The 115,343-nt window shown below is 59.5% G+C and carries 95 protein-coding genes (2 of these 95 running past the window's edge); 23 read left to right on the forward strand and 72 right to left on the reverse strand.

Going from position 1 to position 115,343, the window contains the following annotated elements:
* The 3 genes from BM235_RS03410 to BM235_RS03420 form a co-directional block, all read right to left on the reverse strand.
* On the reverse strand, positions 1-1,668 hold the 5' portion of the coding sequence (locus BM235_RS03410; protein ID WP_090109263.1) for a response regulator transcription factor. It extends 39 nt beyond the left edge of the window; the window shows 1,668 of its 1,707 coding nt (coding positions 1-1,668); it begins with the start codon at positions 1,666-1,668; its stop codon lies off the left edge, out of view.
* Positions 1,665-3,422, reverse strand: coding sequence for a sensor histidine kinase (locus BM235_RS03415; RefSeq protein ID WP_090109265.1), 1,758 nt, complete (start codon positions 3,420-3,422; stop codon positions 1,665-1,667). The genes BM235_RS03410 and BM235_RS03415 overlap by 4 nt, the downstream gene beginning before the upstream one ends.
* A gap of 128 nt (positions 3,423-3,550) precedes the next feature.
* Positions 3,551-4,510: an alpha/beta fold hydrolase gene (locus BM235_RS03420; protein ID WP_090109267.1), complete on the reverse strand. Its 960-nt coding sequence runs from the start codon at positions 4,508-4,510 to the stop codon at positions 3,551-3,553.
* Between the two features lie 149 nt (positions 4,511-4,659).
* Between BM235_RS03420 and BM235_RS03425 the strand changes: the two genes are divergently transcribed.
* The 8 genes from BM235_RS03425 to BM235_RS03460 all read left to right on the forward strand — a co-directional run bounded on the left by BM235_RS03425 (position 4,660) and on the right by BM235_RS03460 (position 13,502).
* Positions 4,660-5,532: an AraC family transcriptional regulator gene (locus tag BM235_RS03425; RefSeq protein WP_090109269.1), complete on the forward strand. Its 873-nt coding sequence runs from the start codon at positions 4,660-4,662 to the stop codon at positions 5,530-5,532.
* 125 nt (positions 5,533-5,657) lie between these two features.
* Entirely contained in the window at positions 5,658-7,049 is a 1,392-nt protein-coding gene (locus BM235_RS03430) for an alpha-glucosidase/alpha-galactosidase (RefSeq protein ID WP_090109272.1), read from the forward strand.
* Between the two features lie 125 nt (positions 7,050-7,174).
* Positions 7,175-8,629, forward strand: a complete 1,455-nt coding sequence (locus BM235_RS03435; RefSeq protein WP_255374033.1) for a spore germination protein — start codon at positions 7,175-7,177, stop codon at positions 8,627-8,629.
* On the forward strand, positions 8,629-9,795 hold the full coding sequence (locus BM235_RS03440; protein WP_090109284.1) for a Ger(x)C family spore germination protein: 1,167 nt from the start codon (positions 8,629-8,631) through the stop codon (positions 9,793-9,795). Before BM235_RS03435 ends, BM235_RS03440 begins: the two co-directional genes overlap by 1 nt.
* Positions 9,796-9,818: 23 nt before the next feature.
* Positions 9,819-10,913 (forward strand): GerAB/ArcD/ProY family transporter, encoded by a 1,095-nt coding sequence (locus tag BM235_RS03445; RefSeq protein WP_158543676.1) that lies wholly within the window; start codon positions 9,819-9,821, stop codon positions 10,911-10,913.
* 98 nt (positions 10,914-11,011) lie between these two features.
* A complete protein-coding gene (locus tag BM235_RS03450; RefSeq protein ID WP_090109288.1) occupies positions 11,012-11,491 on the forward strand; it encodes a carboxymuconolactone decarboxylase family protein in 480 nt (159 codons plus the stop codon).
* A gap of 536 nt (positions 11,492-12,027) precedes the next feature.
* Positions 12,028-12,579: a TetR/AcrR family transcriptional regulator gene (locus BM235_RS03455; protein ID WP_090109290.1), complete on the forward strand. Its 552-nt coding sequence runs from the start codon at positions 12,028-12,030 to the stop codon at positions 12,577-12,579.
* A gap of 182 nt (positions 12,580-12,761) precedes the next feature.
* Complete coding sequence (locus tag BM235_RS03460) at positions 12,762-13,502, forward strand: SDR family oxidoreductase (RefSeq protein ID WP_090109292.1); 741 nt, start codon at positions 12,762-12,764, stop codon at positions 13,500-13,502.
* Here the strand turns inward: BM235_RS03460 and sigJ are convergent.
* Positions 13,499-14,413, reverse strand: a complete 915-nt coding sequence (gene sigJ, locus BM235_RS03465; protein WP_090109294.1) for an RNA polymerase sigma factor SigJ — start codon at positions 14,411-14,413, stop codon at positions 13,499-13,501. The two genes, BM235_RS03460 and sigJ, sit on opposite strands and share 4 nt — an antisense overlap.
* Before the next feature lie 225 nt (positions 14,414-14,638).
* On the opposite strand from sigJ, the gene BM235_RS03470 reads away from it, so the two are divergent.
* On the forward strand, positions 14,639-15,274 hold the full coding sequence (locus tag BM235_RS03470; RefSeq protein WP_090109298.1) for an NAD(P)H-dependent oxidoreductase: 636 nt from the start codon (positions 14,639-14,641) through the stop codon (positions 15,272-15,274).
* A gap of 145 nt (positions 15,275-15,419) precedes the next feature.
* Entirely contained in the window at positions 15,420-15,635 is a 216-nt protein-coding gene (locus tag BM235_RS31575; protein ID WP_143106624.1) for a hypothetical protein, read from the forward strand.
* Between the two features lie 14 nt (positions 15,636-15,649).
* On the opposite strand, the gene BM235_RS03475 is transcribed toward BM235_RS31575, so the two are convergent.
* Genes BM235_RS03475 through BM235_RS03500 form a run of 6 tightly spaced genes read right to left on the reverse strand, consistent with a single transcriptional unit; the run spans position 15,650 to position 23,478 of the window.
* Positions 15,650-16,924 carry a prolyl oligopeptidase family serine peptidase gene (locus BM235_RS03475; protein WP_090109300.1) on the reverse strand — a complete coding sequence of 425 codons (1,275 nt, stop codon included), beginning with the start codon at positions 16,922-16,924 and terminating at the stop codon, positions 15,650-15,652.
* A gap of 24 nt (positions 16,925-16,948) precedes the next feature.
* Complete coding sequence (locus BM235_RS03480; RefSeq protein WP_090109302.1) at positions 16,949-18,706, reverse strand: DUF5605 domain-containing protein; 1,758 nt, start codon at positions 18,704-18,706, stop codon at positions 16,949-16,951.
* Positions 18,703-20,229, reverse strand: coding sequence for a glycerol kinase GlpK (gene glpK / locus BM235_RS03485; RefSeq protein ID WP_090109304.1), 1,527 nt, complete (start codon positions 20,227-20,229; stop codon positions 18,703-18,705). Before glpK ends, BM235_RS03480 begins: the two co-directional genes overlap by 4 nt.
* A gap of 12 nt (positions 20,230-20,241) precedes the next feature.
* Positions 20,242-21,180: a transketolase family protein gene (locus BM235_RS03490; RefSeq protein ID WP_090109307.1), complete on the reverse strand. Its 939-nt coding sequence runs from the start codon at positions 21,178-21,180 to the stop codon at positions 20,242-20,244.
* A 1-nt stretch (position 21,181) separates the two neighbouring features.
* Positions 21,182-22,024, reverse strand: a complete 843-nt coding sequence (locus BM235_RS03495) for a transketolase (RefSeq protein ID WP_090109309.1) — start codon at positions 22,022-22,024, stop codon at positions 21,182-21,184.
* Between the two features lie 20 nt (positions 22,025-22,044).
* Positions 22,045-23,478 carry an L-fucose/L-arabinose isomerase family protein gene (locus tag BM235_RS03500; protein WP_090109311.1) on the reverse strand — a complete coding sequence of 478 codons (1,434 nt, stop codon included), beginning with the start codon at positions 23,476-23,478 and terminating at the stop codon, positions 22,045-22,047.
* A gap of 230 nt (positions 23,479-23,708) precedes the next feature.
* On the opposite strand from BM235_RS03500, the gene BM235_RS03505 reads away from it, so the two are divergent.
* Complete coding sequence (locus BM235_RS03505; RefSeq protein ID WP_177244179.1) at positions 23,709-24,788, forward strand: LacI family DNA-binding transcriptional regulator; 1,080 nt, start codon at positions 23,709-23,711, stop codon at positions 24,786-24,788.
* Between the two features lie 770 nt (positions 24,789-25,558).
* Here the strand turns inward: BM235_RS03505 and BM235_RS03510 are convergent.
* The 11 genes from BM235_RS03510 to BM235_RS03560 form a co-directional block, all read right to left on the reverse strand.
* A complete protein-coding gene (locus tag BM235_RS03510) occupies positions 25,559-27,847 on the reverse strand; it encodes a beta-glucosidase (protein ID WP_090109316.1) in 2,289 nt (762 codons plus the stop codon).
* Positions 27,848-27,949: 102 nt separating this feature from the next.
* Positions 27,950-29,497, reverse strand: a complete 1,548-nt coding sequence (locus BM235_RS03515; RefSeq protein ID WP_090109318.1) for an ABC transporter substrate-binding protein — start codon at positions 29,495-29,497, stop codon at positions 27,950-27,952.
* Between the two features lie 91 nt (positions 29,498-29,588).
* Positions 29,589-30,464 carry a carbohydrate ABC transporter permease gene (locus BM235_RS03520; RefSeq protein ID WP_090109320.1) on the reverse strand — a complete coding sequence of 292 codons (876 nt, stop codon included), beginning with the start codon at positions 30,462-30,464 and terminating at the stop codon, positions 29,589-29,591.
* 21 nt (positions 30,465-30,485) lie between these two features.
* Positions 30,486-31,355, reverse strand: coding sequence for an ABC transporter permease (locus tag BM235_RS03525; protein ID WP_090109613.1), 870 nt, complete (start codon positions 31,353-31,355; stop codon positions 30,486-30,488).
* Between the two features lie 254 nt (positions 31,356-31,609).
* Positions 31,610-33,217 carry a helix-turn-helix domain-containing protein gene (locus BM235_RS03530; protein ID WP_090109322.1) on the reverse strand — a complete coding sequence of 536 codons (1,608 nt, stop codon included), beginning with the start codon at positions 33,215-33,217 and terminating at the stop codon, positions 31,610-31,612.
* Between the two features lie 6 nt (positions 33,218-33,223).
* Positions 33,224-34,969 (reverse strand): sensor histidine kinase, encoded by a 1,746-nt coding sequence (locus BM235_RS03535; RefSeq protein WP_090109324.1) that lies wholly within the window; start codon positions 34,967-34,969, stop codon positions 33,224-33,226.
* 124 nt (positions 34,970-35,093) lie between these two features.
* A complete protein-coding gene (locus tag BM235_RS03540) occupies positions 35,094-37,364 on the reverse strand; it encodes a glycoside hydrolase family 3 protein (protein WP_090109326.1) in 2,271 nt (756 codons plus the stop codon).
* Between the two features lie 49 nt (positions 37,365-37,413).
* Entirely contained in the window at positions 37,414-40,311 is a 2,898-nt protein-coding gene (locus BM235_RS03545) for an alpha-L-rhamnosidase (RefSeq protein ID WP_090109328.1), read from the reverse strand.
* A gap of 257 nt (positions 40,312-40,568) precedes the next feature.
* Positions 40,569-41,096, reverse strand: a complete 528-nt coding sequence (locus BM235_RS03550; RefSeq protein WP_158543677.1) for an S-layer homology domain-containing protein — start codon at positions 41,094-41,096, stop codon at positions 40,569-40,571.
* 422 nt (positions 41,097-41,518) lie between these two features.
* Positions 41,519-49,120, reverse strand: coding sequence for a fibronectin type III domain-containing protein (locus tag BM235_RS03555; RefSeq protein WP_090109332.1), 7,602 nt, complete (start codon positions 49,118-49,120; stop codon positions 41,519-41,521).
* A 442-nt stretch (positions 49,121-49,562) separates the two neighbouring features.
* A complete protein-coding gene (locus tag BM235_RS03560) occupies positions 49,563-52,664 on the reverse strand; it encodes a glycoside hydrolase family 2 TIM barrel-domain containing protein (protein ID WP_090109335.1) in 3,102 nt (1,033 codons plus the stop codon).
* Positions 52,665-52,805: 141 nt separating this feature from the next.
* Here BM235_RS03560 and BM235_RS03565 point away from each other — a divergent pair, with 141 nt between their 5' ends.
* Entirely contained in the window at positions 52,806-53,645 is an 840-nt protein-coding gene (locus tag BM235_RS03565) for a helix-turn-helix domain-containing protein (RefSeq protein WP_090109337.1), read from the forward strand.
* 63 nt (positions 53,646-53,708) lie between these two features.
* Here BM235_RS03565 and BM235_RS03570 read toward each other — a convergent pair whose 3' ends face one another.
* The 12 genes from BM235_RS03570 to BM235_RS03625 form a co-directional block, all read right to left on the reverse strand.
* Complete coding sequence (locus BM235_RS03570; RefSeq protein WP_090109340.1) at positions 53,709-56,030, reverse strand: glycoside hydrolase family 95 protein; 2,322 nt, start codon at positions 56,028-56,030, stop codon at positions 53,709-53,711.
* 33 nt (positions 56,031-56,063) lie between these two features.
* The gene (locus BM235_RS03575) at positions 56,064-56,780 is read right to left on the reverse strand and encodes a response regulator transcription factor (RefSeq protein ID WP_090109341.1); all 717 of its coding nucleotides are present in this window, start codon (positions 56,778-56,780) and stop codon (positions 56,064-56,066) included.
* Entirely contained in the window at positions 56,728-58,500 is a 1,773-nt protein-coding gene (locus tag BM235_RS03580) for a sensor histidine kinase (protein WP_255374042.1), read from the reverse strand. Before BM235_RS03580 ends, BM235_RS03575 begins: the two co-directional genes overlap by 53 nt.
* Before the next feature lie 117 nt (positions 58,501-58,617).
* A complete protein-coding gene (locus BM235_RS03585; RefSeq protein ID WP_158543678.1) occupies positions 58,618-60,942 on the reverse strand; it encodes a glycoside hydrolase family 95 protein in 2,325 nt (774 codons plus the stop codon).
* Between the two features lie 95 nt (positions 60,943-61,037).
* Positions 61,038-62,627, reverse strand: coding sequence for an extracellular solute-binding protein (locus BM235_RS03590; RefSeq protein WP_090109346.1), 1,590 nt, complete (start codon positions 62,625-62,627; stop codon positions 61,038-61,040).
* A 61-nt stretch (positions 62,628-62,688) separates the two neighbouring features.
* Entirely contained in the window at positions 62,689-63,570 is an 882-nt protein-coding gene (locus BM235_RS03595) for a carbohydrate ABC transporter permease (protein ID WP_090109348.1), read from the reverse strand.
* 15 nt (positions 63,571-63,585) lie between these two features.
* Positions 63,586-64,569, reverse strand: coding sequence for an ABC transporter permease (locus tag BM235_RS03600; protein WP_090109350.1), 984 nt, complete (start codon positions 64,567-64,569; stop codon positions 63,586-63,588).
* A gap of 363 nt (positions 64,570-64,932) precedes the next feature.
* The gene (locus BM235_RS03605; RefSeq protein WP_090109362.1) at positions 64,933-66,210 is read right to left on the reverse strand and encodes an ABC transporter permease; all 1,278 of its coding nucleotides are present in this window, start codon (positions 66,208-66,210) and stop codon (positions 64,933-64,935) included.
* Complete coding sequence (locus BM235_RS03610; protein WP_090109364.1) at positions 66,203-67,105, reverse strand: ABC transporter ATP-binding protein; 903 nt, start codon at positions 67,103-67,105, stop codon at positions 66,203-66,205. The genes BM235_RS03605 and BM235_RS03610 overlap by 8 nt, the downstream gene beginning before the upstream one ends.
* A complete protein-coding gene (locus BM235_RS03615) occupies positions 67,102-68,055 on the reverse strand; it encodes an ABC transporter ATP-binding protein (protein ID WP_255374034.1) in 954 nt (317 codons plus the stop codon). Before BM235_RS03615 ends, BM235_RS03610 begins: the two co-directional genes overlap by 4 nt.
* The gene (locus BM235_RS03620; protein WP_090109366.1) at positions 68,052-68,468 is read right to left on the reverse strand and encodes a GntR family transcriptional regulator; all 417 of its coding nucleotides are present in this window, start codon (positions 68,466-68,468) and stop codon (positions 68,052-68,054) included. The genes BM235_RS03615 and BM235_RS03620 overlap by 4 nt, the downstream gene beginning before the upstream one ends.
* Positions 68,469-68,501: 33 nt before the next feature.
* Positions 68,502-69,227 carry a hypothetical protein gene (locus tag BM235_RS03625; RefSeq protein ID WP_090109368.1) on the reverse strand — a complete coding sequence of 242 codons (726 nt, stop codon included), beginning with the start codon at positions 69,225-69,227 and terminating at the stop codon, positions 68,502-68,504.
* A 206-nt stretch (positions 69,228-69,433) separates the two neighbouring features.
* On the opposite strand from BM235_RS03625, the gene BM235_RS03630 reads away from it, so the two are divergent.
* Together BM235_RS03630 and BM235_RS03635 are read left to right on the forward strand one after the other, a co-directional pair.
* Positions 69,434-70,534 (forward strand): RluA family pseudouridine synthase, encoded by a 1,101-nt coding sequence (locus BM235_RS03630; protein WP_090109370.1) that lies wholly within the window; start codon positions 69,434-69,436, stop codon positions 70,532-70,534.
* Between the two features lie 404 nt (positions 70,535-70,938).
* Positions 70,939-73,194, forward strand: a complete 2,256-nt coding sequence (locus BM235_RS03635) for a putative bifunctional diguanylate cyclase/phosphodiesterase (protein ID WP_158543679.1) — start codon at positions 70,939-70,941, stop codon at positions 73,192-73,194.
* A gap of 77 nt (positions 73,195-73,271) precedes the next feature.
* Here the strand turns inward: BM235_RS03635 and BM235_RS03640 are convergent, their stop codons facing one another.
* The 9 genes from BM235_RS03640 to coxB all read right to left on the reverse strand — a co-directional run bounded on the left by BM235_RS03640 (position 73,272) and on the right by coxB (position 82,984).
* Positions 73,272-74,144, reverse strand: a complete 873-nt coding sequence (locus tag BM235_RS03640; RefSeq protein ID WP_090109374.1) for a fumarylacetoacetate hydrolase family protein — start codon at positions 74,142-74,144, stop codon at positions 73,272-73,274.
* Between the two features lie 81 nt (positions 74,145-74,225).
* Entirely contained in the window at positions 74,226-75,806 is a 1,581-nt protein-coding gene (ggt, locus tag BM235_RS03645; protein WP_090109376.1) for a gamma-glutamyltransferase, read from the reverse strand.
* 68 nt (positions 75,807-75,874) lie between these two features.
* Positions 75,875-77,089 (reverse strand): amidase, encoded by a 1,215-nt coding sequence (locus BM235_RS03650; protein WP_090109378.1) that lies wholly within the window; start codon positions 77,087-77,089, stop codon positions 75,875-75,877.
* Positions 77,090-77,284: 195 nt separating this feature from the next.
* Positions 77,285-77,749 carry a DUF420 domain-containing protein gene (locus BM235_RS03655; protein ID WP_090109380.1) on the reverse strand — a complete coding sequence of 155 codons (465 nt, stop codon included), beginning with the start codon at positions 77,747-77,749 and terminating at the stop codon, positions 77,285-77,287.
* Positions 77,750-77,834: 85 nt separating this feature from the next.
* Positions 77,835-78,752 carry a cytochrome c oxidase assembly factor CtaG gene (gene ctaG, locus BM235_RS03660; protein ID WP_090109382.1) on the reverse strand — a complete coding sequence of 306 codons (918 nt, stop codon included), beginning with the start codon at positions 78,750-78,752 and terminating at the stop codon, positions 77,835-77,837.
* 330 nt (positions 78,753-79,082) lie between these two features.
* Complete coding sequence (locus BM235_RS03665) at positions 79,083-79,403, reverse strand: cytochrome C oxidase subunit IV family protein (RefSeq protein ID WP_090109384.1); 321 nt, start codon at positions 79,401-79,403, stop codon at positions 79,083-79,085.
* A 4-nt stretch (positions 79,404-79,407) separates the two neighbouring features.
* The gene (locus tag BM235_RS03670; protein ID WP_090109386.1) at positions 79,408-80,028 is read right to left on the reverse strand and encodes a cytochrome (ubi)quinol oxidase subunit III; all 621 of its coding nucleotides are present in this window, start codon (positions 80,026-80,028) and stop codon (positions 79,408-79,410) included.
* Complete coding sequence (ctaD, locus tag BM235_RS03675; RefSeq protein WP_255374043.1) at positions 80,025-81,830, reverse strand: cytochrome c oxidase subunit I; 1,806 nt, start codon at positions 81,828-81,830, stop codon at positions 80,025-80,027. The genes BM235_RS03670 and ctaD overlap by 4 nt, the downstream gene beginning before the upstream one ends.
* A gap of 80 nt (positions 81,831-81,910) precedes the next feature.
* Positions 81,911-82,984 carry a cytochrome c oxidase subunit II gene (gene coxB / locus BM235_RS03680; RefSeq protein ID WP_090109390.1) on the reverse strand — a complete coding sequence of 358 codons (1,074 nt, stop codon included), beginning with the start codon at positions 82,982-82,984 and terminating at the stop codon, positions 81,911-81,913.
* Between the two features lie 424 nt (positions 82,985-83,408).
* On the opposite strand from coxB, the gene BM235_RS03685 reads away from it, so the two are divergent.
* Positions 83,409-84,152, forward strand: coding sequence for a hypothetical protein (locus BM235_RS03685; protein WP_090109394.1), 744 nt, complete (start codon positions 83,409-83,411; stop codon positions 84,150-84,152).
* 175 nt (positions 84,153-84,327) lie between these two features.
* Here BM235_RS03685 and BM235_RS03690 read toward each other — a convergent pair whose 3' ends face one another.
* The 3 genes from BM235_RS03690 to BM235_RS03700 form a co-directional block, all read right to left on the reverse strand.
* A complete protein-coding gene (locus BM235_RS03690) occupies positions 84,328-84,516 on the reverse strand; it encodes a hypothetical protein (protein ID WP_090109397.1) in 189 nt (62 codons plus the stop codon).
* Positions 84,517-84,649: 133 nt separating this feature from the next.
* Entirely contained in the window at positions 84,650-85,375 is a 726-nt protein-coding gene (locus BM235_RS03695; RefSeq protein ID WP_090109399.1) for an FHA domain-containing protein, read from the reverse strand.
* A gap of 143 nt (positions 85,376-85,518) precedes the next feature.
* A complete protein-coding gene (locus BM235_RS03700) occupies positions 85,519-86,091 on the reverse strand; it encodes a hypothetical protein (RefSeq protein WP_090109412.1) in 573 nt (190 codons plus the stop codon).
* Between the two features lie 207 nt (positions 86,092-86,298).
* Here BM235_RS03700 and ilvA point away from each other — a divergent pair, with 207 nt between their 5' ends.
* From ilvA to BM235_RS03720, 5 genes are all read left to right on the forward strand, one after another.
* Entirely contained in the window at positions 86,299-87,579 is a 1,281-nt protein-coding gene (ilvA, locus tag BM235_RS03705; protein WP_090109415.1) for a threonine ammonia-lyase IlvA, read from the forward strand.
* Positions 87,580-87,687: 108 nt separating this feature from the next.
* Positions 87,688-88,881, forward strand: coding sequence for an MFS transporter (locus tag BM235_RS03710; protein ID WP_369803457.1), 1,194 nt, complete (start codon positions 87,688-87,690; stop codon positions 88,879-88,881).
* A gap of 8 nt (positions 88,882-88,889) precedes the next feature.
* Entirely contained in the window at positions 88,890-89,531 is a 642-nt protein-coding gene (locus tag BM235_RS03715; RefSeq protein WP_255374035.1) for a TVP38/TMEM64 family protein, read from the forward strand.
* A gap of 170 nt (positions 89,532-89,701) precedes the next feature.
* Positions 89,702-89,845: a hypothetical protein gene (locus tag BM235_RS31905; RefSeq protein ID WP_177244180.1), complete on the forward strand. Its 144-nt coding sequence runs from the start codon at positions 89,702-89,704 to the stop codon at positions 89,843-89,845.
* Positions 89,846-89,868: 23 nt separating this feature from the next.
* Positions 89,869-90,150, forward strand: a complete 282-nt coding sequence (locus BM235_RS03720) for a transposase (protein WP_090109417.1) — start codon at positions 89,869-89,871, stop codon at positions 90,148-90,150.
* A gap of 658 nt (positions 90,151-90,808) precedes the next feature.
* Here the strand turns inward: BM235_RS03720 and BM235_RS03725 are convergent.
* From BM235_RS03725 to BM235_RS03745, 5 genes are all read right to left on the reverse strand, one after another.
* Positions 90,809-91,864, reverse strand: a complete 1,056-nt coding sequence (locus BM235_RS03725) for an FUSC family protein (RefSeq protein ID WP_090109420.1) — start codon at positions 91,862-91,864, stop codon at positions 90,809-90,811.
* Positions 91,861-92,976 carry a DNA alkylation repair protein gene (locus BM235_RS03730; RefSeq protein WP_090109422.1) on the reverse strand — a complete coding sequence of 372 codons (1,116 nt, stop codon included), beginning with the start codon at positions 92,974-92,976 and terminating at the stop codon, positions 91,861-91,863. The genes BM235_RS03725 and BM235_RS03730 overlap by 4 nt, the downstream gene beginning before the upstream one ends.
* A 15-nt stretch (positions 92,977-92,991) precedes the next feature.
* The gene (locus BM235_RS03735) at positions 92,992-93,900 is read right to left on the reverse strand and encodes a hypothetical protein (protein ID WP_090109423.1); all 909 of its coding nucleotides are present in this window, start codon (positions 93,898-93,900) and stop codon (positions 92,992-92,994) included.
* Positions 93,901-93,950: 50 nt separating this feature from the next.
* On the reverse strand, positions 93,951-94,916 hold the full coding sequence (locus tag BM235_RS03740; RefSeq protein WP_090109425.1) for a 2-hydroxyacid dehydrogenase: 966 nt from the start codon (positions 94,914-94,916) through the stop codon (positions 93,951-93,953).
* 89 nt (positions 94,917-95,005) lie between these two features.
* Entirely contained in the window at positions 95,006-96,772 is a 1,767-nt protein-coding gene (locus tag BM235_RS03745) for an ATP-binding protein (protein WP_090109427.1), read from the reverse strand.
* A 118-nt stretch (positions 96,773-96,890) separates the two neighbouring features.
* Between BM235_RS03745 and mscL the strand changes: the two genes are divergently transcribed.
* The gene (mscL, locus tag BM235_RS03750) at positions 96,891-97,382 is read left to right on the forward strand and encodes a large conductance mechanosensitive channel protein MscL (RefSeq protein WP_369803458.1); all 492 of its coding nucleotides are present in this window, start codon (positions 96,891-96,893) and stop codon (positions 97,380-97,382) included.
* The gene (locus BM235_RS03755; protein WP_090109429.1) at positions 97,379-98,092 is read left to right on the forward strand and encodes an NUDIX hydrolase; all 714 of its coding nucleotides are present in this window, start codon (positions 97,379-97,381) and stop codon (positions 98,090-98,092) included. The genes mscL and BM235_RS03755 overlap by 4 nt, the downstream gene beginning before the upstream one ends.
* 397 nt (positions 98,093-98,489) lie before the next feature.
* Here the strand turns inward: BM235_RS03755 and BM235_RS03760 are convergent, their stop codons facing one another.
* The 22 genes from BM235_RS03760 to BM235_RS03855 form a co-directional block, all read right to left on the reverse strand.
* Positions 98,490-99,320, reverse strand: a complete 831-nt coding sequence (locus tag BM235_RS03760) for a hypothetical protein (RefSeq protein ID WP_090109431.1) — start codon at positions 99,318-99,320, stop codon at positions 98,490-98,492.
* Between the two features lie 119 nt (positions 99,321-99,439).
* Positions 99,440-100,522, reverse strand: a complete 1,083-nt coding sequence (locus tag BM235_RS03765) for an AI-2E family transporter (RefSeq protein ID WP_090109432.1) — start codon at positions 100,520-100,522, stop codon at positions 99,440-99,442.
* A 68-nt stretch (positions 100,523-100,590) separates the two neighbouring features.
* Positions 100,591-101,364, reverse strand: a complete 774-nt coding sequence (locus BM235_RS03770) for a DUF1906 domain-containing protein (protein WP_090109434.1) — start codon at positions 101,362-101,364, stop codon at positions 100,591-100,593.
* Positions 101,365-101,416: 52 nt separating this feature from the next.
* Positions 101,417-101,842, reverse strand: coding sequence for a phage holin, LLH family (locus BM235_RS03775; protein ID WP_090109436.1), 426 nt, complete (start codon positions 101,840-101,842; stop codon positions 101,417-101,419).
* 13 nt (positions 101,843-101,855) lie between these two features.
* A complete protein-coding gene (locus BM235_RS03780; protein ID WP_090109438.1) occupies positions 101,856-102,245 on the reverse strand; it encodes a hypothetical protein in 390 nt (129 codons plus the stop codon).
* Between the two features lie 79 nt (positions 102,246-102,324).
* On the reverse strand, positions 102,325-102,495 hold the full coding sequence (locus BM235_RS31910; RefSeq protein WP_177244181.1) for a hypothetical protein: 171 nt from the start codon (positions 102,493-102,495) through the stop codon (positions 102,325-102,327).
* A gap of 1 nt (position 102,496) precedes the next feature.
* Positions 102,497-102,880 (reverse strand): hypothetical protein, encoded by a 384-nt coding sequence (locus tag BM235_RS03785; RefSeq protein ID WP_090109440.1) that lies wholly within the window; start codon positions 102,878-102,880, stop codon positions 102,497-102,499.
* 17 nt (positions 102,881-102,897) lie between these two features.
* Positions 102,898-105,165 (reverse strand): phage tail protein, encoded by a 2,268-nt coding sequence (locus tag BM235_RS03790; RefSeq protein ID WP_090109442.1) that lies wholly within the window; start codon positions 105,163-105,165, stop codon positions 102,898-102,900.
* A 20-nt stretch (positions 105,166-105,185) separates the two neighbouring features.
* A complete protein-coding gene (locus BM235_RS03795) occupies positions 105,186-105,758 on the reverse strand; it encodes a YmfQ family protein (RefSeq protein ID WP_369803460.1) in 573 nt (190 codons plus the stop codon).
* Positions 105,751-106,866: a baseplate J/gp47 family protein gene (locus BM235_RS03800; RefSeq protein ID WP_090109446.1), complete on the reverse strand. Its 1,116-nt coding sequence runs from the start codon at positions 106,864-106,866 to the stop codon at positions 105,751-105,753. The genes BM235_RS03795 and BM235_RS03800 overlap by 8 nt, the downstream gene beginning before the upstream one ends.
* Entirely contained in the window at positions 106,866-107,321 is a 456-nt protein-coding gene (locus BM235_RS03805; protein WP_090109448.1) for a DUF2634 domain-containing protein, read from the reverse strand. The genes BM235_RS03800 and BM235_RS03805 overlap by 1 nt, the downstream gene beginning before the upstream one ends.
* Positions 107,314-107,577, reverse strand: coding sequence for a hypothetical protein (locus BM235_RS03810; protein WP_369803461.1), 264 nt, complete (start codon positions 107,575-107,577; stop codon positions 107,314-107,316). The genes BM235_RS03805 and BM235_RS03810 overlap by 8 nt, the downstream gene beginning before the upstream one ends.
* Complete coding sequence (locus BM235_RS03815; protein ID WP_090109464.1) at positions 107,570-108,541, reverse strand: XkdQ/YqbQ family protein; 972 nt, start codon at positions 108,539-108,541, stop codon at positions 107,570-107,572. The genes BM235_RS03810 and BM235_RS03815 overlap by 8 nt, the downstream gene beginning before the upstream one ends.
* A complete protein-coding gene (locus tag BM235_RS03820) occupies positions 108,538-109,128 on the reverse strand; it encodes a LysM peptidoglycan-binding domain-containing protein (protein ID WP_090109466.1) in 591 nt (196 codons plus the stop codon). The genes BM235_RS03815 and BM235_RS03820 overlap by 4 nt, the downstream gene beginning before the upstream one ends.
* A gap of 33 nt (positions 109,129-109,161) precedes the next feature.
* A complete protein-coding gene (locus BM235_RS03825; protein WP_090109468.1) occupies positions 109,162-110,898 on the reverse strand; it encodes a hypothetical protein in 1,737 nt (578 codons plus the stop codon).
* Between the two features lie 7 nt (positions 110,899-110,905).
* Positions 110,906-111,049 (reverse strand): hypothetical protein, encoded by a 144-nt coding sequence (locus BM235_RS31915; RefSeq protein ID WP_177244182.1) that lies wholly within the window; start codon positions 111,047-111,049, stop codon positions 110,906-110,908.
* Between the two features lie 23 nt (positions 111,050-111,072).
* Positions 111,073-111,483: a phage tail assembly chaperone gene (locus BM235_RS03830; protein WP_090109470.1), complete on the reverse strand. Its 411-nt coding sequence runs from the start codon at positions 111,481-111,483 to the stop codon at positions 111,073-111,075.
* Positions 111,484-111,497: 14 nt separating this feature from the next.
* Positions 111,498-111,905, reverse strand: coding sequence for a phage tail tube protein (locus BM235_RS03835; protein ID WP_090109472.1), 408 nt, complete (start codon positions 111,903-111,905; stop codon positions 111,498-111,500).
* 18 nt (positions 111,906-111,923) lie between these two features.
* The gene (locus tag BM235_RS03840) at positions 111,924-113,372 is read right to left on the reverse strand and encodes a phage tail sheath subtilisin-like domain-containing protein (protein ID WP_090109474.1); all 1,449 of its coding nucleotides are present in this window, start codon (positions 113,370-113,372) and stop codon (positions 111,924-111,926) included.
* Positions 113,373-113,374: 2 nt separating this feature from the next.
* Positions 113,375-113,572, reverse strand: a complete 198-nt coding sequence (locus BM235_RS03845) for a hypothetical protein (RefSeq protein WP_090109476.1) — start codon at positions 113,570-113,572, stop codon at positions 113,375-113,377.
* A 13-nt stretch (positions 113,573-113,585) separates the two neighbouring features.
* Positions 113,586-114,035, reverse strand: a complete 450-nt coding sequence (locus BM235_RS03850) for a hypothetical protein (RefSeq protein WP_143106625.1) — start codon at positions 114,033-114,035, stop codon at positions 113,586-113,588.
* 108 nt (positions 114,036-114,143) lie between these two features.
* Positions 114,144-114,716 (reverse strand): sigma factor-like helix-turn-helix DNA-binding protein, encoded by a 573-nt coding sequence (locus BM235_RS03855; RefSeq protein WP_090109480.1) that lies wholly within the window; start codon positions 114,714-114,716, stop codon positions 114,144-114,146.
* 281 nt (positions 114,717-114,997) lie between these two features.
* Between BM235_RS03855 and BM235_RS03860 the strand changes: the two genes are divergently transcribed.
* A protein-coding gene (locus tag BM235_RS03860) for a helix-turn-helix domain-containing protein (RefSeq protein ID WP_158543680.1) crosses the window boundary here: on the forward strand, positions 114,998-115,343 show its 5' portion. 50 nt of this gene lie beyond the right edge of the window; only the first 346 of its 396 coding nucleotides appear in the window; it begins with the start codon at positions 114,998-115,000; the stop codon falls past the right edge of the window.

Raw genomic sequence — 115,343 nt, forward strand, 5'->3', positions numbered from 1 at the left:
CTCCTGGGGCGTCAGGCCCGTCTCTTTCTTGAAGAAGCGGTAAAAGGACTGCTCGGTCATAAAGCCGACGGCCCTCGAGATATCCTGGGCAGTCAGCTGATTGCCCGCGAGCAGCTTCTGCGCCCGCGCCAGACGCGTCGCGGCGATGTAATCCGTCAGCCCCTCGCCGGTCAGCTGCTTGTACAGGCGGGTTAGATAATACGGATTGTAGCCGACGACTTCGCCGATGCGGGTCAGCGACAGATCGCCCGCCAGATTGTGCTCCACGTAGCGCCGAACGTGGCGGATCAGGTCGTCCTCGCGGTCCGACCGCTCGGCGCGCTTGAGCGCGAACAGGCGCTCGGCCAGCGCCGCGAAGTATTCCTCCGCCGCATGCCAGGACGGATGAATGTCGTATCGGGTCATCCTGCCGAGATCGATCGTCCCGCTCAGCTCCTCCTGGATTCCCCATCGATTGATCTCCGCCAGAAAGATCGGGACGAGCGAGTAGTAGATTTCCAGCCTCAGCAGTTCGGCACGCTGCTCCTCCATCGCTCCGAGCGCCATCAGCCGCGCGTACTCCGCAAAAAACCGCGTGCTCTCGCCGTTCTCCAAATAAGCCGCCAGCGTACTGATCTTGTCGAGCTGGCTGCGCGTCTCTTGCGTCTGGACGTCGGGCCGCTCGTCGGCGCCGTCCCGGGCCGGCCGGTCCAGCAGGATCAGTTCCTGCCCCAGGCCCAGGCCGCGGCCGAGCAGACGCTTCAGCGCATGGAACTGCCCGGGAACCCGTTCCCACTCCCTCGGCTCGTCCGCAGCCGCGAAGGAGACGCTCAGCTGGAGCAGCTGCTTGCACGCGCCCTGGATCGTCTCGATCGTCCCCTGGGCGAACCGGACGAGACGCTTGCGCGCGTCCTCACTCGCTTGCGGCCGACCGCCGGACGCGACGTCCTGCTCCGTCTCCGGCTCCGGCTTCGACTGCACGAACCACAGCAGCTTGTTCTGCTCGAAGCTTACGGTCGCGCAGGACACTGACTTGGCGAAGTATTCCTCGGCGATGTTCGAGATCGCGTACAGCATCAAATCCTTGTCGCCGCCGCTGAAGCCGTCGCGCCAATCGTCGACCCGTCCCAGCACGAGCAGGGTGTCAGCGTCGCCGGCCAGCGGCAGTTGCAGTTCCGGCAGCCGCGTTTGACGCTTGCGAAGCGCCTCCGGATCGCCGCCCGCCAGCGCCAGCAGATACTCGTTCACGAGCAGCGGCCTCGCCAGCTGCATCTGGCGTTCCGCGTTCAGGATCAGCTGGCGCGACTCCACCGCCTCGTACAGCTGCGCCGCCGCCCGCTCAACGGCTGTGACGACCGCCTCGTGCCCCTCCGTCTTGAGCAGGTAGTCGACCCCGCCGCCCCGCAGCGCCTGCTGAATATAGTCGAAGTCGTCGTAGCCGCTCAGGAAGACGATCTTGCACCAAGGCCACTGCCTGACGATCTCCCGCTGCAGCGCGAGCCCGTCCATGCCCGGCATCCGGATGTCGGACAGGACGATGTCGATCTTCATCCGTCCCAGCACCTCCAGCGCCTCCATGGCGGAGTAGGCGCCGAACGTCTCCAACTCAAGCTTGCCCGGACGCCCGAACAGGTCCAGCAGACTGTCGACGATCCAGCGCTCATTGTCCACGATCAGCAATCGAATCATGCCGAATCCCCCTTGTCTTTGCGTATCGACAGCTCCGCCTTCAGCCCGCCGAGCGCGCTCCGCGACAGCGACAGCCCGCAGTCCGGCCCGAACTTGAGCTGCAGCCTGCGGTGGATGTTCAGCAGGCCCGTCGTCTCCATCGCCCGGTCCGCCGCGGATACGGACTTGCGCAGCCGCTCCAGCCGAAGATCGTCCAGCTCTTCTCCGTTGTCCTCGATCCCGATGAACAGCCGCCCGTCCGGCGCCTCCCGGAAGCCGATCCGCAGCCGGCCGTCGCCGGTCTTGTTCTCGAGCCCGTGCAAGTAGGCGTTCTCGATGAGCGGCTGCACGATGAGGCGCGGCACTAGCGTCTGCGCCCAGGCCGCGGGCAGCTCCTCCTGTTCCACCCCGATCGTTCCCGAGAACCGGAACTTCTGAATCTCGACGTACGAGCCCGCGTGATTCATCTCTTGCTTGAGCGTGACCGTCTCCGCCCCGTTTCGCGTGATGAACTGGAAGTAGCTGCCCAGATGACGGAACATCTTGTCCGCCAGCTCGTGCTCCCGCATCTGCACCAGACCCTGTAGGATGAAGAAGCTGTTGTAGAAAAAGTGGGGATTGATCTGCGACTGCAGCTGCTTGAGCTCGGAGCGCTGCGACCGGATCTGCTGCTCGTACACTTCGCCGATGAGCGTCTCGATCCGGCCGAGCATGTGGTTGAACTGGTTGTACAGGTAATGGAACTCGTCCTGGTTGCGATGATAGACGCGCACGCCGAGGTCGCCCTTCTCCACCTTGCGGAAGGAGACGACCAGCCGCTTGATCGGCTTATGGATGAGCTGGTGAATCCAGTAAGAAAAAGCGACGACCAGCACCAACGCGATGAGCGAGAGCAGCCAGATCCAGTCGCGATGGCGGTTGAGGGGCTGCATCACCTTCTCCGCCGGCACCAGCACCGCAAGCGTCGAATCGATGACCGAGGAATATTCATGGGCTACGAAAAAGGACCCGGCCTCCGTCTTCATCGTGAACTGGCCGGGCGCGGAGGCGCGGCCGTCCGCCCGCTCGGTCCCGATTGCCCCCGTCAGCTCGGACAGCACCGTCGTCTGAAGTCCCGACGCCACGTCCCACGTGCCGTCGGCGCTCATCCAAACCGCGCCTCCCTGCTCCCCGTTCGCCATCGACGAGAGCGTGCGGACGATCTCCGCCTTGGACAGCTCGATCTCGATGGCCAGCACCGGCTGGCGGTTCACGTAGATCGCGTCCGGATACACGCCGCTCAGCAGCAATCGATCCTGGAAGCCGAAGACGGGCGAGCTCATGTTCCGCGGCTCGAGCATGGCGCTTAGCTCCGCCTCCGGAATCGTGTCGTCGTAATTGTTGGCCATAATGCTGCGCCCTAAGGCGGGCACGTACAGCTTCACGTTTTCCACGAACGGGCTGGAACTCTTGAGAAGATACAACTTGCTTTTCACCGACAGAATGGTACGCGAGCGCTCGAAGTCGTTCATCCGGGAGACCGCCGTGCCCAGGCTGAGCAGATCGTCGTCGCTCACGTACTCCATCTGGAGACGGCGGAGCCGGGCCAACTCCGTCTCCAGGGAAGACAAGTAAAAATGGACGCGCGACGCCATCGAAGCCGAAATCTGCTTCTTGACGACATCATGTCCCGACTGGTTCATGAGCAGGCTGGACAGGTAGATGGGGATGATCATGAGCAAAAAGGACAACACGAGTTTGGGATAAATTGTTAGCGCTTTCAAAAATGTTCCCATGACAACCCTCCGCCGCGATCTGGCAGCGCCGGGGACATCGCCGGCCTGCCGCTTCAACAACAGAATAACAAAAAAGAGGGGCGGCGTCGCTCCTCTTCGTACAGTAGCGCGCCCCGCCCCCTCCCGCGCTACATGCCCAGCATGAATTGCAGCGCCTTGTCCTCGAAGTCGGCCAGCCGTTCGTGCACGTAGTCGTGATAAATCTCCAGCCGCTTCTCCGCGACGATCTTGTTGTAGGCCGCGAACTGCGTGGACGGCGGACATACCGTGTCCAGCAGACCTACGCCCATCATGACCTCTCCCCGGATCCGGTCAGCCAGATGCTGCACGTCGATATAACCCAGCTTCTCGAAAATCTCTTCTTCGCGCCTGTGCTGGGGATCGAAGAGGCGGAAATAGGTTCGCAGCTCCTCATAGGCGTCCCTTGCCAGATCCATCTCCCATACGCGTCTGTAATCGCACAGGAACGGGACGCTCGGCGCAGCTCGACTGATGCGCGGCTCAAGCGCCGCGCAGGCCAGCGCGAGACCGCCGCCCTGCGAGCCTCCGATCGTGCCCACCCTGCCGGCATCCACTTCCGGCAGCGACATCGCGATGCCGGCCAGCTGCGCCGCGTCGAGGAAAATATCGCGGAACAGCAGCCGGTCCGGATGATCGTCGAGCCCGCGGACGATATGTCCCCTGAACGTGGTTCCTCTGATCACGCCTTTATCCTCGGATCTGCCGCCCTGCCCGCGGCAGTCCATCGCCAGCACGGAAAAGCCCGCAGCCGCATAGCCCAGCTTGTCGATCCAGTCGCCCGAATGATGCGCGTACCCGTGGAATTGCAGCACCGCCGGATGGGGCTCCTGAACGTGCTTCGGCCGAACGTACTTGGCATGAATGCGCGCGCCGCCGACGCCGGTGAAGTATAGATGATAGCAGTCCGCGCCGGGAACCTTGAAGTCGCTCTCGACGATCTCCGCCTCGGGCTCGATCCCCCTCATCTCCGCGAGCGCCCGCTCCCAATAAGCGTCGAAGTCGGCGGGCTTCGGGTTCCTCCCTGCATACGTGCCCAGCTGCTCAAGCGGCATATCGATCGTCGGCATCTTCCATCGCACCTTTCCCGTAAATGATCTCGACGCGCGAGCGCCGATTTGTAGTACAATATTTGCAAATTTAGCGTTGATATTTTTGAATGTAGGTCAAATTCATCCTTACTTCAATCGCAAATAATTGAGTTGGAGGTCGCATTATATTGCTCAGGACCAACTTTGGATTCCGGTATGCGGAGCCGACGGACGCCTTGATGGCGATCCGGACGATCGGCTGGGAGAGCGCCGTGAGCGACAGCTACCGCTGGAACGGGCGGACGCGCGGGGACAAGTTCGCGTTGTTCCAATACACCCTCTCGGGAGAAGGCAATCTGACGATCGCGGGCAAGCATTATCGCATTCCGAAGCACCACGGCTTTTTCGTGACAGTGCCGGATAACCACGAGTATTACTACAGCCCGGATGCCGACGGCGAGCCCTGGGAGTTTATATTTTTGACGGCGTCGGGCCGGCATGTCGACGGCTACTGGAACGATATCGTCGCGAAAGCCGGGCCTGTCGTGTCCTTCAAGCCGAACGCGCAGCCGATCGCCATGCTGTGGGAGATGATGGAGAACGCGCAGTCGAAAACGGGCCTCGACAAGTACGAGCTGTCCGTCCGCCTGTATGAATGGATCGTCGCCTGCCTGCGGGCCGTCGACGGCAGGCCGGACGCCGGGCGCCCCGTCCCGGATTCGGTGGCCGCCGCCTTGAAGTTCATGGAGACGCATTACCACCGCTTCCTGACGCTGGAGCAGATCGCCGCCGAGGCCGGGATGTCCAAGTACCATTTTTGCAGGCTGTTCCTCAAGCATACCGGCGTCACGCCGATTCATCATCTGACCAAGATCCGGATCGAAGCGGCATCCCGGCTCCTCCGGCAGACAAGCCAGCCCATCGCGGCTATCGCTACGGCAACGGGCTTTGACAACAGCAGCTATTTCGGCAAAGTGTTCCGCAAGATGATGGGCGCGTCGCCCCAGCAATTCCGCGACAGTACGGACGACATCCCCGAGCATCATATTTTGATCGACTGAATACTGCGCAATATTTTATCAATCCGGTGAAAATATTCTGCTATTTACTCCCCATATATCAGGAATCTATGATATTACCCGAGAGGAAGTAATGCGCAATTATTTCATACGGAGGTCGATATAATATGTTGAAAATCGCAATGATCGGGGCGGGAAGCATCAATTTCACGCGCAGGCTGATCATGGACTTGATGTCGGTGCCCGAATTCCGCGATACCGAATTCCGCCTGATGGACATCGATCCGGAGACGCTCGAGATGGTGACGAAGCTGAGCGAGCGCATGCTGGAGACGAACGGTCTGACGGAAGTGAAAATCGTGCCGACGACCAGCCAGCGCGAAGCGATCAGGGACGCCGACTACGTCATCTGTCTGGCTCGCGTCGGCGGGCTTGAGGCGTATCGCCACGATATCGAGATTCCGCTGAAATACGGCGTCGAGCAATGCGTCGGCGATACGCTCGGCCCAGGCGGCGTATTCTTCGCGCTGCGCACGATCCCGGTGCTGCTCGACATCGCGAAGGATATGCGGGAGCTCGCGCCGAACGCGCTGCTGCTCAACTATTCCAACCCGATGGCGATGAATACGTGGGCCGTTCGGCGCGCCGGCGGCGTCCGGGTCGTCGGCCTGTGCCACGGCGTGCAGCACGGCCACGAGCAGATCGCCGAGGCGTTCGGCCTGCCGCAGGACGAGATCGACCAGATCTGCGCGGGCATCAACCACCAGACGTGGTTCATCAACATTTCCCACAAGGGCAAGGATCTGACGCCGCATCTGCTCGAGGCGTTCGAGAACCATCCGACGCTGCCGCAAAGAGAGCCGTGCCGCATCGACGTGCTGCGCAGATTCGGCTACTACTCGACGGAGTCGAACGGCCACTTAAGCGAATATCTGCCGTGGTACCGCAAGAAATCCGCCGACATGTCCAAGTGGATCAACGAGAAGGAATGGATCGGCGGGGTGACGGCGGGTTATCTGGAGCACTGCCTGACGCGCTTCGTCGACTACAAGGAGATGTACCCGAAGATGCTGAGCGGCGAGATCGCGTCCATCCCGCTTGGACAGCGTTCGGAGGAGCACGGCTCGTACATCATCGAAGCGCTCGAGACGGGTAAGACGTACCGCGGCAACTTCAACATCGAAAACCGCGGCATGATCACGAACCTGCCGGACGGCGCCACGATCGAGATCCCGTGCTACGTGGACCGCAACGGCATCGCGCCGACGTACATCGGCGATCTCCCGATGGCTTGCGCCGCTACCTGCCGGGCCAGCATCAGCGTGCAGGAAATGGCCGTCGAAGCCGCGCTGACCGGCAACCGCGAGCTCGTCAAGCTCGCCGTGCTGCACGACCCGCTCACGGCCGCGGTCTGCAGCACCGAGCAGGTATGGAGCATGGTGGACGAGATGCTGGATGCGCTGGCGCCCTGGCTGCCCCAGTTCAACGGCGAAGGCCGCTCCTGGCCGGACCTTCCGCAGCCGGAGGGCGGCATGTATCACTTCACGCGCGGGAAATAAGCATCGGAATAAGGAATAACGAAGCGGCAGCCGCCTTGGCTGCCGCCGCTTCGTTTTGCATAGACGAATCCCGCTTCGCCCATAATATCCCTGCTATGGAATCCGTCGCAGAGGGGTGAACGGTCTTGAAAGCCAACGCCATCAGTAGGAGCCTGGAGGAAAACGAAGCCTATCTCAGGCAACGGTTCCATCCGAGCTCGGATATCGTATTCCGCGTCTTCGCGCTTCAAGATCGGACGCCGCTGCTGCTCGTCTACCTGGACGGCATGGCGAGCGTCGAGAGCATCGAGGCGAACGTGCTGAAGCCGCTGCTCTTCGGCGGATTGCCGGAGGGCATCGACCGCATGCGGACGCTGGCGGAGACGTTAAGGCGCGAATGGGTGCCGCTAGCGAACGTGCTGACGGACGAATCGCTCGAGAGCCTCGTCAAGCATATTTTGCAGGGCAATATGGCGATCCTGGCGGACGGCGAAGCGTCGGCGCTCGTCGCGCAGGTCCAGGGCTACGAGAAGCGAAGCATCCAGGAGCCGCTCAAGGAATCGACGCTGCGCGGATCGAAGGAAGGCTTCGTCGAAAATATCCGCACGAATCAGTCGCTGATCCGACGGCGAATCGCGCACGCGGACCTGAAGATGGAATCTTTTACGATCGGCGAATATACGCGCACCGAAGTCATGCTCGTCTACATGCAAGGAATGGCCGACGAAAAGGTGCTGGCCAGCGTTCGGGAGAAGCTGAAGGGCATCGAATTGGAAGGCGTCATCGATTCCTCCTATATCGAAGAATGGCTCGAAAACAACTCGTTTTCTTTATTTTCGCAAATTCAAAATACCGAGCGTCCCGACATCGTTACCGCGAGCTTGCTCCAGGGAAAGGTCGCCCTCCTCACGAGCGGAACGCCGTTCGCGCTCGTTCTTCCCGTCTCTTTCTGGTCGGGTCTGCAGTCCGCCGACGACTACTTCGAGAGATTCACGTTCGTGATGCTCACCCGGTTCATCCGGTACGTCATGACCTTCATCTCCTTCGCCTTGCCGGCGATCTACGTGGCGCTCTCGACCTTCCATCCGGAGATGGTGCCGAGCTATCTCATGATCAGCATCGCGACCGCGCGGGAAAACTCTCCGTTTCCGACGGTCATCGAGGTGTTCCTCATGATGTTCGTCTTCGACGGGCTGCAGGAGGCCGGCGTTCATCTCCCCAATCAGCTGGGCCCGGTCGTCAGCATCATCGGCGCCCTCGTCATCGGGCAGGCCGCCGTCGAAGCCGGCATCATCTCCACGCCGATCATTATCGTCATCTCTTTGACGGGCGTAGCCGCATACACGATTCCCAGGTACAGCGCCACCCTCCCTTTCCGGCTCCTCCGCTATATTTTGCTGTTCGTTACGGGCTTGCTCGGCTTCGTCGGCTTCGCCTACGGCATCATCTTCTTGCTGATCCACCTGGTCATGCTGGAGTCGTTCGGCACGCCGTACTTGAGCCCCATCGCGCCGTTCGACGGCAGGCGGATGAAGGATTTGTTCATCCGGTATCCGTTCTGGATGAAAAGCGGCAGAAACAAGAAAGGACGCCAAAGCTGATGCGGTTCCTTCTTCTTCTGCCCTGCTGTCTTCTCGCATCGATCGCGCTGTCGGCCTGCACGGACTTCGTCGAACCGAACCAGCTTGCCTTTGTAATGGGAACGGCGGTAGACCGGGCGGAAGGCGGACTGATCGAGGTCAGCGATCAGATCGTTATTCCCTCGCAGCTGAGCGGGCCGCCGAATCGCGGCGGTGGGAGCAGCGGCGACGCCGGGAGCTCCATCGTCATGTCCGCGACCGGCAGAGACGTGTTCGAAGCGTCCGAAAAAATCCAGAGAAAAATGTCCCGAAGACTCATGACAAGCCACCGCATTATGCTCGCGGTCAGCGAAGCCTTCTTCAACGAGAACGACGCCGGCAAACTATTCGACAAGCTGGGCCGGGACCCCGCCAACAATATGCGGGACATGACGATCGTAGTCCGGGGCGGCAGCGCCAAGGAGATCCTCATGCTCCGGCATCCCCTGGAGCGTCTCACGAGCATCGCCGCCGGGAAGGAGCTTCAGATTAACGGGCTAACGAAGTTTTCGTCCAGACAGCTCATCCTCGAGCATTATACCGACGGTCTTCGGCCCCTGCTGCCGGTGCTGCAGATCGAGAAGGTGAGGACGAGCAGCAAGGAGTCTACGCCGTTCGCCGCGCTGTCCGGCTTTGCCGTCCTGAACAAACAGCTCCGCATCAAAGGCGTCCTGGACGAAAACGAAAGCGCCGCCGCGGTCTGGATGTCCGGCAAGGGAGCGTATCAAGGCCTGACGATCCCTTGGAAAAACGGAAAGGGCCTCTTGTCTTTCAGACTCGTCCATCTGAAGCGCACCATCCGCACGAGAAGCTGCGGCGATTCGAAATGCGCCGAATTGGAAGTTAAAGCGCAAGCCTATCTCGTGGAAAACACCACCTCGCTCGACATGTCCCAAATCCGGAACATGACCGACACGGAAAGGTACATGAACGCGGAAATCCAAAGGGATTTTCAGCGGACGATGAACAAGATTCAGCAATGGGGGCCGGACATCTTCGGCATCGGCGAGCATCTCCACCGGCATTATCCATACTGGTGGAAGTCCCGGCAGCACGACTGGGACGAGCGATTCAAGACGCTCGACGTGACCGTCAAAGCCGATATTAGTCTCATCTCCATCGGTTCGAGCGGCGGGCAAATGAAATGAAGGCGCAGCGAAGGGGGATCACGATGAAATTAAGCGGGTACCAGCTGTTCTGGATGACCAGCATCTCGTCCATGATCATGTTCTCCTACATCCCGATCACGCTAGCCGTGAATGAGGCGCATCAGGATGCGTGGATCTCGATCCTGCTCGGGGGAGGTCTCATGATGGGCGTCACCTGGATGGCGCTGCGGGTATGCATGCAAAATCGGGACAAGACGCTGGTGCGGATGACGAAGGACTTGCTCGGCACCATGCTCGGCAAAATCGTCGTCGCGGCGTACTTCGCGCACTGGTTCCTGCAGATGTCCATGACCGTCAAGGATATGGCGAACTTTCAAAACCTCGTCATGCTGCACAATACGCCGATGCCGGCGGTCCTCCTCTGCATGCTCTTTCTCGTCTTTTATGCGGTGTACAAAGGGGGGATCACGGCGGTCAGCCGGTGCGCGGAGGTGATCGGACCCATCTTCATCTTGATCTTGTACGTCCAGCTGTTCCTGAATCCGCAGGAGATGGATCTGAAGCGGATCCTGCCCGTCTACGCCGATTCCGGATGGCTGCAGATCGTCATGGGGGCCTTCAGCGCGTTCAATTACATGCTGGACCCTACGATCATCCTCATGCTTTTCTTTTTTGCCGAAAACAAACGGACCGCGTCGCGCGGGATCTTATGGGGAACCGCGGTGTCCGCGGGCTGGGGGCTGCTGGCGACATTCGCGATGCTGGCCGTGACCGGTCCCGACATGGCGGCCAAAATGGTCGTCCCCGTCTACTCGCTGACGAAAATGGTGTCCATTCTCAACTTCATTCAAAACATCGACGTCTTCTATATCCCGCTCTGGCTGCTCGGCGCCTTCATCAAGCTGGCGATCTGCTTGTTCATCCTCAGCTACGGGCTGTCCGAATGGAGCGGCTACCGCAACTGGAGACGAATCGCAGGCCTGTTGACCGTCGTATGGCTGGGCTACGTCCTCTATAGCGCGCAGATCGTGCAGTTTTCGTACATGTTCCGCAACATTTGGTTGACCGGCGTTTTTTACCCCGCTCTCTACATCGCGATCCCTCTCCTGCTGTGGATCGTCGGCAGCATCCGCAAGCGGCAGCAAGCGGCGAACTAACGATCGATCGTCCCGGCGCGGAGGCTTGTCACACAATCGGAAGCTCCGTCGTTATATGTATGCAGCACAAAACAATCCACTAGGAGGTCATACCCGCTATGACGCAACGAATCAACTATATGGCGCAATCGCCCGAGTTTTTCAAGAAGATGATGGAGTTCAGCAACGCGGAGCATGGCAGCTCCATTGAATTGAAAATTCTCGATCTCGTTCACATCCGCGCTTCCCAGATCAACGGCTGCGGCTTCTGCCTGGACATGCACGTCAAGCAAGCGAAGATCAACGGCGAGAGCGAGCTGCGCCTGTACCATCTGCCGATCTGGCGCGAGTCGACGTTGTTCAGCCCTCGCGAGCGCGCCGCATTGGCGTGGACCGAGATCCTGACCAAGCTGCCGGAGCATGGCGTGCCGGACGAGGTCTACGAGCGCGTTCGCGGGCAGTATTCGGAAAAAGAGCTGTCCGACCTGACGTTCTCCGTCATGGCGATCAACGCCTGGAACCGGATCAATATCGCCTTCAAAAACGTGCCGGGCTCGGCGGACGCGGCATTCGGCTTGGCGAAGGCGGGCCTGAGCTAAACTGGGTTCGTTGACTGCAAAAGGTACAGTCCCTGGTATGTTAAGGGGCTGTACCTTTTTGTGCGTTTTTGAGCTTATGCAGCTACGGAACTCCAGAACCGGAGACGAGCTTTCCGCCGCTCCAAGCTCAAATTTTGAGGCTACGGTACTGAAGTCGAGCGCTTCCGCAGCTCTAGGCACAAATTTTGAGGTTACAGCGCCCGAGATGCGTCTCTCGGACGCTCTAAGCTCAGATTTTGAGGTTACAGTTCCCGAGACGCGCCTCTCGAACGCTCTAAGCTCAGATTTTGAGGTTACAGTAACCTATTCCTATTGCTCGCACCTCTGCAACCGCGCTTTTCTCGCTTGCACGAGCATACTCTCTCTGCAGCCGCGCATTCCTCGCTTGCAGCGCCCTCCGCCGCCGCCGCACCTGCTCTGCAACCGCGCTTTTCTCGCTTGCAGCTACCTCCCGCTACGTCCATGAACAAAAGTTGATTATTCAACCGATGTGCATGATATTCTATTAGTAAAACTGCGCAGAGGAGCTCGTTCAAATGGAAAAGCCGGCCAAAGTGGACAGACGAATCCTGCGCACCCGGGACGCCATTACGAAGGCGTTCCTGGCGCTCGTATCGGAAAAGGACCTCGACCACATCACGATCAACGATATCGCCGACCGAGCCAACGTCAACCGCGGCACCTTGTACCTTCACTACGCGGACAAATACGACCTGCTAGACCAATGCATCAAAGACCATCTCGACAAGATGCTCGCCGCCTGCGCCGCGGAAGCGATCAATCCGATCGACGACCTCAAGCCGATGTTTTCCTACTTCGAAGCGAATTTCTCGTTTTTCTATACGATGCTGTCCAATCAGAAAACGTCCGTCTTCCGCGAACGCCTGCTTCAAAGCATCGCCGCCGGCACCAAGGCGAAGATCGGCGCGCAGGCCTCCCTGCAAAACATGGACTTGGAGCTGGTCGCCCGCTTCCTGGCCTCCGCCTTCGTCGGTACCGCGGAATGGTGGATCCTGAACCGGATGCCGCTGTCCGCCGAGCTCGCAGCCAAGCAGGTCGGCGAGTTGTTCGAGAAATACGTGCTGTGAACCGCGATGCCGGATACGGATCCCTATGAGATATTAGACAATGTGCCCCCGTACGTCGGATATCGTACAAAACGGCATGGATTAACGATTGAACGGCCGCCGCTTCTCTTTATAATAAAAATCAGCGATAGTCAGATATGCGACTATTGTTGAATAAATTATAAATAGAGGAGTGGGATTTCATGCAAAACGTAAACGATAAAGTCGTCGTCATCACCGGCGCTTCCAGCGGAATCGGGGAAGCCGCGGCCAAGCTGCTCGCGCATCAAGGCGCCAAGGTCGTTCTGGCCGCCAGAAGGGAAGAGCGGCTGAAGGCCGTCGTCGAAGCGATCCGGCAGGACGGCGGACAAGCGGTCTCGATTCAAGCGGACGTGGCTTCGTACGACGATATGAAAAAGCTCGCGGACTTCGCCCTGAAGCAGTACGGCCGCATCGATGCGCTCGTCAACAATGCGGGCGTCATGCCCGCCTCCCGGCTAAGCGAGCTGCGGGTCGACGAGTGGGATCGCATGATCGACGTCAACGTCAAAGGCGTGCTGTACGGCATCGCGGCAGTGTTGCCCGTCATGAGAGAACAACGGTCGGGACATATCGTCAATCTCTCCTCGGTGGCAGGCTACCACGTCAATCCGACATCCGCCGTATACAGCGCGACCAAGTTCGCCGTCCGGGCGATCTCGGAGGGGCTGCGGCAGGAGGAATCGCCCGCTTCCCGCATCCGCTCGACCATCGTCTCTCCCGGCTTGACGGAGACCGAGCTGCTGGACTCGATCGGCAGTCCCGAGACGAAGGCGATGACCAATCAGATCGCCGGCATGGGCATCTCTCCGTATGCGATCGCCCGCGCGATCGCGTTCGCCCTTAACGAGCCGGACGACGTGTCCGTGAACGAGATCGTAGTGAGGCCGACCGCGCTGCCCTAATCGACTGACTCGATCAGACCGATTTTTTCCGAAAATCCGCCTTCCGCGATATGCTGCAGCTTGTCCGGATTCCGGATCAGATAAAGCTCCCGAATGATGCCCCCCTCTACGCGCAGCATGCCAACCGTTTGGATGCCGCCCGTCTCCGAACGGATAACGATGCTCGGCTGTCCGTTTATGTGCCTCATTTCCATCCTTACTTCGCCGCCGAATGTCGCAGATTGAAGCACCGGACCAAGCAAGAACTTCGCCACCAGGTCGCGGGAAACGATCGGCTGGGCTGCGGCAAGCACCTTGCCCCCTCCGTCCGCGACGAGCACGACGTCCGGATCGAGCATCGTCAGCACGCGATTGACGTTGCCTGCCTTGAGCGCGTCCAGAAAGCCGTCCACCCACTGCTGCTGCTCCGCTTCGGGCCGCGCATGCTCCTCTTCGGCCGACAGCCCCATCTTCGCGCTCGCGCGGCTGAACAGCTTGCGGCAGTTCGGTTCGCTTTTCTCGATGAGCTGGGCGATCTCCCGATACTCGAACCCAAGCGCCTCGCGGAGAACGAACACGATGCGCTCCGACGGCGACAGCCGCTCCAGCAGCACGATCATGCCGTACGTGAGCAGATCCTCGCGGAGGACCGCCTCCATCGCGTCGTCGTCCGAGCTGGGAAAAGGCTCCGGCAGCCACTCGCCGAAATATTCCTCGCGCTTCTTCCGCGCGGATTTGAGCAGGTCCTTGCAACGGTTCGTAACCATTTTGCATAGATAAGCCTTCGGCTCGGCCAACCGCTCGGGCGGCACGTCCGCGATCTTGATGAACACGTCCTGCACCGCGTCCTCCGCGTCGGATACCGATCCTGTCAGCTGATAAGCGAGCTTGAACAGCAAAGCTTTATATTTCGTATATAACTGCTCTTGCATGGATGCCGTCCACTTCCATTCGTATAGGCTTCGGCGCAGAGTCCGCCTGTTAATAAAACGAGGCCGGCGCTTGCTTTGTGACAGCATTCGCCGAACTTTTCCAGCCTGTCGTCACGCGTATTCTTTCCTGCTGACGGTTTCATATGCCCGCTGTCACAGAACGAAAGAGACCGTCGTTCTATGTCCGATCGATCAAAACATTCTCTCTAGAAGGACGTGCATCTTATGAACAAAGTATTATACATCACCGCCAATCCGAGCGACGACGAAAATTCTTACAGCCTCTCCGTCGGCAAAGCGTTCGTGGAAGCTTACCGAGAAGCGAATCCGAACGACGAGATCGTCCATATCGACCTGTTCCAAGCGGATATTCCGCTCCTGGACGGCGAAGTATTCGGAGCCCGTTCCAAATTGCACGCGGGAAATGCCTTCGATCAATTGTCCCCGGTCGAGCAGGCCAAGGTCGGCCGTCTCGACGAGCTGGTCGAGCAATTTCTGGGCGCGGATAAATATATCTTCGTCAACCCGGTCTGGAACTTCTCTTATCCGCCTGTGCTCAAAGCTTATATCGACGCCGTCTTCGTCGCCGGCAAGACGTTCCGCTACACGTCCGACGGCCCGGTCGGATTGCTCACGAAGAAAAAGGCGTTCCAGATCCAGGCCAGCGGCAGCGTGCTGTCCGAGGGCGTATACGCGGACTTTGAAATGGCGCACCGCCATCTCGAAGCCGTCCTGAAATTCCTGGGCGTACCCAGCTTCGAAGCCGTCTATGTAGAAGGCATGGCCGCGCAATCCGACAAAGCGCAGGAAATCAAGGCCAATGCGATCGCGAAGGCTCGCGAGGCGGCGCTGAGCTTTTAAGGTCGGCGATCTGCGCTGCCGGGCTATTATAGAAGCTGTAGATTTCATCGTCTCCGCTGAAGCCGCTTGCCCGAATGTTCCTATCTAGGAACACTTGGGCAATTCGCGCGGCGAACAAGCCGTAGGTGGTCCTATCTAGGAACAGTTGAGCGATTCGCTCGGCGCACAAGCCGAAGGTGTTCCTATTCAGGAACTCTTGGGCGTGTCGCTCGGCGTACGGGCCGTAGGTGTTCCTATCCAGGAACTCTTGGACGGTCCGACCGACAATGTTCGCTCGTCGGTTGTTTTTGCGAGTTCGTCAGCTTCCCATATTCAACAAAAAGGCCAACCGGAAATCCGGTTGACCATCGACGATCTCTAATTCGATTTCTATTTCTACTTCTTCTGCAAAGCCAGCCATTCCATCAGGGAAACTTCCCTGCCGTCCGCCCTGACCGGCTGCCCGTCGTAGTCCAGGCGGCAGTCGTCGTTCAGCGCGTAGATCCAGGAGAAATGCTCGTGATAGACGAACGGCTCACCCCGCTCATCGGCGAATCGGCCATGGAGATCCGCGACCTGATCGAAGTAAGAGAGATGTACGTCCTTCGCGCCGGCCTTGATCAAGCGCTCGTAGGTCGGCACCGCCGTCTCTTCCGGCCTCACGATCGAATCGTCCTTGGCATGCGTCAGCCAGATCGGCAAGTGCTTGATCCGCTCGATGTCCGCGTCGCCGATGACTTCGTCGTACAGCGCCTCGCACACCGGAAAAGCAGCCGCGAAATACGCCGGGAAGTCCAGCACCATCCGCATCGTCATGAATCCGCCGTTGGAGCAGCCGCCGATATAAATCCGGTCCGTGTCGATCGCCGCATCGTTGAGAGCGACGAATTCGTCGATCAGCGCTTTTAACGCCTGAACGTACTTGGACTTCCCCGTCCTGCCGTATTGCCCGCTGCCGTCGTCCAGCCAGAAGGTCGGCGCTTGGGGCACCAGTACGAATGCGCCGCCGAACTTGGCCTGAATGTCGTCGCCGGCCAAGTTAACCACGTTGTTGCCCGTATAAGCGATGGCCGGATCCGTCCCGCCTTCCCCGCCGCCGTGCAGCCAGACGATCAGCGGCCGTTTTCCGCGACCGGTCTGCGGCACGAAGTAGCCGTACCTCAACGGTTCCGCTTGAAAAGAGGAGATGCCCTGCAGAAACCGCTCCGCCTGCTTGGCTGTATTCCCCGCGCACCGGTCGAATACGAGTCCGGTCAGCACCTCTCCCGCTTCCGACGCGATCTCCGCGATCTGGGTAATCCGGTAATCGCTGACGATATATTCGTTCATGCCGTTCAACGGGGCGATGGACGCGGCCAATGGATCGAGCGGACCATGCTTCATCTCGAGCGTCACGAACGCCCCTTCTTCGCCGCGCGTGCCGTCGATCCCGGAAGGATAGGCGTCCAGGATCGTGCCATAGCCCTTGCTCGGCGCTTTGAGTGCCGGCTCGGACCAGCTTTTGGGAAGCATCAGGACCTCTCCCTGCTCGTCCTTCCGTTCCACGTAAACGTTAAAGGATGTCGGCTTGACCGCTTCCGCCTTCACCACGGTCCGCAACGGCAGTACCAGCTTCGTAATAAAAGGGCCGTAATCCGTGATTTCCGTAATCGTGTAGTAGATGCTTCCCATTCCGGTCTCCCCCTCTCCGGCGCGCTATTCCGCCTTGGTCAGCCTGACGGCCATGAACTGCTTGGCCGGCAATTCGACGCGGAACGCGCCTTCGTAAGTCCCTTCGAGCCGTTCGACCGTCATGTTCCACGTATCGATGACGTCAACGAAGTACTTCGTGCCCGGCTTGCGGCTGAAGTTCCGGAACCGGGGCTGATTGAAGCCGAAATAGTACAAATAGTATTCGTCCTTCACGCCGGCGCACGGCACGTCCCAATCGGACGGCAGCGGATTCAGCACGCCGCCGGGGCTCTCTTCGGTGATGCGGCGCAGGAAGGCGATCCGGTCGGGGCTCGTTCCCGTCAGCTTGCCGCCCTTGGACCACCACAGCGCCTCTTCGGGATTGAGGTACGTTTCCCCGTGTCCCACGTATCCCCCGCGGACCGCGCCTTCCCAGAAGCGGCGCGTCATCTCTTCGCCGGTGATGTTGCCCCAGCCCTGGTCGATGTCCCCCTCGTACGCGCACTCGTCGATGACGATCGGCTTTTGCCACTTTTCCCGCCACTCGGTCGTTGCCTCGGAGGTCTTGTACACGTCGATCCGCTGAATGCTGCAATGCGTCACCCAAGGCTTGCTGAAGTCGTAGAAGGCAAAGCAATTGTGATTGGAAATAAGATGTCCGGCGGGATCGTTCGACGTGACGATCTCGGCGAAGCGTTCCCAGTCGGCCGGCTCCTTGTTCCACATCAAATCATACTCGTTCGCCAGCGACCACCACACGTTGCGGTATGCGGACAGGCGGGCCGCAACATAACGAAGGTAGCGGTCGTCGGCCGCCGGACTCATCTCCGAGTACCCCCAGCGGTCGTAGGCGTGGAAAAGGATTAAGTCCGCCTCGATCCCGAGCTTGCCCAGATCGGCGATCCGATTCTCCAAGTGACGGAAGAAGAGCGGGTTGAACCGCGTGTAGTCCCAGCCCTGTTCCAGGGAACCTTCGAAGGGATCGTAGACCGGCTCGTTTTCGTTGAACAAATACGACTTCGGGAACACGCACATGCGCATTTTGTTGAACGGAGAAGCGGCGAGCGTCTCTAGCGTCTGTTCCTCAAGCGCGTCCCCTTGGTGCGTCCATGCATAACACGTCGTGCCGACCGGGATATAGGAAGTGCCGTCTTCGTAGGCAAAATGGTACGTGTCCTTCACGCGGACCGGGCCATGGTTGCCGGCGGACGGGGGAACGACCCGGAACGCGCCTTCGATGCCGCTCAGCGAACGGGCGTTGCTCGTCGTCCGGTATGTCCAAGCGCCCTGCGCGTCCGGCATGAAGCGGATGCGGTAGACGCCTTCGCCGTCGTAGAAGCCGGCCATGCGGACGTTTTTTTCGCCGGACTTGAACTCGGCGGCCAGTTCGACGTCCGTGAAAGGATTGCCGTGGCTCGGCCCTTTCAGCTCGATCTCGTAGACGCCCCACTGCTCGGCTTCGCCCGGCGATTGAACGTCAGCGGAGGCCTCGGGGACGTCAGACGGCTCGTATTCGGCGGACGGCGCGACTTCGGCATTCCGCTCCGCAACTCCGCTATCGGAAGCGACGCCGGCCAGCTCCGCCAGCGTCTCCGCGACCCAATCCGGCTGCCCCAATTCTTCCTGGCGGAAGGCGTATACCTTCTCCAGCGTCAAGCTCTTGAAGAGCGATAGCATATGAGGCGGAGAAGAAAGCAAATCCGGCAGTCTGCGGGCCAGAATCTCGCGGGCCGCTTCGTTTTTGTAGATGATGCCGATGCGGGTCTTTTCGGTAAATGTCATGCTCGATTGACCTCCTCCAACGCGCTTGTTTTCGTAGGGGCGCCCAATACCGAAGCCGCCGCTTTTTGCCAGCCTGCGTACAGTCGCTCGCGCTCGGCCGCTTCCATGGCGGGCGCGTATGGTTGTCCGGCTGCGCCAAACCGCGCGATCTCCTCCAGCGAAGCCCAATAGCCGACGCCGAGGCCCGCCATATAGACGGCGCCCATCGCCGACAGCTCCGCGACCGCGGACCGCGACACGGCCAGATTCAGCAGGTCCGCCTGGAACTGCATGAGCAGCGGATTGCCGGAGGCGCCGCCGTCCGCATGGAGCTTCTTCAGCGGGATGCCAGTCTCGCGCGCCATTAATTCCGCCGCGTCGCGCACCTGATACGCAATGCTCTCGACCGCCGCGCGGACGATATGGCCTTTGCCCGTGGCCCGGCTCATGCCGACGATCGCCGCTCTCGCATAGGGATCCCAATAGGGGGCGCCCAGCCCGACGAATGCGGGCACCAGGTAGACGCCCTCGTTGTCCGGCGTCCGCCTCAGCATGACGTCCAGCTCTTCGAACGAATCGAACAGCCCGAGGTTGTCCCTGACCCACTTCACGCTGTCGCCGGAGCTGCGGATGACGGCTTCGAGCGCATAAGTCACCTGGCCGCTTTTTCCCCAGGCTACGGCGGTCACCAATCCGTTATCCGATACGACGGGGCGTTCGCCGGTGTTCATGAGCACCGACGTTCCCGTGCCATAGGTCGCTTTGGCCATGCCCGGCTCGAGGCATAGCTGCCCGAACAGGGCGCCTTGGGAATCCCCGATAACGCCGGAGATGGGGAGACGCCCGGGGAACAGGTCCGCGTCGTCCGTGTAGCCGAACGCTTCGTCCGAGAACTTGACCTCGGGCAGCATCGCCCGCGGCACGCCGAACAGTCCGCACAGCTCGTCGTCCCATTCCAGCGTATGGATATTGAACAAGGAAGTCCGGCTGGCGTTCGTGTAGTCGGTCGCGTGCGTTTTCCCGCCGGTCAGCTTCCAGATCAGCCAGCTGTCGATCGTGCCGGCGAGCAGCCGGCCTTGCGCCAGCAGCGATTTAGCGCTTTCAACATGCGTCAGGATCCAATCCCACTTGGCGGCCGAGAAGTAAGGATCGAGCATCAATCCGGTCTTGGACCGTACCGTCCGTTCGTGTCCGGCAGCTCGCAGGGCCTCGCACCGGTCGGCCGTGCGCTGGCATTGCCAGACGATCGCATTGTAAACGGGAAGGCCCGTCTCGCGGTCCCAGACGACGGCCGTCTCCCGCTGGTTCGTGATCGCGATCGCGGCCAAAGCGGCGGGCTCGATGCCCGCCAACTTCAGCGCTTCGCGCACCGTCCGCTTCACGTTATCGTAAATCTCGAGCGGATCGTGCTCCACCCACCCCGGCTTCGGATAGATTTGCCGATGCTCGGCGCTGCTCTTCGCGACGACCCGGCCGGACCGGTCGACGAGCAAAGCTTTCGTGCCAGCCGTGCTCTGGTCGACCGCCAGCATGTATTTTTCCATGAACGGCCGTCCTTATCTGCCCAGCAGATCCAGGGCGATCTTTTTGATATTGCCGGCGCTGATGCCGTAGTAGTCGAACACCTCTGCGCTTTTGCCCGCGATGGCCGGCTCGTCCGGGATGCCGAGGATGCGCATCGGCACGGGTTTGTGCTGCACGACGACTTCGGCCACCGCGGCGCCGAGGCCGCCGTGAATGCTGTGCTCCTCGACGGTGATGATGTGTCCCGTCTCCGAGGCGGCCTTGATGACCGCTTCCTCGTCCAGCGGCTTGATCGTATGCATGTTGATCACGCGGCAGGACACCCCGGCTTCCTTAAGCGCTTCATGGGCGTCGAGCGCGACGCGAACGGTCTCGCCTGCCGCGATGATCGTCAGATCGCCGCCTTCGCGCAGGGTGACGGCCTTGCCGATCACGAATTCGTAGTCGTCGTTGTCGTAGACGTCTTCGACCGGATTGCGTCCGATGCGAATGTACGCACCGCCCTCGTGCTTCACGAGCGCTTCGGTCATGCGCTTCGTCTCGTGCCGGTCGGCGGGCAGGATGACGGCCAGGCCCGGGATCGCCCGCGAAACGGCCAGATCCTGCACCGAATGGTGCGACATGCCGAGAGCGCCGTAGCTGACGCCCCCGCTGATGCCGACCAGCTTCACGTTCGTGGCCGAATAAGCGACGTCCACCTTGATCTGTTCGATGCTTCGCATGCTGAGAAAACAGGCCGGCGAGGTCACGAACGGCTTTTTGCCGCTGTGCGCGAGGCCGGCGGAGATGCCGACGATGTTCTGCTCGGCGATGCCGACTTCGACGAATTGGTCCGGATACGCCTTGGCAAAGGGAGCCATGGCGGCCGAGCCTCGCGAGTCGCTGGCGAGTACCATAATGTCGCGGTCTTCCTTGGCCAGCTCCAACAGCGTATCGCAAATGACCTGACGGTTCGGTATCGTATTCGCCATGTTAACGCACCAGCCCTTCCTGCTCGTAGCTCTCGATCGCGGCGGACAGCTCGGCGAGCGCCAAGGCCAGCTGCTCGTCGCTGGGCACATGGTGGTGCCAGTGCGCCACGTTCTCGGCGAACGATACGCCTTTGCCTTTGACCGTGTTCGCCATGACCAGCGTAGGTTTGCCGGGTATCGAAGGCGCCTCAAAAGCGCGCACCAACTGCTCCATGTCGTTGCCGTCGATGGACACGACGTTCCAGCCGAAGGCCGCCCACTTTTCCTCAAGCGGCTCGAGGCCCATCACTTCCTCGGTCGATCCGCTGATCTGGAGCCGGTTGCGGTCGATGATGGCGACCAGGTTATCGAGCTTGTAGTGCGGGCCCGCCATCGCGGCCTCCCACACGGAGCCTTCCGCTTGTTCGCCGTCGCCCATCAGGCAGAACACCCGATAGTCCCTGCCGTCCCGCTTCGCCGCGAGCGCCATGCCGACGCCGATGGCCAGCCCGTGGCCCAGCGCGCCCGTATTCATTTCGATGCCCGGCACTTTGTTGTTGGGATGCCCGATCAGCCGCGTACCGAATTGGCTGAACGTCTTCAGCTCTTCCTTGGGAAAGAAGCCGAGGTCGCCGAGGATGCACCAGAGGGATTCCACGGAATGCCCCTTGCTCGCGATGAACCGGTCGCGCCCGTCCCACTTCGGATTCGCGGGATCGATCTTCATGACGCGGTAGTAGAGGGCCGTCAAAATATCGGTATTGCTGAGCGAGCCGCCAGTATGCCCCGTCTTGGCGCCGTGAATCATCTTCAGCAGGTCCATGCGGATCTGCGCGGCTTTCGCTTTAAGTGCCGTCGTTTCCATGGATGAGTGCCTCCTTTGAATCACAGTCCCGCGCCGCGAAGCCAGGCCTGAATCTCGCGTTCGGTCGGATCAACCGCATCGGGGGTCAGCCCGGGGATATAATTGCATGCCTCGTACAGGGCCGGAATCGCGTTCGCGTGAATGCCTACGGAATGATGGACATAAGGGCCTTTGACCAGCTTTTCTTCCCACAACGGCCAATCGTTCACTTCCACCCAGACGTACGAGCCCCGCGTATACGGGCCTTGAATGCCGCGGGCTTTGCCCAGGAACAGCTGGTACTCGCCATGGTCGCCGTCGAAGCGCGCCAGCGTCATGTCGCCGCCCTTGATCTCGCCTTCGTGCGTGCCCGGCGAGTGGTCGTCGAACAAGAAGTGCTTGCGCAGCTTCGGCTTGTCTTCGACGGTCAGGGAGACGGGGAAATTGCCGCAATGGAACAGCAGCTCGCCGTTCGGATTGTCTGGATGGCGCACGGTCAGGTCGGCGAAAAACGTCGGGTGCTGGTTCATCGTCGCCGCTTGGACCATGACGGAGGTGATCGCGCCGTGAATGTCGGTCTCGCAGGTAACCGGGATCTGCTCGTCGGTGAGGATCGCGTTGGCCAGGCAAGGCATGATCCCCATCGCGTCCTGCAGGGACGACCAGCATTGGATCGCGATCGCCGTGCTGCCGGTGTTCAATGCGTACTGCTTCATCGCGACCTTCAGGGCGGCGATCCGGCGGACGTCCGCTTCGGTCACTTCGGACCAGTCCAGCTTGGCTTTGATATAGTCGATGGCTTCCGCCAGCTCCGAGCTGCTGCCCTTTTCGATCTTCTGGGAAGCGCGCTGGATATCGACCAGCGTAATCGGATGGATCTCGATGCCGAATCGCTCCAGCAGCTCCCCTTCATTGCACATCATCGTCCAGAAGGAAGCCGGGCGCGGCCCGATCTGCAGAATCCGGAGGCTGCGGAATTGCTTGACCACGTTCGCTGCGGCGACGAAGTTCGTGAAGCCTCGCTCGAAAACGGGATCGTTCACCCGGCTGTTCGTGACATAGGTGAAGGGAACGTTAAAGCGGCGCAGAATCTTGCCGGTGGCGAACAAGCCGCACTGCGTGTCGCGCAGGCGCATGCCATCCTCGAGCGGCGCTTCGTCGCGGGGGCCCCACAGCAGCACGGGCTTGCCCAGCGCCTTGCCGACGCGCGCCACCGTATCCTCCGTTCCGAAGTTGCAATGCGGGAAGAACACGGCGTCCACTTTTTCCTGCTTGAACCGGTCGGCGATCAGGTCGGCGTTGATATGGTCGTCGTAGAGCAGTCCCTCTTGGTTGAGCCCTTCCAGATCGACGATATCGATGTCGAGGCCGAAGCTTTCGATTTTTTCCTTGATCATCACTTTGTAGCGGAAAGCGTCTTCAGCGCTAAATACGAAACGGCGGGTCGGCGCATAGCCCAGCTTTAATCTGCTCATGTGTGGGGTCTCCCTTTCAGTAAACTAACTAAACACTAATGAAGTCGTTTAACTGCATGAGTTCAATTTATCATTGGATTTTCCGCTGGTCAATGCGTTTTAAGTAAATTAAATTAATAATTTAGTGGAATAATGAACTAAATTAACTAAACTCACAGCCTATCTCTTGCTTCTTAACACGATTAACATTAAACTAAACTTACTAAACGGAACGAATGGAGATTTTCTTCATGAAAATGGAAGACATCGCCAGGCTCGCCGGCGTATCCAAAGCCGCCGTGTCGCTGGCCCTCAACGGAAAAGGGGGCATCGGTCCGGAAACGCGGGACCGGATTCTTCAAATCGCCAGAGAAAACGGTTACCAGCCCAAGTCGCGAACCGCGGTCCGCGAACCGCAGAGCGCCTCGATCACGTTCCTTGTCTTCGCGAACTCCGGCATCGTGTTGGAGCAATATTACCAGCAGCCCTTTTTCCGGGAGCTGATTCACTTTATCGAGGAACGATGCCGCGCGAGCGGCTATTCCCTGCTGTTCGCCTCTGTAGATATGTCCGCTTTCGACGAGGGCATCCGGGCGATCGCCGAGGACAAGCGCGCCGATGGCGTCATTTTGCTAGGCACGAATCTGAACAAAGCGATGCTCGAACAGGTCGCCGATCGTTTGAACGCTCCGCTTGTCGTGCTGGACACCTGCTTCGAAACGCTCCCGATTCCGTTTATCCAGATCAACAACGCGATGGGCGCCTATCAGGCGGGGCAGCACCTATGCGGGCTCGGTCACCGCGACATCGGCTACATCGCTTCCGATATCCGCATCCGCAACTTCGACGACCGCCGCGCCGGGTTCATGCAGGCATTGCAGGAGAACGGACGGGAGCTGTCGCCGGAGCATGTGTTCTCGGTCGCGCCCACGATCCTTGCTTCCCAGGACGCGCTCAAGAAGCGATTGTCCGACTACCGGGACTCGCGGCGGCCGATGCCGACGGCCTTCTTCTGCGAATGCGACTACATCGCGATCAGCGCGATCAAGTCGCTCGTCGAGCTGGGCTACCGCGTGCCGGAGGACGTCTCCGTGGTCGGCTTCGACAACATCTCCGAAGCGCTCATCGTCTCTCCCGAGCTGACGACCGTGCACGTGGAAAAGGAACGGATGGCCCGCCTCGCGGTGGACATGATCGTCGAAGCGATCGAATCCGACTCGCTCGTCGGCTCGAAAGTGATCGTGGATACGCAATTTATCGCAAGAGGGTCCTCCCGCTCCCCCGATCCGGCAGCGCTCGAGGCGACGGCGTCATCGGACGCCGTTCGCTAAAGGCGCCGCGAACGTAAGCCCTATCGGTAGACAGCACGCTTTGAAGCGAAAGGTACAGTCCCTGCGGAAGCAAGGGGACTGTACCTTTCTTGCAAGTTTGAGCTGATCATGCGAGCACAGTTCGATGCCGCCCTCTTCTCTCGGCCGCTCGAAGCGCCCTTTGGCGCTTTCAGCCTCTGTCGGATTCTGTAGCGTTGCTTTTCAAGCTTACAAACCACCTCAAGCCTCGGGGGCCCGCTGCAGCCGCGCTTTTCAAGCTTACAGCCGCAACCCGGCTCTGTAACATTGCTTTTCAAGCTTATAAGCCACCTTTAGCCTCGACGCCCCGCTGTAACCGCACTTTTTGCGCCTGCATCCTCCAAGCCAGTTACTCCCCCCGCTCTAAGCGCACTTTTTGCGCCTACAGCCTCCAAGCCAGGTACTCTCGCCGCTCTAAGCGCACTTTTTGCGCCTACAGCCTCCAAGCCAGGTACTCTCGCCGCTCTAAGCGCATTTTTTGCGCCTACAGCCTCTAAGCCAGTTACCCCCCCCGCTCTAAGCACACTTTTTGCGCCTACAGCCTCCAAGCCAGGTACCCCCGCCGCTCTAAGCATACTTTTTGCGCTTTCAGCCCCCGAGCCAGGTACCCCCGCCGCTCTAAGCATACTTTTTGCGCCTACAGCCTCCAAGCCAGGTAACCCCGCCGCTCTAAGCACGCTTTTTGCGCTTACAGCCCCAAGCCAGGTGCTCACGCCTTCGCGAGGATTTGGCATGCCACCCAGTCCCGTCCTCTATGGCGTTATCAAGGACGCCCGCTCGTTCAACTGCTTGAGCAAGCCGTCCAGATCGTCCTCGCCGAGCGCGCCGCCGCTGAAGCCGACCAGGCCGCGAAGCGGCAGGTACTTCATCATCGCCTGCATCATCTCCGCGCCTTCGCCGTCGTGATCGGCCGCCATGGCGCCGAACGGCGTCTTGCCGATCCAGTCCATCACGAGCGCTTGAGCCGCCGGATCGCTCATCAGATCGCCGACCGTGCTGTTCCGATGGACGACGGGCTTCAAGACGACGGTCGACTCGACCGCGACCGTGCCCGATACGGCGATATCCCGAGAGGAGTGTCCGACTAAAACTTCAAACTCGCCGGACTCCACGCGCCAGTCTTTCAATTCGACGTCGTAGAAGGCGAAGGCGCGTTTGTCCAGCACGAAGGAAACCGTCTTCGTATCGCCCGGCTGCAGCTCAACCTTGGCGAAACCCTTCAGCTCTTTAATAGGCCTAATTACGGTGCTCTGCACGTCGCGTACGTAGAGCTGTACGATCTCCTTGCCCGCGCGCGAGCCCGTATTCGTGACGTCGACGGTCACCGTCACCGTCTCGTCGTCCCGGATCGCCGGCTTCGCGACGGCCAGATTCGCGTATTCGAACGTCGTATAGCTGAGCCCGTATCCGAACGGGAACAGCGGCTCGATCTCCTTCGCGTCGTAATAGCGATAGCCGACGAACAAGCCTTCCTTGTATTCGACGAGATCGCCTTCGCCGGGGAAGTTAAGCTGCGACGGGTTGTGCGCGAGGCGCATCGGAAACGTCTCCGCCAGCTTGCCGCTCGGATTGGCGTCGCCGAACAGCAGGTCCGCGATCGCGCCGCCGAGCGCCTGGCCGCCGAGATAGGCTTCCAGCAGCCCCTTCGCGCTGCCGATCCAAGGCATCTCGACCGGCGCGCCGTTGCTCAGGACGACGACGACGTTCGGCTGCGCCTCGGCGACGGCGCGGATGAGCGCGACCTGGTTGTCCGGCAGCCGCAGATGCGTCCGGTCGAAGCCCTCGGACTCGTACCGGTCCGGCAGTCCCGCGAAGATCACCGCGACCTCGGCGTCGGCGGCCGCTCGCTTCGCTTCCTCTACGAGACCTGCATCCGCCGCGTCCGACTGCAGGTCGTAGCCTTGCGCGTAAGCGATCCGCGCGCCGCCGCCCGCGGACCTCGCGAGCTCCTCGCGGATGTCCTCCAGCTTCGTCGGCTTGATATGCGAGCTGCCCCCGCCTTGATAGCGAGGCTTCGCGGCCAGCTCGCCGATGACGGCCAGCTTCCTGTCCTTGCGAAGCGGCAAGATGCCGCCTTCGTTTTTGAGCAGCACCATGCTCTCGCGCGCGACCTCGCGGGCCAGCGCATGATGCGCTTCGGCATCGTACGTTGCGCCTTCTTTCTTATGGTCGACGGCCATGAACACGATCCTGAGCAGCCGTTCGACCGCGCGGTCCAGCTTCTCCTCGGGCAGCTCGCCGCTGCGCACTGCCTCGACGATTCGAAGGTCGCCCGCGCCTCCGCTCGCCGGCATCTCCAGCTCCAGGCCTGCGGCCAGACCAGCCTCGCGCTCGTTGACGGCGCCCCAGTCCGAGACGACGAAGCCTTCGTGGCCCCACTCGTCCTTCAGAATATCCGTCAGCAGATATTCATTTTCAGAGGCATACGTGCCATTCACCTTATTGTAGGAGCACATGACGGTCCAAGGCTGCGCCTCCTTCACCGCCTGCTCGAAGCTGGCCAGATAAATCTCGCGCAGCGTACGCTCGTCGACCACGGAATCGCCGGTCATGCGGCGATGCTCCTGGTTGTTCGCCGCGAAGTGCTTCAGCGAGGTGCCGACGCCCTGGCTCTGTACGCCTTGGATGTGGCTGGCGGCCATGCGCGAGCTGAGGTACGGGTCTTCGGAGAAGTATTCGAAGTTGCGGCCGCAAAGCGGCGAACGCTTGATGTTGGCGCCCGGTCCGAGCAGCACCGCGACGTCTTCCGCCTGGCATTCTTCGCCGAGCGCGACGCCCACCTTGCGGATCAGCTCGCGGTCCCAGGAGCTCGCGAGGCCCGCGGCCGAAGGGAAGCACGTCGCCGGGACGCTGTCGAACAGCCCCAGGTGGTCGGCGGACGCTTTTTGCTTCCGAAGCCCGTGCGGACCGTCGGTTAGCATGATCGACGGAATGCCGAGACGCTCGACCCCTTTCATGTGCCAGAAATCCAGGCCCGAGCACATGCCGGCCTTCTCCTCCAACGTCATCTGCGCGATCAAACCTTGAATATCCCTTGCCATTGCCGCACCTCCAAGTAAGATCAAACTTTCCAATAAAAGAGAACCCCTTCCCCGAAACAGGGTTTCGAAGAAGGGATCTCCACGCGCCGATAACGGCGCCGGTTACTGAATGTTATTCGCCTTCGCCCACGCGTCCAGCTGCTTTTGCTTTTCAGCGATGATCTTGTCGAGGCCCGCAGCCTTCAGCTTCTTCACGAACTCGTCCAGCTTGGACGGATCGATCGTGCCCGATTCCAGGCCTGCCTTGTACTGGTTGTTGACGTTGATGACGGCAGCAACCTCCGTCTTCACCGGCGACGAATCGAACGAGAAACCAAGCGCTTTGGAGAAGGTAGAGTTCTTGTTGAATGCCTTCGTTTGCGCCCAGAGATCCGTGTCCATGCCCTGCCATACCTTGGTCAAGGCGTTGTTGCCTACTTCCCACTGGTTGAAGACGTAGTTGCTGCCGCCTTCAGGCGACTTGATCTGACCGTTGCCCGCATCCACGTAGTGCTTGCCTTCGATGCCGTTGGCGAGCAGGTTGGCGATGTCCTTGTCGGTGTAGAGCAAGTTGAGCAATTGCGCGGCGCGGTCCGCGTCCTGCGTGTTCTTCGGAATCGAGATCATGAAGCCCGTGCCGGAGTCCGACGTGGAGATCGGCGGCACGAAGCTCGCGGTCACCATCTCGCGTCCGTTCACCGTCGACTCCTGGGTCGCGAAGCCCGGCTTCATGTTGGACAGGTAGCTGAAGCCTTTGCCCGCCTTGATCAGGCTGTTGTTGCCTTCCTGCGTCGTCGCCGCGTCCGGCATGATGTAGCCGGCTTGGTACCATTTTCGCGCTTGCTGCAGGGCGTCCTTGTACATTTGCGTCTCGTACAGGTCTACCAGCTTCAGATCCTGGTTTTCGATGATCAGCACGCCCGGCGTGTCGCCCAGATAGTCGGTGTAGCCGCGGACAAGCTCGTTCGCGATGCCGTTCGTCTGGCTGCGCTGGACGAGCGGGTAGACGCCCGGTTCGTTGTCTTTGATCGTCTTGAAGATCGGATCGAGATCGGCATACGTCTTCACGTTGTCGAACGACAGGTTGTATTTGTCCATCAAGTCTTTTCTGGCTGCGATGCCATGGTCGGCCGCCGTATCCCGAACGCTCGGCACGCCGTACATTTTGCCATTGATTTTGGTGGAGTTATATATCGCCGGCTCCATCGCGTCCTTGACGGTCGGCGCGTTTTTGGCGAGCAGGTCGTCGAGCGGGAGCAGTTGTCCCTTGGCGACCTGGGAGCTGTAGTTGAAGAAGGAGGACGTGACAAGCAGGTCGACCGGCTCGTTGCCGGCCAGCAGCAGGTTGACTTGCTGCGTCCATGCGCCGATGTCGATCGGCATCAGCTTGACCGTCGCGTTGATCTTGGCTTTGGTGATCTTGCTGATCTCATCCTGGACCAGGCCGACTTCCTTCATATTGCCGAGTCCGATGAACGCAAGCGTCAGCTGGAGCTCTTTGCCGTTCGAAGCAGCGCCGGACGAAGCGCCGGACGAAGCCGGAGCCGAGCTCCCGCCAGACGCCGGAGCGGAGGAGCTGCCGGCATCGTTCGAGCCGCCGCAGGCGGAAACAACCAGAGACGTGGCAAGCAAGACAGAGGGCAAAAGGACGGCTTTCGACTTTCTTTGCATATGATTTCCCCCTAGATCGTAATGAACTGCGAACTGCAATCTATACCAACCGGCCCTGATGGCCCGGGACTGGCCGCGCTGTCATGACCTTCTACTTAACGGCTCCGATCGTGAGCCCTTTGACGAAGTACTTTTGGAAAAATGGATAAATCAGGATCAGCGGTAGGATGCCCACGACGGCCATCGCCATGCGGACGCCGTTCATCGGCAGGTTGACCGCCATGCTCTGCCCCCCGAGGTTGTTCTGCTGGAGGAACTGGATGTTGGAGAGCATCCGGTTGAGCAGATTCTGAATGCTGAACAGCTGCGGCTCCGTGATGTAGACCAAGCCGTTAAACCAGTCGTTCCAGTAGTTGATCGTCAGCATGAGGCCGATCGTCGCCAGAATGGGGAGCGACAGCGGCAGCACCATGCGATAGAAAATCTTGAACTCGGAAGCGCCGTCGATATACGCCGATTCGATGATTTGAACCGGGATCGAATTGGAGAAAAACGTGCGGATCAGCAGGATGAAAAATCCGTTGGTCAGCAGCCCCGGAATGATCAGGGCCATCAACGTGTTTTTCATATGGAACACTTCCGTGTAGATCAGGTAGGTCGGCACCAGGCCGCCGTTGAACAGCAGCGTGAAAAAGACGAGGAAGCTGAGGATGCCGCGGATCGGCAGGTCCTGCCGGGATAACGGGTAAGCCAGCAGCGCGCTGATCAGGAGGCCTGCGAAGGTGCCGACGACCGTGATCAGGATGGTGATGCCGTAGGAGTGAAACATCGCCAGCTTTTGCGACCACAGGTACGTATAGGCTTCCAGGCTGAATTCCTTCGGCCAAAACGAATAGCCGTTATTCACGATCGAGCTCTCCGACGATATCGAAGACATGAAGAGAAGCAAGAACGGAATCACGCATAGGGCGGCGAGCAAAATGAATATCGTATGGACGACGGGCTGGTTCATATCGTTGGTTTTCATGTCCTTTTCCCCCCTCTCGGTTTAGAACAAGGCGTTCTCTTTGCTGCGCTTGGCGACGATGTAATTGGAGAGAAGCACCAGGACGAATCCGACGAGCGACTGGTAAAGGCCGGCCGCGGAGGACATTCCGATATCGCCGAGCGTCATCAATCCGCGGTATACGTAGGTGTCGATGACGTCCGTCACGGGCTGGAGAGGACCGGAGTTCAGCGGCACTTGATAGAACAGGCCGAAGTCCGAATAGAAAATGCGGCCGATAGCGAGCAGCGTCATGATGGTGATCGTCGGCGCGATCAGCGGCACCGTAATGCTGCGGATCTGATGCCATTTGCCGGCGCCGTCGATCGTGGCCGCCTCGTAGTATTCGTTGTCGATGCCGATGATCGCCGCCAGGAAGATGACGCACAGGTAGCCTGTCCCCTTCCAGAGCTGAACGATCGTCAGGATGTAGGGCCAATACTTCGGTTCGAAGTACCAGGAGATCGGTTCGATGCCGAGCATAGGCAGCAAATTCAAGTTCAAGTATCCGCTTTCAGCGCTCAGCATGGAGAGAACGAGATAGCCGACGATGACCATCGAGATCAGGAACGGCAGCAGGATGACGCTTTGGTAGAGGCGGGCGGCGAACTTGCTCCGTACTTCGTTGAGCAGGATCGCGACGCCGATGGCGAATACCGTGTTGAGGACGATGAACGATCCGTTGTACAAGATGGTGTTCCGCGTAATGACGAGGGCATCTTTCGTCATGAACAAATACTCGAAATTTTTGAAGCCGATCCAGTCGCTGCCGAGGATGCCTTTGGCGTAGTTGATGTCCTTGAAGGCGATGATCACGCCGAACATCGGCAGGTAGTTGTTCATGAAGAGATAGGCGAGGCCGGGAACCATCATGAGAAACAATGCCCGATAGCGCTTGAGCTTTTTGAACGTCGAGGCCCATCCTGTCCGTGTCAATGCTGTCCCCTTCTTTCGTGTCCTTCGTTATGCTTTTATTTTAAGGGGCGCCAGGCTGCGCTGCTTACCAATAAAACGACTTCCGGCTTTCGATATTCCGACCTCATCGGGGACGGAAAAACAGAAGGCCGCCAAAGGAACGTAATCCGCTCCCTGACGGCCCCTTTTCCTTTTCCTTTTCCTTTTCTTTCTTATTGCCGCTGCGCGCGCTTGCGATAATCCACCGGGTTGAGGCCGGTCGCTTTCTTGAAGATCGTCGAGAAATAGGACAAATTGGAGTAGCCCGCCGCAAGCCCGATGTCGCTGACGGATTGTCCGGTGCTTTCGAGCAGCTCCTTCGCATAATCGATCCGCTTCTGCTGAAGGTAATCGGACAGCGACATGCCCGTCTCCTTTTTGAAGATCCGGGTCAGGTAGTCCGGGTTAAGGAACACATGGTTCGCGATGTCCTCCCGGGACAAGTCCTGCTGGCCAAGCTGCTCCGCGATGTATCGCTTCGCTTTGTCGACGACGGACAGGTTTTCTTCGATGGAATGAATGTGGTTCATCGCCACTTCGATCACGTATCGGGTCCACTCCTGCAGGGCGCGGAGCGAACGAAGCACGGAATCCGGCTTGTCCGTCAGCAAGTTTTGGGCGAACACCTGGTTGGCTTGCAGGCCTTTGGATTGCAGGACGAAAAACACCATCTGAAGGAAGTCTTGATAAAACGAATGGACGGTATGCGCGTCTACCCCGCTGCCCGTCTCCTTCCACGCCTCCAGATACCGCTCGACGTGCTCGGTCAGCTTGGCCCGGGCGCCCTGCTTCATCCACTCGCCCCATTCGGACAAAGGCGCCGGCTGCGCCGAACAAGCCTCCTTGCGTTTCTCGCCCAGAATAAACGTGCGGTTCACCTGCGTTACATTATTGTCGTCCATCTCCTGCAGTCTCCGCAGCATGCCGGGCAATTCGTGAAGCGGCGCCGTGCCGCCGACGTAGCTGCTGAGATCGCAAAACAAATACTGATTGCAGTTCTGAATGAACGCGTCTCCGTTCGCCCGGAGCTCCGCATCTTCGGCCGGCCGGTCCACGGGCACGACGGTCAGCAGCGCCCCTTCCCCGATCGGGATGACCGCGGTTCCCGGAACCTCCTTCATGACTTCCTCCAGCACGTTGCGAAGCGCGTACTCCATGATTCTTCTGTCCCGCTCGGACAGCTCCTTGTGCCAGCGCTGCACGCGAATATACATCGGCCGAAACGACGCGTCTTCGTCGAACGACAAGCCGGCGGCGCGAAGATGCGACTGGACGGCCTGCGGGTTGGCCGGGATTTTCCGGTGAATGAGATCCTGCCAGAACCGTTCGGCCACGACCGGCCGATGGGACTCCCAGAGCTTGCGGTAGTGATGATGGGTCTCCTCGAACGACCGCAGCTCCTTCTCCTTTTTCATTTTTCCGAGCGCTTTGCCAATGACGGTCTCGAGCTCCCCGTAATCGACCGGCTTGAGCATATAATCGAAGCTGTTCATCTGGATCGCTTGCTTCGCGAACGAAAAATCGGAATGGCAGGTCAAAAAGATCGCTTCCGTCTCCGGATAATGATCCTTGACCCAAGCGACCAGCTCCAGGCCGGAGCCCTGCGGCATCTCGATATCGCAAACCATCAAATGGACCGGCTGTTCGCGGAACACTTCCTGGGCTTGCTTCATGCTATGCGCCGTATGGACGAAGCCGATGTCCAGGCGCTCCCAATTTACGCCGGCCTGCAAGCCTCTGACCGCATGGATCTCGTCGTCTACGATGAGTACGTGGTACATCGCGAATCACCCTGCTTTCTTTTGCATCGGCATCTCGATCTTCACGACCGCGCCCAAGCCGGCCCCGTTATAGAAGTCGATCGTCGCCCGATCTTGATACAACAGCCGCAGCCGCCTTCTGGCATTCCAGATCCCGATCTGCTCGCCGCCCTCGCTCCCGGCTTGTTCCGGGTCTAACGCGAGCCGGCCCAGCACTTCGTCCGGGAACCCCGGGCCGGTGTCCTTAATGTGGATGACCAGCCGAGGATTGCCCTCTTCGTCTTCCGCTTGCGCGACCTCGACGGAGATCCGGATCGGCTCGTCCATATTCACGGCGTACTTGATCGCATTCTCCACCATCGTCTGCACGATCAACGGCGGCACCTCCTGCGCGAGCAGATCATCGGGCTTTTCGACGCTGTAATGCAGCAAGTCGGGGAACCGAAGCTGCTGGATCCGCAAATAGTTCGAGGTATGGGAGAGCTCGTCTCCGAGCGGTACGAAATAGGAGCTGCTGCGGAACATGAATCGGAAGTAGGAAACGAGGCACTTGGTCATCTCCTGGATGAGCGAAAAATCTTTGACCGTCGCCAGATTGTAAATGATGTTGAGCGAATTCAGGAAAAAATGCGGATTGATCTGAAGCTGCAGGTGCTTCAGCTCCGCTCGCTGATGGTTCAGCTTTTCCTCGTACACGTTGATCTTCAGGTCATGAATCTCGCCGATCATGCGGTTAAACGTCTCGTTCACGATCTGAAACTCGGTGGACGTCGGCTTTTGGTCGAGCCGCGAGTCCCAATTGCCGTCGCGGAGCTTGCGCATGGCGATGACGATCCGCTTCACCGGATTCAGGAAGATGCTTCGCATCATTGCCAAGAAGAGGAGAAGGAACATGACCGCCGTGATGGAGATAATCGACGATACGCGCTGAAGATACGGCAGTTTTTGCAGGATCTCGTTTTCGGGCACGAGCGCGACGAGATTGAAATTGCCCAGTCGGGACCGTTCGCCCATGATGAGGTAAGCGTGTTTTCCTTTTCCGCTGATGGCGTAGGACTCGTCCGGGAACGTCAAGTCGATGCCTTTGTCTTCGAACAAGGCGCCATGGCTGATCGGCTTATTTTCGCCGGTCGTGATGACGGCCGCGCCCGACTCGCCCAGATCGATCAGATTGAGAGGCACCATCAATTTGTCGCTGCCGATCCAGGCGCCCATATAGACGTTGCCGGACTTCATCAGGTGGAACAGATAGTCGCCGTTCGCGCCGCTCCGGACATGCCAGCGGGAATAGTCGATCTTGTCCGCGTCGTTTTCGACCAGCTTCGTCATTTCCTCGCGCGCGCTCTCCCGCTCCTCGTAGCCGTCCGGCAGCGACTGGCTTATCAATAGATCCTTGTTGACCGCGGAATAGACGAAGAAGGCATCCAGGGTCGGGTAGTAGCCGATATCGTCCTTCATCGTGTTGAATAGCGTGAGCTTGGCGATATTGTAGCGGTCCTCGTCGCGCGACTTGGGGAACTCCATGTCCAGGATGTTCAGGTCGCTCTCGAGCGTGTTGGACAAATACTTGTCGACCTCTTCCAGCCTTTGGTCGATCTGGCCCATGTAGAGGCTGAGCAGGTTTTTGTTGGACTGCGCGACCTGGTTGCGGACGACCTCGCCGGAATAAAAGTTGTTGATGATCAACACGGTAATCAGCGGCACGAAAATGACCAAAACGGCGGCGAAAAACTTGAAGCGGACCGAGTTGACGTACGTTCGGATCTTGCGCATGGCCGCCGCCCCTCCTTGCGATTGTGCGTTAAAGTCGTACTTCGCATTATAGCGTTTTTAAAATGACCGCGGTATATGCTCGAAGGAAGGGCCCTCATGCGGCAGCCCTTCCCCCGGTCGATCGCTATGAAGTTCGCCGCTTTTTCGCGTATCGGTTCGTCCTGTCGTCCCGAATGACGCCGCTCCAGTTCAGACCGAAGGCAAAATCGTAAGCATGCCCTGCCGAATCCACGTATACGTCCATGTCGTGGGGGACGTCTTCGAGCTGCGCTTCCACGGCGTTCATGTCCGCGGGCATTTGGAACGGCAGCAGCGCCTGCGGCTCGAACGCGCCCGCCAGAATATCGAGGATCGCCTGGTCCTGCACGCCGAAGTGCGCGAGGATGGCGTCGGCCGATGGCTCGAATTCGGCTGCGACGGCCGGGTTCGAGAGCGCGATGGAGACGACGACCGGCTTGCCGTTCATTTGCCGCTTCGTCTCCAGGACCGCGTCCAGATCGCTTTCGTTCGCGACGGCCGCCGTCTTTCCTTTGTAGGAACGGTTCAGCACGTCCCGCGGATCGCCCGCGAGGCTGGTCTCCCTTGCATGCGCCGCCGTATACGGCCGGTACTGCAGGCTGATCGGGACGTAGCCGTTGCCTCCGGCCTCCGCGTCGGCCTTGCTGTAGCCTTTCGTCGAACGGGGGCTTTCGATGCAGACGAGCGCGAAGTCCGCGTCCGCCGGTCGGTCGGCGACGTCGAAGTACTTTTTCACGACCTCCAGGTTCATCGGGTAAGCCTCCGAGGGCGGGACCGGATTCCCCATCCAGTCGGTGTCCGCCGGCAGCTTCCGCTTGGGAATGTACACCGTTTTCCGCTTTGCAAGCGGCAGGGCGCCTTCGTTCTTGAGCATCACGACCGATCTCAGCTGCGCCCGGTAACCGGCCTCCATAAAGACGGGATTGCCGACGATGGCCGCGGATTCGACGGCGTTCAAATACGGATTCTCGAACAAGCCCAGCCGGAACATGTTCTTGAGCAGCCGAACCGCCGACTGCTCGAAGCGCGCGCGCATGAACGCTTCCCCGTGCGCCTCTGCGCCGATCCGGTAGGCTTCGATGACGGGACCGGCATCATCGTTGCCGCCGAATTGGTCGACGCCCGCCATGAGCAGCTTGTAGTGGCGCTGCGCGACCGTGTGGCCTTCCTCTACGCCCCAGCAGCGGCCGCCCGGGAAGAGCCGCTCGATGTCCGCGCCTTCGTCGGCCGTTATGCCCCAGTCCGTGCAGACGACGCCGTCGTAGCCGTACTTCCCGCGAAGCAAGTCGCGGATGAGATAGGCGTTGTAGGCATTGCCGACGTTTTCGCCGTTTATCGGATCTTGTCCGACGGAGATCGTGTAGTAGGGCATGACGGCCGAAGCTTCGCCGGTCTTGCCCGCCAGGCGGAATGCGCCTTCCGTAAAGGGAAGCAAGTGCTCTTCGAAGTTGTTGCCGGGATAGACCGCGTATTTGCCGTAGCCGAAGTGGGCGTCGCGGCCGGCTTCTCCGGAGCCGCCGCCCGGCCAGTGCTTCACCATGGCGTTCACGCTGTCGTAGCCCCATCCTTCCGCGATCTCGGCGCTTCCCTCCGACGTCTGGAAGCCGTCGATGTAGGCGCGCGCCATGTCCGCGGCCAGCCGCGGGTCTTCGCCGAACGTCATGCCGAAGCGGAACCAGCGCGGATCCGTCGCCAGATCCACCTGCGGCGACAGCGCCGTCGCCAGGCCGAGCGCGCGGTATTCCCGCGAGGCGATCACGCCGAACGACCGGGCGACCTCGGGATCGAACGTGGCCGCGAGTCCCATGCTCTCCGGCCACATGGAGATCGCCCCGCCCGCGCCGGCATTGAACTCTTTGGACGTATCCGAGCCGTGGCGCGGATCCGAGCTGTTGTTGACCGGAATGCCGAGGCCGAGGCGCTCGGCGTACGCTTGCACGTTGTTGTTCCAGCTCGCGGCGACTTCCGGGCTCTGCACGCGCGTGACCAGGATGTGCCGGATATGGTCGTTCGACAGGAAATCCAGCTGTTGATCGGACAAGTCGCTCGGCGCCGCGCCGCTGTCCGGGAACGACTTGCCGCCGGCGTACGTGGCGGGGAACCATCCCATGTTGCCCGGGATCGCCTGGTGGCTGCTGTACAGCATGAGTCCGGCGATTTGCTCGATCGTCATTTTGGAAGCGAGGTCCCTGGCCCGCTCTTCCGGCGGCAGCCGCCAGTCCTCGTACGGGTCCAGCTTGCCGTCCTTGTTCAGATCCTTGAAGGCGAGTCCGTCCGCGTGAAGAATTCGCACGCCGGACGTCTCGTCGTAGCCTAACAGCGGTCCTTGCGAGTTTTGTACATAGCGAACTGCCGCTTGCTTGGTTGCATTCTCCATTCGTGTTCCCTCCGGCAGCTTATTTTATGACGGTTGCATGACGTTGCGGCTACTCCCTGAGCGTCTGTAGCTCAGCCACGATCGCCTCGAACTGTGCCTGCGAGAGGCCCCCGCCCATCGGGTTGTTCGCCGCCGCCGCGAGCGGCAGCTTTTCCATATACCCCAGGTTGTCGGCGAATCCGGGCGCATGGCTATCGAAAATGCGCTTGGCGGCGTCCCATCGCGCCAATTCGCCGAGCCGCATGCCGGGATGATACACGCGATAAGAAGCCTGAGGCCGCGCGTACGTGAAGACGTAAACGCCTGATCCCGCTTCGACGCGGACGCCTTCCGCCTCTTGGCGGAGGGAGACGATCCCTTCGGCGTCCGCCAAGCCGACTCCGCCGCATCTGACTTGGTCCGCGTCCGCTCCGCGGAGCAGAATGGATGCGGTGGCGTTGGCGGGAATCGTCGCCCGCAGCTCGACCACGTCTCCGGCGAACGTCCAACCGGACGCAACCTTGCCGTACATCGACTCGTAGGACGTGCGTGCGTGGCTGAGCCTGCCGCCCGTGTAATCGGACTCGATACGAATCCGCTTGTAGCCCGGTCTTGCAGGGTCGGGCGCCAGGCCGGCGATTTTGCGGTACATCCAGTCGCCCACCGCGCCGTAGGCGTAATGGTTGAAGGAGTTCATGTCGTCGCTCCAGAACGATCCGTCCGGCTTGATCCCGTCCCAATGCTCCCAGATCGTCGTCGCGCCCTTGGCGACGGAATACAGCCAGGACGGGTACGTCTGCTGAAGCAGCAGCTTGACCGCGGTCTCATGGTAGCCGTTGTCCGACAGCGCGAAGCAGAGGAACGGCGTGCCGACGAACCCGGTCGTCAGGTGGTAGTCGTTGTCGACGATCATCTCGTTCAAGTCCCGTGCGATCCGGGAGCGATCCTTCGGCTCGACGAGGTCGAAGACGAGCGCGATGATGTGGGCCGTCTGCGTCTGGGAGGCGACCCGCCCGTTCGGCGTGATGAACTCGTCGCGGTAGGCCGCAGCGATTCGCTTCGCCAGCGCGCCGTAATAAGCCGCATCCTCCGCGAACCCGAGCAGGCGAGCCGCATCCCCGAGGATGCGCGCGGAAAGGGCGAAGTAGGCCGCCGTCACCATATGGTTCGGCGTGGCGCCCATGTAGCTGCCTTCCTTGGCATCCAGCGCCAGCCAGTCGCCGAAGTGAAAGCCCGTGTTCCAAATATGCTCCTGCTCCCCTTGACCGCGGATATAGTCGACCCATGCCTTCATGCTGCCGTATTGCTCGGCCAAGATCCGTTTATCGCCGTAACTGACGTACAGCGCCCAAGGAACGACGGTGGCCGCGTCGCTCCACGCCGCCGCATTGTATCCCTGCAGGATGTTCGGGACGACGAACGGCACGCTGCCGTCCGGCAGCTGATCGGCCTTGAGGTCGCGCAGCCACTTAGCGAAAAAGGACGCACCGTTGTAGTTAAATAAGGCGGTCGGCGCGAAAACCTGGGCGTCTCCCGTCCAGCCAAGGCGCTCGTCGCGCTGCGGACAATCCGTCGGGACGTCGAGGAAGTTGCCGCGCTGGCCCCATACGATGTTGCGCTGCAGCCGGTTCACCAGCTCGTCGGAGCATTCGAACGAGCCGGTCCGCTGCATGTCGGAATGCATGACTTCGCCCGTGAAAGCGTCCAGGGGCAATCCATTTTCCTGATCGGGGAACCCTTCTACCTTGACGTAACGGAAGCCCTGAAACGTAAAATGCGGCGCGTACGTCTCCGTCCCTTCGCCTCGCGCGATATAGGTAACGGTCTGCTTGGCGGTACGGATGTTGCCCATGTAAAAGTTGCCGTGCTTGTCCAGCACCTCGGCATGCGTCAGCTTGATCGCCGTGCCTGCGGGAGCCGCTACCGACAGCCGGATCCGTCCGACCATGTTCTGTCCCATGTCGAGCACGGCATCTCCCTCCGGCGTGCGGATCGCGGCTACCGGCTTCAACGTTTCAGTCACGCGGGTCGGCACGTTCTCCTGTGCGACCAGTCGGGCGTAACCGAGGTCGAGCCGTTCCGTCGCGCGCCAGTCGGCGTCGTCGAAGCCGGGTTCGCTCCAGCCAGCCCATTCGCGACGGGCGTCGTACGTTTCTCCGTCGTAGAGCTCGGATAACAGCACAGGTCCCGTCGCTGCCTTCCAGCTCTCGTCGCACGCGATCACGGCTTCCGCGCCGTCCCGGTACCGGACGTGCAATTGAACGAGGACGGCTCTCCTATCGCCGTAATGATTGGATTTGTTTTCCCAGCCCAGACGCCCTTTGTACCAGCCGTTCGCGACCGTCGCCCCCAGCGCGTTGCCGCCTTCGCGAAGCAGCGCCGTCACGTCGTAGGTCTGGTATTGCAGGCGGCTATTGTAGCTCGTCCAGCCGGGCGCGAGCTCGTCGTCGCCGACTTTGCTGCCGTTCAAGTGCAGCTCGTAGACGCCTGCGGCCGTCGCGTAGATCCGCGCCGATACGATATCCCCTCCGCTCAGGTCGAACGGCTTGCGGAGCAGGAACGCCGGCTCGGCCGCCGGATCGATCGCGCGCGAATCCGGGGTGATCCATTGCGCTTGCCATTCATCGGCGGACAGAAGCGCCGTCTCCCACCAGTCCGCCTCGCTCCAATCCGATTCCCGGCCGAACGCGTCCCAAGCTTTAACGCGATAGTAGTATCGCGTGCGGGACTGCGCCTCCGGCCCGTCGTATGGGATAAGCACCGATTCATTCGATTCGACGCGCCCGCTGTCCCATAGCGGCGAATCAAAGTCCGCTAGTCCCGAGGCGACCTGAATCCGATACGCCTCCTGAACCGTGCCTTTGCGGTCGGATCCCAGCTTCCAGCTGATCCGCGGGCGCCGGACATCCGTCCCCAGCAATTGGGTTCGATACTCTACCGTCAAGCCGTATATTTTCAAGGAATCCATGCGTGTCGCCTCCATTGTTCAATCGCGCGCTCATGATACCATTGTATCGCCAACCCGCGTGATACCGCTTTCAGTTTGCCGACCAAAAGTTTGGTTTTGGCGACCAGTTACGTACAGATCGCCTATCGGACGGACTTGGCAGACGCCCGTCAGCCATGCAGAAGCAGCTTCGGCATGCCCCCGTACAAACAGAGGACTGTCCCCTGTCATCTCGAATGACGGGACAGCCCTCTTGCACCTCGTTTATATTCGTGATCTTACCGCAATGATGCCATTCGCGACAGCAGCACGACCGCTTCGGCTCGCGTGATCGGGGCCGAAGGATTGAACCTGTTAAGGCTCTGGCCCCGTACAAGCCCGGCTTCATATGCAGCATTGATAAAGGGCAACGCCCACTCGGCGATCGCGTCATCATCGGCGAATGAAGTCCGTTGCGTATTCATTGCAGGCAATCGTGCGGCTCTTGCCATCAGCGCGGCCGTCTCGATTCGGCTTAAAGGAGCGCCCGGGCAGAAGCTACGGTCCGGATAGCCGCCGACGATGCCGGCTTCCGCGACTGCAGCCACGGCTTCGCTTGCCCATGCCGGAATATCGCCCTGGTCCTCGAAGTCCGAAGGATTGCCGTCCGGCAACGCCAATACGCGATCCAGCAGCGATGCGAATTCGGCGCGCGTCACTGGAAGGTTCGGCCGGAACGTACCGTCGGGATATCCGGCGATGATCCCTTTGGCGACAGCGCCCACGATCTCTTGCTCGGCCCAGTGCCCGGCGATGTCTGTCGGCACCGGAATCGGCTGCTCAGAGGTCGGCTCATTGGTAATTGGCATCGCGGCGAATTTGGTGAAGTGATCGGTTTCGCCTGCCAGAGCGCCTCCGGAAAGCGTACCTCCGATGTCCGTCCATTTCGCATGGGTCTCATCGTAGTAAACGAATGCCGGATGTTGATCGTCGGCCCAGGAATGGTTCCTTACACTTAGTCGCAGGCGAACCGGGACGTTGAACTTGCCCGGTAGTCGGTATATAATTTTTTACTATTATTTGCCATGAATAAGTATGCCGTATTTTGCTGAAAAGCGTCAAGATATAAGACGGCGAAAACCGCCGGAGCGGCCCGAAGTCGGGCTGCCGCCGGCGGTCGGTCGGAAGCGGATCTAGTTTCATGCGGAAGCTTAAGAGAGATCCCTAAGATCGTACCCTTTGCGAGCGCTTAAGGCTCATACACGTTGAACTCGTAAATGCTCCACCACGGGGAGGCCGCTGCCGTCAGTACGACCTTGATATACTGCGCCGTCTGCGTGGGAAAGATGACGGTCTGCACATTGCCGCTGCCCGTGCCGCTCGCGACCGCGGTGCCCCAGTTCGTGCCGTCCGAGGAGACGTACACCTCGTAGGCGCGGGGATAATCGTTGCCCCCCGTAGAGTCGAGCGTGATCTTGTTGAACGTCTTGGCCGAACCCATATTGACCTGATAATACCTGCCAACGCTCTGCGCGCCGCTGGACGTCCAGCGGGTCGTCGCTAAGCCGTCGAGCGCGTTGGCCGTCCCTGAATTCGTCGACGACGTCGCGGTCCAGCCCGTGCGGCTCAGCGCCGCGCCGCTCGAAGGCGTAGCCGATACCTGCGCGGAGTCCGCGCTCTCGCCGCCCGAACTGAGGGCGCTCACGACGTAATAATACGTCGTCCCGTTCGCGACGGTCGTATCGGCGTAGACGACGCCGGTCACGCTCGTCGCGACGATGCTGTACGGGCCGCCGCTGACGGTGCCGCGCTTCACGTTGTAGCCGGTCGCGCCGGAAGAAGCCGTCCAGCCCAGGTTGACCGCGCCGTTGCCGCCTGTCGCCGTGACGCCGGTCGGCGCCGCCAGCGGTACCGTGACGGACGCCTCGGCGGCATTCGGCCCCGAGCCCGCCGCGTTCGCGGCGGAGACGGTGTAGTAGTAGGTTGCGCCCGCCGCTGCGGCATTGTCCGTATAAGCATTCGTCGTGACGCCCGTTGCCAAGCTCGTATACGGACCTCCGGCGACTGTCGCGCGCTTCACCGTATAACTGGTGGCGCCGGACACGAGATTCCAGGCCAGCTGCACGTTGCCGCTGACCAAGCTGGCCGTGAGGCCGGCGGGCGCTGCCGGCGTCGCGCTGAGCTCGTCGGCGCCGATGTCGTAGGCCGAGCCGGACGGACGCGGCTGGCCGTCCATGTCCAGCGGCACGTCGGCCGGCAGCGCGTAGCCGGCGTCGATCGCCGCCGAGGCGGTGGCCGCGTTCAGATGGTAGTCGCCGGCTGCCGCGTTGACCAGCATGCTCGCGGTACCGTTCGTAATGTTGTTGCTGCTGGTCGCGGTACCGCCGTCGCGCGGCTTCACCGCTTTATCCATCAGGTTGTTGCGTACTTCTCCATTGCTCCCCGCGTACCTGGACTCCACGGATCCTACGCCCGACGGAACGCCCAGGATCGTGTTGTTGTACACCTTGAAGCCTGAAGCTTTGTTCATATAGACGCCCGCGTCGTCCGTGCCGTACACGACATTGTTGCGCATGATGCCGCCGCGGTGCTCAAGCGACGTATCCCCGTTCCGGAAGTACTGCGCAGCGGTTCCGCCGCCGCCGAACGACATGGCGATGAAGCTGTTCTTGAACACGTTGTTCTCGACGAGCGTATCCATGGAATTGCCCTTGGCGAAGAAGGCATAGGCGACGCCGCCGGCCTTCTTCGCGTTCTGGAAGGTGTTGCCCCGGATGACCCAGCCCTTGGCCGCGATCAGGTCGACCCCTTCCACGACGCTGCGCGTGCCGCCCGTAGTGTAGCCGATCAAGGAATTCTCGATCGTGCCGTAGTCCGCGTAAGGCAGATCCGGGGTGCCGCCCGAGGTCGACTTGAAGCCGCCCTCTCCGTTGTCCCAGGTCTTCAGATGATCGGCGCGGAAGTAATCCGACCCCGAATTCACCTGGATCGCATGGTAGTAGGAATCGCGGATCGTCATGTTCTTGAACGTGACGTAGTCCGAATCGTTGACCTTGAAGTTGATATCCATGCTCGAGGCGTCGATGCCCTGACCGGCGACGACCGTGTCGTCGTAGTTCGACGTCGCGCCTTGGATCGTAATATTGTTTTTGCCGTTAATATTGATCGTCGCCGTCTGGCTGTAGGTCCCCGCGGCGAGGGTAATGACCCGGCCCTGCGCAGGCGCCTGGTCGATCGCCTGCTGCAGCTGGGCCAGCGACGTGACCGTCGCGCTGTCCGGCGTCGGCGCGGCGGTCGCCGCGCTGACGGGATTGGACAGCCCGCCGTAATTGCCGCCGTCGTCGTACGTCTTGACCGCGAAGTAATAGGTCACGCCCGTCTGGAGTTGATTGACCTGGTACTTCATCGTCGATCCCGGGCTCTTCTGCGCCAGCTCATCCTCCGCCTGCGTGGCCGCGTTCCACTGGGCCTCGGTCGTAATCGGCGAAGTCGAGTACCGGACGTCGTAGCCTTCCGCCATGCCGGCGTTGCCGTCGTTGCCCGGCGCCGTCCAGGTCAGCTGCACGCTGCGCGCCCCCGGGTGTACCGCCTGCAGATCGGCGATCGCCGCAGGCGGCGTCGGATCGTTCGCCGCCGTCGTGACGGGCACGACGTTGGACAGGGCCGAGGCGTTGGACGCCTCGTCGAACGTCCGTATCGCGAAGAACAGCGCCGTGCCCGCGGGCAGTCCGGTTACCGCCAGCGTCTGCGTCGTGCCCGCGATCGCCGGAGCCGGCTCGTTGGTCAGCTGCACGGCATCGTTCCAGTTGTTCTCCGAGATGCTGGACGTATAGTACCGGATGTCGTAAAAAGCCGCCGTACCGGTCGTGCTGTCATCGCCAGGAGCGGTCCACGACAGATTGGTCGACTTCCAGGTCGTACCGGACGCGGACAGATTCGCGATCGTGCCCGGCGCCGTCGCATCCCCGGGATTCGCGTATACCTCGAGCTCGACGGGGGTATTGACCAGATTCGTTTCCCCGGTGACTCTCACGTGTCCGTTAGCCCAGGATCTTACGTACCTGGCGCTGACGGGCGTCGTCATCGCGATGTTTTTGCCCGTGCCATCGGTCGGCTCCTGATAGTCCGCATCGCTGCCCGTGCCGAGTCCCGCGCTATTGTCCGTGTCGTTGTTGAAGACGGTCGTGACGCCGGTTGCGAACGTCGGATCGTTGGACAGCTGCACGACATGGTCGCGCCCCGTCCTGGCGATGCCCGAGGTGCCTCCCCAGTCGTTCAGAACGTTGATTCTGCTGATCGGATACGCCTGGCCCAGGTCTATTTGCACCCACTTGGGACCGTCGGCGACGCTGATCAGCGCGTACCCGCTCGAGCCCCGCGCGCCGTCCGTCACGACCGAGACGGAGCCGCTCGACACCGTGCCGTTCGTGGTGACCGCCTTGCCGAGCGCGACATTGACGGTCGACTCCAATACGGTCTGCGCCGTGTTCGACAGAATGGACTCGTTGTTCGCGTTGTCGCGGGTCTTCATGGCGAAGTAATACGTCGTGCCCGTCGTCAGCCCCAGCACCGTGAAGCTCTGCGCCGTGCCTGCCGTCTGAGGCGTCGGTTCGCCGATCGCTTGGGTCGCGCTGCTCCAGTTCGATGCGGTAATCGGAGACGTGCTGTAGCGGACGTCGTATTGCGTCGCCGTACGCTCGTTGCCGTCGTCTCCGGGCGCCGTCCAGTTCAACGTGGCGCTGGTCATCGTCTTGGCCGAGACCCTGAGATCTTCGGTCCGCGCCGGCGCGAACGTATCCGTCGCGCTCAAGACGAGGTAAGGCCGGTTGTAGGCGTTCTCGGTGCTGAAGAAGGTCACCGAACTCGCCTGGACGAGCGGGTCGTGCAGCTTGAAGGATACGGTGTGATCCGACATCTGGGCGTTCACGAACGCCGTGACGTCGAATTCGTACCAGCCGGGCTGGCTGACCATGATCTTGCCCAGATCGACCGCACCTGTCTCGCTCGGGCGTGTGGCATTGGTCACGGCGCTCTCGGTCCAAGCGTCGTCCAACAGCCCCGTGACCGTGACGCCCCACGTCTTGCTCGGCTGGTTTTGCACGAACATCTTGAGCGTCGCGCGCTCCGCCGCCGTGCCTGCGAAGCCGGAATAGCCTGCCTTGACATAGCCGTAGTAGACACTGTTGCCGTTATTCTGGACGATGGTGGTGGTGGCATTGCCGTATGCGGCGGCACCGGCGAAATTCACGTCGTCGGAAGGCGTAAACTCGGTCGCCGAGCTCCCCAGCATCGTAACGGAAGCCACGTTGGACAGCGCCGAGACGTTGCCCTGGTCGTCGATCGTCTTCATCGCGGCGTAGACGGTCGCGCCAGCCGTCGGTCCTTCGACCTTGAGCGTCTGCGCCGTCCCGCCCGCCAACGGCTGCGGCAAATTGTAAATCTTCTGGGCGCTGTCCCAGTTGGCATCCGTAATATTGCTGTTCGAATAGCGGATGTCGTAGGCGTACGCCGTGCCGGTCGTGCCGTCGTCGCCCGGCGCCGTCCACGCGAGCGTGAACGTGCGCGAGGTCGGACTGCTCGCGGCCAGGCTCGTCGTCGTCGCCGGCGGCGTCGTCTCGCTCGGCGCGAACTCGTCGGCGCCGACGTCGTACGCGCTGCCGTAAGGACGGGCTTCGCCGTACATGTCGGTCGGCACGTCGGATAGCGTCATGCCGACGTCTCTGGCTGCCATCCCGTTGAACGGATGCAGGCGATAGTCGCCGCCCGCCGGATCGACCAGCCAGCTTGCCGTAGCGCCCGTGATGTTGTTGCTCGCCACGGAGGTGCCGCTGTCGCGGTTTTTAACCGTGCCGGTCATCAGGTTGTTGCGCACCTCGCCGCTCGTGCCTGCGAATCTGGGCTCGATGGCGCCGACGCCGGATCCGGTGTTCAGAATCGTATTGTTGTACACCTTGTAGCCGTTGGCCTTGTTCAGGTAGACGCCCGTATCCGTAGCGCCGAAGACGACATTGTTGCGGATGATGCCGCCGCGATGCTCGTAGGTCTGGTCCTGGTTGCGGAAGAAGCTCGCCCCCGTGCCGCCGCCGCCGAACGACATGGCGACAAAGCTGCCTACGATCACGTTGTTCTCGAAGATCGTGTCGATGGAATTCCCTTTGGCGAAAATGCCGTATCCGCCGCCGTTATTCGACGTCTTGGCGTTCTCGACGCGATTGCCGCGGACGATCCAGCCCTTGGAGGCGATCAGGTCGACGCCTTCCACGACGCTGCGCATGCCGCTCGTGGTGTAGCCGATCAGCGAATTCTCGATGATGCCGTAATCGGTGTAGCCGCTGCCGCCGTTCAGGTCGAAGGTCGTCTTAAAGCCGCCTTCCCCGTTGTCCCAGGTCTTGAGGCCGTCGGCGTGGAAGTACTTCGAGCCCTGATTGACCTGGATGGCATGATAATAGGAATCCTGAATCGTCATGTTCTTGAACGTGACATAATCGGAGTCGTTGACCTTGAAGTTGATGTCGAGCGAGCTGTTGTTGATCCCCAACCCCTTCACGACCGTCGACGCGTAATTGCTGCCGGCGCCCTGGATCGTGATATTGTTCTTGCCCGTAATATTGATCGTCGTCGACTGGTTATAGGTACCCGCCGCCAGCGTGATGACGCGGCCGCCTGCCGGCGCGCCGTCGATCGCCGTCTGCAGGGCAGAGAGCGAGGATACCGCGACGGCGTCGGCCGTCGGCGTCGCGACCGTGGCGCTCACGGGATTGGACAGCCCCGATACGTTGCCTACGGCGTCCGTCGTCCGAACCGCGAAGTAATAGGTGGTGCCTGCCGTCAGTTCCGTCACCTTGAAGCGCATGGCCGTGCCCGCGGTCGGCTGCGGCAGTTCGCCCTCCGCCTGGGTCGCGGACGCCCAGTTGGACAAGGTGATGGGCGAAGTCGAATAACGGACGTCGTAGCTGGCGGCCTTGCCGTTCGAGCCGTCGTCGCCCGGCGCTGTCCAGGTCAGCTTGACGGACTTGAACATCGCCTGGGTCGCCTGCAGGTTCGCGATGGCGGCCGGAGCGACCGTATCCGCCGCCGGCGTCGTGACGATCGCGACGTTCGAGATCGGCGATTCGTTGACGAGATCCTTGGCCTTGAGTGCGAAGTAATAGGTCGTGCCCGGCGTCAATCCGGCGACCGTGAAGGCTTCGGCCGAGCCGGCGGCCTTAGGCGCCGGAACGCCGGATACGGACGTCGCGGAGGACCAGTTGGACGACGTGATCGCGCTCGTCGCGTAGCGGAGGTCGTAGGCGACAGCCGTGCCCGTATTGCCGTCGCCGCCGGGCGCCGTCCAGGCGAGATCGGCGGACTGCCAGGAGACGAAGGTGCTCGCCAGGTTCGTCACCGCGGCGGGCGGCGAGCTATCCTGGGGATCCGCGTATACTTCGATCTCGACGGGCGTGTCGACGGTATTAACCGAGCCGTTGACCCGGACATGGCCGTTCGCCCAGTAGCGGACATAACGCGCGCCGACCGTGTCGGCGAGCACGATGTCCTTGCCGCTGCCGTCCGCCGGCTCCATGTATTCGGCGTCCGTGCCGGCGCCCAGGCCTGAGCTGTTGTCGCCGTCGTTGTTGAACACCGTGACGACGCCGCTCGCGAAGCTCGCGTCGTTCGACAGCTGAACGACGACGTCGCGGGCATACCGGTAGGCGTCGGCGGAGGCGCCCCAGTCGTTGCGAATGTTGAGCCGGGCGATGTCGTACGTTTTGCCCAGATCGAGCTGCGCCCACTTCGGACCGTCGGCGACGCTATAGAGCGAATAGGCGTCGCGCGTCTTCACGCCGTCGGTCAGGCCCGAGATCGGCTGCCCGCTCGGATTGACCGCGCCGCTGGTCGTGACCGGCTTGGCGAGCGCGATGTTGGCGACCGGCAGGGTCGAGACTTGGACGGAGGAGGAGAGTGCCGATACCTGTCCCGAGCTGCCGACCGTCTTCATGGCGAAGTAGAGCGGCGTGCCGGAGGACAGCCCTTTCACGGTCATACTCTGGGCGGCGGAAGCCGCTGCCGGGGACGGTTCGCCCGTCACCCGCTTGACGACGAGACCGTTGTCCCAGTTAGCGCTCGTAATGGGAGAGGTCGAGTAGCGGATGTCATAGCCGCTGACCGTCGACGGTCCCGGACTCGTCCAGGACAAGCTCACGCTGTTGACCGAGGCGCTGCCCGCAGTCAGGCCTACGGCGCTCGGCAGCGACGTATTCGTCGCGGGAACGGCGGCATACACCTCCACTTCGACAGGCGTATTGACGGTCTGGACGGCGTTGTTCGAGGACCGGACGTGTCCGTTCGCCCAGGAGCGGACGTACCGCGCATTCACGGGGGAGGAGAGCGTCACGTTCTTGCCGCTGCCGTCGGTCGGCTCCAGATAAGAAGCGTCGGTTCCTGCGCCCTGGCCGGCCGTGTTGTCCGTATCGTTGTTGAACACGGTCGTGACACCGCTTGCAAACGAAGGGTCGTTGGACAGCTGGACGATGATGTCCCTGCCGGTCCGAGGCTCTGAAGGATTGAAGTCGTTCAGTACGTTCACGCGCGTGACGTCGAACGATTCGCCGAGATCGAGCTGAACCCACTTGGGCCCGGCGGTTGCGTCGATCAACAAGTAATTGGACGCCTGCCGGTCGCCGTCGACGAGCTTGGCGAGCGAGACCGCGTTTTTGACGAGGCCGTTCGCGGTGACGGTCGCATGGCCGAGCGCGACGTTCGTCTCGACGGCGTCCGCGTGCACGCGGGCGGCGGGGGAAAAGGTTAGAGGCGAGGAGATTAATGCGGCGACAAGCAGTGAAAGGCCTGACTTTTTGACGATCGACAGCATTCGGACACATCCTTTTCATCGAATGGCCTTGCGTGAAGCGTCGAATCCGATCTCGTCATTCCCTTGCCGAACGTTCCTCAGTTCCTCCTTTCCGTTGCCGATGCGGCATTCGTTGAAGCGCCTGTCGCCCGCTCATCCTGCTGCGGCGCTTCTCCTTTAAAAGTGTCACATCCCCTTCCGTCGCACTACGGGCGTAAATTGTCTTATACTCGGTCATTTCCATACAATCTTCCAAACTCCTGTACGGCGCCTCGTCCGCGTCCCGGAAGGGATAGATTGCATACGAAAAAGATCGCGGCAGCCGTTGATAGCTACAGCGATCTTTTCGCTTACTCGAGAGAACCAGAAATGTGCGTAATGGTTATTTTTTAATTCCTAGCCAAGCATTAACTTGCATATGCGACAGCACGTTCGAATCGCCAATGAGTCGAGGATCTACTATTCAATCCACGATCTCTAAAGTGATCTTGTATACATAGATGCCCTTTTCGATTTTATATTCATCGTGAATATTTTTGGTCCATCCAGTATCTCCACCAAGACCTGCATGTTTGTAATCGATATGAAGGAAAACAGAATCGGATGTGCCAAGCTCGTCCTCGTAGGCGGCATTGTCATACTGTCCGATGCTGTACTGATGGATGTCAAAATGGAAGTGACCCGCCGAGGTGACTTTTACCTTGCGGTCATCCGCCGACACATACAAATAACGGACATCTTCCTTGCCCCCGCACTCAACCGGCACGATGTAGGGAACATGCTGTTCTTCAACAGAGCTTTCATATATACCGACGAAGGCAGCCGTTTTACGGTCCGCATAGTTCTCCCATGGCCCGCGGCCATACCATTCGATACGCTTCCAGGCAGCAGGGAAGGTAAAGCTCAGACCGATTCTCGGTAAGGTATCGACATTAGCATTATTCACGACAGTGTTCGTAATTTCAATGCCTTTACCGCCAATCGCATACTCCGTAAGTGTTTCAATGCATCCATGATAAAGAACACGAACCTGAATGATGACCGAGGCAGGCGCTGCATATACCCGGATACGCTTGATCTCTTTCTGATCGGAGTCCAGCCCGAGGCTTCTCCAATCATCTGCATAGTTTAGCGTCTCACCAGGCACACCTGCGTCTATCCCCGTTGGCGGCCGATAGAAATTGTTCGCTCCGCCCGTAAAGTAGTCTTGATTATTGTATCTGACAGAAATGAACGCTGCCGTTTCTTTCGAGAAGACCACGTTCGTATTTTCATTATAAATATGAATTCGATTCGCAGCTTCTTCATATACCAGGCTCCCACTTTGAATATCCCCGGTATGTATTTCATATACGGAATCTTTCAACTCGATCTGGCATGCATAGATACAGGTTCCCTTATTTGCATAATAGGCGTCCTCGTTCAGATAAGCATAAAAATTCAGGAACGCTTCCCCAGAGACCTTGGTTGGATCGTATGGGGCCTGAAGACTTTCGATAGCTCCGGCCGGCGTGTGTAATCGGGGTAATGTACCGTTTTCCACAACCTTCCCGTCGCAAACAAGTTCCCAACCGACGTCCAGGTGGCTTAAGTCCCGATGCGTATAATGATTATAAATTCGATAGCTTTTATTACCAGGAACATCATAAGGCCGTTTTAAATAATCGATCTGGACGGGAGCTTGCACATTTTTAATTTCATAGGCAGCCGGTTTCAGCGTTAAATCCGGAAATACAATGCCGTTCAGGCACATATCGGGCGCGGAATCCATAATCTCTTCCTGGAAGGCGCCGCCATAAACATATTTTTTGTTCCCGGATTCATCATGCCGGACAAGCGCTTTATCCTGGAAATCCCAAATGAAGCCGCCCTGAAACCGCGGGAATTTATAAATAAGGTCCCAGAATTCCTTGAAATTCCCGTTGCTGTTGCTTTTCGCGTACGCATATTCACACATAATAAACGGCCGCAAGTCATCGCTGCTCGTCATGCATTCCACGATCCAATCCTTCTGAGGATACATGGGCGCCATGATATCGGAAATATTGGCCGGAGGATTCAAGGACTCATACTGAACATATCTTGTTTTATCATATTCCTTCATCCACCCGTACATGGCAGCATGGTTCGCTCCGTAACCGGACTCATTTCCCAAGGACCACAGAATGATCGAGGGATGATTCTTATCTCGCAACACCATCCGTGCTGCACGTTCCATATAAGCATGCGTCCATTCGGGAGATGCGCTGAGCTGGCCGCCGATGCCATGGGTCTCAATATTCGCCTCATCCACAACATATATGCCCAGTTCATCACAAAGGTCGTACCATTCGACGGCATGCGGATAGTGACTCGTTCTTACCGCATTGATATTTAGCGATTTCATGATCTTGATCTGCTCGCTCATATACGCCGTCGACACCACGCGCCCCGTTTCGGGACAAAATGCATGAAGGTTGGTTCCGCGAATGATGAGACGTTTGCCGTTAATTTTCAATATCCCGGTGTTATCGATGCTGATTTCTCGGAAGCCGACATTTGCACTCTCGATGTCAACGACATTTCCGTCAGGGTCGATCATTTCCAATACCAATTTATAGAGATAAGGAATTTCGTCGCTCCACAATTGGGGACTCTTAATGGTTTGTTTGACTTTCGCCACATAGTTGTCTTGCAGGTAGGATCTGAAATCCGCAAACTTCGGCGTCTCGAATTGCGTAACCAATTTTCGATCGTGATCATAAAGAGACAGACGCACGCGAGCTTCCCCATAACAGCTTGCTTGATTATTAGGATAAACCGTCACGGCTAATTCGGCATTGTCATAATCACCCGGGAAAAGCGTTTCGATTTTATAATCATGAATTCGCATTCGCGGTTTTGCATAAATCAGAACATCTCTGAAAATACCCGATAGATGCCAGTAGTCCTGATCCTCCAGATAAGAACCGGCTCCGAATCGCATCACCTGAACGGCCAAATGGTTTTGCCCCGTTTGGATGTAATCGGTAATATCAAAAGAAGCGTTAAGCTTGCTGTCCTGCGAATAACCGACGAACTTCCCGTTTAACCACAGATAAAAGCAGGATTCCACACCGGCAAAATCGATAAACGAATCTCTGCCGTTAAAATGTTCAGGAATTTCGAACGATAGGACATAACATCCGGTGAGGTTATCCTCCGGCACATAAGGCGGATTCAAAACAAATTCATCTTGCTTCAGTTGAATTTCGTGATGAGCGTCCGCCCCCTTCCGCGCAAAGGGATATTTAATATTAGTGTATATAGGTTTCCCGTATCCGAACAACTCCCAGTTGGAAGGAACAGGGATATCATCCCATTTGGACACGTCATATGCAGGATGATAAAACTCATCCGTTACTACATCCGGAGATGAAAACGTTTTGAATTTCCAGGTGCCGTTTAAGCATTTTACGTATTTTGACGCTCTCCGGTCGCCGCTTAGCGCCTGTTCCACGGTTTCGTATATTCCATACGGCTCATGCATGGGATGACGGTTCTTGTGAGCGACATGCGGATTCTCCCAGTCTCCGTTCAGCTTCATATGTTTCGAATAACCCCCTTATAAATTGTCTTAATTGGTTGTGCCATAAAAGTCGATACCCTTATAATATAAGGACAAGTTTTCATATAAAATGTTAGGCCTGGTAATTCATTTATCCATTCTGGTAGGTGCGGTGACGATATGAATTTCGATGCTATAAAAGAAAACGATGTCGTATACCGGTGTATCGGAGACGATTTCGACCAGGGCATTTTGTCATGCGGCTTTATGAGAAAAAGAACGGCAGAGCGCTCCCAGTATGACTTCAGGATCGGATATTACAGCTGTTTGCTGGTCCTGCAAGGCAACGGACGATTTATCTCAAAGGAAGGCACTGTTATTACAATGCAAGCAGGGGATCTGGTACAACGTTTGCCCGATCGTATGCACTCCACCGAAATCGAGCCGAATGGGGAATGGATCGAGTTTTATATCAGCATAGGTTATCCTGTCTATCATTACCTCAAAACGCTAGGCATCATAAATTCCGACCAAGAGGTGCAGCCGACACGACATACAAGCGATATTTTGAATGAATTTGCCGCCCTGCTTAACTCTCTTAAAGCCGCTGTAGATGAAAGGCTCCCCTATTTGCTGATGAAAGCTCAAGAACTCATTATCCGTTTGCACGGCAGCGTACATCATACGCAGAGAGAGCACAATGATCATAAAATCTCAAAAGCTTGCCAACTAATCGGCGGCGCCAATGATATCCATTACGATATTAAGGAAGCCGCAGCAGCCGTAAATATGGGCTATGAGAATTTCAGGAAGCTATTTAAAGCCACAACCGGAGTTTCCCCTCAGCGGTACCACATTGAACATTTAATGAAACAGGCCAAAATGATGCTCCTCTCCGGACTCCCCATTAAACACGTAGCCGTTAGTCTTGGTTATGGGGATATTTATTCTTTTACCAAGCAATTTACGAAATCGGAAGGATTGCCTCCAGGACGTTATATCCGTAACCGGCACAGATAAGCAAAAAACTAAGCAAAGGGCAGGAGGATCTTGCTTAATAAAAAACTTGAATTCCGAACGGAGTTAAGCCGGTTCCTGCGAAGGATGAGCCCGAAGCACGATCGGCACGCCTGCTTCGCCGTCGACCGCCCACTTATTGCCTTCCGTACGCCGCGCATCGCAGGACCGCCCTTCAACCGAGAAACGTACGGGATGATCGCAACGGATGATGTAAGTCCCTCTCCGATCCGGCGTTAATATCGCCTCTTGGACCAGCCCGACATTCCACGCGATATCCACCGTGACGCCGCCTATCGCACGAAGTCCTCGGACCTCGCCTTCCGGCCATGCGCTTGGAAGGGCGGGCAGCAGATGAATCGTCCCCCGATGACTCTGCAATAGCATTTCAGCGACGCCTGCCGTTCCGCCAAAATTGCCGTCGATCTGAAACGGAGGATGATTGTCGAGCAAATTCGGCAGCGTAGAGTGAGATAAGAGCGCGGTTAAATTCGCATGCGCCTCCTCGGCATCCAGCAATCTGGCCCAGAAATTAACGATCCAGGCCCGGCTCCAGCCGGTATGTCCTCCGCCATTCGCCAGGCGGCGCTCCAGCGTTCGGCGCGCGGCCGCGGATAGCTCTGGCGTCGTATCGGGCGTAATCTGGGTGCCCGGGTGCAAGGCGAACAGATGCGAGATATGACGATGCCCGAGCTCGACCTCCTCGTAATCCTCGAACCACTCTTGCAATTGGCCGTAGCGTCCGATGCGGGGCGGCGGAAGCTTGCCGATCGCATGCCGGAGCTCTCCAAGAAAGTCATCGTCCGATCCGAGCCGTTCTCCCGCCGCTATGCAAGCCTGGAACAGTTCATGCGCGATCTGGCTGTCCATGGACGGTCCGTAGCACAGGACGCCCGTCTCACCGCTCGGCAGCCGATAGGTATTCTCGGGCGAGACGGACGGGCAGGTGACCCATTCTCCACCGGGAAGCTCGACCAGATAATCCAGCAGGAAGACGGCCGCCTCCTTCATCATTGGATAAGCGCGACTAAGAAATGCTGCATCTTCCCCATATCGATAGTGCTCCCAGAGATGAAGAGACAACCAGGCAAGGCCCAGCGGCCAGTAGGTCGACGACGGCCAGAGATCCTGAGGCGCCGTGTCCGCCCATAGGTCCGTATTGTGATGAGCGGCGCTCCCGCGGCAGCCGTACATCTGCCGGGCTGTATGACGTCCGTTCGGAATCATCCGCTCGATCAGATCGAACAGAGGGAAGTGGCATTCGGACAGGTGGCAGCTCTCGGCTGGCCAATAATTCATTTGCGTATTAATATTGATCGTGAACTTGCTGTCCCAGGCCGGAAGCATATCCTTGTTCCAGATGCCCTGCAGGTTCGCGGGCAGCGATCCGGGACGGCTCGAGGCGATCAGAAGATACCGTCCGTAATGAAAATATAAAGCCAAAAGTCCGGGATCGTCGATTCCGGCTCTGACGTTTTCGAGGCGTTTGGAGGTTTCCTCCGTCGCGTCATCCTTGCCCGGCGCGGCGCCGATCCGAAGCCTGGTCCGATCGTACAGACGGCGATAATCCGTTGTATGCGCTGCCCATAGTTCCGGGAATGGGATGGCTGCGACGCGTCTGGCTTGCCCGAGCGCCGCCGTATCGGGGTCGTTCTCGCGAAAATCGGTCGCCGCGGTCACGACCAACAGTACGGCGTCGGCATTCGAGACGACGAGATGCTCTCCGATCGTGCGCATGCTCCCTCCCTCCGGCTTGCATTCGAGTACGCCGCAATACCGGACGCCCCCGCCGCTGGTGCCGCTCATGACGATCGTGGTCCCGTCCCTCGCGCCGATCCCGTCCACGTAACGGAACCGCTCGCGTCCCATTCGGGCGGTAAACGATATTCGACCGGGAACGTCCGCCGTGAGCCGTATGACGATCGCATGATCCGGATAGCTCGCAAAAACGGCCCGATCGAACCTCGTACCTCCCGCCGTATAGGATACGCGGACGACGGCATCCGATAAGTCGAGCCGCCGCTCATAACGCTCAATCTCCTCCGCGTGTTCGAAATGGAGGAACAGATCGCCGAGCGGGACATAATGGCGCTGGGTCTCGGGTATGGCGGTCAGGGCCATGGAAGCTAGACGCTCGGCCTCCCGCGGCTTGCCTTCGAAAATAAGCCTGCGGATTTCCGGCAAGTTCGATAAGGCATCCGGATTATGCCGATCCCTCGGACCGCCGTGCCATAAGGAATCTTCGTTCAACTGTATGCGTTCCTCGCGAGGACCGCCGAAGATCATCGCCCCCAAGCGCCCATTGCCGACCGGCAACGCCTCGTCCCATTGACCGGCAGGCGATCGATAGAACAGCGCGTGCTCACGATCGTCCATGTTCTCTTCCATTCGTTTTCATCCTTTCCGGTATGCGATCCATGATTATGGTTCTTCTTGCATTTCACGGTAGGCGCCCGGAGGCATTCCTGCGTATTTTTTGAATACCTTCGCAAAGTAGTGCTTGGTGTCGAATCCGACCTGCCGGCTGATGGCTTCAACGGTAAGATGAGACTGCGATTTCAACAGCTTTTGCGCCTCCCGGATTCTGAGCGAATTCAAGTAATTGACGAACGTGTCTCCCGTCTCCTTCTTGAATAGGCTGCTGATATAATTCGGATGCAATCTCATCCGTTCCGCCAGATGATCCAGGGACAGATCGTTCATATAATTGACCTGCAGATAGGCCAATATCCGTTCGGCGTGACGGGTGTACTCCGGGTCGGAAGCGGTGGGGAGTTCCTCCAAGACACGGCTTAGCAAGACCGCGATCTCATCCCGATCCAGCGGTTTAAGCAAGTAATCCACGACTCCCGAACGGAGCGCCTGGCGGACGTATTCGAAGTCGTCGTAGCCGGTCAGAATAATGAATCGATCGCATAACCCCTCTCGTCTCGCTTCCTGGATCAATTCAAATCCGTTCATCTCCGGCATGTTGATATCCGTTATCGTGACATCGGGCATAAAGCGCTTCATATTCTCCAAGGCTTCCGGGGAATTAAAGGCCGAACAAATATCCGAACCTGCCGGTGCGACCTCTTCGACGATTTTAACTAACCCTTTCAGAATCAAAGGCTCGTCGTCTACGATCAAGATCTTCAACGTCCGCCACCTTCCTTTTCACGATGATAATGCGCAAGCAGGCTCCTTTGCCCGACTCGCTGAGGATTTCCAGTCGGGATTCTCCTCCGAAGAAGCTTTTGACTCGTTCGTTGACGTTTTTCAAACCTACGCCGACCCGCTCCTCTGCCTTTCTAGGCTCGTCGTGCCTGGACAGCCGTTCGCGAAGCGCGAAAAGCTTCTCCGGCGTAATCCCGTTGCCGTTGTCGGTAACGTCGATCGTAATCTCGCTTTCCGTTTCCGTCGCCTGCAGCGAGATATGGACGGGTCGAAGGACGGCGGAAGCTCCGTGCACGATCGCATTTTCGATAAGCGGCTGCAAAAGGAATCGCGGACAAGCCAGCCGTTCGGCATCCAGCGCAACTTGAATTTCAAAAGTCAGCCTGCTTTGGAGCCTCATTTTGTGGATGTTCATATAAAAGGAAACCATCTCGATTTCCTTCGCAAGAACCGTTTCTTCCCGCGCGGACGACAAGCTGTACCGCATCAGTTTCCCGAACCAGAAGGAAATATCGGCGACTTCCTTGTCGTCGTTAGCCTCGGCGACCATGCGGATCGTCTCGAGCGTGTTATAGAGGAAATGAGGCTTGATCTGCGCTTGCAGTACCTGGTATGCCGCTTCTTTGTTGCGCATTTCAGCTCGGTGAACGTTGTTGACGAGCTCGTACATTCGCCGGACCATCGCGTTATAGGTGACGATCAGGAAGCCGATTTCATCCTTTTCGAACTTGCCGTTTTTGATCGTCAGCTGCCTAAGGTTATTGTCGTTCAGCGTACGCATATGCCGGGCCAACCGAAGAATCCGTTTGGTAATCGTCGAAGCCAGCAGGTAATAGGCGATGGATAAAGCGAGCAACAGCAGCACGATCATCGTCACCAAAACGTTTTCCTTCTTCTTCACGGAACGGAATACGTCTCCCACCTGACCGGTGACGATGACGCGAACGTCCAGCGGCTCGAGCTTCAGCTGATTGACGATCGTTTGCCGGTTGATAAAAAATTTCCTGTCATCCGCTTGCAGAAGACGCAATGTCTTCTTGTCCAACGCCGGCGCTTCATTCGTCAACGGATCGCCCTGTCCGGACAACAGCAACGCTCTCCAACTTCCTTCCACACCCGCGGCCGCATAGAAGTTATGGATTAAACTTTTGCGTACCCGAATTTCAAGAAGGCCGATTCGCTCCGTAATTTGCGTATTGTAAATGTACTGGTAATAGATCAGGTCCGGATCCGACGCCGCGGGATCGGCGCGCAGCCATTTCCCCTGTCCGGCTTTCAGGGACGAGACGGTTTGTTCCGTTTGCGGATCCAGCATAGACCGGTCGCGAAACAGATTGGTGATGGGCAATACCCGATTCTTCATCTTATAAATGACGATGGATTCGATCTCCGGATTAGCGAACATCGATTGCGTGTTCAGCGGGAGAATATAGCGGGTCAGCGCGTAGATGCTGTCCGCGTCGGATTCGTATACGCCGTCCAGATAATCGGTCAAGTAAGGATTGTATTGCAGCACCCGGTGGACCGACTGAATTCGGACGAAATCCGTTTTCAGATTGGCGTAAGCCTGCTCCAGGATTTTCTGCCTGCTCTCCACGAATTGTTGCGTCAGGTTGCCGTAGATTTGCGTGTAATAGTGATAACCGAATGCCAGAACAGGGATAAAGATCATAATCACGTAACCAAGCACGATTTTGCGCATGATGCTCAAGACGGCGTTTCCCTCCGATGCGGAATCCATATATCGTTAACGTATCATGTACTAAAGAACTCCGATAGAGGCGCATCCCTTCCAGATTTGCACTTCCGCAAACCCCGGTTAACGTGAGAACGGATCAAATTGAAACGATTCGCCAGCCTTCACGGTGTATCGGATCGATCGCTTCCTATAGCGCAGCGTACAAGGCATTCCGCAAAGGGAACGAATCTCGACGCCGATTAAGCTTCCTTCCGCCCAAGTCATGCCGACTTCGAATCCCCCTCTGGCGCGAAAGCCCGAGACGGAGCCTTCCGGCCATGTTTCCGGCAAGGCAGGAAGCAATTCGATTTCGTATTCGGCTTTTCCGTTTCGATAGCGGGATCGGCTTTGCAGCAGCATTTCCGCGATGCCCGCGGTTCCGCCGAAATTGGCGTCGATCTGCATCGGAAACGGCTCATGCTGATTGAGCAGATTCGGATTGGTCGATCCCGCCAAGAGATCGACGAGCCGCTTGCGCGCGCTCTCCCCGTCTCGCAATCTGGCGTGCAGCGCTATCCGCCAAGCAGCCGGCCAAGCCAGGATTCGGTCCTTGCTCCGATGGCGAAGCTCGAGGCTTTTGCGCGCCCCCTCGAACGTTTCGGGCGTATCCTCGGATATCTGATTTCCGGGATATAAGCCGTAAAGGTGAGAAACGTGGCCGTTCGAATCTTCCGGTCGATCCCAATCCTCCGGCCATTCCTGCAATTGGCCGAATCTTCCGATTTGCATGGGGGGGATCCGGTCCAGAACCTTTCGGATTTCGTGTTCGAACGCCGAATTTTCGCCCAGCAGCTCGCTTGCGATCAAACAACGTTCGAGCAAGTCTCGGATCAACTGCACGTCCATCGTGGACGAGATCGTGAGATGCCTTCTTCGATCGCGGCCGTCCCGATACGCGTTCTCCGGCGAATAGGAAGGATTGGTAATCAGCAGACCGGCGAATTTGACGCCTTCGGGAGCCTCCACCAGGAAGTCCATCACGAATCGGGCGGCTTCTTTCATGGCAGGGTAGGCCCGTACCCTTAGAAAGTCAAGGTCGGGATTGTATTCGAAGTGATCCCATAAGTGCTGGACCAACCATACCCCGCCCATCGGCCATATTCCGGCATGGATGTCGACCGGGGCCGCGGCGCGCCATAAATCGGTATTGTGGTGGACGACGAAGCCCTTCGCGCCGTAATAGAGTTCTGCCGTGCGCGCGCCGGTGACGCGAAGATCGTCGATCAGATCGAACAGCGGCAGGTGGCATTCCGGCAAGTTTCCGACCTCCGCCGGCCAGTAATTCATCTGGACGTTGATGTTGGTCGTCCATTTGCTTCCCCATTCCGGCCATTCTTCTTCATTCCATATGCCTTGCAAGTTGGAAGGCTGATCGCCCGGTCTGGAAGACGCAATGAGCAAATACCGGCCGAACTGAAAATATAACGCGGCGAGCGACGGGTCCTCCGTCTCCCGAATGTCGAGTACGCGCTTATCCGTCGGACGCCGCTTGCCGCCAGTTCGCTCGTCCGTCCCGGCTCCCCCCAGCCTTATCGAGACTCGTTCATACAAGGCTTTATGGTCTTCGACGTGTTCGTCCAGCAACTCGCGATAAGGTCGTTCGGAGACGCGCGCCATATACCGATTGTTCAATTCCGAAGGATCGCCCCCCATGTCCCGATAGTTCAAGAAGCTTGTCGCTCCGGAAAAAACGAGGGTTACGGCACTCGCTTCCGCTATGCGCAGGACGCCGTCGCCGGCCGCGCACGAGCCGCCTTCGCAAAAAGCCGTGAGCCTCCCTTCGAATCGGAGTCCCGGACCTTCCCAAGAGCCGCTCCAATTTCTTGGACCCTTGCGCGTCCCGGTCCGTCCAGTCAGCCGAATCGCACGGCTGCCGTCCGATTGAACGGACGCATCGGGGTGGACGCTGGACAAAGACGCGTCTACGGCGATACTGCCCCGCTCGCCGCACGAAAGCCGAATCACCAGGCAGCCGGTCGGGCGGGAACAGAAGATTTCGCGCGTGTATTCGCATCCGTGGGCTTCATAGGATACGGTCGCCACCGCCCGCCGCAGATCCAATTCACGCCGATATCGCGTAACCTCGCGATGCCCGGGGAACGCCAGATTCAGTTCGCAAAAAGGAAGGTAGGCTTGCAGATGGATCGGCTCGCCCATCATGCGGTCCAGAAACAGCCGCTCCGCCTCCTCGATCCGATCATTGAAAATCAGGCTCCGGACTTCTTGCAAATATTGCCCCGCGTCCGGCCGGTTATAATCGTGCGGCGCCCCCGACCACAACGTCTCCTCGTTGATCTGGATTCTTTCCGTTTCCGCTGCTCCGAACACCATTGCTCCCAGCCGTCCGTTGCCAATCGGAAGAGCCTCTTTCCATGCGGTACCGGGCGAATCATACTCCAGCTTCATCATTTTCCCGCCTTTCCGTTCTCCCATTTGCCTTCACCTGCAATATAGCGTGAAAAGTCCGTCAGGAACGCGCAGCGCTCCTAACGGACCCAGTCTTATTTTTTAAACAAATCCTTCTTCTTCTGATAGGTTTGGTTAGCCCAATCCACCAAGCGATCCAGACCGATCTTCTCGGCGTTCTTCACCATGCTCTCGTAGTTTGCCACGGCTTCTTCCTCCGACTTCGCCAAGTAGATTCTAACCTTCTCGTTTTTAATCATCTCGTCGATCTTCGTTTTGATCGTCTTCTCTTCCGAATCCGGCTGCAGCTGGATTAAGCCTAGCTCCGGTTTATACACTACGAACGCCTTTCTCTCCATCAAGGCTTTCGTCTTTTGCGTCCCGGGCACATAGCTCAGCATCCCTTCCGTGACGCCGTCGTTGTACAGGTACCACCACTTGATTCCGTTGCTGTTGACGAAATCGGAGTCGGACGGATCGTATTTCAAGTCCGGATGGCCTTCCGCGTTCCACGTCCAATGCTCGCCCTCGACGCCGAACATCGTTAACTTTTTGCCCTCGTCGCTCGCCAGGTATTGAAGGAATTTAATCGATGCTTCGGGGTCTTTATTGTTCTTGGTGATAAAGGTGCCCGCGAAGCCCAACCCCGAGCTGACGGCCTTCGTCTTGTCCGAGATCGCGCTCGGCAGCATCTTGAACGTGAACGATTGGCCGGCGTTCTTGACCTTGCTATTGTCCGAGTCTGCTATGCTGACCGTATGCATATGCGCGAATGCCTTCCCGCTGGTCGCGTATTGATCGTCGAGCTGGTCGTTCGTATAGGCGAAGTTCTCCGCCAGAACGTACCCTTCGCGATACAGACGGTTCATGAATTTAAAGAAGTCCAGCATTTCCGGCTGTCTAATCGCATAGTCTACTTTTCCGTCCCGCTCGTACCAGCCGTCCAGAAGGCCCTCGACGCCGAATTGCTGCAGGAAGTATTGCTCGATCCAGTCCTTGTCCATAATCAGTGGAATCATGTCCGGATATTTTTGTTTCACCATACCCAGAACCTTCAAGAAGTCATCGGTGGACGCGATCGGCGGGTTTCCGAGCTCCTGCAGAATTTCCTCGCGCACCGCGATGCCCGGGTTGCCGTCGCTGCCCAGCGCGTATTTATTTTTCGCCATTTCCTCCTGGGTCGCAAAAGAGTTGCGAACCGTGTAGAAATTGCCGTCGTCCATCGTATGGATCGCAACCCGTATCGGATCGATTTTGAAATCCGGCGCGTATTTCTCGATCAGCTCGTTCCAGGGATAAGACAGCTTCGAATCGGACATCCGATCGATATTGGAATTCGTAAAGACCAGATCGGGGAGATCTCCGGAAGCGATCATGAGCGGAAGCTGCTTATCATCGGTAGCGACCGTCACTTTTAGCTTAACGCCCGTCTTTTCGGTAATTTTCTCGGCGACCGGCCCCTTCCATTCCTTCACCGGATACCAAGAGGCATCGATAAACAACGACAGCTCTTTTACCTCGTTGTTTTTTGCGGACGGTTCGGAGGTTGTCATGGACGAGGCGGCGCTGCTGCTTGCGGTGGTCTGCTGATCGTTGTCGTTCGTGCCGCATGCGGTGACCAGCCCCATCGTCATCGTCGCGAGCAACGATAGGAGCAGCGTTTTCTTCCCCTTATTTCTCTTCAATCGAATCCCTCCAAAAAGTGTTGTTTATATTAAAGCTAACGCTCTAATATCATGCCGTTCATCAGCCCTTTACGGACCCTAGCATAATGCCTTGAATAAAAAACCGTTGAAGGAACGGATAGACGCATACGATAGGCGCGATGGATATGACCATGGCGGCTACCTGAAGCGAGTAGCTGGTAACGCCGGCGGAGGAACTGTTCGCGACGGCTATGGCGTCCATGGGCGCATTGCTTTTGTTGATCACCTCCATCATCCGGAAGGCGAGCGTCCGCAAGCTCTCCGACTGCACGAAATAAGCGGAATCCAGCCATGCGTTCCATTGACCGACCCCCATGAAAAGCGACATCGTGGCGACCAGCGGCATAGAGACGGGAAGGATGATCCGGTAGAAGATGACCAACTCGCTAGCGCCGTCCATATGCGCCGATTCTTTTAATTCTGCCGGTATCTCCTGGAAGAACGAAATGGCGATCAACAGAAAGAACGTGCTCAGCATGGAAGGAATGACATACACGCCGAACGTATTCAGCAATCCGACGGAGCGCAGAACCACATAGTAAGGAATCAAACCGCCGGAAAAATACATCGCGAATATGATGATCGTGAAGTAGCTTTTTCGGAAGAGAAGATCGCGGTGCGACAGCCCGTACGCGACCAGACAGGTGAATAAGACGCCTAAAGCGGCACCGGTAAGCGTTCTCACGATTGTAACGACAAACGCGCGATACCACTTGGGGTCATCCAGAAACTGCGCGTAGTTTTCTAACGAGAACGCCCGAGGCCATAGGTAAACGCCTCCAAGAAGCGAGTCGGTTCCTTTATTAAAGGAAAGAATCAGGACATAATAGAATGGATATAGCATGGATAGCGTCAGAATGGCCAGGATGACATATACCAAAGAATCCATGATAAGGTCTTTTCGTTTCTGGCTGAGCGGCATGTCCGTTCCCCTTTCCTAGAATAAACTTGATCCCGACGAGCGTTTGGCAATGTAGTTGCTGGAGAAGATCAATACGACGGAAATGACGGATTGGATCAAATCGATCGCTGCGGCATAGGAAAATCTTCCGTCCCTTAATCCCACCTTGAAGGCATAGGTTTGCACGATCTCCGAGGTCGGGTTGTTGATGCTGTTGCCGAAAAGGAAAGCCTGCTCGAAGTTGGAACCGACCAATCCGCCGCCCAGTATGCTTCCGATCGTCAGAATGAGCACGACGACGATCGTTCCTTTCATACCTGGAAACGTAATATGGCGAATTCGAGCCAAGCGGCCGGCGCCGTCGATCTGGGCGGCTTCATAGAGCGAAGGATTGATGCCCGCGATCGCGGCCAGAAAGATAATCGTCCACCAGCCCATTTCCTTCCAGACGGCGCTCCCCGTCGCAAGTCCCCAGAAGTAGTTAGGGTTCGTCAGGATGTCCAGCGGTTTGTCGATGAATCCAAGCCCCAGCAGCGCCTTGTTGACGATCCCGACGTCCGTCGACAAGAAGGCAAAAGCAATGCCGACGACAACGACCCACGAAATGAAATGGGGCAAGTAGCTGATCGTTTGGACGAATCGCTTGAATCGAACATTTTTGACTTCGTTCAACAGAATGGCCAGCAGGATCGGAGCCGGGAAAGCGAAAAAAACTTTTAGAAGGCTCAATATCAACGTATTGCGCACGATCATTCCGAATTGATAATCGTTTACGAACTCATCGAAATGCTTTAGCCCCACCCACTCGCTCGTAAAAATACCCTTTATTCCGGTAGAGATGGAATACTGCTTAAAGGCCATCAGTATCCCGAACATCGGCGTGTAGGCGAACACCAACAAAAAGATCATGCCGAGTCCGACGAACAGATGCAGCGTTTTTTGTTTTTTGAATCGCTTCCAAAAATGCGATCGATGTTCTGTTTTTCCTGCCATTCCCGTTGTCTGCGTACCCAGTTCCATATCGGCGCCTCCTTCGTATTCAGTGTACCTTCCGAGACAAAGCCGTAGAAAGCCAACGTTCTTAAGAAAGCGTTGTCATTTTTGAAGATCGGATGGCAAGGTGCCCGGACAATAGCATCCCGTTGCCGCCGTTCAAATCGGTTTGCGATCCGCATAGAACGCGGCGATATCGTCCCTCGTACGCTTCCGTTTCCGGACAGAAAAAAGATGACCCCCGACGAATTGAGAATTCCGAGGGTCATCTACCGGCCAATGCTAGTGCGGCCTAGTTCTGCTTTGATCATGGATTAAACTGCAGCGACAAGCGGTTTTATTTCACTCTTCCCTGCTTGGGCACCCACACACACTACAATTTCATTTCATTTACACTTTATACGCCTTCAGCGCCTTGAACACTTCCTTGAACGAAGGCTTCTTGCCGTACATGAGCACGCCGACGCGGTAAATCTTGGCGGCGAGCCAGCCGATGGCCAGCACGGACACGATCAGGATGCCGACCGACAGAACGATCTCCCACCAGGCCGGATCTGCGAGGCCGATGCGCAGGAACAGGATGAACGGCGAGAAAAACGGGATGAACGAGCAGACGGTGATAAATGAGCTGTCTGGATTCGTCAGGCCGTAGATGGCGATGTAGAAGCCCGCGAGCGACAGCATCGTGACCGGCATCGACGTCTGGCTGAGATCCTCCGTCCGGCTCACGAGCGAGCCGATGGCGGCGAAGAGCATCGCGTACAGGAAGTAGCCGAGCAGGTACATGACGATCGCGAAAATAATCATCTTGGGCTCGACGCTCGACAGATCGATGCCGAATCGCTCGAGGGCGCCTTTGTTGTGAGGCAGCGTGAGGTTGATGACCGACGCGCCGACGAGCACGACGAGCTGGAGCAGGCCGACGAGGAAGGTGCCGATGACCTTGCCGAACATCTGCTTGAGCGGCGCCACGCTCGTGACGATGATCTCCATGACGCGCGAGCTCTTCTCGGCCGTGATCTCGGTCGCGATCAGCTGGCCGGTGATCATGACGGACATGAACAGCAGGATCAGGATGGCGTAGGTCAGGCCGATGGCCGTCCCTTGCTCGGCCTCCGTCTTGCCGCCGCCGTCCGCGATCTGGACGGTATCGAGCTTCACGGGCGCCATCAGCTTGGCGAACTGCTCGTCGGTCAGGTTCGCGTCTCGTACCGCCTGTTGGGTCTTGACGGTCTGCAGTCCGGCTTGCAGCGCGCCCGAGGTGTCGCTGTCCAGCATTTTCTTGGAGTGGTAGACGACGTCCGGGAAGCCGACTGCTTGATTATCGGTAAAGGTAAGATAGCCTTTGATCTTGCCGTCGTCGATCGCCTGCTCGAGCGCGGCCGTCTTGTCGGCTTCGGACCCGGACGCCTCGACCGGCACGAGCTGCACCTGCTGCTTTTCCGCCTGCCCGAACTGCTGCTCCAGTCCCTTGACGATCTCGCCCTGCTCGCCGTTAACATAGCCTACCTTCGCGGCTGAGCCTGGCCCCGTCAGCTTGTCGATGAAGTACGGCACGTTCGCGCCGACCACGAGGAGCACGCCGAGAATAATCGTCGTTATAATGAAGGATTTGCTGCGGAGCTTGTTCCGCATTGTGAAGGCAATGACCGTACGCATGCTATTCATGGCTCTCACCTACCGTCTTTATGAAGATTTCGTTCAGGGTCGGCTCCAGCAGTTCGAAGTGTTCGACCGTCGATTGCGCCATCGCGTGCTTCAGAATGTCCTGCGCGGCTTCCTTGCGGGAAACGACCAGGTCGTAGCCCCGCTCCGTGCGGGTCGCGGACACGACGCCAGGAATCCGGTCCAGTCCGGGGATGTCCTTCTCCGCCCCGATTACGACCTTTTCCCGCGGGAAACGGCTCTTGATCTCGCGGATCGGTCCCTGCAGCACCGGATTGGACTTGTGCATGATCGTGATGTTGCGGCACAGCTCTTCGACGTGCTCCATCCGGTGGGTCGAGAAGACGATGCTCGCGCCTTCGTCCCGCAGCTCCTTGACCGTCGACTTCAGCAGCTCGACGTTGACGGGATCGAGGCCGCTGAACGCCTCGTCCATGATGAGGATGCTCGGCTTGTGAATGACCGCGGCGATGAACTGGATCTTCTGCTGGTTGCCCTTGGAGAGCTCCTCGACCTTCTTGTTGTAATACTCCGGCACTTGAAACCGGTCGAGCCACCGCTTCAGGTTCGCGTCGGCATCCCGGCGCGACATGCCGCGCAGCTGGGCAAGATACAGAATCTGTTCGCTCACCTTGATCTTCGGGTACATGCCCCGCTCCTCCGGCAGGTAGCCCAGCATCGAGAGCTGCTCCGTGCTGTAGGTCTTCCCGCGGTAGCGGATGCTGCCTCCGTCCGGGAGAATGAGTCCGAGCACCATGCGCATCGTCGTCGTCTTGCCCGCGCCGTTCGCGCCGAGCAGGCCGTAAATCTCGCCTTGGGCCACCTCGAAGCTAAGCCCGTTGACGGCGGTTTTGTCCCCGTATTGCTTGAACACCTTTTCGATTACCAGCGGATTCATCTTCCCGCATCCCCCTTCCGGACTAGACAAGCCATGATCTCTTCCAATTCCATGCGCTGCGAGGACAGGATCCGGTAGCCTGCCGAGAGGCAGTAAGCTTCCGTCTCCTCCGGCGCGTCGGTCTCGATCCGGCAGATGCCGGGCCCGGACTCCTGCGCCCCCTGGACGCCCGGCGCCTGCCTCAGGAGCCGCGCCGCGTCCTCCTTGCCGGCCGTCCCGTCCACGCGCTGAACCGCCAGCACCCGCCACGCCTCGAACAGCCGGTCCTTCTCGTACAACCCGAGGCAGCGGCCGCGATGCATGAACAGCACGTAGTCCGCGAGCCTGCGCACCTCCTCCGTGATGTGCGTCGCGAAGATCAGCGTACGATCCCCCCGGTCCATGTAGCGCGTGAGTTCGTCCAGCAGCGACTTCCATGCCGAAGGATCGAGGCCCGACGACGGCTCGTCGAGCAGCAGCAGCTCCGGGTCATGCGCCATCGCGACCGCGAGTTCGGCCTTGCGGCGCATGCCCTTCGACAGCTTGCCGAGCTTTTTGGTCCGGTCGGCGTCGAAGCCGCGCATTAGCCGCTCGTACCGTTCCCAGCTCCAGCGGAGGTACCATAGAGAAGCGAAGCGCGCCTTCTCGTCGGCGGTGAGATGGTTCTCGTACGCATGGGGCAGCTCGGATACGAAGCCGATCCGCTCCCTCAGCCGTTCGTCGCTGTCCGGCGCCAGCCGCTGGCCAAGTACCGCCGCCTCTCCTTCAAAGGGCGCCAGCCGGAGCAGCAGCCGCATCAGCGTGCTCTTGCCGGAGCCGTTCGGACCGACGATGGCGGTCACCATCCCTGCCGGCACGGACAAATCGAGCGGCCCGAGCGCGAACCCGTCGTTCCGGACGGTCGCCCCCTTCAACGCGACGACGGCGCTGTCCGCCTCCGCATCCGTCAAGCCTTGCATTTCGCGATTCATTGCGGCCCCCCCTTTTCCCCGTCGGCTTCCGCACGCTTGCGTTCGTATGCTTCACGCCAGATTCGTTCCATCTCCTCGCGGCTGCACTGCAGCTGCAGTCCGGTCTCGACGGCACGCTCGAACGCCTCGACGACGCGCTCGAGCCTGAATTCGTCCCGCGCCGACTGGTCGATGCCCGCTACGAACGTCCCCGTCCCCTGCCTCGTTCGCAGCAGTCCTTCGTTCTCCAGATCCTGATACACTCTTCGCACCGTGATGGCGCTGCACCTGAGATCCGCCGCGAACTCGCGGATGGACGGGAGCAGCGTGCCCTCCGCCAGCCGGCCGCTAAGGATAAGGCCGCGCAGCTGGACCTCCACCTGATGGTACAGGGGCTCGGGCCGATTCTCATCGATATGAACGGGTATCCACAAACCGCCTCGCCTCATTTCCTCCCGTTACTTCATTTAAAAGCTGTAGCTTCTGCGCTCCAAACGCTTCACGATCGCCCGCCGCATCCCGTAGAGCGCAAACGCCGCAATCGCGGCGGCCACGACCGGCAGCAGCACCGGCGCTTCGCGAACCGTATCCAGCAGCTCGCCTACCAGGCTGATCCCCTGCCAAGCCAGGACAGCCACGATCAGTCCGAGCGCCGGACAAATGGTCATGTACGCCTTGACGTAGGTTTTCCCATCGAAGCCCATCTCCAGGTATAGGTATACCGCGTTCATGACCAGTCCGTAGCAATACCAGATCGCCGCGGCCGCCGCCCACTCGCCGGGAGACACCCGGTCTCGAAGCGCGGGAGCGAGCCAGTATTGGCTAATGAAAAAGATCGCGACGACAACGGCCATCGCCGCCGCCGCCAGCAGCATGCGGGCGCTCGCCATCCGCGCCACGGGGATCGGCATCGTCCGCCAATGCGACAGGCGCTTGGTAAAGACGTCCCCTCTCCAGTAAGCGAATATCGTGCGGTTCATCGCGCAGCCGAACACGGGAATCGTGAACGTGTACAGCCAGTCCGCCATGCCGCTCATATAGCGGGACATGTCGCTATTGCTGAATCTATCGTCGACCAACGCGCTGATGATCGTACCGGCGTATAGGGCGAATAAAGCCGTGAACACCAGACCCAGCCAATCGCGCTTGAACTCGAATGCCGCCAGCGCCTTCGTCGCGCGCCATCCAGACATTTGCTCGCCCCCGTCACTCATACTGTGTGTATATCTTTATACACAGTATAAACACTGCATGCAAGACGTGTCAATCCTGAATTTGGAATTCGCTGCCGCAGAGATCGCGCGGATTTGTTGCAACGGGCTTAATCTATTAGAATAAAGACACTACGCCCGCCGCGCGGCAGATGCGGACGGGCGCGACGACCGGAGGGAACAACGATATGAACGGGAAAAACAATCGAGGCGGACGAGGACAGGCCCGCAAGCCGCGGGCGGAAGGCGGGACGCGGGACGGGAACGGCGGAGCGCAAAGAGGCCGCGACGGCGTTCATGGGAGACCGGGTCGCGGAGGCCGCGGGTCTGAAGCTGCGCGGCCCGCGCAGGGACGCGCCGGAGGCAAAGCGGCAGCGCCGGCCGGCCGAGCGGGCGAATCGAAGGCCCAGGCCAGCGGGGGCGCGCGCAGCTTCACGGCTCAGGAGCCGGCCGAGCTGCTGCCCTTCCTGCTCGCCAAGCTGAGCGGCCAGGGACGCAATGCCGTCAAGGCGATCCTCGCCCGCGGTCAAGTGTCCGTCGACGGCACGACCGTCACCGCGTACAATCATTCGCTTGCGCCGGGCGCCTCCGTCTCCGTCAGTCGTGAACGGATCGAAGAAGTCCCGCCGCTGATCGGCTTGTCCATCCTGTTCGAGGACGACGACCTGATCGTCGTCACGAAGGAGGCCGGCCTGCTCTCGATCGCTTCGCCGCAGGAGACCGAATTGACCGCCTACCGGCAGCTCACCGAGCATGTGAGGCGGACGGATCCCCGCAGCCGGATCTTCGTCGTGCACCGGCTCGATCGTGACACCTCGGGCGTCATGATGTTCGCGAAGCGCGAAGAGATCCAGCAGTCGCTCCAGAACAACTGGCAGGAAGCCGTCACCGAGCGGATCTACGTCGCGCTGGTCGAAGGCCGCGTCGCGCGCGCCGAAGGCACGGTCTCCTCCTGGCTTAAGGAGAGCAAGACGCTTAAAATGTATTCCAGCCCGTACCCGAACGACGGCCAGCATGCGGTGACGCATTACAGGACGCTCGAGGCCAAGTCGCAGCTCTCGCTGCTCGAGGTCAAGCTCGAGACCGGCCGCAAAAATCAAATTCGCGTCCACATGCAGGACATCGGCCACCCGGTCGTCGGCGACAAAAAGTACGGGGCGCGCTCCAAGATCCTCGGCCGCCTCGGGCTGCATGCGAGAGTGCTCGCCTTCATCCACCCTTCGACCGGCGAGGGATTGCGGTTCGTGACGGATATTCCGAAGGCGTTCGTTAACGCGCTTAAAGATTAACGGTAGAATAATGACCCGTCCGGACAAGCTTCCGGGCGGGTTTTCCGCGCTCTGCCCCGTTTTGCGCCTCTCGTTTTGCGCTTCTAGTTTCGCTCGCACTTCAGGCAATCGGCCGATCCCTCTATTAAGGAAGATGCATTTTTTATACCTAATGGAATAAATAGGCCTATTCAACGCGCGGTTAACCCGGTAAAATCAGGTTATGTCGATTCATGTCAATCATTGCCAAAGTTAGGATGGTCACGTTGATCGAACTCCACAGCTCATACAATGCGACCATGGTCGTTTTATCCTGCTTAATCGCGTCCATAGCCTCCTATACGGGATTAAGCATGGCGCTTCAATATGCCGCGGCCTCTAAGGGACGCGCTCGCCTCGCTTGGCTGGCGTGCGGGACAGCGGTTATGGGAGCGGGCATTTGGGCCGTCTGTTTTTACGAAATCAATGCTTATAAATGGTCGACCGGCATCGACTACGATTACTTCACGATGATCCTGACGCTGGCGATCGCGGCGACGTCCGCTGCGTTGATCCTCCGGGCCGTCAGCCGGTCCAAGCTTCGCAAGCGGGCGATCCTCGCGCGCGGAGCCATCGCAGGCATCTGCGCGGCGATCTTGCCCTTTGCCGGCCTTCGCGCCATGCGCTGCAGCCTGCTCCCGCGTTTTGACGCCGCGACATTCGTCTCGTTCACGCTCGGCGTCGCTTTTATGTTTATCGTCGTCCTCTGGATCGCGTACAAATTCCAGACGTCGCGCGGCCCGCGGCGCAAAGCCATCGCGGGCGTGCTGCTAGGCACGGCTTTTACGGCGACGATCCATATCGGGCTGGCGCTTGCATCCTGGACGTCCCCGGAGGACGTTCCGGACGCAGGACAGAGCGGCTCCTCCGCCATGATTTCCTTTTTCCTCGGGTTCGCTACGCTGTTCGTGATCGGGATCGCGTTCGCCGCCCTTTTTATGGAGCGATTTTGGAAGGCGCAGATGCGCCGCCAGCTGGAGCGGGACATGCGAATCGAGTCGCTGTTCAGGCATAGCCAGGACGCCGTCTTTTCGTATAGTCTCGAGGGCAAGCTGCTGGACGCCAACCTGGCCGCCTTCCGCCTGACCGGCTACGATTGGGAGGCGCTCTCCAAGCTCAAGTTGAGAGACATGATCTCCCCCGAGTATCAGCATACGGTCGCCGTTAACTTCCAGCACACGATAACGGGGCAATCCCGCAACTTCGACTGCGCGCTCATCCACCGCGGCGGCGGGCGGCTCGAGGTGAACAACACGAACGTGCCCGTCCTCGTCGAGGGACAGGTCGTCGGCGTGTATACGATCGTCCGCGACATTACGGAGCGCAAGCAAGCCGAGTGGCAAATGAACTATATGGCGCATCACGACGAGCTGACAGGGCTGCCCAACCGCCGCTTGTTCGAGCAGCAGCTCGTCAAGGCGATCGCGGATCAGCAGCAGGACGGGCAGTCGGCCGCCGTTCTTTTTCTCGACATCGACCGCTTCAAGCTGGTCAACGATTCCCAAGGGCACGACGTCGGCGATCTGCTGCTCCGGTCCGTCGCCGATCGGCTGAGCGAGGCGGTCAAGCATACGGGCATCGTCGCCAGGCTGGGCGGAGACGAGTTTTCCGTGCTGCTGACGGGCGGCATCTCGCGCGAGGAAGCGCAGGCGATCGCGGCTCGCATCAACCGGGAGCTGGACATCCCGTTCTCGCTGCGGGGCAAGGATGTCCATATCACCGCCAGCATCGGCATCGCGCTATTCCCGGAGGATGGCGACTCGTTAATTTCGCTCATGAAAAACGCGGATACCGCGATGTACTCCGCGAAGGAAAACGGAAAGAACACCTACAATTTTTACGATTTTTCGATGAACGACTCCCTTTTCGAGCGCGTCCAATTAGAAAACGAGCTGCGCAAAGCGCTCGACCGCGGCGAGTTTTTCCTCGTCTATCAGCCCCAGGTTGAGCTCGCGACGGGCAAGGTCGTCGGCGTGGAGGCGCTCATCCGTTGGCAGCATAGCAGCAAAGGACTCATCTCGCCCGCCGAGTTCATCCCGCTCGCCGAAGAGACCGGCATGATCGTGCCGATCGGCGATTGGGCGCTTCGCACCGCCTGCACGCTGGCGCGGCGCTGGAGCCAATCGGAGGTCGGGCCTCTGCGCATGTCGGTCAACCTGTCGAGCAGGCAGTTCGTCAGCCCGGACTTCGCCGAATCGGTGGAGCGGATCGTCCGGGAGACGGGCATGTCCCCCGAGCTCCTCGACCTGGAGATCACCGAATCGATGACGATGGACGTGAGCCGTTCGATCGAGACGCTCCGCCAGCTCAAGACGCTCGGCGTATCCATCTCGATCGACGACTTCGGCACAGGCTACAGCTCGCTTAGCTATCTCAAAAGCTTCCCCGTCGACCGGCTCAAGATCGACCAGTCCTTCGTCCGCCAGATGCATTCCGAGACGAAGGATCGGTCCATCGTGGCGACGATCATCTCGCTCGCGCACAACCTGAACCTCCAGGTCGTCGCCGAGGGCGTCGAGACGCTTTCCCAATCCGAATTTCTGGCCCAGCACGGCTGCGACGAGATGCAGGGCTACTATATCAGCAAGCCGCTCAAAGCTTACGACATCGAGACCTTCATCGCCGCCCGGGGCGCGCTCTAAGCCGGGCATAACGAAAACAGCCGCACGGCCCCCGTTATGATCAAGGGATGCCGTACGGCTGTTTTCTGTCAGCGCCTTTATTCCCGTTCGCGCACCGGATTCGCCAGCGGCGCAAAGCCGTCGATCCGGCATTCGATCCGGTCTCCGTCCGCGATCGGGACCGCGCCTGGCGTGCCGGTCAGAATGATGTCGCCGGGCAGCAAGGTCATGAACCGGGAATGATAGGCGACCGCGCGCCAAGGGCGATAAATCATGCTCGATACCGGCAGGCTATGCCGGGCTTCGCCGTTCAATGCGGTCGTCACCGTCAAGCGGCCGATATCGCCGAGCTCGTCCGGCGTGATCAGTTCGGCGCCGAGACTGCAGAACGTGTCGTAGCTCTTGGCTCTCGTCAGAAACCGGGGATTGCGTGCGTGAACGTCGGCCGCCGTCACGTCTATCGCGGCCGCGAATCCGGCGACGCAGCGATACGCTTCCGCTTCGCTCACGTCGCGGCAGACGGCGCCGATGACGATGGCAAGCTCCGCTTCCGCCTGTACGCGGCCGACGCCCGCCGGCAGCACAATAGGGTCGTTGGGCCCGATAAGGCTTGTATCCGGCTTCATGAAGCCGACCGGTTCCTCGCTTTCCCACTTCTCGCGATCCTGCTCTTGCTCCTCGCTTAGATAGTTGAAGCCGATCCCCCATACTTTGCGAGGACGCCGAATGAGCAGCGCGGATTCGTATCCTACCGGCTCCAAGGGCGGCAGCGACGCCGCGGCCCTCGTGCCGCGCTCGGTCGATAGCCAAGCGCCGATGTCCGCCAGCGCCCCGGTCTCCAGCAACGCGGGCAGCTCCTCCGGCCAGCTCCGCCCTGCGGCCTCGCCCAACGCGCGTACCGTCAGCAGTCCTTGCGGCAGCCGGATGGCCGTGCGTTCCAGGTCCCCTACCTTGATCCTTAAGATACGCATGCGTTTCCCTTCCTCTCTTGCCGGTTGCTTCGCGTGTCCGCCGTCATTCGCACGTTCGCCATGCCCGCCATTCGCCGACCGCTACCAGCCGACGGCGGCGCCGTCGCATCTCGGATCGGTGCCGCCGCGCCGAATGCCGTCCCCGTCGATCGAGATCGCGTGCGCATGCCCCATCCGGTAGTCGTACGCGTCCACGACGCGCACGTCGTGTCCCGCCTCCGCCAGCCGCCGAACCGTCTCTTTGTCGATCCGGCTCTCCAGCTTCAGTTCTCGCGACGCCTCGCCCCATGTCCGCCCCCACAGCCAGCGCGGCTCGGCGACGGCCTCGTGCGGCGCCATCCCGTAGTCCGCCATTCGCGTGAAAATCGCCGTCTGCGTCTGAGGCTGCCCTTCTCCCCCTTGGGTGCCGTAAAGGAATCGCGGCTTGCCGTCCAGGCACGCCATGGCGGGCATCAGCGTATGGAAGGTCCGCTTGTTCGGTTCCAACGAGTTGACATGCGCCGGGTCCAGCGAAAAAAAAGAACCCCTGTTTTGCAGCAGGACGCCTGTCTTTCCCGCGGTAAATCCGGAACCGAACTCGAAGTATAGACTCTGGATGAACGAGACGGCATTGCCCTCCTCGTCGACGACCGCTGCATAGGCCGTGTCGCTGCCGGCTGGCGGACTGTCGAAATCCAACGCGCGGCTTGGGTCTATCCGTCCGGCCAGGTCGTCGGCATAGGCTTGGCTAAGCAGGCGGCTCAACGGCAAGCTGTGAAAGTCAGGGTCCGTCAGTTCCCGGTTGCGGTCGATAAAGGCGAGCTTGATCGCTTCAATCATTCGGTGATAATAAGCATAGGAACCGTGCGGGGTCGAAGCTGGATCAAAGCGCTCAAGCGCCTGCAGCGCCATAATGCCGGCGAAGCCCTGCGAGTTGGGCGGCGCCTGGTAGAGCGCGTAGCCGCGATAGTCGCCGCGCACCGGCGCTTCCCAGCCGCCACGGTGCGCGGCGAAGTCCGCCTCGCTCAGCAGGCCGCCCGCATGGCGCAGGGCGGCGACGATCTCCCTCGCGATCGCGCCTTCGTAGAACGCCTCGCGCCCGCCTTCGGCGACCGCCCGCAAGGTCGCGGCGAGCTCGCGCTGCACGAACCGGTCCCCGGTTGCGGGCACCTCACCTCGCGGCAGATAGATCGCGGCAGTCTCCGCATACTCCGCTAGCATATCCTTGCACTTCGCGGTAAAAAAATGCTGATCCGGCGACAGCGGAAACCCTGCGGACGCGTGGCGGATCGCCGGCTCAAGCGCCTCGGCGAGCGTTAGCCTGCCATAATCGCCCTGCACGGCCGCCCAGCCGTCGACCATGCCCGGCACCGTGATCGCGCTGCGAGCGCCGCGATGCGGAATCGCCGCCATGCCGGCGAAGCAGTCCCGGTCGACAGCTCCGCCGGATCGCCCGCTGCCGTTGTACGCGCGAACCCGTCCTTCTCCGGCCCGGTACGTCAACCAAAAGCAGTCGCCGCCCAATCCCGTCATGTGCGGATAGACAACGCCCAGACAAGCGCTGACGGCGACGGCGGCGTCGAACGCGTTGCCCCCTCGGCGCAAAATCTCCGCGCCGGCTTCCGACGCCAGGTAATGCGGGCTGACGACCATCGCCCGCTTGCCGACTGCCGATCTGCTCATCCTCTCCATCTCCTCTGCGTCGAACACGATTAACGCCGTTAGCGATCCGAAGTCGGGCCGCTACGCTGTCATTGCCTGCCGCCCGCCGCATCCACGGCGCTCGAACGTCGCGCTTCCCATTCGGCCGCCCATCGCAGCAGCGTCATATCCTGTCCGGGTCCGGCAAGGAGAGACAGCCCCACCGGACAGCCGTCTGCCTCCGCCCAAGGCAGCGTGATCTGCGGCAAGCCGCCGATGCCCGCGATGCAGGACAGTTGCTGCGTACGGACGCGAAGCTGCTCCATCTCCTCGGGCGGCGTATTGCGAAGGGGTGCCGGACCGGCCGCCGTCGGGATCGCCAGCACGGTGTCGTCTCCCATGAAGGCGGAGAGCCTCGCGCGAATATCGGCCATCGCCTCCTCCTCCCTACGGCAGTCGGATTCCGCCAGCGTCCGCGTCCATGCGAACCGTTCGGCGATGCCGGGACCGAATCGAGGTCTCGTTTGCTCGATCCAAGGTCCGTGCGTCCGCCAAATATCGGCGCCTTGGAGCAGCTTGAAGATCCGCATCCACGCCTCCAGCCCCTCCGCTGCGATCGTGATGCGCTCGCTCGCAGCGAAGGACGAAGCCAGCTCTGCGATCAGTGGCGTCAATGCCGACTGCGTCGCTAAGTCGACCGTTCGCAGCGCGTCGTCCGCGACGAGCAGCCGGCGCGGACGCGCCCTATTCGCCTTATCTTCGTGTTCCTCCAGCAGCACCGCGCCTGCCGCGGCCGCGAGCTTGGCCGAGGATGACATCCATCCGACCGTGTCGAATAACGGGGCGAGCGGCACGACGCCGTCCAGCGATACGCGCCCGTGCGTGGGACGGAAGCCGTAGATGCCGCAGTAGGAGGAGGGAATCCGTACGGAACCGCCGGTGTCGGTGCCGATCGCGATGTCGGCGAGCCCCGCTGCGGCCGCTACGGCGGATCCGCTCGAGGAGCCGCCCGGGATGCGCTGTTCCGCCTTTGGATTGACCGGCGTTCCATAGTTGTAATTTTCGCCGTTCAGGCTGTACATCAGTTCGTCGGTATGCGTCATGCCGTTAAGCCGCGCACCGCTCGCGAGGAGCAGCTCGACTGCACGGGCATGCTCGACGGCAGCCGTATGCGTTCGGGACCAATCCGGACTGCCCGCCCCCTGGATATGCCCTTTGACGGCGAACACGTCCTTTGCCGCGAACGCGATGCCGTCAAGTATCCCGCTGCCCGTCGGCTCCAGCTCTATATCCTGCCGGATGTAGGCATGCCAGCGATCGTGCATCCGACTCATCCTCTCTGCTTGTATGTATGAGCAGTATAGGAAAGCGGGGCTGTCATGTAAATTTACTTGACCTACATTTGGCAAAGGCACTGAAAATGCCGCTTCTCTTTGTTATGGGACCCAACCAAACCTTTGCACGACGCAAAACACCCCCCGACGTCTCGTCGGAGGGTGAGCATTCAATGACTTATTCTTTTACCAGCCGAAAATCGCGTCGATGACCGGCTTCGTATGGCCGCCCGGATAAAGCAGGTACAGCAGCACGTATACGGTAATGCCCGTGATCGCGGTGATGAACCAAATGACGGCGGTTACGCGGCCCCATCGCCTATGCTTCGCGTATTTTTCCTTGAAGCCGAGCACCAGCGTCGTGATGCCGAATACGGCCGCGACCATGGCCAGCGTAATATGGAACAGCAGGAAAATCAAATAAATCGTCTTAAGGTGATCCGGTCCGCCCCACTCGGTATTGCCGACGAAAATCGTGCGGGATACGTAGATGATGAAGAAAATGACCGCCGCGATCGCAGCCGCGATCATCGTCTTTTTATGGGATTCGCGTTTGCCCCGGATAATCTGATTCCAGCCGATCGCCACGAGAATGGCGCTAAGCGCGATGAAGCTCGTGCTGATCGTAGGCATAATGGTATAGCTTGACAAATGGGCTCACCCGCTCCATAAATGTTGGACAACTGCTCCCATTGTAACCTGCCTTTGCCCTTAGTTCAATTCAGTAAGCGCCACTTCACACATTGTTCAAACGGCTTGACGAAGCATGGTCGAACGCGGGATCGTCATCCTGCGCGCGCTCTCTCCGGTACCACTGCATGAAGACGGTATACAGCGCAGCGATGTTGACGAACTCTTGCAGCAGCTTCATGATAATGCCTCCGAGCTGCTGGTCGTCGGTCGGCGACAGAAGGCTGAAGAACGCCGGTCCGCCCTTGAACTGAGCCAGGAAAGCGGCCGGATCGCCGGCGATGCAATAGCCCATCGCTTTGGCCCATACGTCCGGGTCGTTGTAGACGCTGAACAGCGGCGTGCTCGCGAAAATAATAAGTACGCAGGCCGGCGTCAGCAGCAGGCCGTTCAGGAAAATGAAGCCGAGCTTGCGCAGATTCGTCAGCTTGCTCCACTCCGCGACCGGGCACATGACATGCCACCAGCTGATCATCGACGCGCCGAGCATCAAAAAGTAATAAAAGCCGTGCACGACGTAGTGCGTCATGATCCAGTCATGGTTGACCGGCATATGGTACACCGAGAACAGCAGGTTAAACGCGAATAATCCCAGCAGCGGATTCATGAGAAAACGCAGCGGCCTCCAAAACGGCTTTGAGAAAACGGACCTCCACAGCCAGGCCGGAACGCCGTAAATCAGCATGGGCGGCACGATAAAATAGGAAATCGCCATCGCCGTCATGTGGAAGGTAAACATGAGATGGCCCATCAAGCTAAGCGGGCCGCCTTGCGCGAGATATAGCAGCACGATGGCTGCAATAAACGCCGTTTGCCGCTTTTTGGAGACGGGCTCGCTATGATCGAACCGTTCCCGCCAAGGTCCCGTGACGAGCGAATACAAAATGATGATCAAGAGAGCGATGACCATCATGACCGGGCTCCATAGGTCGGCGAACGAGAAATACTCCAATCCCATACCCATCGTAGCTCCTCCTTTCAGTCGCTTCAATCTTCGTGCTGTCGGACTTACGATCCGTTATTCGCGCCATAAATGGCGTTCCGCCGTCTATGGCGGACATACGATCCGTTATTCTCGAAAAGCTGCATCTTTAATCCCCTTCAATCCGAGAATAGCGGATCCTATGTCCGCAAAGGGTTCAAAAAGACATATAAATCCGAAATAGCGGATCTTGAGTCCACCGGGGACCATACAGCCGAATATACACCAATACACCGCATAACCGCGCAAAAGGCCTTAACCGTTAAAAAGAGAGGCGGCTTGTAGGCCCGCCTCTCTTCAGTTCTTCTTGTTTTACCACCAAACCCAGTACAGGGCCATGATCACCATCGTGAATACGACGATGATACCGAAGATGATGCCCATCGTAGCGAACAGGTGTCCGCGATCCTTCAAGTGCATCCAGAACGCCAGCTGTACGAATACCTGCAGCAGCGCCATGGACACGAGGATGATGTACGTGAACGTCGTGTTGATCTCGCCGGCGGAAACCGCGGCGAAAGCGATGATCGTGAGTACTAAGGACAGAACAAAAGCGACGACGTGCTTCTGCGGTCCCTCGTGCCGATGACGTCTCTTGGGATCCGAAGCGGCTGCCGAATGGTCGTTGGCCATGAGGTTAACCCACCTTTCCCATCAGGTATACAACGGTGAAGATGAATACCCAGACGACGTCGATAAAGTGCCAGTAAATGGCGGACACGTAGATCTTCGGAGCGGTAACGACCGTGAGGCCCTTCTTGAAGATCTGGGCGATGAGCAGCCCGATCCAGAGAACGCCGAACGCGACGTGCGCGCCGTGGAAGCCGACCAGCGTGTAGAACGAGGAACTGAATGCGCTCGTCGTCAGCTTGTGGCCTTCGGATACGTACGTGTTGAACTCGTAAATCTCGAGTCCGAGGAAGCTCAGTCCCAGCAGGATCGTAATAATCAGCCAAACGATCATCTGCTTGACCTTGTGCTGGTGAAGGGCCTGAACCGCGAAAACGCTCGCGAGGCTCGATACCAACAGGATCATCGTGGCGGCGAATACCATCGGAAGCTCGAACAGATGGTCGGGCGTCGGACCGTCGAGGGTCTGATGGCGAAGCGCGATGAAAGCGGCGAAGAGGGTTCCGAACAGAACCGTCTCCGCGCCGAGAAACAACCAGAAGCCGAGAATTTTATTGCGGCCTTCTAACGTCGCCTTTTCGGGCTCATGAGGAAGGTGTCCGTCTAAGTGATGGTCGTGTGCGCTCATGCGTGCACCCCTTTCTCCTGCTCCTCAGGCTCGATGTGGAAGCCGTGATCGTCGAACACGGAGCGGCAGAACATGCTGCCAAAGGTGACGACGAGCCCTGCGATGGCGACGACCAGATGGTCGTACATGAAGCCGAGCGCCGCTGCGAACAATCCGATGCTCATGACGAGCGGAAGGATCGAAGGCGAAGGCATGTGGATCGGCCCGACCGGTTCGGCCGGCGGCATTTCGGCGTTGCCCTTTTGCTTCTCGTTCCACCATGCGTCATAAGAGCGCACGAGCGGAAGCTGCTTGAAGTTGTACTCCGGCGGCGGCGAAGGAATCGACCATTCGAGCGAGCGGCCGTCTTCCCAAGGATCGTCCGCGACAGGCTTCTTGTTCGCCGCGCTGACGATGACGTTGACGACGAAGATGATCGTGCCGATGCCCATCAGGAACGCGCCGACGGTGCTGACGGCGTTCATCGTGTCGAAGCCTTGGCCCGGCAGGTACGTCCATACGCGGCGCGGCATCCCGATCAGACCCAGGAAATGCTGGATGAAGAAGGTCAGGTGGAAGCCGATAAAGAACGTCGAGAACGTCCATTTGCCCAGCGTCTCGTTCAGCACGCGGCCGAACATCTTCGGCCACCAGTAGTGGAGACCTGCGAAGATGCCGAAGATCAATCCGCCTACGATAACGTAGTGGAAGTGTGCGACGACGAAGTACGTATCATGGTACTGGAAGTCGGCCGGCGCGACGGCCAGCATGACGCCGGTGACGCCGCCCATGACGAACGTCGGGATGAACCCGATGGCGAACAAGCTCGCGGACGTGAACGAGATCGAGCCGCCCCACAGCGTGAACAGCCAGTTGAAGATCTTGACCCCCGTCGGCACCGCGATCAGCATCGTCGCGATGGAGAACAGGCCGTTCGCCACAGGACCGAGGCCCGTCGTGAACATATGGTGCGCCCAGACCATGAAGCCGAGGAACGCGATCAGTACGGTCGCGAACACCATCGAGCTGTAGCCGAACAGGCGCTTGCGCGAGAAGGTGCTGATGACTTCGGAGATGACGCCGAATGCCGGCAGGATCAGGATGTAAACCTCGGGGTGACCGAACACCCAGAAGATGTGTTCCCACAGCACGGCGTTGCCGCCGTTGCCCGTCTCGAAGAAATTAGCCTGGAACAGGCGGTCGAACGTCAACGCGACGAGGCCGACCGTCAGTACCGGGAAAGCGAATACGATCAACGCGGACGTGATGAAGATCGTCCAAGTGAACATCGGCATGCGCATGAAGGACATGCCCGGCGCGCGCATGTTGATGATCGTCGCCATGAAGTTGATGCCGCCGATCAGCGTGCCGATACCGGCAATCTGAAGGCCCATCAGGTAATAATCGACGCCGTGGCCTCCGCCGTAGGTCGGGCCGGCCAGCGGTACGTACGACGTCCAGCCCGCATCCGGGATGTCGCCCGCGAACCAGCTGATGTTCAGCAGGACGCCGCCGGCGAAGAAGGTCCAGAAGCCGAGCGAGTTCAGGAACGGGAACGCGACGTCGCGCGCCCCGATCTGCAGCGGGATGACCGCGTTCATGAGCGCGAACAGCATCGGCATCGCCGCCAGGAAGATCATCGTCGTGCCGTGCATCGTGATCAGTTGGTTAAAAGTATCCGCCCCGACGAAATCGTTCATGGGCTTAATCAGTTGAATCCGAATCAGAATCGCCTCAAGGCCGCCGACCAGAAAGAACAATCCGCCGGCGATTAAGTACAGGATCCCTATTTTCTTATGGTCGACGGTCGTCAGCCAGTCCATCAAGCCCCGATAACGCTTGACCGTGTGCGCGTGTGCAGCCAAAGCCGCGTCCTCCTTCATTCCCCGCAGAAGCTAGAGTATTAGTATTCGAGCTTTTGGCCGGCCAGATACTTAGCGATGCCGTCGAGCTCTTGTTCGGTAAGGCCGGTCGCCTTCGTGCCCTTGCCCGGTCCGTAGGAAACATCCGTGCTGACGTCCGGCATTTGGTTGCCCGGCTTGATCGTCTGCGCATGGGAGATCCAGTCCTTCAGGTTCTCCTCGGCCGACTTTTCGTCGTTGTAGAGGATACCGCCGACGGTCAGCCTGCTGCCGATGCCGGTCAAGTTCGGAGCCGAACTGCCTGCGTTCGTCTCGCCGATCGCGTGGCAGGTCAGGCACTTGCTCTCGAATGCGGCCTTGACGTTCTCGTCGGCCGGCATGGACACCGGCGTCTTCATCGCCGCTACCCAGCGGTCGAACGAAGCTTGGTTGACGGCCTTCGCCTTGAAGTCCATCAAAGCGTGGGAAGGGCCGCAAAGCTCGGCGCACTTGCCTCTGAACACGCCTTCGTTGGGGAATTCGAGGTACAGCTTGTTCGTCGTTCCGAGGCCTGCGTTGGTATCGATCTTGCCGCCGATGGAAGGGATCCAGAAAGCGTGCGTCACGTCGCCGGACGCGAGCTTGAACTGAATCTTGCGCCCTGTCGGCACGATCAGTTCCTGCGCGGTCTTAATGCCGTATTCCGGATACTCGAACTCCCACCAGTACTGGTGAGAAGTGACGGTAACCTGCACCGCCTCCGGATCCTTGGAATAGTCCTTGGACAGACCGAAAACCGTGTTGATCGTCGGCACGCCCAGAATGAGCAGCAAAATAATCGGAACGACCGTCCAGATAATCTCCAGCGTGTGATTCCCTTCGACTTGTTTCGGGATCGAGTTGTCGCCTTTGCGCCGGCGGAAGCGGATCAGTACGTAAATACAGATCGCAAACACGACGACAACGACTAGCGCCATGATCGAGATCGAGAGCGTCATCAGGTCAAATTGTTTTTGCGCGACGGGGCCCTGCGGGCTCAGCGTCGACAGGTCGTCCCTACCGCATGCCGACAGCAAGAGCGCCATGCCGGCCATTAGCGGAAGCAACCGCTTTAATACGCGCCACCGATTCATCATCCATTCATCCCCACTTTGACATAATCACGGATCGCCCTCTTCTCTGACTGTGGCGGCGGCGATCCATGTGTTGCGCGATGTCGAACTTTGGTCACGCACGTGCCTAAACCCTCTAATAAATATAAAGATTGGCACGACAGTTTGTCAATGTTCACACAACAGTTCACAAATTGTTCTCAAAACTGTCAAAATCGTTGCGGCGCAAGGGTTTCAAGGCTCGTTTTTGCGTTTATAGGCCCCTTTCGGGTCCTCCTGCAAAGGCTTTCTTCGGCCGTGAAGCCCGGATCTCCCGATCGTGGCGCCGCAGCCCTTTCCATCAGCTTTTACCATTGTCGGCTTGTTTTATGTACGGGGGCCCGGCATACTTTTGCGGCGGCGGCGAACACTAGTCGCATCGCATGCAGATCCCGAGGAGGAGCCCGTTATGAATAAGCGCCGTTGCGCGAACGTATGTCTGCTCGCAGCCGCGCTGACAGGCGCGTTGGGCGGCTGCAATTATAAAGCCCATCATCAGCAAAGCGCCAACGATTACGGCAGCAGAACGGCAAACGATCCGAAAATGTCGGGCGTCCGCGCCTATAGCCATGTCGTCACCGATCCGCGCGCGCATGACAATCGTTATTTCGAATACAGCTCGGCCCTTTCGTATCGTTTGTCCAACGTGCCCGGCGTCAGTTCGGCGATCGTCATGCTGACCGACAAAAACGCGTACGTCGGCATTACGACGGACCAAACCGCTACGGGCATTCGCTCGCACGGCGGCTTGCGCACCCGGGAGCAGGACAACACAGGCACCACCGAAGGCGTCTATAACGTGGATACGGGGAGCAATTCGTGGGATTTGACGAAAATCGTGACGCCCTACAACTCCTCCTTTTCGCACAAGGACATCTCGGATCTGTCGACCGAATTCCGCCAGACGCTGGCAAACGAGGTTCGCAAGATGGCCCCAAACGTGTCCGGCGTCCACATCTCCGCCAACATGGAGTACATGAACCAATTGCTCGGCTACGCCAAAGCTTCGTGGGACGGCCAGCCGCTCGCCCCGCTTACGCCTAGCTTCAATAAGCTTGCCAAGTATATGTTCGCGGCTGGCGACGAAGTGCCGATCCCGGTTAAGGAGCCGACGGCGCGCGGCGGAAGCATGAACGGTACGGCCAATCGATGAGCAAGCATCCCTAAAAATAGCGGGTTGCGCAGAAGACGAGCGTCTCTGCAGCAATCCGCTTTATTAATTGAAGCGCCAAACGCAAAAAGAAACCTGTAGGCGCGTTGAAAGATCCAAAATGCCGCCAAACAAAAAAACAAGGCCCCTATCGCAGAGGCCTTGCGAAAATCGGTGGTCAGGAAGCGGATGAGTTGATTCTCATCAGCTCGCGTTCAACGATAACGGTAAGTTCATCTTCATAGCCGCCGGTGATTCTGTATTTCCGGATATAGTCCTTGACGAACTTGCGCGGATCCTTGGGGCGAAAAATTCTCGTTAGTTCCTGCAGACTCTCCTGAACTTCGTTATGACCGCGCTTTGCCATGCCATAATCCCTCCCGGCGGAAACTTCCCGCAAGATTCGTACAGAGTTGACGCCCGGCTGCCTATATTAGATGTTTACTTCCCGTTCGCCTCATTATACCAGTTCGACCAGAGGTTTAACAGAAAAAACGTCTTCAGACGTCTACCTCGAACCATTGCTCGCCGCCCGGCAGGCTGAATCGATCGCCAGCCCTGAGCTCTCGCCGGTCTCCCGCGACCAGCCGCGTGCCGTCCGGCAAGTATGTACCGTTGGATGAACCGTGATCGACCAGCGAAAAAATACCGCGCGACGAATCGTAGCTGACGGTGCAGTGCTTGCGGCTGATCTCGGCGTGTCCGTCCGGATAGACGAGCTCGCATTGGTGGCCGTCCCTGCCGATCGCCAAAGGCCTGTCCGCCAGACTGTAACTGGCGCCTGCGAACTGGCCCGCGACGCCTACGAGCCGAGGCTCGCCGACGCCGGCGATCGCGGCCTTGCGCCGCCCGATGCCTTCCGACGCGTCGCCTAAGCTCCGCAGCGGGATCGTATAGCCGAGATCGTCGCCTTCCTCCGCATCGTCATCGGAGCCGGGTCCGGCGTGGTTCGAGGCAAACAAGTCCGAATTCGCAGGCCTGGACTCGTCCTCCTTCGTACTCTTACCCCGCGAGGTCATCTGCAGAAACGCCAGCACCGCGATGATGGACACGGCGATGCCGATCGCCATGGCCGCCAGGAGCGGAAGCATGCCCTGCGATTCTATGCGCTCCGCAGCCGTCTGGGCGGCGGCCGGCGCCGCTTCCGCCCTCAGGCCCGGCCATGCCGTCGCGGCGAACGCCAGCACGGCGGCCGGCAGGGCGCGGAGGCCGGACCTTCTTTTCATGGCGGCTCCTCCTAGTCATGTAAACGCTTACTAATGCGTATGCGTCAGTTAATTATTTAATACCGCTTATGATCTCGATTATAGCTCGGTTCGGCGGTCCGTTCAATGTTTGACCTCCTGCGCGCGAACGGTCGACGGCCTGGTCAGAGGCCGCCGATCAACTCGCGAAGCTCGCTCGCGGAAGGCATTCGAAAAGAAACCTTAAGCCCGTCCGCGTTGGAAGAAACGTCCTTAATCCGCACGACCTTCGGCAGCTCCGCGCCCAGCGGGATGACGACGTCGTCGAATTGGTCTGCGGGCAACGGCACGCCCCTGATCGAAGCCTCCTGGACTTCTGCCGTCAGGTTGGGCGAAGCCCACTTCAGCCGGTATACGATCGTGAGCCCGACGGGAATCCGGTCCTTGATCTTCAAGTTGACGTCCGCAGCCAGACGATTTTCCGAGAGCAAGCGGAACCTGGCACCCGTAATCAACACGTCCGGTCCGTACATCGGGTTGCGCGCGATGGATTCCTTGGCCAAATTATTAACGTCGGCTTCGGAGAGCACGAGCTCCGTCGACATGTCCTTGAACATCTGCATCGCCTTGCTCTCGAGTTTGACCGGCTCGTATGCCAGGTCCAGACGCTCGGCGGGCTTGATCAATTGAAATAAAATGACGCTCCCCACGGCGATCAGCACGACGAGGGCAATGAACGCGAACAGCAGTTTTTTCAACGGAAAGCCTCCTCTGGACGGGTCTTCGCGCAAGCAAGAGCGCGCATCCCGCGCGCGAATTGACTTGTATCCCTTCTTAAGAGTATAACATTAGTAATTCAAACGTCGGACAGGGTTCTATCGCCGCGCGGATCTGACGCCCTGCCCGCGCCACAGCCAGCCGTCCCTTCGGGGACGGCTATTCATTTAGGATCAGGAAGGAAGATGATGACCTTGTCAGACTCATTACCCCGCACCGCGCCCGCCTCTATCAGAATGGAGGATATTCTGTTCGCGGCCCATACGCTCCGCGGCGTCGTGTCCCCGACTCCGCTGCAGTTCAACCAGCGGCTGTCGGCCAAGCACGGCTGCCGGATCCACCTGAAGCGCGAGGACCAGCAGGTGGTGCGCTCCTTCAAGATTCGCGGCGCCTACAACCTGATCTCCGGCATGCCGGCGGAAGAGCGCGAACGCGGCGTCATCTGCGCGAGCGCGGGCAATCACGCGCAGGGCGTCGCTTATTCCTGCGCCGCGCTCGACATTCCGGGCATCATCTACATGCCCGCGACGACGCCGCGCCAGAAGATCGGACAGGTCGAGCTGTTCGGCGGGGATAAGGTCGAGGTCAGACTCATCGGCGATACGTTCGACGACGCTTACGCCGAAGCCCAGCGGGCGGTGCGCGAGACGGGAATGACCTTCGTGCACCCTTTCGACGACGCGCGCATAATCGCAGGCAACGGAACGGTGGGTAAAGAGATTATGGAGGCGTGCAAGGAGCCGGTCGACGTCCTGCTCGTGACGGTCGGCGGCGGCGGACTCGCCGCCGGCGTCGCTTCCTACGTCAAAGCCGTCAGCCCGAATACGCGCATCATCGGCGTCGAGCCCGAAGGCGCTCCCTCGATGCTGGCCGCGATGGAACGCGGCGAGGTCGTGCCGCTCGAGGAGATCGACAAGTTCGTAGACGGCGCCGCCGTCAAGCGGGTAGGCGATCTCACTTACGCGCTGTGCCGCGACCTGCTCGACGAAGTGATCGTCGTGCCGGAAGGACGCGTATGCACGACGATCCTCGAGTTGTACAACGAGCATGCGATCGTCGCCGAGCCAGCCGGGGCCCTGACCGTCGCCGCCCTGCCCATGCTGGCCGAACGGCTGGCCGGCCTGAGCGTCGTATGCGTCGTGAGCGGCGGCAACAACGACGTCGACCGGATGCAGGAGATCAAGGAGCGCTCGATGATTTACGAAGGACTCAAGCATTACTTCATGGTCAACTTCCCGCAGCGCTCCGGCGCGCTCAGGGAGTTCCTGGACGACGTGCTCGGGCCCGACGACGACATCGTTCAATTCGAATACACGAAAAAGCATAATAAAGAAAACGGCCCGGCCCTCGTGGGCATCGAGCTCAAGAGTCCGGAAGACTACGGCCCTCTGGTCGAGCGCATGAACTATAAAGGGTTCCGGTACGTGGAGTTGAACAAGGATCCGCTGCTGTTCAACCTGCTGATCTGACCGGGGACCGCGCCGCGACTTTGATCGCATGCAAATTATGGCTATAATGGTGAGGTCATGCATCACGCCCGCCGGTCGTGCGCCAGAGGGCTTCAAAGGAGAATTCCGTTGAAGACGGCTTCGATCAAATCGATGTTTATCAAAGAAATATCGCTGCTCGCCATCATTTTGTACCTGGTGGAGTTCGTGCGGGGCGCGGCGCTCATCGGTTTTTTGCCCATCTACGGCAAAGAGACGCTCGGCCTCGACTTGGACGTGATCGGCGCGGCCATTACGGCGCACTACCTGATCGATACGGCGCTTAAGCTCGGGATGGGCTATCTCGTCCACCGATTTCACGTCAAAAAAATCATTAATATCGGCCTGTTCGCCTCGCTGATCGGGATGGCGCTGATCGGCTGGGCGGACGTGCCCTGGATCTTCATTTCGGCTGCAGGACTGTACGGACTCGGCATCTCGCCGATCTGGATCTACTGCCTGACCAAAGTCAAAGAAGAAGGCCGCGGCGCCCAGATGGGTTTCCTATATATGATCTGGCTCGTGGGCCTCGGATCCGGCCCGGTCGTCCTCAATCTGGTGCTCGTTCACAGCGAGATGGCGAGCTACTGGATCATGGTGCTCGTATCCGCCGGCGCTTGGCTGCTCTCTCTGATGATTCCGAAGGAAGCGCACGCCGAAGTGGCAGCCGTGCCTTTCCGCAATCAATTGGCCGTGCTCGGCACGCATTTGAAGGACATGCGCCTGCTGCTGCCCGGCATGATCCTGCAGACGCTGGCGGCCGGCATGCTGCAACCGATCCTGCCCAGCTTCGTAAAAGACCATCTCGGGATGGCTTCCTGGCAGTATACGCTGCTGCTGCTCGCCGGCGGCGGCTTCACCGCGCTCGGGTTGATCCCCATGGGCAGGCTGTCGGACCGGCTGGGGAAAAAGTGGTTTCTGGTCGTCGGCTTCCTGATGTTCGGCATTGCGCTCTACGGCCTGACGCTCAGCCCAGTGACCATGCTCGCCTTTATATGGGCGGTCACGCTCGGGCTGTCCTACGCGGCCGTGCTGCCCGCCTGGAACGCGCTGCTGGCGGCTTATGTGCCTCCTGAGCAAAAAGGCCTCGGCTGGGGCGTGCTTTCCGCCGTCGAAGGCGTCGGCGGGCTGCTCGGCCCGATCATCGGAGGCTTCGCGGCCACGGGCTTCGGCGAGCCGTCCGTCGTGCTGAGCACGGCGGTCATCTTCGCGGTCATCGGCGTCATCTATCTGCTGTTCCCATTCCGCCTGTTCCGCGGGGAAAAGCCCGCACAGCGCATGTGAGGTAATCTATGCTTCAGCTATTGTCCGACAGAATCGCCGCATTTGCCGCCACGCGCTGGCAGGAGTGGATGACTTATCTGAAAGGCATGAGCCTGGACGATATCCAGGCGCTCCTCGACCGCTATTCGGCTCTCGGGCCGCTGCCGGGAATCTTGCTGCCCCTGGCCGAGTCGCTGCTGCCTTTTTTGCCGCTCATCGTCATCGTAGTGGGCAATGCCTTGTCCTACGGACTGTGGCTGGGCTTTCTTTATTCCTGGATTGGCGCCTGCTGCGGCGCGATCCTCGTGTTTATGCTCGCCCGGCACTTCGGTTCCCGCTACGGCGAGCGTATCCGAAAGCGTATGCCCCGCATGGAGCGCTTTTTCTCTTGGGTGGAGCGAAAAGGGTTCACGCCTATTTTTATCCTGTCTTGCCTGCCCTTCTCCCCGTCCGTCGTCGTTAATGTCGCGTCCGGCATCTCCAAGATTCAGATGCATACGTTCGTCATTGCCATCATCCTGGGCAAAGCCGTCATGATCTTCACGCTCTGCTTTCTCGGCCATGACCTGAACGCGCTCGTTCACCAGCCCTGGCGGCTGCTCATCGCGGCTGCGATCCTCGCGGCGCTGTGGTTCGTGGGCAAAAGGCTTGAAGGCCGGTATGTAGGGTAGTCGGATAGCGGCTAGTGGTGCATCCCTTCGGGTACGGCTAGGCCGCCAGCGACCGGCGCGCGCTTCCGCCCCACCGCGGTTGCGGAAGCGCGCGCCGCCAAGGCATAATGCCGCCGTGCGCGTGGCAACCTATCCGGGAGTCGACGATATCACCGGAAGGAGGGATCGCCATGTCCGGCGAACAACCGTCAGGCGCTCAGATCGAGGCCAGAAAAGCGCAGTCCAAAGCCGATAGAACGGGCTCCGGCAAAGACGCGGCCAGCCGCCTCCAATCCGAATCCGACCACTCCGCCATGCGCAAGCACGGCAAGTAATTCTAGCGAGGCGGTGACTTCAGATGAGCGAAAATAACGAAATGCTGCCGTTATCGGGCGACAAGGTTGAATCCGACGGCATCTACCGCGACGAGTGGGGACGCGAGCTGAAGCTCGAACGCGGGGACGAATATCCGTCCGACCCGATGTCCGGCAGCACGGAATGGGAATGGGTCGAGGCGGTATACGACAACCATCACGACGGCGAAACCGACCCTCGCCTGGTCCCCAAGGAAAAGGACATCAATAAGCAGGAAAAAATCGAACATCCGCGCAGGCAAGTGGACCGGGGCTCCAAAGGTTGAATATGAAAATCGGCGATCGTTCCCGGAGTCGGGTGGCGATCGCCGATTTTTTGATGTGGACGAAGCTGATGATGGGGATGCGGCGGGTGAATAAGACGATGGCGAGGCGTTGTTTCGAAGATGCGATGGGGTAGCTGGCGAATAAGACGATGATGAGGCGTTGTTTCGCGCATTCAGTCGTGGGCATGCCAGCGAGTGCTGGTTTGGTGCTATCCTGCAAATGTGCATCATCCAAGGCTGATATGGTCGGTTTCGGCGATCTATCGCGCAAAAGTGCATGATAGCTCGTCTCTTTAAGCGAGGAGCCGGATGTTTCGGGTAAAAATCCTGCACTTTTGCTCGATAGGCGAAGCGGAGAACGGGTGCGGCTCTCCATCCTGCACTTTTGCTTGATAGGCGAAGCGGAGAACGGGTGCGGCTCTCCATCCTGCACTTTTGCACGATAGCCCCATCGGTGCCTCTTTACTTTTAATCATATTGATAATACAGCGTGCCGGACTAGCGTGTCTCGCATGGAGATGCACGGTTTTTCCGTGCAACTGCGCCGCGGGGGGCGGTGTGGCTGCGCGGATGAACGGTTTTTTCGTGCAACTCTGCCACGGAGGCGGCATGCGGAGATGCACGGTTTTTCCGCGCAACTGCGGTCCCGAACGCGATGCTACAGTCCCAGCAGCCGCTCGGAGTCCTCGGGCGCGCCGTCTCTGCGGTCCTGCCAATGCTCGATCAGCTTGTCGAGCCGGCGCAGCCGCTCCTCGTAGGCGTAGATCGCCGACGCGACGACGGCCAGGCGCGTCTTGTCCGCGCGCTCCATCTCGGCCGAGCAAGTGATGCTCTCCAGGAGCGCGGACGATTCTGGCGGGGGCGCGGAGGCCGTGGCGCCCGGCTTCAGCAGCCCGTCCCATTTCCACATCAAATGCTCGTGATAGGCGCACAGCGACTCGATGTGACCGTCGATCTCGCGACGCCACGCCCCGTCCGCAGCCGCGGCAAAATAGTGTACCTCAACCGCCTCGATCAACGTGACGCCTCGCTCCAGCGCATTCAGCATGCCTTGGTACACGACCAGCAGGCGCGCGCGGTCCGCCCGGGACGCCTTGCGGACGACACGCTCCTCGGCGTACAGGTCATAACCGTCTTCGAGCTTGCGAAGCTGCCCCTTCAACCCCGATAGCTCCCGGTTGAACACGTTCTCGCGCAGCTCGTTGGATACGGCCGTCCGCAGCAGCAGCGACAGCTGCGTCTGAGACTTTTTCACTTGGGCCACGAACCGGCCGCGATGGCGCGGCGGCGCGATCGTGATGTTGACGACGAAGGCCGTGACGATGCCCGTCAGCAGCGCCGCCAGCCGGTCCATGACCAGCGGCCAGCCGAGACCGTGCGCCTCCATCAGGACGACGACGGTCACGACGGTGAGGCCGATCGTCTCCTCGGCGCGGAGGCGAATGCAAAGCAGGATCATCAAGACGCTGACGATGCCGATGGACAGCGGGCTGCTGCCGACGAGCCATACCGCGGCTATCGCCGCGGCGGCGCCGAGCACGTTGCTCTGCAGCTGCTGGAGCACCTGGACCCAGCTGCGGTAGATCGAAGGCTGGATCATCACGACCGTGGCGATCGCCGCGATGAGCGGCAGCTTCAGGCCGATCAGGCTGCCAATCCAGAGCGCGATCGCCACGGCCAGGCCGGTCTTGAATACGCGGGCTCCGATCGTCAAGGCGCGACCTCCTTTGCTGCCTCCAGAGCCACGACGGTCTTCGCGATCTCTTTGCCGTTGACGACTAGCGCGAGCGTATGCGTTCCCGGATAATGGCGCCTGGTGGACAGATCCTTAAAGGAGAGCTTCCGCGTCCCTTCTATCGCGCCGCCGCCCGCAATCTCGCGCTCCGCCAGCCTGAACAGCTTGCGGTAGCCGCTCCCCTCGGCGCTGCGCGGGTAGGTCACAGCGAGCTCTAGCCTAAGCTTGCGCGATTCCTCATCGGGCAACTGCAGCTCCACCGAGTAGGCGATCATCACGGCGTCCCCGATCGCGGCTGCCTCCGGCGAGACGGTCCACGTCCGCACGACCGCCTCCGGCGCTGGCAGCAGGCCGAACAGACGCATCGCGTCTTCGTCGGCCCGGCCCCGGATCAGACCCCGGCAAGCATGGCGCAGCAGCGCGTCCGTCTGCGAGTCGGCCCCGTGCCAGCGGGCCGCCAGCTCCATCACCAGACCCGGATGGTCCTTGGAGATGTCGTTCAGGTTGTTGGCGACGCTGCGACGCACGTATTCGGACGGGTCGGCCTTCAGCGCCTCCAAGATCGGCAGGACCGGCGACGGATCCCGCTTGAACGCCGGCAGCGCGTCCGCCCACGGCAGCCGCGGACGGCAGCCCTCGCTGGCGAGCCTGCGCACGTGCTCGTCCGGATCGGCGCTCCATGCCAGCATTTGTGCCATCATGCGCCCCGGATCCTGCTTGATGAAGGGGCGCACCGCGAATTCGGCGGACGAAGACCGGGTGAACAGCGCGAGCGCACGCACGGACCTGTCCCAGTGGGATAGCCCGAACACCTCTACGAAGTCCGGAAAAAACAAATAAGGAAAGCCGCGGCAGTCGCCGGCTATCCCCTCTAAGATATCAAGCGCGCGCTCGTAGTCCGCCGGCAGTACGGCGCCAAGCGACAGGGAGATGCGGCGGATGCGCCCCTTGAGGGCTAGCGTCTCCCATCCGTCCGCGAGCGAGAGGCTCACGAAGCGATCCGCGTCGAACGGCTGCCACGCACGGGCGACCCGAGCGCCGAACTCTCTTAAAAAAGCTTCGTCGTACATATTTTTAAGCGGCTCCGCCACGATAAAACTCCTCCTCTATCCGGCGTCTCCATCGCGTATGTCCCGCCGAATCGAAGCTTTATTATACCATGCGGACAACCGGCCGGTCAGCACGGACAGGAACGCCGACGCGAATGCCGTCATCGCGGCGGTCTCCAGGCATTCCTCGATCGTCTGCAGCAGCCGTTCGCTGCTCTTGCCCAGGCTGCGGATGTCGATCGTGTCCATCGAGACGGCGCAAAAGGCAAGCACCAGTCCGGCCGCGAAAAAAGCGCGCGCGGCTCTGCCCTTGCCGAGCAGGCGCCACAACGCCCATACCGCCGCCAGCCCGCATACCGCGTAAAGCGGGATGAGCCAATCGCCCGCTTCCATCCAGGGCAGCAGCCGGATGCCCGTCTGCTTCAAGTAGCGGTCCCGCAGCCGCTCGTGCAGCGCGAACCGCTCGTCGAGCGACAGCCAGGCGAAGGCCGCGGCCGTGATCGTCCAGCCCCAGGCGCCATGCCTTGCGATCCATACCGACAAACGGGCGCCGCGTGCGCCCGATCGTACGTCGGCAAGCTGCTGATCGCCCCTCCCGCGTCGCCCGACCGTAGGCGCATCCTGCGCCGATGTCCCGGCTTCGCGCGTATGATGCGCCTTCTCCCCTGCTTCGCGGCTGCGCTCGCCGAGCGCCCCGGCGTTCCCTCTTTCGAGCGACGCCGCAAACGCGTTCAGCCCCGCCACCGCCGCGGCCAGCACGAGCAGCACGCTCTCGAGCCAAGCCTGCGGCGTCGTCTCCGCGGCGACGTAAATCCAATAACGCGGCCAACCAGCCGCGATCATGCCGACCGTGAACAGCAGGACGGCCAGCCACAGCGCCGCCAGCAGCCGCTTCCCCGCGGCGGGCAACCGCCCCGCTCCCGCCGGGACGCCCGAATCGCCATCTCCTCTTGCAGACGCTCGCATGCGCCGGCCTCCTTCTCAGGTTCAATTCCTGCAGTATCATACGCCCTGCCCTACACCAGATTCAGCGGCTCTCCGGTCGCGAGCCCGCAAATATTGTCTACCCACGTGTCGTAACCCCGCTCGAGCACCTCGACGGAATACCAGGCCGTATGTCCCGTCTGCAGCAGCCGGCCTTCGGCGATCTGCTTCGCCGCGCGTTCGTCCTTGTCCGCGATCGGAAACAGATCGTCCACCGCATAGCCGCGCAGGCGGCCCTCCTCGATCGCATGCACGACTGCGTAAGGATCGACCAGCGCGCAGCGCGATACGTTAATCAGCGTCGCGCCGCTCTTGATGCGCGCGAGCTCCGCTTCGCCGAAGGCGGCCGGACCCTGCCACTGAGCCGGCATATGTAAGCTCACGATGTCGCTCGAGGCGAGCAGCTCGTCGAGCCCGACCAGGCGGACGCCCGCCGCGCTTCTCGCGCGGGGATCGCATGCCAGCACGCGCATCCCGAAAGCCGAAGCCAGCTCCGCGACGCGCGAGCCGATCCGGCCGAGCCCGACGATGCCGAGCGTCTTGCCGCGCAGCTCGAAGCCGAGCACGCTCGTGCCGGACGGCACGCGGCCGCGCACGCGATCCTGGCTCAGGTGGATGCGCCTGGACATCGTCAGCATCATGCCGAGCGCATGCTCCGCCACCGAATCCGCCGAATATTCGGGCAGGTGGCTGAGCGCGATGCCGCGGGCGTTCAGCCAGTCGGTATCGATATAATCCACGCCGGTCGCGAAGACGGCGATGCCTCGGAGCCTCGGCAGACGGGACAGCCAGGAGCCGTCGATCGACGGTACGGAACGCGGCGTCAGCCCGCACACGTCCGCCTCCTTTAGCATGTCGACGAGATCGTCGGGCGGAATCGGCCCCTCCGCCGAAAGGAACCGGACGTCGGCCGTCCGTTCGAGCCGCGAGGCTTGGGCTTCCGTAAAAGTGCTTCTTCCTCTTGCCGTGATGACGACGGCCTTCGAGTGGTTGGACATGATCGCTGCCTCCCTTTCAGGTTTACTGGATTCTCCTAGTTATAACCCCAATCATCCCCCCTCGAACGGCGATTTCGAACGCGCATGCGTCATCCGGTCTTGACTGGCGCGGTGTCCGGATAACGGAACGGCAGCAAGATCTCGAAGGTCGTGCCGCTCCCGAGCTGGCTGTAAACTTGTATCTTGCCTTGATGGTTGTCCACGATCTTGTAGCTGACCATCAGGCCGAGTCCCGTCCCTTTATCCTTGGTCGTGTAGAACGGCTGCCCCATCTTGGCGAGCTGGCTATCCTCGATGCCCGGCCCCTCGTCCATGATGCGGATGCGCACCGAATTGTCGATTCTCTTCATGTGGACGTGGATCGCGCCGCCGTCCGTCATCGCTTCGATCGCGTTTTTGATGACATTGATGAACACCTGCTTGATCTGGCTCTCGACGCCGTAGATCCAGAGCGGATCCGGGCCGAAATCTCTCTCGATCTGGATGCTGTGCAGGATCGCCTGCGTCTCGAGCAGCGTGACGGTCTCGCGCATCACGTGCCGGATATCGTGGTACGACAGCTCATATACCTGAGGCTTGGACAGCATGAGCATCTCGCTGACGATATTTTCGATGCGGGTGAGCTCCGACTTCATGATGTCGTAATACGTGCCGTTGTTTTTTCTTCCCGATGAGAGCAGTTGAAGAAATCCCTTCAGCGACGTCAGCGGATTGCGAATCTCGTGCGCGATGCCCGCCGCCAGTTGACCCGCTACGTACAGCTTTTCCGAGTTGATCAGCAGCTCTTCGTTTTTTTTGCGCTCGGAGATGTCGCGGATGATGATCTGCAGGGCGGGCTCGTTCTCGATCGAGGTCATCAATTCGACGATCTCCGTATTGAGCGTCCGGCCCTTGAGCGTGACCCACTCCTGCTCGAGCGGGCCGCTGTTGCCGGTCATGGCGAGATTGTGCATGCGCTCCCTCACCCTGTCGTGATCCTGGGGCAGCAGATACGCGAAGATGGAAGAACCCAGCAGCTCGTCCGGCTCGGTCGCGTCGAACATTCGAAGTCCCGCTTCGTTCACGAACACCCATTTATCCTTTTTGAAAATGGCGATCGTGTCCAGCGAGTTTTCGACGAGCAGCTTGTACCGTTCATCCATATGATTCATGCGCTTGTCGATATACCAAGTGAATAGCGTCGACGTCAAAATCAGCAGCATGCCGATGCCGATAATGATCGACAGCCGGTAAATATCCTCCTGCAGCCGGTCCGCGGACGCGTACATGGCGCTGTCCCGATATTGCAGCAGCATCGCTTGCTTGGAGATCTGGCTCTCGACGAATACCGACATGCCGAGCGTCAGGCTCGCCAGCCATTTGTTCCGTTCCCCGGGCCACTCCGAGAGCCGAAGCGCCGCGTAGATCCCGCTCACCAGAAGCAGCACGCCGAGCATGATGTAGACCGTCACCGTGCGGATCTCCGACACCGTCTCCCCCAGCTCGCCGAAGTAGCTCATAAAGGCGACGCCGAAGGCCAGGATGAAGCTGCCGGCCGCCAATCGGTAACGGATCGTATTTTGAAAAGCGAGCATGACAAAAGCCATCGAACTAAAAAAGATCGTGAACAGCAGCGAAACGACGGCCGCCCACGTGAAAACGATCGTCTGGTCCCATGCCAGCGTAGTCAGAAATTGCTTGACCCACATCCCGATGCCGAATACAAAGGCTCCGCCCGACAGCCAGAATACGCGGAAATGATTGTCTTTGCGCTGGAGATTGCCTGTGAAGTTGAACATGGTGTAGGATGCGATTATGCTGATAATCAGCGCCAACAGCAGAAGACCGATCCTCCAGGACGTCTCGGAATCGTACATCGTGTGATCCCCCGCAGTCGAAGATGTAATGGAGATGTGAATGCTTTGTGATAGACTTCGACAAGTTTTAAGAAAATCCTACTTTTTCCAACTTAAAAAAATGGAGGTTTTGCAAGAAATGTTAAGAAAAATGGCAGGAGAATTTAAGACGTTCGCGATGCGCGGCAATGTCATCGACCTGGCGGTCGGCGTCATCATCGGCGGCGCGTTCGGACAGATCGTCAACTCGCTCGTCAACGATATCGTCATGCCGCCGATCGGGCGGCTGCTGGGGGGCGTGGATTTTAAGGATTTGTACTGGAAGATCGGGGATTACAAGGAAGGCACCGTCGTGTCGTCGATCAAATCGCTGGAGGATGCTCGAGCCGCCGGGGCGCCGGTCATCGCGTACGGGCAATTCATCAACATCATCATCAACTTCCTCATCATCGCCTTCTGCGTATTCATGCTGGTGAAGGTCATCAACAAGCTGACGGAGGGACGTAAAAAGGACGAGCCGCTCGCTGAGCCGACTTCGAAGGAATGCCCGTATTGCCTCTCAGTCGTGCCGATCAAGGCGGTGCGCTGCGCGCACTGCACGTCGGAGCTCGAGGCGACGGCGAGCGCATGAGCGGAGAAGAACAGGTGAACGACGGCGAGTACAAGGGCGTTCATGAGACGGGAAGCAATGGGGAGCGGAAAGGCGTGGAAGAGCGGTTCGACATTTACGACGAACTGGACAGGCCGATTGGCACTGCGACGCGTTCGGAGGCGCATGACCGCGGGCTGTGGCATCATACGTTCCACTGCTGGCTCGCGCGCCGCGGCGAAGACGGCCGGGCTCGCGTGCTGTTCCAGCGCCGCAGCCGGGACAAGGATACGAATCCCGACCGCTTCGACATCACGGCGGCCGGGCATCTGTCCGCCGGCGAGACGGCGCGGGACGCGGTCCGAGAGCTGGAGGAGGAGCTGGGGCTTCGCGTCTCGCTCGAGGACCTGGCGCCGCTCGGCACGTTCCGCGAGGAGGACGAAGGCTTCGCCCAGGGCGTGAGATACATCGACCGCGAGGTTAGCGAGGTGTACGGCTACGTGACGGATCGCGGGCCGGAGACATTCCGGCTGCAGCGGGAAGAGCTGGCCGGCTTGTACGAAGCAGACGCTGAGGCGCTGCTCGCCCTAATGCGAGGCGAAGTGGAGACGGTGTCGGCTGACGGCGCCGAGTTGGATGCGGACGGTGCGCTAGTGCCCGTGTCCGGCGTCCCGGTGCGACTCGACGACTTCGTGGCGCGAGACACGGCTTATTACATCCGCGTGATCGAAGCGCTGATGCGCTTAGTGTAGCGGGACGAGTGAGGCTGGGTAACCGGTTGTCTATGTAAAAAGATAGTTCCAGGTGAGACTACTTCATGCCCTCGGGCAGTGTGGCTCCGTAAGATAGTTCCAGCCAGGACTTCTTGGCTTCATCGGGCAGCGTGGCTCAGTAAGATAGTTCCAGTTAGGACTTCCTGACGCCATCGGACAGCATGGCTCGGTAAGGTAGTTCCAGTCAAGACTTCTTCATGCCATCGGGCAGCGCGGCTCGGTTAGGTTAGGTAGTTCCAGTTAGGACTTCTTGGCGTCAACGGGCAGCGTGACTCGGCAAGTTAGTTCCAGTTAGGACTACCTCTCCTCTAACTGCGACCTTCCTCCAAAAAAAGCGCAGCCCTGGAACCGACTCGTTCCGGGGCTGCGCTTTTCATCACGCTAACGACCGCTTAATTTCCTGCCAGTTCAGCTTGCCGGCGCTTAGCTTGCCTTCCCACCATTTCCCGTCGGGCAAGCTATAATACAGCACCTCGCTCCGTCCGTCCCCGTCCGTATCCCACACCCGGAGGAAACGCGCGTCAGGCTTCGCGCCGACCACGCCGTTTTCCCCGATAAGCCGCCATTTCAGAGGAAGGAACTTTCCTCGCGTCGAGCTCCCTTCTGGAACACGGCCCAGCCACCAGCGTCCGCTCTCCGGCACGTACCGGAGCATCTCCTCCGTCTCGGCCGAATCGGCCCGTTCGCCCGCATCCGCTACGAAGCGGCCTCCCCATTCCAGCATGCCTTGATTGACGCGGCCCGCCGCTTCCCAGTTGCGGTACCACCCGTCGATCATGCCGTGGATGTTGTAGAACAACGTGTTGCGCGGGGCGACGTCGAAGTCGTTGAGATCAGGCTCGTTGAATACGGCCGCCGCCGTCTCGTGGATGCACCCGTGAAGGCCGGAGCCCTCGATGAACAGTCCCAGCTCGTCGGCCGTCCGAAACGTCTGCGGCTGCATAAGAATCCTTGCCTCCGCGGACCGATCGTAGCACGGCGCCTGCCGGATTGCTTCGGGCACGCGTTGCCAGGGCGCGACCAAGGACGAATCATAGCTTTGCCTGCCGTACCAGTCCAACGCCCTCCGGATAAATCCCCGGTGAAACTGGAGGAACTGCGAGCCGTATCCCGGACGCAGCTGCGACGGATCGTCTACGTGGTGCGCATGGTGCCAATTCATATGTTCTTCCAGCAGATCCGCCGGAAAGTTCGCTATCGTCGGCATTGCCGCCTCGCCTCCCCATGCCTGCAGCCGAATGGGCTCAGGGCATTCGCCTTCTTTGCAGTCATTGTATGCGGGAGGCTGGGCTTAAGGTGAATCCGCACGTGCGAGACGAATCCGGCCTACTCGATAATCTCGATTTTCCGAAGGCGATAGATCTGGTAGAGATGAGTCACGATCACCTTCAGCACCGCATAACCCGGCACCGCAAGGAACATGCCCAGCAATCCGAACAAACTCCCCACGATGAGCAGCACGATGATGATGGTAAGCGGGTGAATGTCCAGCTTCTTGCCCATGATCTGCGGCGACAGCAGGCGGTCCTCGATCTGCTGCGCGATGACGATGACCACGATCGTCCAGACGACCTTCCAGGGCGAGTCGATAAAGGCGACGATGACGCTCGGCACCGAACCGATGAGCACGCCGACGTACGGAATGACATTGAGAAACGTGAAGACGATCGCGAGCAGCAACGCGTACTTGAGCCCGATGATCAGATAGCCGGTCAGCATCATGATCCCGAGGCAGATGCTCACCAAAATCTTGCCTTGTATGTAGGCGCTGAGCGCCTTGTCCATCTCTAGCATGATCGACTTGGCTTGGTCGTCGTGCCTGTCGGGCACGATCTTCACGACATAATCCGGCACCTTGTAGCCCGTCTTGAGCATATAGTACGCGATGAACGGAACCGTCGAGAGCAGCAGCACGAACTGCGAGATCCAGCCCATGATCTTGTTGAAGGCGTTGCCCGTGTTGGAGATGACGCCGTTAACCAGGTCCGGGATGCGGGAAGTCAGGTCGAACTTCGGATCGTTCAGATACTTGGTCGCCCATTCGTTCTGCTGGAGCTTGTTCACCTGATCCTGCGCCAACTGGACGAGCTGCGGCACGCTGTCGATGAGACTGTCGATCTGATCGCGGATGATCGGACCGACCAGCATGATGAAGAACGTGAACAACGCAGCCAGCGCCAAGTACACGATCGCGATCGAAGTCGACTTGTTAATGCCCCGTTTCTCCAGAACGCCCACGACCGGCCGCAGCAAATAGTACATGATCGCGGACAGCAGCATCGGCAGCAGCAGTACCTCGAGCACCGTCACCAGCGGGTTAAAGATAAACCTGACCTTGGATGCCAAAAAGATAATCACCAGCACGACAATGATGCCGTAGCCGATCCTGAAATACTTGCCTTGAGGCATGCGCGCCCACCGACCTTCGAAAAGTTATAATAAGATATAACCTTCGTCGGCCGGCGGGAAACTCCTTCTTACTCGGTCGGCATGCCCGCCGCTTTGCGAACTTCGTTCGCTAGGCGATTGAACTCCGCCTTGTCCGACTTCGTCGTCGCCGCGAACCATGCGGCGGACAGGAACTTGATGATCTTTTCCGCGTCCTCCGGCTTCATCGTGATCTCCTCCTCGTCGGGCTCGGGATTCGTGCCCGGATTCTTGCTGGGATTCGTGTCCCACCAGCCCTCGTTGCCGTAGGACTCGTTCAGGTCCAGCGCGATGCCGGATACCGTCGTGTCGATCTTGTATTGGAAAATGTTCGCTTTATCACTGCGTTTGCCTCGGCTCCACGCGTATGTCTGCCAGAAATGCGCGCAAGCGCCGCGCTTCGCCATCTCTTCGACGACCGTATAAGAGCCGTAGACGCCTGTCTCATAGCCCGTTATCTGCTTGGCCGCCGCCTTCAGGTACGCTTCGATAGCGTCGAAATCCTTCGACTGTGCGTCGTAGTCTACGGCAAAGTAGATCACGGTGCCCTTCGGCTGCCCAACCGCAAGCGCCTCAGCGTAGGCCGCAGCCCCGTCGTTGCGCCCTGCGTCCGCCCCGCTCGCCGCGCGATTCGCAGTCGTCTCGTACACCGAGACGATCCGCATGCCCGCCGCCGTGATCAGCTTCGCCTCGTCCGCGGTCATCCGCTTCCAGGCGTACGAAGACGGCACCAGATAGCGCGCGGCGAATGCGTAGCCTGCGGACGCGAGCGTCTTGGCCTGCGCGGCCGTGACTGGCGTGGCTTTGTCGATGCCTTTGGCCATGGGGGTGGCTCCTTTCTTTGGAGGGTGGAGCTTCGGTCTATCAGAATATAGTTTATGAAGACGTGTCGGAAGAAGAAACGGCGGTTGTCCAAGCCGCCTCCGGATCGGGTCTTTGCTCCGAACAGGAGGCCGACGCACTTCCTGTAGCTTTGGCCGCTGTATTGTAATCAAGCACTGCCTTCTCGATCGCAGCTTTGACCGTGACCGCGTCAACCTTGAGGCCGAGGGAACGAAGCCTGCCCAGCGCATACTTCAGCGCAGTATCCAGTTTATCGGCTGCGCCGATCCGGCTCGCCTCCGCTTCGGCCAGTGCCATCCCTTCTGCCGCCAGACGGTGCAGAATCTCCCGCTCCTGAACTGTCGTTCGGGCACTGAACCAGGCCGACGCCTTCATCCGCAGCGATCCGATGACGCCCATCGCCAGCACGACCAACAGGCCCATGAGAGCCTGTACGATTTGATCGATATAGGATTGCATGATGACAAACCTCCTAGAATAGCTTGATGGCCGCGACGATCAGGCTCCCGGCTGTCAGCATAATACCAACCAGCCAGTGCCGGTCAGACTTTCGCTCGTTCTGCTCCGTTTTGAGACGCTCCGCCGACGCTCTGGATTCCGCCTCGATCCGCGCGACCAACGAAGCCGTCTCCGCTTCCAAGCGTGCATTCAGCAGCCTAATTTCGTTATCGTAATGCGACTCTATCTCTTCAAGCCGCATGCATTTTTCATCCAATCTTAAATGTGCCGACTTGGCCGACTCTAATGCCTCACCTGCCTTGTCGCGGGCGTCGAGCTGCAAGTCCAGCTTCGTTTCGACACGAGTGAGGCGCTGCAGAATCTCGGACTGAACTTCGGACTCTCTCAGCTCGACCACCTCCAATAATAAGGCCCTCGTAATGGGAGGCCGTTGTTTTATTTCCTGATAAAAGCCTCGACCGGTTAGGCCGAGGCTCGCTTTATTAGATAGTGATATCGGGACGGTTCGTCGCGATTTCCGCCTTAACCAGAGTTGCGTCGTCCGTGCTGAGGTTGTAGCTGTTTACGATATCGGGCAGTTCACGCTCACCGTCGTCGTAACGCGTGATGCAGGCATTCGCGATAATGCGGATCTTATACATAGCCATCGCCATATTAAACCCCTCCAGTAAATAGCTCGGCTAGCGCTAGCTCGATATCCGATAAGCGCTGCTTTTGTGCTTCTACTTCTGCAGATAACGACTGACGGTACACTGGCGGCGCTTCTGGATCGCTTGGATCAGGGTACGAAAAAAGCAGCGAGGGAGTCCCGTTGCTTACGTCGATCCGATATCCGTTACATGTTTTGAAGTCCTGCGCGTGATCGCCGTAAGCCAGCTCCATAATTCCGACCGTGGCAGGTACGCGATCCTGCAGCGCGGCGTACGTGGCGAAGTCCTGCGCGACCGTTGTCTCGACGACCCCGCCGGAGCGCTCGCCGGTATCCAGAATAAGATTGCCGGTCGCTTTATCGTAGTAAATCCGTCTTCCTATTTGCACGAGATTACCTCCCTCCTTTATGCGTGAGCTTCCCAGTAGACCGGCTGGCTCGTGGTAAACGACGCTGTTGGAACTCCTCCGAGAAATCCGGGACCGACCCAAACACTCCCGTAGTAAATATTGGCTGCCGTTGGCGGCGATGCAGTCTCCGAAACGTTAAAAAATGTCGGCGTCACGCTGTACCATGAGTTACTACCATAGTTATTCGCGTAGAAGTACATCGTATTAAACGACGCAGGACTCGTCCCGAAGCCTCCGTTATAGATGCCGCTTTTGACATAAACACATAGCGAACTTGTGTTATTTGTACCTAGCAAACAGCCAAACACGAGGACTCTCGGCGTAAAGTTTAGGCCTGTAACGTTGAAGTAGTAATAGGTCCCGCTCGAGTTTGTAGCAGCGACGGTCGTCGTCGTTCCACTGGCGGACGCTGGCGTCGATCCGCCTAAACCGAACACGGACTTTCCGGCTACGATGTTCGACGAGATATAATTCGGATCGTTTACGACGATCTCCGGCCATTGCCCGCCTGTACCTGGACTCCCGTCCAAATACGCGCCCTTGTTCAGCCGTACATACATATTCTGCGGTCCGACTGTGTAGTTTGCTGGCGAACCGTAATTCGGACGTACGGCGATCGTACCGGTAACCTTATTACCGTTTACGTATGCCGTTTTACCGCTAATAACGTCGCCGGCAGCAGCCGTAGCGTCCGACGTGAACGTACCCGCGACGCCGCCGACCGTTTGCCCTGCCTTGACGTTCCCGGCCGACAGGTTCGCGACAGCTACGACCGTGCCGCCGCTTGTGTACCCTGCAGGGATAGTCTGCGCGGAGGCTCCCGGCGTATAACTGAGCGAGCCGTTATTCGGCATCGACCCCGAGGTAACGCCGTCCTCCGTACCGTACGTATAACCGGATAGAACCTGCGCGGCCGCAGCGGTCCCATATTCCCCCCCTTCACCCTGTAAGATAAAAGCCGTACCGTTATAGCGAAGCGTATAGACGCCGTTCGCTACCAGCTTACCGGTCGGCAGCGCCAGTCCCTTCGACGTGATGATACTTTTAGCGCCGAGGCCGTTAACGTTAATCGTCGCCGCGCCGGTGCTTGCTACGTTGATCTGTACGGCCAGACCGAGACCTGCCGTAAGCGACGTCGGAGCCGGCGAGATCGTAACCGCGTAAGTGTTCGCAGAACCCGTCGTAGCAGCGAATGGAATATGAGAATTGTTAGCAGCGTGTGTAGTGTTGGCATCGGTGGCGAACGCGGTTGTCGCGATCTGCGTCGTGTTAGTCCCAGCCGCGGCAGTCGGCGCGACAGGAGTGCCAGTAAACGTCGGAGATGCGAGCGGAGCTTTCTCCGTGTTAAGCGCGGTAAGCGACTTCACCGGCGAGGTTCGCCAGTTCGCACCGCCTGTGATCGCTGTAATCATATTGGCAAGCCAGCCAAACAAGGTTGTCAATGATCCAGTGTCTCCGGTCGGTGCTGTCGCATCGCTAATGGTTCGGTTTCCGATGACGGTGTCCGTTGCCGTCCCCGTGCCACCGGCTCCCGATGCCAAGCCATCAAGCTTGGACTTATCTGCCGCCGACATGAACCCAGCTACCGACGTCGTTGCCGCAGCGTGGGCCGCTCCCCCGTTTCCAATATGCGCGGTCAAGCTGCTCTGGACTGCGTTTGTCTTGGTTGTCGCATCGGCCGCCGCTGTCGCGATCGCCGCATCCACCGTGTCCTTTCGCGCGATATCTGCTGCGCCGGATGGGGCAGCGACTTGGGCACGGCCGGCGTTGTCACGAACGATGGCAGTAGAAGCAGTGGCAGCAACGTCAAGCGGCGCTTGAATCGACATGAATGTCAGTGCCGTCGTCCCAAGGGTCGGAGTGCCGGTATTGCTAAGCACAAACCCCTTGCCCCTGTTCGTCGTTCCCTCCCGCACATACACCATCAGCCCCGCCGCGAGCTTCGCGGACGCATCCGCGTCCGCAGCCCGTACCCAGGCACCCGCAGCGGCAACGTAGATCCCGTTCTGGCTGCCCGTCGTTTGATCCTTGACCAGCACACGGTCGCCCGCGGCCAGTGATACGCCGTCAACCGTCTGCAAGCCGGACAGCGGCGTGTTGGTTGCCGTCGCCGCGCGAACGCTCCCGTTCGCCCCCTTCAGCGCCAAGGCCGCGTCAATCTTGTCCCAGTTGTCGTTCAACATCGTCTGGATATTGAACGTATCCGCGCCGTCCGTCGCCGGGTTCTTCTTCAGCAAGTTCAATATGCTCGTGAAAATAGCCATGCGCTAAGCCGCTCCCTTCCCTATGCATCCAAGAACGGCGCGAAGTCCGTCAGCGGATGGCTCTGCATTTGATTAATCGTCAGCCCGTTAACCTCGAAAACGGTCAAGTACCTAAACGAATACGACACGGCCAGATGAGCGGGCACGATAGCCTTCAAGGCATCCTTGATATCGTCGAGGTTAGGCGGCCGCCCGACCGTATCGACGAACCGGATCGTCACCGTGTAAAGCGACGGCTGCTGCGTGACTTCGATCGCGCCGTTGTCGAACGACTCCGCCACGCTGCGCATCAACGCGACCGTCACCGTGCCTGTGCCGCGAAGCTTGGACTTGACCAGGCTGCGCCGTTGATCCAGCGGTTTGGAAGGATCCGTCGTGATGCCAAGATCGCTCTCCCAGCGATCCAAGCCCCACGTTGCCGTGTCTACGAAAAACTGCGCCAGCGTTTCGTCCAGCGCGCGCTGGAGCAGGTCTAACTCTGTCCCCTGCGACTCCATTAGCGAACGCATGACGCGCGAAGACGAGTAGTAGCCCGGCAAATAGCCGAGCATCTCCTGTCCCCGCGCGCTCGTCATCGTTACTGCATCAGACACTGGCGTTCACCGCCCCGGGCACCGCGACCTGTCCGATCCCGACCGTTACGTTGGAGATGCCGCCATTCATGGTCAAATCCGAGAGATCTACGATGGCCGGGATGTCGAGGAGCAGACTGTTCACTTTAGAATAACGAACGACGGAATCGGCAAAGGCAAGCGACTTCAAATACGCGGTCATCGTCTCTTGGATGCCCAACGTCGCCTGCACGAGCGTCCAGCCGGCGCGGAGCGTCAGCTTAACGCCGATGACGATCGGCAGCTCGGTCGGCGCAGCCACGACCACGCTCGCTCCGATCGGCGCCTTGCCCGCTCCCGTGCCCGCCGCCCCCGGCGCGACCACATCCTGCACTGCAGCTACGATCGCCGCGGAAGCCGCGCGCTTTTCCTGGTTCAGCACATAAACCTTCACCGTGCCCGGCCCGTTCCACAGCGGCTGCACCTGCGCGCCGCCTACGCCGTCCGTCTCGAGCGCCCACTGCAGATAATCCGCCCGATTGCCGCTCGTGCCCGGATTGCGTACCTTAAGCAGGTAGCGCTCCAGCAGCGACGCGTCGCTCTCGGTCTCGGCGCCGCCGCTCATCGCCGCGGCATTTGCGATGCCCGTCACGCCAGGCACGGGTTCGACCAGCACCGCGATCGCCCCGGCCGCGATATTACCCGAAGCTCCAGCCTCGGCGGCCATGACGCTTGCTTCGATCAACCCGACGCCGCCGATCGTGACCGCCTCAACTGTCTCAAACTCCACCGACGGCGTGGAAGTGACGGCATCCGCTGCCGTTGCCACACGAGTGCCCGCCGGCACCACGACGCCCGACGCGCCCGCGAACGTCACCTTTCCCGTCGCCCGCTCCGCCGGACGCCGCTCCACGCCATGCTCGCCGCACCTAAGATCCAGGTAAGCGCCGAACGCCGTCATCGCGAATCCGCGCCGCAGTACCTCCTGCGCCCAGCCCGCCGACAAGAACAGCTCGTACGCCGCAGGCGCGAGCGCGTCCCAAATATACGAGCCTTCGGCCTTGTCTACATCCGCCGGAATCCCGCCCAGCATGCGCGCCAGAATGCTCTCTTCCTTTTGCTCCGTCAAATAATCCGGCAGTGCCACCATCACAAACTCACCACGCTTCCCTCAATCGTTCCCGCTTCTTCCCGCACGCTGGTCACCGAGCAGACGAAGCTGCATGCGTCGCCTTGCCACGCAAAAGTAAATCCTCCGACCCGCGCGGTCCGCGGATCGGCCAGCAGCGTCTCCGACGCGATGCGCGCGATCTCGCTCTCCACGGCCGCACGGGAGAGACCGAGCCCGATGAGCGACTCGAACTCTTGCCCGTAAAGCCGAGAATAGACGAGATGGCGGTACCGCTCCGTCGCGAGCGCTTTGCGGCACCATTCGAGCCAGGCGTCCGTATCCTGCGACCCCGCGATTTTCCCCGTGGGTGTCAATACGAACTCTCCCGCATCAAAATCGAACCGCCAACTTCGACCGAACGACGCGCCCGAAGCCTCCGGCGCGTCCGGCAGAACTTCCGCGCCGATCGTCGCCGTCGGAAATAAATCAGCCACCCGCGTTCACCACCTTGCATACGACGACGGCCTGGCTGCCGCCGGCAACCGGCAGCGCGAGCACCCGGTCTCCCGGCATCAGCTGCAAGCCCTCCGCCTGCAAATAATCCGGCATCTCATATTTAAAAGAGTCCAGCTTCAAGCCGGCCCCCGTCATCGTCCCCAGTTCGGCGGGCACGCCTGCGACTTGCTTGGCCGCCACTCGGTTCATGCGGCTCTCCAGCGCGGCGGCCAGCTGTTTGTAAGGATCAGCCACAATAATCCCTCCTCACCTTGGCTTCGCGAGCCAGCTCCAGCTGCATATGTCCCGGCTCGCCCAGCTGATGCCGGACGGACGTCACGAACAGCCGCTGCCCGTCCAGCTCGACCAGATCGCCTGCCCGAATTAGGTTGATATCGAGCGCCGTTACCGACATCGTTTCCTGCAACCCAAGTAACAACGGCTCCGCCGCCTTGCGCGCCTGGGTGGGCGTCTCGATCGCGCAGTCTTGCAGCACCTTCTGCAGCGTGCCGTACTTGTCGATCTCGCCTTTGACGATCGCCAGCACGGGAGACAACTTCGTCTCGCTTCCCTCGCTGCCGAGCACCTTCACCTGCGTGACGGCCCCCTCGAGCGTCCGTTTCTGACTGACCGACTCCAGCGACTCCAACTGCCACACCTTGTCATTGCCGCCCAACTTAACGAGCGTCAGCCCATTTGGCGTCATGCGCGGACGATACAGCTCCCCGCCCTTGCTCGCCGTCTCTTTCAGATCCTCGAGGATCATGCTGAAAATCGACTGGCTTCGCTTCACGCTGCGCTTGAGCTTGATGTTCGTGTCCGGCAGCGCTGCGAGCGGAATATTCCAGCCTGCCGCATAGGATGCGAGCCGCTCCGCCGCCGTCTGGCCGTCCGGCATTAGCCGTTCGTCCTCGGATTTGGACAGGTACAGCGTCCTGTCGTAAGCCGTGACGTTCAGATGTTTGCCGTTGCCCGCCGAACGCTCGCTCTCGCACTCCCACACGAGCGCCGGATGAAGCAGATAGGCCATTCCCGTCGAACCGTAAGGCACGCCGGAAATGCGAATCTCTTGACCGGGGGCGATAGCCGGCAGACCTGGTCGGACTGTCAGGCGAATATTCGCCCGGTAAGCGATCTCCTCCAACGAATCTTCCAGCGCGATCTCTTCCGCCAGGTCGCCCAAATAATACTTGCCATCCAAAACCACCTCGTAACTCAAGGCATCACCAGCTTCTGTCCCGGTTGGATCAAGTTCGGGTCGCTGCCGATCAGCGCTTTGTTTTTAGCGTAGATCTCGTTCCATCTTGCGCTGCTGCCGAGCTCGCGCTTGGCGATCGCATACAGCGTGTCGCCTTGGCGTACCGTGTATGTTTTCGGGACCGGCTTCATATCCGTTCGGACAGTGGCGCCAGACGACGCCTTGGTCCTGACCTTCGGCTCCCGCCAGGTTCGAATCGCGATATCGAAGTAAATGTCGCCGGGCTCGCCGCCCCGCAAGCTGGTCGAGTGGGAAGAGATGTAGCCGAGTATGTTAACGCCGGCTTCCGTAATCATGAAGTGAACCGGCTGCTTGCTGACCATGTAGCTCGTGAGCAGGTTCATCGAGCCGATCGGATCCTTGTCCGCCGGGAAGAAGGAGGAGAACGAGATCTCCTTCAGCTTCTCCTCCTGCGCCACATCAACCTCGCCGAGCGAGAGGATATTGACGGTTTCGAGCTGCTTTTCGCGCCGAATCGAGACCTCTTCCGGATTGACGGGGAATTGGAAAATGTTTTTGCCGGACGCGTCTTTCAGAATAAATTCCACGCTTCTCCTCCTTCCGCCGCGCGGTCTTCTATATTAAGGCCGGTTCTCCAGCGTCTGCCGGATCGAGGCCGAAAGTCGAGTGCTGATCTGCGCCGTGATCGCGTTGTAGTCGATCTCTGTCTCCTTGACCGTCAGTTGGACGGCGCCTGCCGGGATATTGATGTTAATGGTTGGGGCTGGCGGGTTGGCAGGTTGACGAGTGGGACTCGGCTGAATGCCTGCAGTCAGAGGCAATCTTTGAGCGTTACCTGGGTTAAAAGGCGAGATAGAAGCGCCGCCGGCAACAGGTGCGCTTGGTCCGTTCAACTTACTCTTAAACCACTCCGCGATGGGTAGCAGCCCGCCGAGCAAGCCACTCTGTCCCAATGCGCCAGTGCCCGATCGCCCCAGTGTTGCGTCCACTCCGATGCCCGCTTTTGATGGCCGTTGCAAAGCAGACTTGTTTTCCGGCGGGCTTGAGGCAACCAGCACTTCATCTGAATTCGCTTCATTTTTCTTGGGCTTCTTCTTTACGAGCCCACGAACCCATTTGGAACCGCTAGAAACCCAACTTTGCACGGCTTTCCCTACTTTGCCTTCGGCAAGCTTCTCGCCTACGTAACCGCCGACCAGTCCACCCACTAATGTTCCAGCCCCTGGCACGATCGAACCCAGCGCTGCGCCAATCGCGGTTCCGGCAGCGTTGCCCGCGGCCCCACGAACCAATTTGTTGCGCTCTTCTCCGGGCTTCGCCTTCGCAATGGATGCAGCCGTAGCGATATAGCCGAGCGGTTTGATCCACTTGCCTGCTGTCATTAATAGCTTGGATCCTGCTAGCTTAGGAACTGGATTGTTCATGGACTGAGATAGGGTTTGTTGACCGACTATTGCCTGGGTTAGGGTTCGTTGACTACTTGTCCCTGAAAAGCCGCGTTTGGATGAGGAGAAACCCCGGCTCTTTTTGCTGAGTGGCAAGGAACTTTTCTCCGTGGCTGAATATGTTAGCGCAGTATTCGAAGATACGATTCCGCTGCCGGATCCGCCGCCCATCAAATTCTTCGTTCTATTAATGGCTTTTTTGCCGAATTCGATGGTGTTTTTGCCGAAATCTTTTAATCTAGTTGTGAAAGATTTGCGGGAGGTAAGGGGATTTCCCTGCGGGTCGATTAATGTTTTGCCAGGATTATTGGGATTGTTCGGAGAAGTTGGGTCATCGGTTTTCTTAAAGAGTTTTTTTAACCCTTTTCCCGTCTTTTTTAAGCCGTCCAATCCGAGATCACCTAACATACTACCGAGAGCACCGCTAATCGTATCTTTTAACATATCTTTGTAATCATCATCATCAAAAGAAAATATTCCGCCTTTTTTCTTTCCTTTTCCCTCCCCCCCAGCCACAGTTACCTTCAACTGCATCCCCTCAAGCGCCGCCTTCACCTTAGCTAGCAAAGCAGTCGGATCCAGCGCAGCCTCGAAGCTGCTGCTGAAGCTCTTTCCGGCATCGCGACCTGCGGCTTCAAAAATAGAAGGATCCAGCCCAAGGTCGACCTTGGAAGTGACAGGAACGAGCCATTGCGATTTAGTCAGCGAATCCAGACTCGCTCTTATCCGCTTGATCGGCTCGCACAAACAATCGCTCAGCCGAATCGGAATCACGACCCGCATCCGCGACAACCTGTCCACCCGCCGCTGAATGCTGTCCATGTACCGGTCGATCGTACGTAGCAGCGATACGCTTTCTTTCAACCCATCGGCATCGATAATGTAATCGTAAGGCACAGCGTTTTCCGCCATCTATCGCCTAACCTCCTCTCCCGCCGTTCTGCCCGCGCTCGGCTTCGAGCTCGAGCTCCATGCTCGCCATCAAAAAGAGCTGCTCCCCCCGGGGAAGCAGCCAGAACTGTCCGGGGCGCAGATGGTGCCGGACCCAGATGGCATGGAGCATGCCGGCCAGCGCCCCGGAGGCGATCAGTTTTTTACGTCTTCAAGCTCCGTGTTGAAGCCGGAGAGATCGAGCACGACATCGCCGAGCGCCGACAGCTCGCCCGCGAGCAGAATGCGCTTCACGACTTCTTCGGCACTGCTCGCGCTGAACTTGGCGAGCAGCTTGCCGTCGCCCCAAGCGGGCGTCACTGTAGCCGCCGCGATGAGCGATACGTTGAACAGCTCTTCGTCGAGCCGTTCGACGGTCTGGCCGCGTCTTTCTTTGCGTTCTGTGCAGCGCTCGCGGATGCCGAATACCTGCTTGCCCGTGAGCCCCCGGATCTTCACCGGGATGCCGAGCCGCTCCAGCAGCACCGTGCGTTCGGGCAGCGTATCGGCGTCGAGCAGCCGCTGCAGCACTTGTTCTTCCGTCATTTGACCGATATCGATCGTCATGCCTGTGCCTCCTCTTAATTCGCCTTGATCGGATCGAGCAGCACGTAGCCCTCGAACGTGAATGCCGTTTCCTCTGCCACTTCCTCGCCCGCTGTCCAGTTGGCCAGCTGCAGCTTGTCAGCCACGCAGTTGGTAAGCTGGATGCGCTCGAAACCGTACGCCTCCGGATCGGACAGCTTATTGATGATATTGAACTTGGCGAAGCCGCGCGCGATCATGTCGCTCGTCACCTTGTAGCCGCTCATCGTGCCGGTGCCTTTCTTGGCGCCGAGCTTGTGCTGCGTCCATTCCGAGCCGGCGAGCTTGAGCTCCCGCTTCTCCACCTCGACCGAAGCCTCCAGGTGGTTGATATTCGTCTGCCAATTGCCGTCGATGAACACTTGTCCGTAAGTGCCGAGAATCGCTCTGGTCGGATCCATCATGTGCCTTAGTCCCCCTCTTTATTGCACGATAAACGTGCCGAAAATTTGTTCGACCACATCGGTCAAGCGCGCTTCCCACTTCAAGAACACCTGGTCCGCCGCCGCGGACACGGACGTATCGATCGCGACGTCGTATCCGGTCGCCTCGATTACGCCGGCCGACGCCAGCGCGTCCAAGTACTGCTTGCAGGCGCCGATAAGCGCGAGGCGGCCCTCTTCGGTGTTGTTCACCTTGCCGATATACTGGTCCTCGGCGGTGCGCTGGAGATCGGCGTTGACGCTGTCGAGCACGCGGATCGTCCGGATCTTCTTCCAGGCCGCGTTCTGGCCGGAAGCCAAGGTTACGCGGCTGTTCACGCCGCGCAGCGCCTTGACCATGCGACCGTCGTGGACGTGGAGGAAGACGCCGCCGCGCACGGCTTGCTCCTGCTCGGTGCGGGTCCAGCGGCGCACGACATCCTGGAACGGCGAGGACGCGTACGTCGTCGACCCGTTCAGCGGCTGGCCGGCGATCAGGCCGGCGACATACGCCGCCACCTGCGCGGAGCTGTATTCGACATCGGCCAGCACCGCGCCCGTGCCGACGTTCACGATGCCTTCGTGGTTGAAGGACGCGCTGCGCTGCGCCGCTTTGCCGACGGCATCCGCCGCTTTGTCGTCCGCAAGCGAGCCGCCGAGGACGGCGATCGCGCCATGTCCCTCGCCGCGAATGCGCGCCACCCATGCGACCAGGCTGGCTTGCAGCTGAGCATCGGATACGCCGTCCAGCGCGACCGCGTTAAACGTCTGCGTCTCGAAGGCGGACAGCGCGTTCACGTAGTTCGCGTTCGCGATACCCGAGATGCCCGACGCGCCGCCCGTCAGCGCAGCCCCGGCGACCGGCGCCAGCGAGCCGTTGCCGCTCGCGATTTTGGACGCGGTCACCCATACGTTGGCCGCATCTTGGTTGACTGCGTCGACGGCCGCCTGCACGGAGCCATCGGCGAAGGTGAAGGTGCGCAGGAGCGCGCTGCCCTCGAACAGCTTGATGTCCTTCATGCCGGCATCCGCCGGATTGACCTGCACCGTCACCTTGAAATTGTTGCCTCGCGCGCCGGTCTGCTTCGCTTCGAGCTTCAATACGTCCGCCGGCGTGCCGGCCCCGTCCTTCAGCGTCTTGGACGCCTTCGCGTCCGTGCCGTCCGACAGCCGGTAGGCGAGCACCTTGCTCGCGCCGCCCAGCAGCGCGAAGCGAAGCGCCGTGTATGCCGTAGCGCCGCCCGTCTCGTCGGCCGAATAGAGGCTTGCGACGTCGGCTTCGCTCGTCACCTCGGCGAATTGCTGTACCGGTCCCCAGTGGGCCTTGACCGGCATGATGACGACGCCTCGTTCTCCTGCTTGCACCGCGGCCGCGGCCGCCGAGCGAAATGCCATATAGAAGCCGGGCAATACCGGCAGATCCGTCCGATTCCAAGTGCCTCCAGCCATGCTCAGTTCACCTTCCTGTTCATGAAATTTTCGACGAGCGCCTTGGCGCTCTCAATGGTGAATCGTTCTCCGGCATCCGTACCGTGCAGGGCGCCTTGCACTGCCTCCGGGATGACGCCGAACAGCTCGACCGCATAGGCGATCAGCTCATCCTTGCCGTAAATCGCGACCGTGTCGTCGCCTTGCTTTTTCCCCGCCATTTGCCGGCCACCTCTATCCTTCATTTTGTTGAAACGCGACTTCCCGCATCAGCGGCGCCGTCTCCGACGGTCGACGGTTCTTCCGGCTCAGCGTCAAGCCGAGCTGCCCGGTCGCGATCGCATCCGCCTTGAGGTCGGCAACGGCCTCGCCGACGAGCAGATAACGCTGCTGCGCCGCATCGAGCGGCAGCTTGACCGCAGCGCTCAGCGCGCTCGTCAGCCTTGCGACCGTGTCCGCTTCTTCCGCAGGATCCCGGCCAAGCACATGCCCGGAATAGCGCCGCAGTTCCTCGCCGAAGGCCGCGTTGCCGGTTTTCGTCTCGACGCCTGCAAGCCGCCACAATACGGCAGGCCGCTCATAATCGGCGGGCCACGCATGCTTGTACACTTGCCACTCGACAGCGTCAAGCGCCTGCACCGTCCAGCTCGCGAGCGCCTGCATCCAGCCTCCGTCTCCGTTCACCGAAGCTCCCACTCCTTCATGCCGCCGCGCCGAAGCGTCCTGCCGCATCCTTCTTTTACAAGAACACATGTTCGCATTCTCATCTATAGGTGGCGATCGTACGACAAGCTATCCGACGCTGCTCCCGCCGCCTTCCCGCAGGTTCGCCTCGATCTTGCGCCTCGCCCTTAGCAGGTACGTGCCGGCGCTCGACTTGCTGATCTTCAGCACGTCCGCCACCTCGGCGAGCGTGAAGCCCTCCGCTTGAGACAGCCTGTAGCAGTCGCGCTCCCTTTCCGTCAAACCGCAGAGCGCGCGTTCGAGCGCCAAGCTTGGCGTCTCGCATCCGCCCGACACATCCGACGACGCATACTCGCGCCTCTCCTCCAGAACGGCCGACAGGACCGAAGGGTCGGTCGGAATCTCCCGCTGGTAACCCGCCCGCCGCTCAATGCCCCTGCGGTTGCCCGGCATGCGCCCGGTCTCCAGCCAGTCGATAATATAGGAGCAGCTCGCGATCATCTCGATGACCAGCCGACGCTGCCTGTCCAATTCGAACCAGGCTTTTCCCTGAGCGTCCGATTGTCTTGCTTGAAGTTCTAGCGCTCCCATTCGCTGCGTGAGCTTGTCCGCCGCGATCATCAATAGACGGCGCGTATGGCGATAGCTTTCCGGCGTTGCTTGATCCGTTATATCGTTCATTGTAAACACCCCACTTTGCCAAAATGGCAAATCATTAACTCAAAAAGGCCTTTACCGCCACATGCCAACGTATTTTCTTATTGTTTCTTTCACGCTCAAAAAGCTAGGAACCCATCAACAAAACAGGAACATAAGTTCGTATAATTTGTCGTGCATCCATCATATATTACCAATACGGCAACTGTCAATTCCTTTTTTAATGGATTAATGGAAATAAATTTGCCATAACGGAAAAGCAGTGTTAAACTAAAGGGAACTTCTTACCGGAGGGAAAGATGGTCATGACGTTGGGAAGCCGGCTCAGAGAACGGCGCGAGCGTCTCGGCAAGACGCAGTTGACCGCCGCTAGGGATCTGGGGATCAGCAATGTCCAGCTATCGCGCTACGAATCCGACGACCGCAAGCCCGAGCCCGACCTGCTTGGCCGCTTCGCCGAGTATTACAAGACGACCGCCGATTATCTCCTCGGTCTTACGAACGATTCGACGCTCGAAGGACCGACGGCCACCGCTTCGGAAGCGGCGGCATTCGAGGAATTCATGCGCAACCCGGAGCACGGGGTGTTCTTCAAAGATTACCTGGATGCGCCCGAAGCCCGGCAGGAGGAGATGCTTCGTTTTTGGACGT

This window comes from Cohnella sp. OV330 (assembly GCF_900112065.1).
Lineage (GTDB): Bacteria > Bacillota > Bacilli > Paenibacillales > Paenibacillaceae > Cohnella.

Coding starts and splice junctions, on each gene's coding strand:
- BM235_RS03415 (WP_090109265.1), bottom strand. CDS start 3,422: ATGGGAACATTTTTGAAAGCGCTAACAATTTATCCCAAACTCGTGTTG.
- BM235_RS03420 (WP_090109267.1), bottom strand. CDS start 4,510: ATGCCGACGATCGATATGCCGCTTGAGCAGCTGGGCACGTATGCAGGG.
- BM235_RS03430 (WP_090109272.1), top strand. CDS start 5,658: ATGTTGAAAATCGCAATGATCGGGGCGGGAAGCATCAATTTCACGCGC.
- BM235_RS03440 (WP_090109284.1), top strand. CDS start 8,629: ATGCGGTTCCTTCTTCTTCTGCCCTGCTGTCTTCTCGCATCGATCGCG.
- BM235_RS03445 (WP_158543676.1), top strand. CDS start 9,819: ATGAAATTAAGCGGGTACCAGCTGTTCTGGATGACCAGCATCTCGTCC.
- BM235_RS03450 (WP_090109288.1), top strand. CDS start 11,012: ATGACGCAACGAATCAACTATATGGCGCAATCGCCCGAGTTTTTCAAG.
- BM235_RS03455 (WP_090109290.1), top strand. CDS start 12,028: ATGGAAAAGCCGGCCAAAGTGGACAGACGAATCCTGCGCACCCGGGAC.
- BM235_RS03460 (WP_090109292.1), top strand. CDS start 12,762: ATGCAAAACGTAAACGATAAAGTCGTCGTCATCACCGGCGCTTCCAGC.
- sigJ (WP_090109294.1), bottom strand. CDS start 14,413: ATGCAAGAGCAGTTATATACGAAATATAAAGCTTTGCTGTTCAAGCTC.
- BM235_RS03470 (WP_090109298.1), top strand. CDS start 14,639: ATGAACAAAGTATTATACATCACCGCCAATCCGAGCGACGACGAAAAT.
- BM235_RS03475 (WP_090109300.1), bottom strand. CDS start 16,924: ATGGGAAGCATCTACTACACGATTACGGAAATCACGGATTACGGCCCT.
- BM235_RS03480 (WP_090109302.1), bottom strand. CDS start 18,706: ATGACATTTACCGAAAAGACCCGCATCGGCATCATCTACAAAAACGAA.
- glpK (WP_090109304.1), bottom strand. CDS start 20,229: ATGGAAAAATACATGCTGGCGGTCGACCAGAGCACGGCTGGCACGAAA.
- BM235_RS03490 (WP_090109307.1), bottom strand. CDS start 21,180: ATGGCGAATACGATACCGAACCGTCAGGTCATTTGCGATACGCTGTTG.
- BM235_RS03495 (WP_090109309.1), bottom strand. CDS start 22,024: ATGGAAACGACGGCACTTAAAGCGAAAGCCGCGCAGATCCGCATGGAC.
- BM235_RS03500 (WP_090109311.1), bottom strand. CDS start 23,478: ATGAGCAGATTAAAGCTGGGCTATGCGCCGACCCGCCGTTTCGTATTT.
- BM235_RS03505 (WP_177244179.1), top strand. CDS start 23,709: ATGAAAATGGAAGACATCGCCAGGCTCGCCGGCGTATCCAAAGCCGCC.
- BM235_RS03510 (WP_090109316.1), bottom strand. CDS start 27,847: ATGGCAAGGGATATTCAAGGTTTGATCGCGCAGATGACGTTGGAGGAG.
- BM235_RS03515 (WP_090109318.1), bottom strand. CDS start 29,497: ATGCAAAGAAAGTCGAAAGCCGTCCTTTTGCCCTCTGTCTTGCTTGCC.
- BM235_RS03520 (WP_090109320.1), bottom strand. CDS start 30,464: ATGAAAACCAACGATATGAACCAGCCCGTCGTCCATACGATATTCATT.
- BM235_RS03525 (WP_090109613.1), bottom strand. CDS start 31,355: ATGATGGTTCCCGGCCTCGCCTATCTCTTCATGAACAACTACCTGCCG.
- BM235_RS03530 (WP_090109322.1), bottom strand. CDS start 33,217: ATGTACCACGTACTCATCGTAGACGACGAGATCCATGCGGTCAGAGGC.
- BM235_RS03535 (WP_090109324.1), bottom strand. CDS start 34,969: ATGCGCAAGATCCGAACGTACGTCAACTCGGTCCGCTTCAAGTTTTTC.
- BM235_RS03540 (WP_090109326.1), bottom strand. CDS start 37,364: ATGGAGAATGCAACCAAGCAAGCGGCAGTTCGCTATGTACAAAACTCG.
- BM235_RS03545 (WP_090109328.1), bottom strand. CDS start 40,311: ATGGATTCCTTGAAAATATACGGCTTGACGGTAGAGTATCGAACCCAA.
- BM235_RS03555 (WP_090109332.1), bottom strand. CDS start 49,120: ATGCTGTCGATCGTCAAAAAGTCAGGCCTTTCACTGCTTGTCGCCGCA.
- BM235_RS03560 (WP_090109335.1), bottom strand. CDS start 52,664: ATGAAGCTGAACGGAGACTGGGAGAATCCGCATGTCGCTCACAAGAAC.
- BM235_RS03565 (WP_090109337.1), top strand. CDS start 52,806: ATGAATTTCGATGCTATAAAAGAAAACGATGTCGTATACCGGTGTATC.
- BM235_RS03570 (WP_090109340.1), bottom strand. CDS start 56,030: ATGGAAGAGAACATGGACGATCGTGAGCACGCGCTGTTCTATCGATCG.
- BM235_RS03580 (WP_255374042.1), bottom strand. CDS start 58,500: ATGCGCAAAATCGTGCTTGGTTACGTGATTATGATCTTTATCCCTGTT.
- BM235_RS03585 (WP_158543678.1), bottom strand. CDS start 60,942: ATGAAGCTGGAGTATGATTCGCCCGGTACCGCATGGAAAGAGGCTCTT.
- BM235_RS03595 (WP_090109348.1), bottom strand. CDS start 63,570: ATGCCGCTCAGCCAGAAACGAAAAGACCTTATCATGGATTCTTTGGTA.
- BM235_RS03600 (WP_090109350.1), bottom strand. CDS start 64,569: ATGGAACTGGGTACGCAGACAACGGGAATGGCAGGAAAAACAGAACAT.
- BM235_RS03605 (WP_090109362.1), bottom strand. CDS start 66,210: ATGAATAGCATGCGTACGGTCATTGCCTTCACAATGCGGAACAAGCTC.
- BM235_RS03610 (WP_090109364.1), bottom strand. CDS start 67,105: ATGAATCCGCTGGTAATCGAAAAGGTGTTCAAGCAATACGGGGACAAA.
- BM235_RS03615 (WP_255374034.1), bottom strand. CDS start 68,055: ATGAATCGCGAAATGCAAGGCTTGACGGATGCGGAGGCGGACAGCGCC.
- BM235_RS03625 (WP_090109368.1), bottom strand. CDS start 69,227: ATGTCTGGATGGCGCGCGACGAAGGCGCTGGCGGCATTCGAGTTCAAG.
- BM235_RS03630 (WP_090109370.1), top strand. CDS start 69,434: ATGAACGGGAAAAACAATCGAGGCGGACGAGGACAGGCCCGCAAGCCG.
- BM235_RS03635 (WP_158543679.1), top strand. CDS start 70,939: ATGGGAGCGGGCATTTGGGCCGTCTGTTTTTACGAAATCAATGCTTAT.
- BM235_RS03640 (WP_090109374.1), bottom strand. CDS start 74,144: ATGCGTATCTTAAGGATCAAGGTAGGGGACCTGGAACGCACGGCCATC.
- ggt (WP_090109376.1), bottom strand. CDS start 75,806: ATGAGCAGATCGGCAGTCGGCAAGCGGGCGATGGTCGTCAGCCCGCAT.
- BM235_RS03650 (WP_090109378.1), bottom strand. CDS start 77,089: ATGCACGATCGCTGGCATGCCTACATCCGGCAGGATATAGAGCTGGAG.
- ctaG (WP_090109382.1), bottom strand. CDS start 78,752: ATGGGTATGGGATTGGAGTATTTCTCGTTCGCCGACCTATGGAGCCCG.
- BM235_RS03665 (WP_090109384.1), bottom strand. CDS start 79,403: ATGGCCAACGACCATTCGGCAGCCGCTTCGGATCCCAAGAGACGTCAT.
- BM235_RS03670 (WP_090109386.1), bottom strand. CDS start 80,028: ATGAGCGCACACGACCATCACTTAGACGGACACCTTCCTCATGAGCCC.
- ctaD (WP_255374043.1), bottom strand. CDS start 81,830: ATGGACTGGCTGACGACCGTCGACCATAAGAAAATAGGGATCCTGTAC.
- coxB (WP_090109390.1), bottom strand. CDS start 82,984: ATGATGAATCGGTGGCGCGTATTAAAGCGGTTGCTTCCGCTAATGGCC.
- BM235_RS03685 (WP_090109394.1), top strand. CDS start 83,409: ATGAATAAGCGCCGTTGCGCGAACGTATGTCTGCTCGCAGCCGCGCTG.
- BM235_RS03690 (WP_090109397.1), bottom strand. CDS start 84,516: ATGGCAAAGCGCGGTCATAACGAAGTTCAGGAGAGTCTGCAGGAACTA.
- BM235_RS03695 (WP_090109399.1), bottom strand. CDS start 85,375: ATGAAAAGAAGGTCCGGCCTCCGCGCCCTGCCGGCCGCCGTGCTGGCG.
- ilvA (WP_090109415.1), top strand. CDS start 86,299: ATGACCTTGTCAGACTCATTACCCCGCACCGCGCCCGCCTCTATCAGA.
- BM235_RS03715 (WP_255374035.1), top strand. CDS start 88,890: ATGCTTCAGCTATTGTCCGACAGAATCGCCGCATTTGCCGCCACGCGC.
- BM235_RS31905 (WP_177244180.1), top strand. CDS start 89,702: ATGTCCGGCGAACAACCGTCAGGCGCTCAGATCGAGGCCAGAAAAGCG.
- BM235_RS03720 (WP_090109417.1), top strand. CDS start 89,869: ATGAGCGAAAATAACGAAATGCTGCCGTTATCGGGCGACAAGGTTGAA.
- BM235_RS03735 (WP_090109423.1), bottom strand. CDS start 93,900: ATGCGAGCGTCTGCAAGAGGAGATGGCGATTCGGGCGTCCCGGCGGGA.
- BM235_RS03740 (WP_090109425.1), bottom strand. CDS start 94,916: ATGTCCAACCACTCGAAGGCCGTCGTCATCACGGCAAGAGGAAGAAGC.
- BM235_RS03745 (WP_090109427.1), bottom strand. CDS start 96,772: ATGTACGATTCCGAGACGTCCTGGAGGATCGGTCTTCTGCTGTTGGCG.
- mscL (WP_369803458.1), top strand. CDS start 96,891: ATGTTAAGAAAAATGGCAGGAGAATTTAAGACGTTCGCGATGCGCGGC.
- BM235_RS03755 (WP_090109429.1), top strand. CDS start 97,379: ATGAGCGGAGAAGAACAGGTGAACGACGGCGAGTACAAGGGCGTTCAT.
- BM235_RS03760 (WP_090109431.1), bottom strand. CDS start 99,320: ATGCCGACGATAGCGAACTTTCCGGCGGATCTGCTGGAAGAACATATG.
- BM235_RS03765 (WP_090109432.1), bottom strand. CDS start 100,522: ATGCCTCAAGGCAAGTATTTCAGGATCGGCTACGGCATCATTGTCGTG.
- BM235_RS03770 (WP_090109434.1), bottom strand. CDS start 101,364: ATGGCCAAAGGCATCGACAAAGCCACGCCAGTCACGGCCGCGCAGGCC.
- BM235_RS03775 (WP_090109436.1), bottom strand. CDS start 101,842: ATGCAATCCTATATCGATCAAATCGTACAGGCTCTCATGGGCCTGTTG.
- BM235_RS31910 (WP_177244181.1), bottom strand. CDS start 102,495: ATGGCGATGGCTATGTATAAGATCCGCATTATCGCGAATGCCTGCATC.
- BM235_RS03790 (WP_090109442.1), bottom strand. CDS start 105,165: ATGGCTATTTTCACGAGCATATTGAACTTGCTGAAGAAGAACCCGGCG.
- BM235_RS03800 (WP_090109446.1), bottom strand. CDS start 106,866: ATGGTGGCACTGCCGGATTATTTGACGGAGCAAAAGGAAGAGAGCATT.
- BM235_RS03825 (WP_090109468.1), bottom strand. CDS start 110,898: ATGGCGGAAAACGCTGTGCCTTACGATTACATTATCGATGCCGATGGG.
- BM235_RS31915 (WP_177244182.1), bottom strand. CDS start 111,049: ATGCTCCATGCCATCTGGGTCCGGCACCATCTGCGCCCCGGACAGTTC.
- BM235_RS03830 (WP_090109470.1), bottom strand. CDS start 111,483: ATGACGATCGATATCGGTCAAATGACGGAAGAACAAGTGCTGCAGCGG.
- BM235_RS03835 (WP_090109472.1), bottom strand. CDS start 111,905: ATGATGGATCCGACCAGAGCGATTCTCGGCACTTACGGACAAGTGTTC.
- BM235_RS03840 (WP_090109474.1), bottom strand. CDS start 113,372: ATGGCTGGAGGCACTTGGAATCGGACGGATCTGCCGGTATTGCCCGGC.
- BM235_RS03845 (WP_090109476.1), bottom strand. CDS start 113,572: ATGGCGGGGAAAAAGCAAGGCGACGACACGGTCGCGATTTACGGCAAG.
- BM235_RS03855 (WP_090109480.1), bottom strand. CDS start 114,716: ATGAACGATATAACGGATCAAGCAACGCCGGAAAGCTATCGCCATACG.